Source organism: Lysobacter sp. ISL-50, from assembly GCF_018612875.1.
Lineage (GTDB): Bacteria > Pseudomonadota > Gammaproteobacteria > Xanthomonadales > Xanthomonadaceae > Lysobacter.
Map to the genome: position 1 here is coordinate 57,672 of NZ_JAGGRI010000020.1, position 115,343 is coordinate 173,014.

Annotated in this window: 95 protein-coding genes and 1 pseudogene (2 of these 96 cut by a window edge); 45 read left to right on the top strand and 51 right to left on the bottom strand. The window is 65.9% G+C overall.

Annotated features, from left to right (window positions below):
* Together J7J50_RS12810 and J7J50_RS12815 are read right to left on the bottom strand one after the other, a co-directional pair.
* Nucleotides 1–260, bottom strand: the beginning of a protein-coding gene (locus tag J7J50_RS12810) for a glycosyltransferase family 39 protein (protein ID WP_215058509.1). The gene continues 1,870 nt to the left of window position 1, outside the view; only the first 260 of its 2,130 coding nucleotides appear in the window; it begins with the start codon at nucleotides 258–260; its stop codon lies beyond the left edge, outside the window.
* Between the two features lie 79 nt (nucleotides 261–339).
* Nucleotides 340–1,320: a glycosyltransferase gene (locus J7J50_RS12815; protein ID WP_215058510.1), complete on the bottom strand. Its 981-nt coding sequence runs from the start codon at nucleotides 1,318–1,320 to the stop codon at nucleotides 340–342.
* Nucleotides 1,321–1,535: 215 nt separating this feature from the next.
* On the opposite strand from J7J50_RS12815, the gene J7J50_RS12820 reads away from it, so the two are divergent.
* From J7J50_RS12820 to J7J50_RS12855, 8 genes are all read left to right on the top strand, one after another.
* The gene (locus J7J50_RS12820; RefSeq protein WP_215058511.1) at nucleotides 1,536–3,335 is read left to right on the top strand and encodes a DUF885 domain-containing protein; all 1,800 of its coding nucleotides are present in this window, start codon (nucleotides 1,536–1,538) and stop codon (nucleotides 3,333–3,335) included.
* Nucleotides 3,336–3,681: 346 nt separating this feature from the next.
* Nucleotides 3,682–4,110, top strand: coding sequence for a 30S ribosomal protein S6 (rpsF, locus tag J7J50_RS12825; protein ID WP_057943043.1), 429 nt, complete (start codon nucleotides 3,682–3,684; stop codon nucleotides 4,108–4,110).
* Between the two features lie 11 nt (nucleotides 4,111–4,121).
* Nucleotides 4,122–4,352, top strand: coding sequence for a 30S ribosomal protein S18 (rpsR, locus tag J7J50_RS12830; RefSeq protein WP_031372470.1), 231 nt, complete (start codon nucleotides 4,122–4,124; stop codon nucleotides 4,350–4,352).
* 208 nt (nucleotides 4,353–4,560) lie between these two features.
* The gene (rplI, locus tag J7J50_RS12835; protein WP_215058512.1) at nucleotides 4,561–5,013 is read left to right on the top strand and encodes a 50S ribosomal protein L9; all 453 of its coding nucleotides are present in this window, start codon (nucleotides 4,561–4,563) and stop codon (nucleotides 5,011–5,013) included.
* Nucleotides 5,014–5,402: 389 nt separating this feature from the next.
* Complete coding sequence (locus J7J50_RS12840; RefSeq protein WP_215058513.1) at nucleotides 5,403–6,818, top strand: replicative DNA helicase; 1,416 nt, start codon at nucleotides 5,403–5,405, stop codon at nucleotides 6,816–6,818.
* A 223-nt stretch (nucleotides 6,819–7,041) separates the two neighbouring features.
* Nucleotides 7,042–7,566 (top strand): hypothetical protein, encoded by a 525-nt coding sequence (locus J7J50_RS12845; RefSeq protein ID WP_215058514.1) that lies wholly within the window; start codon nucleotides 7,042–7,044, stop codon nucleotides 7,564–7,566.
* A gap of 325 nt (nucleotides 7,567–7,891) precedes the next feature.
* Entirely contained in the window at nucleotides 7,892–9,943 is a 2,052-nt protein-coding gene (locus J7J50_RS12850; RefSeq protein WP_215058515.1) for a peptidoglycan-binding protein, read from the top strand.
* A gap of 450 nt (nucleotides 9,944–10,393) precedes the next feature.
* Nucleotides 10,394–10,942: a hypothetical protein gene (locus J7J50_RS12855; RefSeq protein ID WP_215058516.1), complete on the top strand. Its 549-nt coding sequence runs from the start codon at nucleotides 10,394–10,396 to the stop codon at nucleotides 10,940–10,942.
* Between the two features lie 151 nt (nucleotides 10,943–11,093).
* Here the strand turns inward: J7J50_RS12855 and J7J50_RS12860 are convergent, their stop codons facing one another.
* The gene (locus tag J7J50_RS12860; RefSeq protein WP_215058517.1) at nucleotides 11,094–11,708 is read right to left on the bottom strand and encodes a hypothetical protein; all 615 of its coding nucleotides are present in this window, start codon (nucleotides 11,706–11,708) and stop codon (nucleotides 11,094–11,096) included.
* Between the two features lie 427 nt (nucleotides 11,709–12,135).
* Between J7J50_RS12860 and J7J50_RS12865 the strand changes: the two genes are divergently transcribed.
* The 10 genes from J7J50_RS12865 (at nucleotide 12,136) to J7J50_RS12910 (ending at nucleotide 28,913) form a co-directional block, all read left to right on the top strand.
* Nucleotides 12,136–12,420 (top strand): glycine zipper 2TM domain-containing protein, encoded by a 285-nt coding sequence (locus J7J50_RS12865; protein WP_235115104.1) that lies wholly within the window; start codon nucleotides 12,136–12,138, stop codon nucleotides 12,418–12,420.
* Between the two features lie 358 nt (nucleotides 12,421–12,778).
* Complete coding sequence (locus tag J7J50_RS12870) at nucleotides 12,779–14,065, top strand: hypothetical protein (RefSeq protein WP_215058518.1); 1,287 nt, start codon at nucleotides 12,779–12,781, stop codon at nucleotides 14,063–14,065.
* A 94-nt stretch (nucleotides 14,066–14,159) separates the two neighbouring features.
* The gene (gene alr / locus J7J50_RS12875) at nucleotides 14,160–15,251 is read left to right on the top strand and encodes an alanine racemase (RefSeq protein ID WP_215058519.1); all 1,092 of its coding nucleotides are present in this window, start codon (nucleotides 14,160–14,162) and stop codon (nucleotides 15,249–15,251) included.
* Nucleotides 15,252–15,491: 240 nt separating this feature from the next.
* Nucleotides 15,492–17,138 carry a S8 family serine peptidase gene (locus J7J50_RS24800; protein ID WP_285222310.1) on the top strand — a complete coding sequence of 549 codons (1,647 nt, stop codon included), beginning with the start codon at nucleotides 15,492–15,494 and terminating at the stop codon, nucleotides 17,136–17,138.
* A gap of 482 nt (nucleotides 17,139–17,620) precedes the next feature.
* Nucleotides 17,621–19,327, top strand: coding sequence for a S8 family serine peptidase (locus tag J7J50_RS25130; RefSeq protein ID WP_285222311.1), 1,707 nt, complete (start codon nucleotides 17,621–17,623; stop codon nucleotides 19,325–19,327).
* Between the two features lie 212 nt (nucleotides 19,328–19,539).
* Nucleotides 19,540–20,970 carry a deoxyribodipyrimidine photo-lyase gene (locus tag J7J50_RS12890; protein ID WP_215058520.1) on the top strand — a complete coding sequence of 477 codons (1,431 nt, stop codon included), beginning with the start codon at nucleotides 19,540–19,542 and terminating at the stop codon, nucleotides 20,968–20,970.
* A 169-nt stretch (nucleotides 20,971–21,139) separates the two neighbouring features.
* Nucleotides 21,140–22,600 carry a wax ester/triacylglycerol synthase family O-acyltransferase gene (locus tag J7J50_RS12895; protein WP_215058521.1) on the top strand — a complete coding sequence of 487 codons (1,461 nt, stop codon included), beginning with the start codon at nucleotides 21,140–21,142 and terminating at the stop codon, nucleotides 22,598–22,600.
* Between the two features lie 429 nt (nucleotides 22,601–23,029).
* Nucleotides 23,030–23,767: an OmpA family protein gene (locus J7J50_RS12900; protein WP_215058522.1), complete on the top strand. Its 738-nt coding sequence runs from the start codon at nucleotides 23,030–23,032 to the stop codon at nucleotides 23,765–23,767.
* 306 nt (nucleotides 23,768–24,073) lie between these two features.
* The gene (locus J7J50_RS12905) at nucleotides 24,074–24,745 is read left to right on the top strand and encodes a response regulator (RefSeq protein ID WP_343222496.1); all 672 of its coding nucleotides are present in this window, start codon (nucleotides 24,074–24,076) and stop codon (nucleotides 24,743–24,745) included.
* A gap of 82 nt (nucleotides 24,746–24,827) precedes the next feature.
* Nucleotides 24,828–28,913 carry a transporter substrate-binding domain-containing protein gene (locus J7J50_RS12910; RefSeq protein ID WP_215058523.1) on the top strand — a complete coding sequence of 1,362 codons (4,086 nt, stop codon included), beginning with the start codon at nucleotides 24,828–24,830 and terminating at the stop codon, nucleotides 28,911–28,913.
* A gap of 446 nt (nucleotides 28,914–29,359) precedes the next feature.
* On the opposite strand, the gene J7J50_RS12915 is transcribed toward J7J50_RS12910, so the two are convergent.
* The 7 genes from J7J50_RS12915 to J7J50_RS12945 all read right to left on the bottom strand — a co-directional run bounded on the left by J7J50_RS12915 (nucleotide 29,360) and on the right by J7J50_RS12945 (nucleotide 37,039).
* Nucleotides 29,360–30,571 (bottom strand): FAD-dependent oxidoreductase, encoded by a 1,212-nt coding sequence (locus tag J7J50_RS12915; protein WP_215058524.1) that lies wholly within the window; start codon nucleotides 30,569–30,571, stop codon nucleotides 29,360–29,362.
* A gap of 92 nt (nucleotides 30,572–30,663) precedes the next feature.
* Entirely contained in the window at nucleotides 30,664–31,095 is a 432-nt protein-coding gene (locus J7J50_RS12920) for a hypothetical protein (RefSeq protein WP_215058525.1), read from the bottom strand.
* Between the two features lie 161 nt (nucleotides 31,096–31,256).
* Nucleotides 31,257–31,964, bottom strand: coding sequence for a cytochrome c (locus J7J50_RS12925; protein WP_215058526.1), 708 nt, complete (start codon nucleotides 31,962–31,964; stop codon nucleotides 31,257–31,259).
* 10 nt (nucleotides 31,965–31,974) lie between these two features.
* Nucleotides 31,975–32,976 (bottom strand): copper resistance protein B, encoded by a 1,002-nt coding sequence (locus tag J7J50_RS12930; RefSeq protein ID WP_215058527.1) that lies wholly within the window; start codon nucleotides 32,974–32,976, stop codon nucleotides 31,975–31,977.
* Nucleotides 32,973–34,739, bottom strand: coding sequence for a copper resistance system multicopper oxidase (locus tag J7J50_RS12935; RefSeq protein ID WP_215058528.1), 1,767 nt, complete (start codon nucleotides 34,737–34,739; stop codon nucleotides 32,973–32,975). Before J7J50_RS12935 ends, J7J50_RS12930 begins: the two co-directional genes overlap by 4 nt.
* A 176-nt stretch (nucleotides 34,740–34,915) precedes the next feature.
* Complete coding sequence (locus tag J7J50_RS12940) at nucleotides 34,916–35,380, bottom strand: CopL family metal-binding regulatory protein (protein ID WP_215058529.1); 465 nt, start codon at nucleotides 35,378–35,380, stop codon at nucleotides 34,916–34,918.
* Between the two features lie 138 nt (nucleotides 35,381–35,518).
* Nucleotides 35,519–37,039 (bottom strand): MBL fold metallo-hydrolase, encoded by a 1,521-nt coding sequence (locus tag J7J50_RS12945; RefSeq protein WP_215058530.1) that lies wholly within the window; start codon nucleotides 37,037–37,039, stop codon nucleotides 35,519–35,521.
* A 290-nt stretch (nucleotides 37,040–37,329) separates the two neighbouring features.
* On the opposite strand from J7J50_RS12945, the gene J7J50_RS12950 reads away from it, so the two are divergent.
* Nucleotides 37,330–38,685 carry a glycoside hydrolase family 16 protein gene (locus J7J50_RS12950; RefSeq protein ID WP_215058531.1) on the top strand — a complete coding sequence of 452 codons (1,356 nt, stop codon included), beginning with the start codon at nucleotides 37,330–37,332 and terminating at the stop codon, nucleotides 38,683–38,685.
* Between the two features lie 178 nt (nucleotides 38,686–38,863).
* On the opposite strand, the gene J7J50_RS12955 is transcribed toward J7J50_RS12950, so the two are convergent.
* Both J7J50_RS12955 and J7J50_RS12960 read right to left on the bottom strand, forming a co-directional pair.
* Nucleotides 38,864–39,094 (bottom strand): hypothetical protein, encoded by a 231-nt coding sequence (locus tag J7J50_RS12955; RefSeq protein WP_215058532.1) that lies wholly within the window; start codon nucleotides 39,092–39,094, stop codon nucleotides 38,864–38,866.
* Nucleotides 39,095–39,444: 350 nt separating this feature from the next.
* Nucleotides 39,445–40,083, bottom strand: a complete 639-nt coding sequence (locus J7J50_RS12960; protein ID WP_215058533.1) for a TetR/AcrR family transcriptional regulator — start codon at nucleotides 40,081–40,083, stop codon at nucleotides 39,445–39,447.
* Nucleotides 40,084–40,159: 76 nt separating this feature from the next.
* Here J7J50_RS12960 and J7J50_RS12965 point away from each other — a divergent pair, with 76 nt between their 5' ends.
* Nucleotides 40,160–41,128 (top strand): oxidoreductase, encoded by a 969-nt coding sequence (locus J7J50_RS12965; RefSeq protein WP_215058534.1) that lies wholly within the window; start codon nucleotides 40,160–40,162, stop codon nucleotides 41,126–41,128.
* A gap of 75 nt (nucleotides 41,129–41,203) precedes the next feature.
* Here the strand turns inward: J7J50_RS12965 and J7J50_RS12970 are convergent, their stop codons facing one another.
* Nucleotides 41,204–42,604, bottom strand: a complete 1,401-nt coding sequence (locus tag J7J50_RS12970; RefSeq protein WP_215058535.1) for a trypsin-like serine protease — start codon at nucleotides 42,602–42,604, stop codon at nucleotides 41,204–41,206.
* A 783-nt stretch (nucleotides 42,605–43,387) separates the two neighbouring features.
* Here J7J50_RS12970 and J7J50_RS12975 point away from each other — a divergent pair.
* From J7J50_RS12975 to lnt, 3 genes are read left to right on the top strand one after another with little or no spacing between them, the layout of a single operon-like run.
* Nucleotides 43,388–44,476 carry an SGNH/GDSL hydrolase family protein gene (locus J7J50_RS12975; protein WP_215058536.1) on the top strand — a complete coding sequence of 363 codons (1,089 nt, stop codon included), beginning with the start codon at nucleotides 43,388–43,390 and terminating at the stop codon, nucleotides 44,474–44,476.
* Between the two features lie 27 nt (nucleotides 44,477–44,503).
* Nucleotides 44,504–45,160 (top strand): hypothetical protein, encoded by a 657-nt coding sequence (locus J7J50_RS12980; protein ID WP_215058537.1) that lies wholly within the window; start codon nucleotides 44,504–44,506, stop codon nucleotides 45,158–45,160.
* Nucleotides 45,161–45,199: 39 nt separating this feature from the next.
* Entirely contained in the window at nucleotides 45,200–47,647 is a 2,448-nt protein-coding gene (lnt, locus tag J7J50_RS12985; RefSeq protein WP_215058538.1) for an apolipoprotein N-acyltransferase, read from the top strand.
* Between the two features lie 49 nt (nucleotides 47,648–47,696).
* Here lnt and serA read toward each other — a convergent pair whose 3' ends face one another.
* Nucleotides 47,697–48,938 (bottom strand): phosphoglycerate dehydrogenase, encoded by a 1,242-nt coding sequence (gene serA / locus J7J50_RS12990; RefSeq protein WP_215058539.1) that lies wholly within the window; start codon nucleotides 48,936–48,938, stop codon nucleotides 47,697–47,699.
* A gap of 170 nt (nucleotides 48,939–49,108) precedes the next feature.
* Here serA and J7J50_RS12995 point away from each other — a divergent pair, with 170 nt between their 5' ends.
* The 3 genes from J7J50_RS12995 (at nucleotide 49,109) to J7J50_RS13005 (ending at nucleotide 52,815) form a co-directional block, all read left to right on the top strand.
* A complete protein-coding gene (locus tag J7J50_RS12995) occupies nucleotides 49,109–50,494 on the top strand; it encodes an FAD-binding oxidoreductase (protein ID WP_215058540.1) in 1,386 nt (461 codons plus the stop codon).
* Nucleotides 50,495–50,768: 274 nt separating this feature from the next.
* Complete coding sequence (locus J7J50_RS13000; RefSeq protein ID WP_215058541.1) at nucleotides 50,769–51,149, top strand: VOC family protein; 381 nt, start codon at nucleotides 50,769–50,771, stop codon at nucleotides 51,147–51,149.
* Between the two features lie 496 nt (nucleotides 51,150–51,645).
* Nucleotides 51,646–52,815, top strand: a complete 1,170-nt coding sequence (locus tag J7J50_RS13005) for a BON domain-containing protein (RefSeq protein ID WP_215062823.1) — start codon at nucleotides 51,646–51,648, stop codon at nucleotides 52,813–52,815.
* Between the two features lie 36 nt (nucleotides 52,816–52,851).
* Here J7J50_RS13005 and J7J50_RS13010 read toward each other — a convergent pair whose 3' ends face one another.
* The 3 genes from J7J50_RS13010 to J7J50_RS13020 form a co-directional block, all read right to left on the bottom strand.
* Nucleotides 52,852–55,143, bottom strand: a complete 2,292-nt coding sequence (locus J7J50_RS13010) for a PAS domain S-box protein (protein WP_215097498.1) — start codon at nucleotides 55,141–55,143, stop codon at nucleotides 52,852–52,854.
* A gap of 94 nt (nucleotides 55,144–55,237) precedes the next feature.
* Entirely contained in the window at nucleotides 55,238–55,471 is a 234-nt protein-coding gene (locus J7J50_RS13015) for a hypothetical protein (protein WP_215058544.1), read from the bottom strand.
* A gap of 3 nt (nucleotides 55,472–55,474) precedes the next feature.
* On the bottom strand, nucleotides 55,475–56,836 hold the full coding sequence (locus J7J50_RS13020) for a sigma-54 dependent transcriptional regulator (RefSeq protein ID WP_215058545.1): 1,362 nt from the start codon (nucleotides 56,834–56,836) through the stop codon (nucleotides 55,475–55,477).
* A 285-nt stretch (nucleotides 56,837–57,121) separates the two neighbouring features.
* Here J7J50_RS13020 and J7J50_RS13025 point away from each other — a divergent pair, with 285 nt between their 5' ends.
* Nucleotides 57,122–57,580, top strand: a complete 459-nt coding sequence (locus J7J50_RS13025) for a hypothetical protein (RefSeq protein WP_215058546.1) — start codon at nucleotides 57,122–57,124, stop codon at nucleotides 57,578–57,580.
* A 25-nt stretch (nucleotides 57,581–57,605) separates the two neighbouring features.
* On the opposite strand, the gene J7J50_RS13030 is transcribed toward J7J50_RS13025, so the two are convergent.
* Complete coding sequence (locus J7J50_RS13030) at nucleotides 57,606–58,343, bottom strand: DNA-formamidopyrimidine glycosylase family protein (protein ID WP_215058547.1); 738 nt, start codon at nucleotides 58,341–58,343, stop codon at nucleotides 57,606–57,608.
* Nucleotides 58,344–58,458: 115 nt separating this feature from the next.
* On the opposite strand from J7J50_RS13030, the gene J7J50_RS13035 reads away from it, so the two are divergent.
* Nucleotides 58,459–59,196, top strand: a complete 738-nt coding sequence (locus J7J50_RS13035) for a DUF72 domain-containing protein (RefSeq protein ID WP_215058548.1) — start codon at nucleotides 58,459–58,461, stop codon at nucleotides 59,194–59,196.
* Between the two features lie 13 nt (nucleotides 59,197–59,209).
* Here J7J50_RS13035 and J7J50_RS13040 read toward each other — a convergent pair whose 3' ends face one another.
* Nucleotides 59,210–59,758, bottom strand: a complete 549-nt coding sequence (locus J7J50_RS13040; protein WP_215058549.1) for an isochorismatase family cysteine hydrolase — start codon at nucleotides 59,756–59,758, stop codon at nucleotides 59,210–59,212.
* Nucleotides 59,759–59,804: 46 nt separating this feature from the next.
* A complete protein-coding gene (gene xth, locus J7J50_RS13045) occupies nucleotides 59,805–60,620 on the bottom strand; it encodes an exodeoxyribonuclease III (RefSeq protein WP_215058550.1) in 816 nt (271 codons plus the stop codon).
* A gap of 244 nt (nucleotides 60,621–60,864) precedes the next feature.
* Here xth and J7J50_RS13050 point away from each other — a divergent pair, with 244 nt between their 5' ends.
* From J7J50_RS13050 to J7J50_RS13080, 7 genes are all read left to right on the top strand, one after another.
* A complete protein-coding gene (locus J7J50_RS13050; protein ID WP_215058722.1) occupies nucleotides 60,865–61,032 on the top strand; it encodes a DUF1328 domain-containing protein in 168 nt (55 codons plus the stop codon).
* 37 nt (nucleotides 61,033–61,069) lie between these two features.
* Complete coding sequence (locus J7J50_RS13055) at nucleotides 61,070–61,678, top strand: hypothetical protein (RefSeq protein WP_215058551.1); 609 nt, start codon at nucleotides 61,070–61,072, stop codon at nucleotides 61,676–61,678.
* A gap of 2 nt (nucleotides 61,679–61,680) precedes the next feature.
* Complete coding sequence (locus J7J50_RS13060; protein WP_251044098.1) at nucleotides 61,681–62,388, top strand: DUF6766 family protein; 708 nt, start codon at nucleotides 61,681–61,683, stop codon at nucleotides 62,386–62,388.
* A gap of 343 nt (nucleotides 62,389–62,731) precedes the next feature.
* Nucleotides 62,732–63,364 carry an aldehyde dehydrogenase iron-sulfur subunit PaoA gene (paoA, locus tag J7J50_RS13065; protein ID WP_215058727.1) on the top strand — a complete coding sequence of 211 codons (633 nt, stop codon included), beginning with the start codon at nucleotides 62,732–62,734 and terminating at the stop codon, nucleotides 63,362–63,364.
* On the top strand, nucleotides 63,361–64,311 hold the full coding sequence (locus tag J7J50_RS13070; RefSeq protein WP_215058552.1) for a xanthine dehydrogenase family protein subunit M: 951 nt from the start codon (nucleotides 63,361–63,363) through the stop codon (nucleotides 64,309–64,311). The genes paoA and J7J50_RS13070 overlap by 4 nt, the downstream gene beginning before the upstream one ends.
* 4 nt (nucleotides 64,312–64,315) lie before the next feature.
* A complete protein-coding gene (gene paoC / locus J7J50_RS13075; protein WP_215058553.1) occupies nucleotides 64,316–66,514 on the top strand; it encodes an aldehyde oxidoreductase molybdenum-binding subunit PaoC in 2,199 nt (732 codons plus the stop codon).
* A gap of 76 nt (nucleotides 66,515–66,590) precedes the next feature.
* Nucleotides 66,591–66,986, top strand: a complete 396-nt coding sequence (locus tag J7J50_RS13080) for a RidA family protein (RefSeq protein WP_215058554.1) — start codon at nucleotides 66,591–66,593, stop codon at nucleotides 66,984–66,986.
* 44 nt (nucleotides 66,987–67,030) lie between these two features.
* On the opposite strand, the gene J7J50_RS13085 is transcribed toward J7J50_RS13080, so the two are convergent.
* The 11 genes from J7J50_RS13085 to J7J50_RS13135 form a co-directional block, all read right to left on the bottom strand.
* Complete coding sequence (locus tag J7J50_RS13085; RefSeq protein ID WP_215058555.1) at nucleotides 67,031–67,957, bottom strand: TIM barrel protein; 927 nt, start codon at nucleotides 67,955–67,957, stop codon at nucleotides 67,031–67,033.
* A 51-nt stretch (nucleotides 67,958–68,008) separates the two neighbouring features.
* Nucleotides 68,009–68,971: a sugar phosphate isomerase/epimerase gene (locus J7J50_RS13090; RefSeq protein WP_215058556.1), complete on the bottom strand. Its 963-nt coding sequence runs from the start codon at nucleotides 68,969–68,971 to the stop codon at nucleotides 68,009–68,011.
* Nucleotides 68,972–68,981: 10 nt separating this feature from the next.
* A complete protein-coding gene (locus J7J50_RS13095) occupies nucleotides 68,982–70,157 on the bottom strand; it encodes a Gfo/Idh/MocA family oxidoreductase (protein WP_215058557.1) in 1,176 nt (391 codons plus the stop codon).
* Nucleotides 70,154–71,392, bottom strand: a complete 1,239-nt coding sequence (locus tag J7J50_RS13100) for a nucleoside permease (RefSeq protein ID WP_215058558.1) — start codon at nucleotides 71,390–71,392, stop codon at nucleotides 70,154–70,156. Before J7J50_RS13100 ends, J7J50_RS13095 begins: the two co-directional genes overlap by 4 nt.
* Before the next feature lie 81 nt (nucleotides 71,393–71,473).
* Nucleotides 71,474–72,202, bottom strand: coding sequence for a DUF1080 domain-containing protein (locus J7J50_RS13105; RefSeq protein WP_215058559.1), 729 nt, complete (start codon nucleotides 72,200–72,202; stop codon nucleotides 71,474–71,476).
* Entirely contained in the window at nucleotides 72,199–73,347 is a 1,149-nt protein-coding gene (locus J7J50_RS13110) for an FAD:protein FMN transferase (RefSeq protein ID WP_215058560.1), read from the bottom strand. Before J7J50_RS13110 ends, J7J50_RS13105 begins: the two co-directional genes overlap by 4 nt.
* Nucleotides 73,329–74,132 (bottom strand): ThuA domain-containing protein, encoded by an 804-nt coding sequence (locus J7J50_RS13115; RefSeq protein ID WP_215058561.1) that lies wholly within the window; start codon nucleotides 74,130–74,132, stop codon nucleotides 73,329–73,331. Before J7J50_RS13115 ends, J7J50_RS13110 begins: the two co-directional genes overlap by 19 nt.
* An 11-nt stretch (nucleotides 74,133–74,143) precedes the next feature.
* Nucleotides 74,144–75,457 (bottom strand): Gfo/Idh/MocA family oxidoreductase, encoded by a 1,314-nt coding sequence (locus tag J7J50_RS13120; protein ID WP_215058562.1) that lies wholly within the window; start codon nucleotides 75,455–75,457, stop codon nucleotides 74,144–74,146.
* A 90-nt stretch (nucleotides 75,458–75,547) separates the two neighbouring features.
* On the bottom strand, nucleotides 75,548–76,558 hold the full coding sequence (locus tag J7J50_RS13125; protein ID WP_215058563.1) for an SUMF1/EgtB/PvdO family nonheme iron enzyme: 1,011 nt from the start codon (nucleotides 76,556–76,558) through the stop codon (nucleotides 75,548–75,550).
* Between the two features lie 146 nt (nucleotides 76,559–76,704).
* On the bottom strand, nucleotides 76,705–77,301 hold the full coding sequence (locus J7J50_RS13130; RefSeq protein ID WP_215058730.1) for a gluconate 2-dehydrogenase subunit 3 family protein: 597 nt from the start codon (nucleotides 77,299–77,301) through the stop codon (nucleotides 76,705–76,707).
* A gap of 47 nt (nucleotides 77,302–77,348) precedes the next feature.
* On the bottom strand, nucleotides 77,349–79,034 hold the full coding sequence (locus tag J7J50_RS13135; protein WP_215058564.1) for a GMC family oxidoreductase: 1,686 nt from the start codon (nucleotides 79,032–79,034) through the stop codon (nucleotides 77,349–77,351).
* 257 nt (nucleotides 79,035–79,291) lie between these two features.
* Between J7J50_RS13135 and J7J50_RS13140 the strand changes: the two genes are divergently transcribed.
* The 6 genes from J7J50_RS13140 (at nucleotide 79,292) to J7J50_RS13165 (ending at nucleotide 84,425) form a co-directional block, all read left to right on the top strand.
* On the top strand, nucleotides 79,292–80,140 hold the full coding sequence (locus J7J50_RS13140; RefSeq protein ID WP_215058565.1) for a sugar phosphate isomerase/epimerase: 849 nt from the start codon (nucleotides 79,292–79,294) through the stop codon (nucleotides 80,138–80,140).
* A 17-nt stretch (nucleotides 80,141–80,157) separates the two neighbouring features.
* The gene (locus J7J50_RS13145; protein WP_215058566.1) at nucleotides 80,158–81,960 is read left to right on the top strand and encodes a GMC family oxidoreductase; all 1,803 of its coding nucleotides are present in this window, start codon (nucleotides 80,158–80,160) and stop codon (nucleotides 81,958–81,960) included.
* The gene (locus J7J50_RS13150) at nucleotides 81,960–82,589 is read left to right on the top strand and encodes a gluconate 2-dehydrogenase subunit 3 family protein (protein ID WP_215058567.1); all 630 of its coding nucleotides are present in this window, start codon (nucleotides 81,960–81,962) and stop codon (nucleotides 82,587–82,589) included. Before J7J50_RS13145 ends, J7J50_RS13150 begins: the two co-directional genes overlap by 1 nt.
* A 65-nt stretch (nucleotides 82,590–82,654) precedes the next feature.
* A complete protein-coding gene (locus J7J50_RS13155; RefSeq protein WP_215058568.1) occupies nucleotides 82,655–83,296 on the top strand; it encodes a DUF1080 domain-containing protein in 642 nt (213 codons plus the stop codon).
* A gap of 297 nt (nucleotides 83,297–83,593) precedes the next feature.
* Nucleotides 83,594–84,166 (top strand): hypothetical protein, encoded by a 573-nt coding sequence (locus J7J50_RS13160; RefSeq protein ID WP_215058569.1) that lies wholly within the window; start codon nucleotides 83,594–83,596, stop codon nucleotides 84,164–84,166.
* Nucleotides 84,167–84,176: 10 nt separating this feature from the next.
* Nucleotides 84,177–84,425, top strand: coding sequence for a hypothetical protein (locus J7J50_RS13165; protein ID WP_215058570.1), 249 nt, complete (start codon nucleotides 84,177–84,179; stop codon nucleotides 84,423–84,425).
* 374 nt (nucleotides 84,426–84,799) lie between these two features.
* Here the strand turns inward: J7J50_RS13165 and J7J50_RS13170 are convergent, their stop codons facing one another.
* From J7J50_RS13170 to J7J50_RS13200, 8 genes and pseudogenes are all read right to left on the bottom strand, one after another.
* Nucleotides 84,800–86,209, bottom strand: coding sequence for a phospholipase D-like domain-containing protein (locus J7J50_RS13170; protein ID WP_215058571.1), 1,410 nt, complete (start codon nucleotides 86,207–86,209; stop codon nucleotides 84,800–84,802).
* On the bottom strand, nucleotides 86,202–89,645 hold the full coding sequence (locus J7J50_RS13175; protein ID WP_215058572.1) for an AAA domain-containing protein: 3,444 nt from the start codon (nucleotides 89,643–89,645) through the stop codon (nucleotides 86,202–86,204). The genes J7J50_RS13170 and J7J50_RS13175 overlap by 8 nt, the downstream gene beginning before the upstream one ends.
* A gap of 411 nt (nucleotides 89,646–90,056) precedes the next feature.
* Nucleotides 90,057–90,314: a DUF1016 N-terminal domain-containing protein gene (locus J7J50_RS24815; protein WP_343222508.1), complete on the bottom strand. Its 258-nt coding sequence runs from the start codon at nucleotides 90,312–90,314 to the stop codon at nucleotides 90,057–90,059.
* Nucleotides 90,245–90,433, bottom strand: a complete 189-nt coding sequence (locus J7J50_RS24820) for a hypothetical protein (RefSeq protein WP_251044096.1) — start codon at nucleotides 90,431–90,433, stop codon at nucleotides 90,245–90,247. The genes J7J50_RS24815 and J7J50_RS24820 overlap by 70 nt, the downstream gene beginning before the upstream one ends.
* A 73-nt stretch (nucleotides 90,434–90,506) precedes the next feature.
* Nucleotides 90,507–91,085: pseudogene (locus tag J7J50_RS13185) on the bottom strand (alpha/beta hydrolase); the annotation flags it as partial.
* On the bottom strand, nucleotides 91,055–91,204 hold the full coding sequence (locus J7J50_RS13190; RefSeq protein ID WP_215058574.1) for a hypothetical protein: 150 nt from the start codon (nucleotides 91,202–91,204) through the stop codon (nucleotides 91,055–91,057). The gene J7J50_RS13190 and the pseudogene J7J50_RS13185, both read right to left, overlap by 31 nt.
* Nucleotide 91,205: 1 nt before the next feature.
* The gene (locus J7J50_RS13195; RefSeq protein WP_215058575.1) at nucleotides 91,206–93,167 is read right to left on the bottom strand and encodes a triple tyrosine motif-containing protein; all 1,962 of its coding nucleotides are present in this window, start codon (nucleotides 93,165–93,167) and stop codon (nucleotides 91,206–91,208) included.
* Nucleotides 93,064–93,819, bottom strand: coding sequence for a two-component regulator propeller domain-containing protein (locus tag J7J50_RS13200; RefSeq protein WP_215058576.1), 756 nt, complete (start codon nucleotides 93,817–93,819; stop codon nucleotides 93,064–93,066). Before J7J50_RS13200 ends, J7J50_RS13195 begins: the two co-directional genes overlap by 104 nt.
* 273 nt (nucleotides 93,820–94,092) lie before the next feature.
* Here J7J50_RS13200 and J7J50_RS13205 point away from each other — a divergent pair, with 273 nt between their 5' ends.
* The 4 genes from J7J50_RS13205 (at nucleotide 94,093) to J7J50_RS13220 (ending at nucleotide 97,178) form a co-directional block, all read left to right on the top strand.
* Nucleotides 94,093–94,335 carry a hypothetical protein gene (locus J7J50_RS13205; RefSeq protein WP_251044094.1) on the top strand — a complete coding sequence of 81 codons (243 nt, stop codon included), beginning with the start codon at nucleotides 94,093–94,095 and terminating at the stop codon, nucleotides 94,333–94,335.
* A 168-nt stretch (nucleotides 94,336–94,503) separates the two neighbouring features.
* Nucleotides 94,504–95,022, top strand: coding sequence for a hypothetical protein (locus J7J50_RS13210; protein WP_215058578.1), 519 nt, complete (start codon nucleotides 94,504–94,506; stop codon nucleotides 95,020–95,022).
* A 34-nt stretch (nucleotides 95,023–95,056) separates the two neighbouring features.
* Nucleotides 95,057–96,199: a hypothetical protein gene (locus J7J50_RS13215; protein WP_215058579.1), complete on the top strand. Its 1,143-nt coding sequence runs from the start codon at nucleotides 95,057–95,059 to the stop codon at nucleotides 96,197–96,199.
* A 55-nt stretch (nucleotides 96,200–96,254) separates the two neighbouring features.
* Entirely contained in the window at nucleotides 96,255–97,178 is a 924-nt protein-coding gene (locus J7J50_RS13220) for an alpha/beta hydrolase (RefSeq protein WP_215058580.1), read from the top strand.
* A gap of 484 nt (nucleotides 97,179–97,662) precedes the next feature.
* On the opposite strand, the gene J7J50_RS13225 is transcribed toward J7J50_RS13220, so the two are convergent.
* The 12 genes from J7J50_RS13225 to J7J50_RS13280 all read right to left on the bottom strand — a co-directional run.
* Nucleotides 97,663–98,943 carry a cytochrome P450 gene (locus J7J50_RS13225; RefSeq protein WP_215058581.1) on the bottom strand — a complete coding sequence of 427 codons (1,281 nt, stop codon included), beginning with the start codon at nucleotides 98,941–98,943 and terminating at the stop codon, nucleotides 97,663–97,665.
* Nucleotides 98,940–99,203: a hypothetical protein gene (locus J7J50_RS13230; RefSeq protein ID WP_215058582.1), complete on the bottom strand. Its 264-nt coding sequence runs from the start codon at nucleotides 99,201–99,203 to the stop codon at nucleotides 98,940–98,942. Before J7J50_RS13230 ends, J7J50_RS13225 begins: the two co-directional genes overlap by 4 nt.
* A gap of 114 nt (nucleotides 99,204–99,317) precedes the next feature.
* On the bottom strand, nucleotides 99,318–99,788 hold the full coding sequence (gene accB / locus J7J50_RS13235; RefSeq protein ID WP_215058583.1) for an acetyl-CoA carboxylase biotin carboxyl carrier protein: 471 nt from the start codon (nucleotides 99,786–99,788) through the stop codon (nucleotides 99,318–99,320).
* 168 nt (nucleotides 99,789–99,956) lie between these two features.
* Nucleotides 99,957–101,207 carry a cytochrome P450 gene (locus J7J50_RS13240; RefSeq protein ID WP_215058584.1) on the bottom strand — a complete coding sequence of 417 codons (1,251 nt, stop codon included), beginning with the start codon at nucleotides 101,205–101,207 and terminating at the stop codon, nucleotides 99,957–99,959.
* A 213-nt stretch (nucleotides 101,208–101,420) separates the two neighbouring features.
* A complete protein-coding gene (locus J7J50_RS13245) occupies nucleotides 101,421–102,191 on the bottom strand; it encodes a hypothetical protein (protein ID WP_215058585.1) in 771 nt (256 codons plus the stop codon).
* Between the two features lie 67 nt (nucleotides 102,192–102,258).
* Entirely contained in the window at nucleotides 102,259–103,554 is a 1,296-nt protein-coding gene (locus J7J50_RS13250; RefSeq protein ID WP_215058586.1) for an FAD-dependent oxidoreductase, read from the bottom strand.
* A complete protein-coding gene (locus J7J50_RS13255; RefSeq protein ID WP_215058587.1) occupies nucleotides 103,551–104,480 on the bottom strand; it encodes an outer membrane lipoprotein-sorting protein in 930 nt (309 codons plus the stop codon). Before J7J50_RS13255 ends, J7J50_RS13250 begins: the two co-directional genes overlap by 4 nt.
* The gene (locus J7J50_RS13260) at nucleotides 104,477–106,936 is read right to left on the bottom strand and encodes an MMPL family transporter (protein ID WP_215058588.1); all 2,460 of its coding nucleotides are present in this window, start codon (nucleotides 106,934–106,936) and stop codon (nucleotides 104,477–104,479) included. Before J7J50_RS13260 ends, J7J50_RS13255 begins: the two co-directional genes overlap by 4 nt.
* 198 nt (nucleotides 106,937–107,134) lie before the next feature.
* Nucleotides 107,135–110,896, bottom strand: a complete 3,762-nt coding sequence (locus tag J7J50_RS13265; RefSeq protein WP_215058589.1) for a beta-ketoacyl synthase N-terminal-like domain-containing protein — start codon at nucleotides 110,894–110,896, stop codon at nucleotides 107,135–107,137.
* Nucleotides 110,893–112,521, bottom strand: a complete 1,629-nt coding sequence (locus J7J50_RS13270; RefSeq protein ID WP_215058590.1) for an aminotransferase class III-fold pyridoxal phosphate-dependent enzyme — start codon at nucleotides 112,519–112,521, stop codon at nucleotides 110,893–110,895. Before J7J50_RS13270 ends, J7J50_RS13265 begins: the two co-directional genes overlap by 4 nt.
* A 133-nt stretch (nucleotides 112,522–112,654) precedes the next feature.
* A complete protein-coding gene (locus J7J50_RS13275) occupies nucleotides 112,655–114,220 on the bottom strand; it encodes a hypothetical protein (protein WP_215058591.1) in 1,566 nt (521 codons plus the stop codon).
* An 85-nt stretch (nucleotides 114,221–114,305) separates the two neighbouring features.
* Nucleotides 114,306–115,343: the end of a type I polyketide synthase gene (locus J7J50_RS13280; protein WP_285222312.1), read on the bottom strand. It continues 3,183 nt past the right edge of the window; 1,038 of the gene's 4,221 nt are visible here — the last part of the coding sequence; its start codon lies beyond the right edge, outside the window; the stop codon is at nucleotides 114,306–114,308.

A 115,343-nucleotide genomic window follows, 5' to 3' on the forward strand; every position in this document is an offset into this window, starting at 1 on the left:
GCGTTCAACCAGCGCGCACAGCTCAGAAAGTCGTCGCCGCATTGATTGGTCAGCCGGTATATCCACAAATACAGATAGGACGGGATTTTCGCATCCGCGATCGGAGCCAGGCGCGAGTTGGAGCTGTACGTCCATTCATCGCCGAATACCGATGCGTACAGGCCGGTATCGCGCACGACGATCGCCGCCAGCACCGCGACGGCGCCGAGCGCGAGAACTGCATTCCAGTGATTAAAACGGGTCGGCTGATCGAGCTTCAACAGAACTTGTCCTTGCGATGAAGTTGAGGCGCGCGGCCGGATCGGCTGTCGAGCCGGCGCGGGCGCGGATACCGAGCCATTATCTATCGCGAAGCTTGTCCGGCAGCAGGGGAGCGATGGTGCGGGACGGAACATTGGCCACGTCGAAGGCAACGAAGGCGAGCACGAACTGCAAGCCCACGATCAACGGCAACGCCGCCAGCATCACCGAGCCGGCCGGCGTGGTCACGCCCAACTGCATGGACGAGAACCACTGCCAGCAGCCGTAGATCAGGCCGAAGGCAATGAGCACGCTGCCGAACGCCAGTTCCAGCGACGCGGCCGACATGTCGCGCAGGAAATAGTTGTAGAAGATGCGCTTGAAGAAATTGCGGATGTGCTTGCCGAGGAACTCGCCGAAGATCTTGCGGATGTGCAGGTTGCTTTCCTCGTCCGCGTAGACCGCGTCCATCGGGATGTCCAGCACGGCCGCGCGGGCGATATTGAGCCGGAACAGCAGATCGGTCTCGAAGAAATAGCGGCGGCTGATGCGGTCGAACGGCAAATGCGCGGCGACCCGGGTATGGATGGCGGTGTAACCGTTGGTGGGATCGAAGGTGTTCCAGTAGCCGGTCGACAGCTTGCTCAGGAACGACAGGCCGGCGTTGCCGATCAGGCGGATCTTGGGCATGCGCTGGATCTGCGACAGATCGTAGAAGCGGTTGCCCTTGGTGTAGTCGGCGCGGCCTTCGAGGATGGGCTGGACGAAGATGGGCAGCAGGCGCGGGTCCATCTGGCCGTCGCCGTCGATCTTGACCGCGATGGCGAAGCCGTCCGCCGCCGCCGCCGCGTAGCCGGTCATGACCGCGCCGCCGACGCCCTGGTTGACCTCATGCCGCAGCACCGCCACGCGCGGGTCGCGGCAGTTCTCCGCGACGTAGCGTCCGCTTTCGTCCGGGCACTGATCGTCGACCACGTAGATGCGCTCCACTTCCGGGCCGATCGCCTGGATCACCGCGAGAATGTGACGGCGAACCTTGTAGCTGGGGATCACCACCGCGATGCGGGGCGGGGCGGACAAATCGGGGACGTTCAATACAGAGGCCTGCGGGTCGGCGCGTGCGGGACGCAGGGCGCCATGGTAACCAAACCGTCGCCGCGAGCCGATCCCGCGATCGCCGAGCCGAAGTTCAGGAAGGCCGACGCCGGCGCTTCGCCCAACTTCTGTCACGCGGCCGGCCGGCCGCGGCCGACTAGACTCGATAGCTCGCCTTCATCCGCTCCAGGAGTTCCCGCATGCTTCGTCCCGTCCTGCTCGCCGCGGCCATCGCCGCCGGGCTGTCCTGCGCGCCGACCGCTTTCGCCGCGGCTTCTCCCGGCACCGCGACCGCCGCGTCCGCTCGCAGCGTCCAGGCCCAGGCCCTGCATGGTTTGTTCGACGCGCAATGGGAACGCGGCTTGCGCGAAAGCCCGGAAGGCGCCAGCTACAACGGCGACAAGCGCTACAACGACCGCTGGACCGACCAGAGCCTGAGCGCGATCCAGGCGCGTGCCGAAGGCGATCGCAAGGCGTTCGCCGAGCTCAAGGCGATCGATCGCGGCCAGCTATCGGCGACCGATCAGCTCAACTACGACGTGTTCGCCTGGAACCTGGAAAAAGCCATCGGGCGGCAGAAATACCGCGAGTACCTGATGCCGCTCAGCCAGCAGGGCGGAGTGCAGACCCTGGACGGCGTGGTCGAAGCGCTGAGCTTCACCGAGGTCAAGGACTACCGCGACTGGCTCGCGCGCATGCGCGCGGTGCCATTGGTGATCGAACAGAACCAGGCGCTGCTGCGCGAGGGCGTCAAGGCCGGCCTCACCCCGCCGCGGGTGCTGATGCAGCGCGTGCCGGGCCAGATCGCCAAGCAGGTCGTGAGCGATCCGAGCAAGAGCCCGTTCTACAAGCCTTTCACCCGTTTCCCCGACAGCATCCCGGCGGCCGAGCGCAGCGCGCTGCAGGCGCAGGCCAAGAAGGTGATCAGCGAAACGCTGGTGCCGGCCTACCGCGGTTTCGGCGAGTTCTTCGACAAGGACTACCTGCCGAACACCCGCGCCAGCATCGCCGCCGCCGATCTGCCCGACGGCAAGGCCTATTACGACTTCCTCGCCGCCGACTACACCACCACCGACCTGAGCGCCGATGCGATCCACCAGATCGGCCTGAAGGAAGTCGCGCGCATCCGCGCCGAGATGGAGAAGATCAAGAGCGAGGTCGGCTTCAAGGGCGACTTGCCGGCGTTCTTCCATTACCTGCGCACCGATCCGAAGTTCTTCCACAAGACCCCGGCCGAGCTGCTGGAGGCGTACCAGGCCGCGGCCAAGCGGATCGATCCGGAACTGGTGAAGATCTCCAAGATCATCCCGCGCCAGCCCTACGGCGTGCGTTCGATCCCGGACAACATCGCGCCCGACACCACCACCGCCTATTACTTGGCCGGCGCCGTGGACGGCAGCCGAGCGGGGTACTACTACGTCAATCTGTACAAGCCCGAGATGCGCCCTACCTGGGAAATGATTCCGCTGTCGCTGCACGAAGCGGTGCCGGGCCATCACTTCCAGTTCGCCCGCGGCCTGGAACTGCCCGACGCGCCGATGTTCCGCCGTACCGGCTACTTCGTCGCCTACGGCGAGGGCTGGGGCCTGTACGCCGAGCGCCTGGGCTACGACATGGGCCTGTACGACGATCCCTACGACCGCATGGGCCAGCTGTCCTACGACATGTGGCGGGCGGTGCGGCTGGTGGTCGACACCGGCATGCACGCCAAGGGCTGGAGCCGCGAGCAGGCGATCAAGTTCTTCACCGACAACGCGCCCAAGACCGAGCAGGACGTGGTCAACGAGATCGACCGCTACATCGGCACCCCGGGGCAGGCGCTGGCGTACAAGATCGGCCAGCTCAAGATTTCCGAGCTGCGCGAGCGCTCGCGCCAGGCGCTGGGCAAGGACTTCGATCTGCGCGACTTCAACGATGAAGTGCTCTCGACCGGCTCGGTGCCGCTGAGCGTGCTGGAGAAGCATATCGATGCCTGGATCGCCAGTAAGAAGCGCATCTAATTATTTAATTCAATTACTTACAAATCGTACTTAAGGTTCTACATAAGTAGGCGCCGTGCCCGGGTCACGGCGTCGGCCGCGGCCGCCGGCCTGACGGGGCCCGATCTCGCGGTCCCGGCAATGGAGCAGCCCGGCGTCCGGCCGGGCTGCGGGCCCGCAGCCGAAGCGCCGGCCGCGTTCTCCGCCCTGGCGTCGATTTGCGCGTAAGCCCCTGTCCCTGCCATACTTTCCGGCTCCCACACGGCCTGCGGCCATGTCGGGACCTTGCTCCACCGGACCCGATGCGGGTCTTGGGGGGCTGAATCGGGTCGCCCTCGGCGATCCCTCATCCACAAGGAATCACACCATGCGTCATTACGAAGTCGTGTTCCTGGTCCATCCGGACCAGAGCGAGCAGGTGCCGGCCATGATCGAGCGCTACAAGTCGCTGATCGAAGCCGGTGAAGGCAAGATCCACCGTCTCGAAGACTGGGGCCGCCGTCAGCTGGCGTACCCGATCTCGAACCTGGTCAAGGCCCACTACGTCCTGCTGAACATCGAAGTCACCCAGACCGTGCTCAACGAGTTGGTCGACGGTTTCCGTTTCAACGATGCCGTGCTGCGTCATCTGGTCATGAAGCGCGACGACGCCGACACCGAACAGTCCCTGATCATGAAGTTCAAGGACGAGAAGGGCGACAAGCCCGAGCGTGGCGAACGCCGTCGTCGTGACGATGACAGCGACAACGCCGTCGGCACCGCCGACAGCGCCGAAGACAACGCCGAAGCCGCCTGAGGATTGCCCCCATGTCCAAGTTCTTCCGTCGCCGCAAGTTCTGCAAGTTCACCGCCGAGGGCGTCAAAGAGATCGATTACAAGGATCTCAACACCCTGCGCCAGTACCTGACCGAGACCGGCAAGATCGTGCCGAGCCGCGTCACCGGCACCAAGTCCAAGTACCAGCGCCAGCTGGCCACGGCGGTCAAGCGCGCTCGTTTCCTGGCGCTGATCCCGTACACGGACAACCACAACGCTTGAAAAAAGCAGTCAGTCCGCTCAGCGGGCTGACTCTTTGCCCCCCTCTCCCGCCAGCGGGAGAGGGCAGGGGTGAGGGACCACCAGATCGCAAAGTTCTGCATAGAACCCGCATCTGGCCTCCTCACCAACACAGACCCCGATTCCAGCTCTTCGGACAGCGAATCCCGCTGCGGACCTACAGGCCCGCTAACGAATACGGAGCAATCCCATGCAACTGATCCTCCTGCAGAAAGTCACCAACCTCGGCAACCTCGGCGACAAGGTCAACGTGAAGCCGGGCTACGGCCGCAACTTCCTGGTCCCGCAGGGCAAGGCCGTTCCGGCCACCGCCAGCAACCTGGCCGAGTTCGAAACCCGTCGCGCTGAGTACGAAGCCAAGGCCAAGTCGCAGTTCGAAGGCGCCGAGGGCCGCAAGGCCAAGCTGGAAGGCGCCACGGTGACCGTCCACGCCAACGCCGCGACCGAAGGCAAGCTGTACGGTTCGGTGACCCCGCGCGATATCGCCGAGGCGCTGACCAAGGCCGGCTATCCGGTCAACAAGTCGGAAGTGATCATGGGCGAAGGCCCGATCCGCCGCACCGGCGAGTACGACGTGCTGATCCACCTGCACGCCGACGTCGAAATCACCGTCAAGGTCACGGTCGCCGGCGAAGTCGCCTGATCCGAGCCTGACACGGTACGAATGAGGGCGCCGCGAGGCGCCCTTCGTTTTTGCGGCGGCGGATCGCGGCGCCGCGATGGCCGGGTGGAGCGCGAGGAGCGCGTGCTTTCGCCGCCGTTCGCCGGCAGTGGGCGCAGATCGCCCGATCTCATCGCTTGCGACGACGATGTGCAATAGAAGCACAGCTTATCCCGCTGTTATCCACAAGCTTATCTGCAACCAGAACGGCGCTTTCGCATCTACTATCGAAATCCGGTTCCGATTCGCCATCGCGCGGCGCTCGTCATGAGCCCGCTCGTTAGATCGGCCGGCACGCCAATGACCAGTTCCGGGCCCTTGCGGGCTCGATCGGCCGCGTTGCGGCCGAAACGACGAGGATCGTCTCCCCGATGAGCGCACGTGCCGGCGGATTCCGTGGCGAAAAACGTTTCGAGACCCGCGCCGAACAGCGCATCGACCAGCTGCGCGTGCCGCCGCAGTCGGTGGAGGCCGAACAAGCCGTGCTCGGCGGCCTCATGCTCGCGCCCGACGCTTACGACCGCGTCGCCGACCAGATCGTCGAAGAAGACTTCTATCGCCGCGATCACCAGCTGATCTACCGCGCGATCCGCGAGCTGGCGGAAAAGAGCCGCCCGTTCGACGCGGTGACCCTGGGCGAATGGTTCGAGTCGCAAGGCCTGACCGAGCAGGTCGCCGGCGGCGCTTACCTGATCGAACTGGCCACGACCACGCCGTCGGCGGCCAACATCACCGCCTACGCCGAGATCGTTCGCGACAAGGCGGTGATGCGCAAGCTGATCGAGGTCGGCACCGAGATCGTCAACGACGGTTTTCAACCCGATGGCCGCGACAGCGGCGAGATCCTGGCCAAGGCCGAGCAGCAAGTGTTCGCGATCGCCGAAGCCGGCGCCCGCGGCCGCACCGACTTCACCCCGGTCACCAAAGCGCTGTCGGAAGCCTTCGACGTGCTGCAGACCCGCTACGCCAACGGCGGCTCGGTCACCGGCATTCCGACCGGCTACACCGAATTCGACGAGATGACGGCCGGCCTGCAGAACACCGATCTGCTGATCCTCGCGGCGCGCCCGGCGATGGGCAAGACCGCCTTCGCCCTCAACATCGCCGAGCACGCCGCGTTCCGCACCAAGAAAGCGGTGGCGGTGTTCTCGATGGAAATGTCCGCCAGCCAGCTGGCGCTGCGACTGATCTCCTCGGTCGGCCGCGTCAACGCCCAGCGCCTGCGCTCGGGCCAGCTGGAGGACGAGGATTGGGCGCGCGTCACCGGCGCGATCCGCCAGCTGCGCGAGGTCAAGATCTTCATCGACGACACCCCGGGCCTGTCGCCGGAAGTGCTGCGCGCCAAGTCGCGCCGGCTCAAGCGCGAGCACGACCTGGGCCTGATCGTGATCGACTACCTGCAGCTGATGTCGGTGCCGGGCAACAACGAAAACCGCGCCACGGAAATTTCCGAAATCTCGCGCTCGCTCAAGCATCTGGCGAAAGAACTCAACCTGCCGGTGATCGCGCTGTCGCAGCTCAACCGCTCGCTGGAACAACGCGCCGACAAGCGCCCGGTGATGGCCGACTTGCGCGAATCGGGCGCTATCGAGCAGGACGCGGACGTGATCGTCTTCATCTACCGAGACGATTACTACAACAAGGAAACCTCGCCGGACAAAGGCCTGGCCGAGGTCATCATCGGCAAGCAGCGTTCCGGCCCGACCGGTTCGCTCAAGCTCAAGTTCTTCGGCGAGTACACCCGCTTCGACAACCTGGCCCACGATTCGGTCGGTTCGTTCGAGTAAGTCCGCATCCGCCCGCGCCGCCCCGCATCGGCCGGGCGGCGACCGGGGCAGGGCATCGCCGCGTTCGCCGGCTGGCCCGCCCACCGATCCAAACCTTTCGCGTCCAAGCCGCCGCCGGTCGGACCAAGCTCCGCCGTCGCCGCCGGCAGTTGCCGTGCGCAAGCCGGGAACGGTAGCCTTGCCGGTGTTGCTCCAGTTCGTCCGAACTCACACAGGAAGTGTCATGGTCGATCCCCGATTCCGTGCAGGCGCCCGCGCCGCCGCCGTGCTGCTGGCCGCGACCGCGGCGCTGGCCGCGTGCAAGGCGCCCCCGGCACCGGCCGCGCCGAGCGCCGACGCCCCGGCGGCGCCCGCCGCCGCGACGCCTGCACCGGCCGCCACCGTTCCCCAGCAAGGACAGCCCGACATGTCGTCTGTGCAAGATGCGTTGAAGAAGGACATGGCCTACGCCGATCTGCGCAAGCTCGTCCTGGACGGCGGCTGGCAGCCGGTCGTGGACCCGCAGTGCCGGACCCAGGTGGTCGGCCACGACGAACAGACCTGCAAGGAAAACCCGGACCTGGCGATCTGCCGGGCCTGCACCGACATCCCTGAGCTGAGCGCCTACAGCGGCGACGGCTACGCCATCACCCGCTTCAGCCACGATGCGCAGCGCCTGGAAGTCACCAGCTACGGCATGATCGAAGACTGGAACGTGGCCGGCGCGGACTCGCGCCTGCGTGTGACCGAATGGAGCTTCAGCAAATAACACCGCGCTGGCCGCGCTGAGCGGCCGCCGGATCGGGCCAGGGCCCGGCGCGCCATCATGCGCCGCCCGCCGGATCGAACTTACTTCCAGATGTTTCCACCCAGACGTTTCCAGCAAACGTTAGACAGGAACCCAGCAAACGCCTGCCAGCGAACCCCGGCAGGTCGCGGTGCAGTCAGGGCCGCAAGCGGTACGGATTAGCAAGGATCCGCGCCGCGAAGCGCAAGTCGGACACCCGTCCCGCTTGCCATGGCCGGAGCCGATTCAGGACGAAACTCTCCGGATACGCCATCCAACCACTTGTCGGTAAACGGAGATTTCCAACATGAGCAATCCACTGAGCGAGCTCCTGGAGCGCGGCGAAGGCGGCTATGGTTCCTATAACCGCGGCCGCGCCGGCGATGCCAACGGACGCACCATCGATTTCTCGCAGATGACCCTGGGCGAACTGCAGCGTCGCCAGCATCTGCCCGCGGGCAATCCCGACCGCCTGTTCGCGGTCGGCAAATACCAGATCATTCCCGGCACCATGGACCTGGCCGTGGCCAGCCTGCGACTGGACCCGAACCAGCGCGTCACCCCCGAGCTGCAGGAGCGGATCTTTTCCGACTACCTGATCTCACGTAAGCAGCCCGGTATCCGCGACTACATCACCGGCCAGCCCGGCGCCACCCTGCATCGCGCCCAGGACCAACTGGCCGGCGAATGGGCCAGCGTGGCGGACCCCGACACCGGCCGCAGCCGTTACGGCGGCGTCGGCGGCAATGCCGCGTCGATCTCGGCGCCCGACGCCGGCCGCGCCCTGCAGCAGATGCGCAGCAACTATCAGGAAGCGATCGGCCGCGGCCAGACGCCGGAGCAGGCCTGGCGCACGGTCACCGACGTCGGCCCGACCCGCGCTCAGGCCCAGACCCCGGCCAATCCGCTGGCCGATGGCACCCTGAGCCGCAACGAGAGCGGCGAACCGGTGCGCCAGCTGCAGCGCACCTTGAACCAGCTCGGCTTCAAGGACGAGCGCGGACAGGCGCTGGAAACCACCTCCGGCGTCTACGGCGCACACACCGCGGCCTCGGTGCGCAGCTTCCAGCACGCCAATCACCTGCCGGAAACCGGCGTGGCCGATCGCGCCACCCTGGCGGCGGTGCAGACGCAACTGCAATTGCCCGAAGCCAGCCGCAACCATCCGACCCCGGCGACGCCGCAGCCGCAGGGCACCGGCCACTGGCCGGCGCCGGGCAACACCACCATCAACCACGCCGACAAGCCGGGCGAAGGGCAGGGCGAATTCGGCACCTCGCGCGGCGGCGGCGCGCGCACCCACAAGGGCGTGGACATCGTCGGCCGCGAAGGCGACCCGATCCAGGCCTACAGCGGCGGCACCGTGCACGTGAAGCCCAACAACGGCGCCGCCGGCAACATGGTCAGCATCGACCACGGCAACGGCGTCTCCACGGTCTACATGCACATGCGCGACATCAACGTGCGCGACGGCCAGCACGTCGAGCCCGGCCAGCAGATCGGCACCATGGGCCGTACCGGCAACACGCCGCGCCAGGGCGATACCCATCTGCATTTCGAATATCGCGTCAACGGCGTCGCGGTCGATCCGATGCAGCACCTGACCGTGCCCGGCCGCGGTCAGACCACGCCGACGACTCCGGCCACACAGGCACCGACGCCGGCCACTCGCGACGCGATGGCCGACGGCGTGCTGCGCCAGGGCGAACGCGGCGCCGACGTGCGCGGTCTGCAGCAGTCCTTGAACCAGCTCGGCGTGCGCGATGAGCGCGGCCAGCCGCTGGAAACGCGTTCGGGCATCTACGGCGAACACACCGCCGGCGCGGTGCGCAATTTCCAGAGCACGCACAATCTGGAACCGACCGGCATCGCCGATCAGCGCACCCTGGACGCGATCGGCCGGCAACTGCCGCAGGGCCGGGTGACCGCCAACGCCGAGGTCAACGCACCGGCTGCACCGCAGAGCACGGTGCCGGCCGCGCCGTCGCCGACGCCGAACACGCCGCCGGCCCCGCGCGAAGCCGCCGCCGGTCCGCTGATCACCGACGCATCGCATCCCAACCACGCGCTGTACGCGGCCATCGGCCGGCAGATGCCCGGCGCGCGTCCGGAAGCCGTCGCCAACGTCACCTTGCAGGCGATGGAGAACGGCATGACCCGCCCGGATCAGGTCGGCACGGTGTGGAAGAACGGCAGCGACGTGCTGGTGCAAGGTTCGACCCCGGGCTTCCACGTGCGCGTGGACACCCAGGCGCCGACCCCGCCGATGCAGCAGATGAGCGACCACATGGCCAGGCAGAGCCAGCAGCACGACCAGGAGCAGCAACAGCGCCAGCAGTTGGCGACTCCGGGGCGTTGATGGCTTGGATCGGATGAGCCCGGCGAGTGCCGGGCTTCGCCGGCGGTCATCGGCTGTCGGTTGATCGAGCTGCAGGTGCAGGACACAACCGGCCCCGCTTCGGCGGGGCCGCGTTGTTTCTGGGATCGGTATCGCTCGCGTAAGAGCCGGCTCAAAGCTTCTCGGGAACATGTTTGTCGTTCACACGAAAGCAGGCCCGCTTTACTTCACTTCGGCGGAGCCGGACATTCAAGGACTTCAGCGTCATCCATCAAGACCGTCATTCCCGCGAAGGCGGGAATGACGAGCAAAAAAAGCGGCACGTGAAGCAGGCACTGTGAACAGCATCTCGCGCACCGACTTACAGCGCCCCCGCGCCCTCGCGCACCGTTTGCGCAAGATCGGCATGCGCCCGATCGCGGTACGATGCACCTCGCCGCCAACCCCCGCCATGCCGTCGTGAGGACCTTCGTGAGCAATCCGCTGAGCGCACTGATCGAACGCGGCTCGGGCGGATACGGCGCCTTCAACCGCGGCCGCAGCGGCGATTCGCCGGGCCAGCGCATCGACTTCTCGCGCCTGAGCTTGCGCCAGGTGCAGAACCTGCAGCATCTGCCGCGCAACGATCCCGACCGCCTGTTCGCGATCGGCAAATACCAGCTCATTCCGTCCAGCGTCGATCTCGCCGTGCGCGCGCTCAAGCTCGATCCCGCGCAAGCCTTCGATCCGCAGTTGCAGGAGCGGATCTTTTCCGAGTACCTGATCGTGCGCAAACGCGCGTGCGTGCACGCCTACATCGCCGGCCGCGACGGCGCGACCGTGCAGCAGGCGCTGGCGCAGCTCGCCGCCGAGTGGGCCTACCTGGGCGGCACGCCGGCCGAGGCGTCCGCGATCGCGATCCCCGCCGACGAAGTCGCGCAGGCGCTGGAGCAGATGCGCACGCAGTACGCGCAGGCGATCGGGCGCGGGCTCGTCGGCAAGCAGGCGTGGGCCCTGGTGACTTCGGTGGACGGGCAATGACGCGCTGAGGCGGCGGCTTGCGCGCAAGCCGAAATGCCGTTCGCCCACATAAACGAAAAGCCCCGCTGCGACGCGGGGCTTTTCATTAGCGAATCGATGAGCCTCAGCGCCGCTCTGCGCGACCGCCGGGATCAACCGGCCCGGACGCCGCTCAAGTGCAAGGACCTTCCCATGCCAAGCGCCGTTCCGCGTTGCTCGCATCCTTGATCACGAAGCACTGTTCGGCGTCGGATTGGGCGAAGCTCGGCAACTTCGGGCAATCGATCATCTTCGCCGTGTCGTACAGCGAGGCCGCCTGGCTGGTGATCGGCTCGACCGCGCCGGAGGCATCGGTGGCGAAGGCGCCGCGCTGCCACTTGTCGTCCACCCGGAACTGCAGTCGCTGGCCGTCCAGGCCGATCAGGTCCGAACCCATCGGCTTGCCCCAACGGATCAGCTCCTGGCCCTTGGCATCGAACTCGACCACCGAGTCGGGCAACAGCCACGGGTCCGACAGCGGAATCGCGTCGACCTTGACGACCGGATAGCGGCCGCAGCCGTCCTCGCCCCAATCGACGATGCGCGGGTCTTTCGACTCTTCGCTCTTGGCCGCGAAGGAGAACTGGTAGACCGGTTTGGGCGCGGCGGCGGGCGCGGGTTGCACGGCCGGCGCCGTATTCGCGGCGGGCGCGGGCGTCGCCGCCGGCGCGGCGGTATCGGAGGGCGCGCCGGCCTTGCAGGCGGCGAGTACGAGGCAGAGCGTCATGGCCGGGATCGAGCGATTCATTCGCGGGAACTCCTTGATGCGGCGCGGTGGTCGTGTGAGCGATCGGGCAGGGCGGCGGCATCGCAAGCGCGGCCTGCCGATGCGGCGAATCATAGGTCAGTTTCGCCGCGTCACGAACGGGCCCGGCCGTTGCCGCGGCACCCGCGCGCGAGGCCCCCAAGCCCTGATCGGTGGCCGAACAGGCCGCCGCGAGCGATTGTTGATCTTGCGCACGCTATGAAGTTTTGTCGCATGCAACCGGTTTCTTGAATGCGCCCGTTCAGCCAGTTCGGGCTAGCCTGCGTCCGCAGTGCACGGATTCGTCCACGGATTGACGCGTTGATGACGAGTCGCGGCGCATCGTAGCCATTGCCCCCCAACTCCATCGGTGAGTTATATGAATTCCAATATCAAGACCATGATCGCCGCCGTACTGATGTCCTGCGTCATGGTGACCGGCGCCGCGGGCGCTCAGTCCAAGTCGTCCAAGAAGACCCCGCATTGCTACAACGTCGAAGTGCAGCGTCCGAAGCAGATCAAGGACCAGCACAAGATCGCCGGCACGGCGATCGGCGCGGTGGCCGGTGGCCTGCTCGGCAACCAGGTCGGCGGCGGCAACGGCAAGAAGCTCGCGACCGCGGCCGGTGCCGTGGGCGGCGCGTTCGCCGGCCGTAAGATCCAGGAACACCAGCAGAACAAGACCGAGACCGTGATCGAGCGCCGCTGCGACTGATTCGCGGCATCCGGCCGCAAGGTCCGGACGCAAACAAGAAACCGCGCGTGGTCAGCCACGCGCGGTTTTTTTGTGGGACGACCACATCCCCAGCTCTTACGCCACCGCAGCCGCTTTTGTGGGAGGGCCCTTCAGGCCCGATGCTTTCCGCTCAGCCCGCCGCGCGCACTCAAATCCGCGCTCCCCAGCACAGCCGCTTTTGTGGGAGGGCCCTTCAGGCCCGATGCCTTCCGCTCAGTTCGCCGCGCACACTCAAATCCGCGCCCCCCAGCCCGACCCGCCGCATCCTCAGTTCCTTCGCGACCATCCGCGCCCAACTCAGTCAGACTGCGCCCTTGACATGGAGAACAAGTCGGCAATGGCATCCACGATCGCGCAATGGCTAAGAATTTCCGCGCTGCTGTTCGCCTGGGCCGCGAGCCCCGCGCAGGCCGCACCGCCGCTCGACCAAGCCACCCTGGAACTGGCGAGCGGCAACGAGGACACCGATTGGCGCATCGTCGAGGCCACCGGCGTCTACGAGGCCCTGGGCAACGCCGACGCACTGGCCAAAGGCATCACCGCCTCGAACGGCCTGGTCCGGCTCGATCCCGCGCAACTGCGCGCATTGCGCGAGCGCTACCTGCTAATCGAGAAAACGGGCGCAACGACGACAGGCCCGCGCCTGTGGCTGGTAGTCAACTCCAACCCCAAGCCGATCGCGCCGCGCTGGTCGGTGCGTCTGATGCAACGCGACGGCGTCGTCGACAGCCTGCGCGCGGCACGCTCGCTGGATGAATTGTGGGATGAAGCCGGCGCCTGGCGCATCGTCGCCACGAGCGAAGACCTGGCCCGCCGGCCCGAAGCGATCGCCCAGGCCGCCGCGTCCGCGCCGATCCTGCAAGGCGAGCAGATCGACGCCATAGCGATCAACGAAGCCGAGCAGACCCAACTGTGGCAAGCCCAACAAGGCGCCTGTCCGGGCCGGCTGTGGCTGATCACCGATTGCTGCATCGGCCCGGTCGGCTGGCAATGGACCATGCTCGATGTCGACGGCCGGCCGCCGCCCAAGCCGGAGCTGCGCTCGCCGCTGCCGGCCACGGTCGATCCGGTCGCCGCCTCGGCCTACGCCGACTGGGTGCGGCGTTTCACGGCCGATTATTCGGCTTCGGCCAAGCGCGCCGGCGCAGGCGACGACGGCATCGCGCAGGCCTTCGCCAACTCGGTCGCGCCCGACAGCCTCGCGCTGGCCTATCTGCGCGAGCTGGCCGGACAACAGCAACTGCACGGCGCCTCGGTGCACGCGCAGATCGCCACCGCGGCGCCCGGTCGCGTCGTCGCCGAAGTGATCGGCGGCAGCGTGTTCGCCGGATCGGCCGGACCTCATCCGGGCGCCGACTTCGGCCCGGCCCTGCCGGCGAAGGAGTCGTTCGAAGGCGTCTACGTCTGGTTCGCCAGCGACGACGAAGGCAAGCGTTCGATCCAGTCCGCGCTGCAATCGAAATGGCAGCGCGACACGCTGCGCGTTCCGGCCGAGGGCAGCGTCGAGCGCGACGCGTTCCCGCTGCTGATCTTCCGCCGCATCGACGGCAAGTTGTATCTGGCCGCTTTCACCCGTGAATTCCAGGCCATCGTCGAACCGCTCTATCAGCCGCAATGGTTCTAACCAACGCGCCGCGCGGTTTGCGCGACGTGCCGCCTCGGGGCGACTTCACACTGGGCTCATGGGCCAGGCCGGGGCCTTCGTTAGACTAGGCGCCATGGCACGACCGACTTGCGCAAACATCCACACCGACGCTCTGCGTCATAACCTCGCCCAGGCCCGGGCGCTGGCTCCGCACAGCCGGGTGATGGCCGTGGTCAAGGCCGACGGCTACGGCCATGGGCTTGAACGCGTCGCGCGCGCCCTCGAAGGCGCCGATGCGTTCGGCGTGGCCGCGCTGTCGGACGCCGATCGCCTGCGCGCGGCCGGGCTGTCGCAGCCCATCGTGCTGTTGTCCGGCTTCGACGAAGCCGACGATCTGCCGCAACTGCGCCGCCTCGGCGTGGAGACGGTGGTGCACCACATCAGCCAGATCGAAATGCTGGAACAGGCCGCGCCGGGCGATCCGATCCGTTGCTGGCTCAAGGTCGACAGCGGCATGCACCGGCTCGGCTTCGCCCCCGAACAGGTGCGCGAGGCCTATGCGCGCCTGAGCGAAGCGGCCGGCGTCGCCGACGGCATCGTGTTGATGAATCACTTCGCCAGCTCGGACGAGTTCGACGGCAACTCGCCCGGTAGCCGCCAGACCCGCGAGCAGTTGGCGGCCTTCGCCGCCGCCACCGAAGGCTTGCGCGGCGTGCGCTCGTTGTCCAATTCCGCCGCCGTGCTCGGCTGGCCCGAAGCCCACGCCGACTGGATTCGTCCCGGCGGCCTGCTGTACGGCATCAGCGCGGTCGAAGGCCGCACCGGCGCCGACTTCGGCCTGCGCCCGGCGATGACGCTGTCGACGCGGCTGATCGCGGTCAACCCCGTGCGCAAGGGCGAACGAATCGGTTACGCCGCGACCTGGCAAGCGCCGCAGGACATGCTGATCGGCGTGGCCGCGATCGGCTACGGCGACGGCTACCCGCGCGCCGCGCCTTCGGGCACGCCGGTGCGCGTGGCCGGCCACGACACTCAGGTCATCGGCCGGGTGTCGATGGATCTGATGACCATCGACCTGCGCGGCGTTCCCGCGGCCAAGGTCGGCGATCCGGTCGAGGTGTGGGGGCCGCAGCTGCCGGTCGAACGCATCGCGCAGATCAGCGGCACGATCGGTTACGAGCTGACTTGCTCGATCACGCGCCGGGTGCGTTTCGTCGAAGCGTAAGCGTCGGTGTCGTTCAACGTGGCGCTTTCTCGGCGCCGTGCACTCGCTCCGGAAATTTGTGCGCCGACAGCGGCCGCTGCTCTTGCTGGCATTTTTCTTGCGCCCAGTCGTTCAGCTGGCTCAGGAAAATCGCGCGAACGGGGTAGGGGGGCGCCGCTTTGAGAACGTTAGCAATGAGATCGGGCAACGCCCGATGGCGGCTCCGACCGGAGTCCGCCGATCATTGCATCCGGGGTTTCGATGAAGCAGAGCAAGTTGATGTGCGCGCTGGGACTGGGTCTGGCGACCATGATCGCGTCGGCCGCGAGCGCGGCCCAGGAACGCCCCAACCCGAATCGCGTCTGGGTCACACTCAAGCCCGCCAACGCCGCCGGCTCGGCGTCCGCGCGCGGCGCGGCGGCCATGCCGAACCTCGGCCAGCGCATCCAGGCCCTGCGCGGCAAGCTCGGCGCGGCCCAGGCCGGCGAAGCAGTGCTCAACTACCAGTTCGACCGCATCAACGCCGCGGTGATGACCCTGGCCTCGCCCGAGGCGGTCAAGGCGCTGCGCGCCAACCCCGACGTGGAATCGGTCGAGATCGACCAGCCGCGTTACCTGCAGGCGCAGAGCGTGCCCTACGGCATCGACCAGGTGCAGGCGCGTGACGCCTGGGACGCCAACCGCGACGGCGTCATCGACACCGGCGCCGCCACCGGCGCGGGCATCAAGGTCTGCATCATCGACTCGGGCCTCAACAAGAACCACGAAGAGTTCGCCGGCCTGACCATCACCGGCTATCCGACCGGCTGGGATACCGACACCTGCGACCACGGCACCCACGTCGCCGGCACCATCGCCGCGGCCAACAACAGCACCGGCGTGGTCGGGGTGAGCCCGGGCAAGGTGTCGCTGCATATCGTGAAGATCTTCGGCAGCAACGGCTACAACGGCAGCCAGCACGGACAGTGCTCGTGGACCTACTCCTCGACCCTGGCCGATGCCGCGCAGCGCTGCCAGGCCGCCGGCGCCAAGGTCATCAACATGAGCCTGGGCGGCCCCACCGCCAGCACCGCCGAACGCACCGCGTTCCAGGCCGTTGCCGACGCCGGCGTGCTCAGCATCGCCGCGGCCGGCAACGACGGCAACAACGCGCAGAGCTATCCGGCCGGCTACACCAGCGTGGTCTCGGTGGCGGCGGTGGACTCGGCCAACGTCAAGGCCGACTTCTCCCAGTTCACCCCCAAGGTGGAACTGGCCGCGCCGGGCGTGGACGTGCAGAGCACCTACCCGCTCAAGAACGACCCGCTCACCGTCGGCACCTCCAGCTTCGCCGCGACCCCGGTCGCCGGTTCCAGGCAGACCACCGCCAGCGCCGGCTGGGTCAACGGCGGCCTGTGCCAGACCTCGTCGAGCACCTGGCGCAACAAGATCGTGGTCTGCCAGCGCGGCACCAACACGTTCCTGGACAAGATCACCAAGGCCAAGAGCGGCCGCGCCGCCGGCGTGGTGATCTACAACAACGTGGACGGCGCCTTGAACATCGGCCTGTACACCGGCACCGCGCCGAACCTGACCCCGACCACCACGACTCTGCCGGCGGTGGGCATCAGCAAGGCCGACGGCGAATACCTCGTCGCCAACCTGGCGGGCCAGACCGCGACCGTGGATGCGACCCCGTCGGTCGCCAACAACGCCTACGAGACCATGAGCGGCACCTCGATGGCGACCCCGCACGTGGCCGGCTCGGCCGCCGTGGTGTGGAGCGCCAAGCCCACCGCGACCGCACAGCAGGTGCGCGATGCGCTCGACGCCACCGCGCTGGACATCGACGCGGCCGGCCGCGACGACAACACCGGCTGGGGACTGGTGCAGATTCCGGCGGCGATCGCCGAGTTGCAAGCGCAGTAAGCGCGCCGGTCGGGTTGCGACCTCGCGAACGGGGGCCTTCGGGCTCCCGTTTTTTTGTGCCTGAACCGACGGCACGACAGCGACACCTCGATGGCCACGACCTCGCCGCAAGTGGCCGCGCGGCCGCGGAGGCGTGGAGCGCGCGGGCGAGCGCGACTTCGCAGCGGATGGGCGTTCGACGCGGCGCATTCGCGGCAGCGTGCAAGGCGTCCGGAAAATCGTGCGCCAAGCCGACGGACGAATCCATAAATTACGTGCCCAAGCCCGCTGCCGTTCGCAGCCGAATTCATCACGAATCCGCATCGCATCGAGCGTAGGCGCAAGTTGCGTGCACTGCATGAGTTGGGACAAGTCCGAAAAGCGAGCGTCGCGGTAGGGACCACGGGCCGCGCCGTCGTTTTCGTCCTTGACCCGGCCGACATCCCGTCAACGGATACGCATCGGCCGGCTCGAACTCCTTCCAAAGCTCAAGGGACGACAGGATGAAGCAGAACAAGCTGGTGGGTGCGATGTGCGTGGCATTGGCCACGATGTGGGTCGCGGGCGCGGCACAGGCCGCGACCGACAACGGCGCGAAGCGGGTATGGGTCGCGTTCAAGGAAACGCCGACGGCGGTGCCCAAGCTGTCCACCGACCCCAAGGCGATGCTCGATCAGATCGCCGCGATCGTCGGCCAGGCGCACGAGCGCATGAACGCCAACGTGCGCGGCTTGAATGCGCGGCTGGCCCAGCGCAAGTTCGGCCAGGCCAAGCAGCACTATCTGTTCGAAGGACTCAACCAGGCGGTGCTGACCCTGCCGTCGGCCGCGGCGATGGAAGACCTGCGCAAGGACGCTTCGGTGGCGTCGATCGAGATCGATCCCGAGCGCTATCTGCTGGGGCAGACCACGCCGTACGGCGTCGACCACATCCAGGCCAGCGCGACCTGGGATGCCGACGGCGACGGCGCGATCGACGCCGGCGCACCGACCGGCGAGGGCATCAAGGTCTGCGTGATCGATTCGGGCCTCAAGCGCACGCATGAGGATCTGGCCGGGGTCGCGATCACCGGCGTCAACAACGCCAATGCCACCGAGGGCTGGGATACCGACACTTGCGGCCACGGTACTCATGTCGCCGGCACCATCGCCGCGGCCAACAACGACACCGGCGTGGTCGGCGTGAGCCCGGGCAAGGTGGCGCTGCATATCATCAAACGGTTCGCCGGTGCTGGCTGCAAGCAGGCCAGCTATGCGTCCGATACCGTCTCGGCGGTCAAGCAGTGCGAGGCCGCCGGGGCCAAGGTCGTCAATATGAGCCTGGGCGGGACGATCTCCTCGTCCACCGAGAAGAGAGAACTGCAGGCGGCGGCCGATCGCGGCATGCTGGTGGTCGCGGCGGCCGGCAATTGGGCGGTGACGGGAGGGCCGAGTCTGTTCGGCACCACCGCGCCGAACCCGCTCGCGTATCCCGCGTCCTATCCGAGTGTGTTGTCGGTGGCGGCGGTAGACTCCAACCAGCAGCGCTGGGTGAACTCCGAGTTCAACAGCGAGGTCGACCTGGCCGCGCCGGGCGTGGGCGTGCGCAGCCTGGGCCTGGCCACGAGTCAGCCGCTGCTGGTCGGCAACTCCAGCATGCCGGCCGACGTCGCCGACGGTTCGTCCGATACCGCTGCCAGCGCCGGCTGGGTCGACGGCGGTCTGTGCAAGGCTTCGTCGGCTACGTTCAAGAACAAGGTCGTGCTGTGTCAGCGTGGCGAGATCAATTTCGGCGTCAAGGCCAGCAACGCGAAGTCGGGCGGCGCGCTCGGCGTAGTGATCTACAACAACGTCGATGGTCCGCTCAAGCCCACACTGTCCAACGCCAGCGGGACGGCGATCACTCTGACCATTCCGGTGCTCGGCATCAGCAAGGCCGACGGTGAGGACATCCTGGCCAAGATGGCAGGACAGGTCGCCACGGTGAACGGCAAGTTGACGGTCAATGACAGCTCATATGCGTACTTGGACGGCACCTCGATGGCGACGCCGCATGTGGCCGGCGCGGCCGCGGTGGTGTGGAGCGCGCGCCCCACCGCGACGGCGCAGCAGGTTCGCAATGCCTTGCTGACCACCGCGAAGGACCTCGACGCGGGCGGCCGCGACGACAACACCGGTTGGGGCCTGGTCCAGGTCAAGGCCGCGATCGCGGAACTCAAGCGCGCGCCGTGATCCATGCGTAGCGGTTCGAATCCGGGGCCGGCAAAGGCCGGCCCCCGTTTGACCGATGTTCGAGCCGCAATCGCTGCTTCCCCGGGAGCGGCGATTGCGCTTCCAGGGCCGGTGTTCGCGGCCCGCGCGGACCGGGCGCTCCGTCGCGCATCGCCGCTGCGTCGACGGCGTTCGCGACGGCATACTGAGCGCCCGTCGAGCGCGCCGCCCCGATGCCCGAAACCCCAGCTCTCGCCCTGGTCTGGTTCCGCGACGACCTGCGCCTGGCCGACAACCCGGCCCTGCGTGCGGCGCTGGAGGCCGGTTACCTTCCGGTGCCGATCTACATCCACGCGCCGGACGAACACGGCACCTGGCGGCCCGGCGCCGCCTCCGACGCCTGGCGGCACCGCTCATTGGCCGCGCTCGATGCCGACCTGCGCAAGCGCGGCTCGCATCTGCGCCGGTTCTTCGGCCCCAGCCTGACCACGCTGCAATCGCTGGTATTGGCCACCGACGCCCAGGCGGTGTTCTGGAATCGCCGCTATGAACCCTATATCGAAAAGCGCGACACCAGGATCAAGCAGGCGCTGCGGCGCATGGGCCTGGAGGTGGAGAGCTACAACGGCGCGCTGATGTTCGAACCGTGGACGCTGCGCACCAAGCAGGGCGGGCCGTTCAAGGTGTTCACGCCGTTCTGGCGCTCGGCGCTGGCGAACTGGAAGGACGAGCCGTTGTGGGAGCCGCCAGCGTCGCTGCCCGACACTCGCGAAGGCCCCGAGGGCGTGCCGCTGGCGGCGCTCAAGCTCGCGCCGCAACGCGACTGGGCGGAAACCTTCTGGGAGCACTGGACGCCCGGCGAAGCCGGCGCGCACGCGACGCTGGAAACCTTCGTCGACGGCGCCCTGCGCGGCTACGCGAGCCAGCGCGACCGGCCCGACCGGGTCGGCACTTCGCGACTGTCGCCGCATCTGCATTTCGGCGAGATCGCGCCTTGGCGTGCCGCGGCGGTGTTGCAGCGCGAGCGCAACGCCGGCAACGCGCGCGATGTCGAATCGGCGATCCGCGAACTGGGTTGGCGCGAGTTCGCCCATCACCTGCTGCACCATTTTCCCGACACGCCCGAGCAGAACTTCAATCCGCGCTTCACCGATTTCGCCTGGGCAAGGCTGTCGCAGCCGAAGTTGGAGGCTTGGCAGCAGGGGCTGACCGGCGTGCCGATCGTCGATGCCGGCATGCGCGAGCTGTGGGCCACCGGCTGGATGCACAACCGCGTGCGCATGATCGTCGCCAGTTATCTGACCAAGCATCTGCGCTATCACTGGCGTCACGGTGCGCGCTGGTTCTGGGACACCCTGGTCGACGCCGATCTGGCCAGCAACACCCTGGGCTGGCAGTGGGTGGCCGGCACCGGCGCCGACGCGGCGCCGTATTTCCGCGTGTTCAATCCGGTGACCCAGGCGGAGAAGTTCGATCCCGACGGCGACTACATCGCCCGATGGGTGCCCGAACTCGCCGCATTGCCGGCGCCGCTGCGGCATGCGCCGTGGCGCGATCCGCGGGCGCTGCGACGGGCCGCGCCGGACTATCCGCCGCAACCGCTGGTCGATCTGCGGGCGGGGCGCGATGCGGCGTTGGAGGCATATCGCAAGTTGCGGGATTGAGGCGGGACTTGGGAATCGGGAATCGGGAATCGGGAATCGCAAGAGCGAAGCACATGCTTGCTCGTGTTGCATGCGTACCGCGTAATGCTTTGCGAGTCCCAAATCCCGAGTCCCGCGTTGACCCGCCCGCAACCGCGTGATTCACTCGCCGGACACGTTGGGAGGGCGCATGGCCAAGGCAGAATCGGATGCACCGCCGCGCAAGCGCGCGCGCCGCGAAGCGATGTCGCGGGTCGATACCGCCTGGTTGCGGATGGAACGTCCGACCAACCCGATGATGATCACCGGCGTGCTGATGTTCGCCGAGCCGATGTCGGTCGATGCGCTCAAGCGGGTGATCAAGCAGCGTTTCCTCGCTTACGCCCGGTTCCGCCAGAAGGCCGTGGACACCGCCGCCGGCGCCTATTGGCAGACCGACGAGGATCTCGATCTCGACTGGCACGTGCAGCACACCGCGCTGCCCGGACGCGGCGGCAAGCGCGTGCTGGAGCGTTTCGTCAGCCAGCTCGCGTCCAGTCCGCTCGATTCCAGCCGGCCGCTGTGGCAGTTCCATCTGATCGAACGCTACAACGGCGGCTCGGCGCTGGTCGCGCGCATTCATCACAGCTATGCCGACGGCATCGCCCTGGTGCAGGTGCTGCTGTCGCTGACCGACACCACCGCGCAGCCGGCCAAGGGCAGCGATCTGGCCCATGCCTGGCTCAAACAGGACGGCGCCGATGTCGCGCGCCGCGTCGGCGCGGTCGATCGCTACATGAAGTTGGGCAGCCGCGCGATCGAGAAGGGCATGGAGATGTATCGCGACCCGACCCTCGCCGCGATGCTGGCGAAGGAGGGCGGGGAGATCGCCCGCGAACTGTTGCAGGCGCTGTCGCTGTCGGACGATCCGCCGTCGATGCTGCGCGGCAAGCTCGGCGTGTCCAAGCGCGTGGCCTGGGCCGAGCCGCTGGATCTGGAAGAAGTCAAAGCGGTCGGCCGCGCCTGCGACTGCACCGTCAACGACGTGCTGATGGCGACCGCGGCCGGCGCGCTGCGCAGCTACATGATCGAACGCGGCGATCAGGTCGACGGCCTGACCCTGCGCGCGACCGTGCCGGTCAACCTGCGTCCGCTGGAGCACGCGCGCAAGCTCGGCAATCACTTCGGTCTGGTGTTCCTGGATCTGCCGGTGGGCGAGAGCAATCCGATCCGCCGCGTGGAGCGGGTCGCCGAGTGCATGAATAATCTCAAGAATTCGCGCCAAGCCATTGTTGCATTTGGACTTTTAGCTGCGCTCGGCATGGCGCCGGCGCAGGTGCAGGGCTTGGCGCTGGAGTTGTTCAGCCGCAAGGCCACCGCGGTGGCGACCAACGTCCCCGGGCCGCAGCAGCCGCTGTACATGGCCGGCTGTCGTCTGGACGAGATGATGTTCTGGGTGCCGCAGACCGGTTCGATCGGCGTGGGCATTTCGATCCTGAGCTACAACGGCCGGGTTCACTTCGGCCTGATCGCCGACGGCAAGCTGATCCCCGATCCCGACGCGGTCATCAGCCGCTTCGGCGCCGAGTTCGACAAGCTGCTGTACCTGGCGCTGATGGGGAATTGGGATGTGGCGCTGGATGCTGAGGGGGCGGACGCGTTGATGGTTTGAGGGGTGGGGTTTGGGAATTGAACCTCGATTCGGGAGGTGGGCCGCTTACTCAGGTCTAGTCTCTCGTCGTAACTCCGTCACTCGTCATGCGTTGGCCTGACGTCATTGTCCTGACGCACCTGCCGTCACTCGTCGTAACCCACCTACCGTCATTCCCGCGAACGCGGGAATCCAGTGACTTCAAAGGTTCTCGCACGAAAGGCCCTGGATTCCCGCGTTCGCGGGAATGACGGACTGGAAGGATGACGCTGAAGTCTCTGGATGTTCGGCTCCGCCGAAGTAAAGTGGAGCCCGCCTTCGCGGAATGACATTCCGGAGGGACGCCGCCAATTCCGCACCGCCGCCTGAACAGGGCCGCGCCCTCGTCACTCGCCACCAACGGCGGCGTGATTAGCTTGTCTGCGCTCCGCCACACAGACGAGGAATCCCATGAAGACCCAGCTCAAACTCGCCCTCGCGGCCGCCGCGATGACCGCGCTGCTCGCCGGCTGCGCCACCGGTGGCGGCGGTTACTACGGCGGCCAGCAGCAGCCGTATCCCAATAACCAGTATCCGCAGGGCCAGAACCCGCCGCCGCAACAGCAGGGCGGGATGAACCGCACCCAGAAGGGCGCGCTGATCGGCGCCCTGGCCGGCGTCGCCGCCGGTCTGCTGAGCGGCGACGACGCCACCGAACGCCGCCAGCGCGCCCTGATCGGCGCCGGTGTCGGCGGCCTGGCCGGCGGCGCGATCGGCAACTATCAGGACCGCCAGGAGCGCGCCCTGCGCGAGCGCATGTCGGGAACCGGCGTGGACGTGGTCCGCCAGGGCGACAACATCACCCTCAACATGCCCAGCAACATCACCTTCGCCTTCAACAGCGCCAACCTGGAGCCGCAGTTCTATTCGGTACTCGACAACGTCGCCAGCACGCTCACCGAATATAACCAGACCATCGTCGAGGTCGCCGGCCATACCGACAGTATCGGCACCGACGCGGTCAACCAGCGCCTGTCCGAGCAACGCGCGGCCAGCGTCGGCAACTACCTGATGTCGAAGGGACTGGTGCGCGACCGCTTCATTCTCACCGGCGCCGGCAAGACCCGCCCGATCGCGAGCAACGACACCGAACAGGGCCGGGCGCAGAATCGCCGCGTCGAAATCACCCTGGTGCCGGTGCGCTCCTGAGGCATCGGAGGCGACCTCGATCGGCGGAATTAGTCGCGTCGGCGACGCAGGTTGCGCCACGATCGATCCAGGCACCGGGCCGGCTCACGGCCCGGTGCTTATTCTCAAGAATCATTTAGTAATTCACTCGCTCGGCTTGCATGCCTTCGCACCGGGCGCGATTTGGTTTCAGAGGGAATCAAGCGGTTTTTCCGGCGTTACAATGCCCCGGGGTCGATGCGCGATTCAGCGCTCGCGCTTCGATGCCGCCGTTGCGACTTTGGTCGCACCGGCCGATGGCCCACCCTGTGGTAGTAATGAGCGACAGTGAATTCCCGTATCGACGGCATGAGCCTACGCATCGCGCTTTCTGACGATCACCCGGTGGTACGGGCGGGCGTGCGCGCGCTGTTGGAATCGGCGTCGGCGCTCAACGAAAACTGGCGGGTGGTCGCCGAGGCGGCCAACGCCGACGAATTGCTGACCCTGCTGGCCAGCACGCCGGTGGATCTGCTGATCACCGATTTCTCGATGCCCGGCAGCCGCGCCGGCGACGGCCTGAGCCTGTTGGGGCAGATACAACGCCGTCATCCGCAACTGCCGGTGATCGTGCTGACCATGATCAGCAACGTGCCGGTGCTGCGCTCCATCGCCGATGCCGGAGTCAAGGGCCTGCTCGACAAAGCCGCCGCCGGCACCGAATTGCCACAGGCGGTGCGCGCGGTGATGCAAGGCCGGCTGTACTACGGTGAGGCGCTGCGGCCGATGCTCGACAGCGTGCGCAGCGGCGGCGAGCGCGACGAGGCCGCGTTGTCGCCGCGCGAAGCCGAAGTCCTGCGCCTGTTCGCCGCCGGCAGCAGCGTGTCGGAAATCGCCGCGCACTTGCATCGCAGCAAGCAGACCATCAGCCGCCAGAAGACCGACGCCATGACCAAGCTCGGGCTCAAGAACGATCTGGAAATCTACGACTACGCCCGCTCCAAGGGACTGCTTTCCTGAGCCGGCGATGACAGCGGCGAGCGCCATCGATGCGGCGACGGGCACGGGCCCGCGCGGCGCGATGCCGGCGCGGGGCGAGGGCATGCGACCAGGCAAGCACCGATGGCGCATCGCGGCGCTGGCGATGCTGCTCGCGTTGACGGCGCCGAGCGGCGCGGTCGCGCCGGCGCAGATGGATTCGGCCGCGCCGCCTGCGGTCACGCGCGGATCGCCCGACACGCTGGTCGCGGTGGAGGACGATTCGCGGGCACCCGCGCAGGACACCGCGCCGGCGTCCTCCGGCGTCGTTCCCGCGGTCATCCCCGATTCCATCGTCCCCACCGTCGTCGCCCCCGCGCGCACCGGGCCCGCGATCGTGCCGCCACTGCGCGCGCGCTCCGGCGCCGCGGCGCTGCCCAGACGCGTGCGCGTGGCGGTCAGCGATTGGGGAACGATGCCGTTCGACGACTACAACCACGGCCACCCGCGCGGCTTCAGCGTCGAACTGCTCGAGGAAATCCTGCGTCCGCGGGGCATCGCCCTGGAGTACGTGCGCACGAGCAACACCGAGCAGATGCTCAAGTCGCTGTGCGAGGGCCGCGTCGATCTGGCCGTCAACGTGCTGATCACCTATGCACGCACCCGCTGCCTGTCCTACACCGACCCGATCGTGCAGGTGTCGATGTACGCGGTGAAGCGCAAGGACGACACGCGCCCGCTCACCCTGGACAACCTCAAGCGCATGCGCCTGGTGATCCCGGCGGCGATGATGGAGCACACCCGCAATCACCAGCGTTATCCGCAAACCGAACTGATCCCGGTGGCCGACAGCGCCCAGGCCCTGCGCGCGATCGAGGACGACAAGGCCGACGTTTATTTCGAGGCGCCGTACACGCTGGACTGGTACCTGCGCCAAGGCGCCTATCCGCGCCTGGAACTGGTCCCGGGCTCGCAGATCCCGCCGTCGATGCAGCAGTCCGATCTGGCCGTGCTCTTCGCCGCGCCGCATGCGCAACTGCCGCTGCTGAAGCTGATCGATGAAGAAATCAAGCGCGATCCGGCGCGCGTGGACCGGTTGCGCGTGCAATGGCTGCGCGGCGATTTCCAAAGCGCGGATCTCAACGGCGAGCTCACCGCCACCCAGCGCGAATGGCTGGGCCAGCTTCCCAAGCTGCGCATCGCGTTGAACGACAACGCCGCGCCGCTGTCGGCGCGCGACAACGACGGCAACCCGATCGGCATTCTTCCCGACTACGCGCGCATCGTCGAAGACCGGCTCGGCATCCAGTTCCAGCCGGTCAACGCCAACGGTTTCAAGGGCGCGGCCACCGCGCTGACCACCGGCGCCGCCGATCTGGCGGTGATCCCGATCGGCGCCTTGCCCGGCGCGCACTGGATCTACAGCCAGCCGATCGAGCGCATCCCGGTGGTGATCGTGACCGCGCAAGGCACGGCCAGTCCGATCGGCCTGGAAAGCCTGGGCGGCAAGCGCGTGTCGGTCACCCATCTGCATCTGACCGGCCGCGCCGTGCTCAAGGCCGCGCCCGACGTCAATCTGGTCGGGGTGGCGACCAATGCCGAAGGCCTCAAGTTGCTGACCGCCGGCAAGGTCGACGCCCACGTCGGCAATCTGGTGGTGATCGATCGGCTGATCAACACCCAGTACCCGTCCAGCGGCCTGCAGGTCGCGCCCGCCGGCAGCGACGAAGAACTCGCCTTCGCCGCCGACCGGCGCCTGACGCCGCTGATGACGATCATCGACCAGCAACTGGCGACGGTGCCGGAGAGCGAGCGCCAGCGCATCCATAACCATTGGATCAGCGCCAAATACAACTACGGCGTGCCCTGGAGCCGGGTCATCCTGATCGTGGGCGTGGCGGTGCTGGTGATCGGCGCGATCGCCGCCGGTTACCTGCGCCTGCGCCAGGAATCGCGCCGCCGCGAAGCCGCCGACAGCAAGCTGCGCGAAGTCGCCGGCAATCTGCCCGGGGTGGTGTTCAAGGCCCAGCGCGACAGCGACGGCCGGTTGCGCTTCCCGTATCTGACCGGACGCCCGGAACCGCTGTTCGGCATCGGCGCGGACGCCATCGTCGCCGATGCCCGGGTATTGTTCGCGCGGATTCATCCCGACGATCGCGCCGGCGTGCTCGACGCCATCGCCGCCGCCGAACAGGCGCGCAGCGAGATCAACGCCGATTTCCGCGTGGAAACCGACGACGGCTCGATCCGCTGGGTCCGGGTCAACGCATTGCCGCGGCAAACCCAGCCGGGCGAAGACGCCGGCGCCGCCGGCTACACCGGTTACTTCCTCGATGTCACCCACGCCCACGCCCAGGCCGCGGCCCTGGAGGCGGCGAAGGAACTGGCCGAGGCCGCGACCCGCGCCAAGTCGAATTTCCTCGCCACGATGAGCCACGAAATCCGCACGCCGATGGGCGGCATGGTCGGCATGCTCGAACTGCTGGAGCAATCGCGGCTGGACGACGATCAGCACGTGCTGCTCGGGCACATGCACGATTCGGCGCGGGCCTTGCAGGACATCCTCGACGACATCCTCGACGTGTCCAAGATCGAGGCCGGCCATCTGCGCATCGAGCACGCGCCGCTGCAGCCGCGCGTGCTGGCCGATTCGGTGGTCATGCACATCGCCGCGATCTGCCGCAAGAAAGGCCTGCGCCTGGACGCGCGCATCGACGCGGCGGTCGCGCGTGTCTACCTCGGCGACGCGATGCGGCTGCGGCAGGTGCTGCTGAACCTGCTCGGCAATGCGGTCAAGTTCACCGAACACGGCGGCGTGTGGCTGGACATCCGCCTGGAACCGGGCGCGGCGCGGGATCGCGCGGGCAACGCCGGTGCGCTGCTGCGGATCGAAGCCGGCGACACCGGCATCGGCATGGACCCGGAGCAGGTCGCGCGCGTATTCGAGCCTTTCCATCAGGCCGACGACAGCACCTCGCGCCGCTTCGGCGGCACCGGCCTGGGCCTGTCGATCTGCCGCAGTCTGGTCGAGTTGATGGGCGGAGCGATCCGCATCGACAGCGCGGTGGGCGAGGGCACGCGGGTGATCGCCACGGTGCCGCTGGGGCTGTCCGACGCGCCCGGCGCGGATAACGCCGGCTTGCGTGTCGCGGTCACGCTCGATGATGCGCGCCGCGCCGATGCGTTGCGTCAGTTGCTGTCGGCGCTGGGCCACGCGACGGTCGACCGCGCCGCGCCCGCCGAACTGTGGTTCGACGACGGCGACGCCGCGAACACCGTGCGGGTGGTGCGGATGCCGGGCACGCCCGACGCGGCCGACTACGTCGTCGACGCCAATCCGCTGCTGCATCTGCACGTGGTGCGCGCCTGCGCCTGGGCGCGCGATCCTTCCGGCGAAGGCCAGAGCGAACGCGACTACGCGGCGCCGGCGGCGGTGCGGCACGACGCGCGCATCCTGGTGGTCGAGGACAACGCGGTCAATCGCGAACTGATCCGGCGGCAACTGCTGCAACTGGGCTACGGCTGCGATCTGTGCAACGACGGCCGCTCGGCCCTGGCCGCGTTGCGGCACGGCGATTACGACCTGCTGCTGACCGATTGCCAGATGCCGCTGATGGACGGCTACACGCTCACGCGCGAAATCCGCGCCGGCGAACGCGAACGCGGCGGGCCGCGCCTGCCGATCGTGGCCATCACCGCCAGCGCGCTGCCCGAGCAGGTCGACCTGTGCCGTGCCGCCGGCATGGACGCGTACCTGACCAAGCCGGTGCATCTGGCGGAACTGCGCCAGACGCTGCAGCGTTGGATACCGGCACAGCCGCACGCGCAGGGCACGGCCCGCGCCGATGCGCAATCCGCCGCGCCAGCGGCGAGCACCGCCTTTCCGCACGTATTCGCGGAGGAATTGAGCCCCGCATTTCCGCCGGCCTTGCACGCGGTGCTGCCGCTGTTGCTGCGCGAATTGCCGCACGATCAGGAGCGGCTGGCGCAGGCGCTCGCCAGCGGCGCCGGCGCGGCGGTGGCGGCGGCGGTCCATCGCGTGATCGGTAGTGTCGCTTTGTACGACGCCGGGATCGCCCGTGCCGGTCAGCAGTTGGAGGCCCGGTTGTTGAGTCAGCCGTTGCCGGAATTGCTGGGTGAAGTCGACGCCTTCGCCGAGCGGCTGCAAGGGCTTCGCGAGCGTTTGCAGCAGGCGATCGGGCCGGGGTGAGGCGGGCGCGCTTGCGCGGTGGGATGGAGGCTGTCGCGATCTGAGCGGAAAGCGTCGGGCCTGAAGGGCCCTCCCACAACAAAGGCCATCCCACAACGAAGGTCCTCCCACAACAGACCTCGGGGCGCCGAAGTTTTTTGTGGGAGGGCCTTTCAGGCCCGATGCTCTCGGCTCAGGTCACCGCGCAACCTGCAATCGCCATTACTGCAGCCGCGCGGCGCTGCGAAATTCACCTCAGCGCTTGTCCTGCATCGATTGCGGAATCAAGGTGCGAGGAGCGGTTGGATAGGGGCTGTCGCGATCTGAGCGGAAAGCGTCGGGCCTGAAGGGCCCTCCCACAACAAAGGCCCTCAAAAAAGGCCCTCCCACAAAAAAGCTTCGGAGCCGCGAGGTCTGTTGTGGGAGGGCCTTTCAGGCCCGATGCTCTTGGCTCAGGTCGCCCCGCACTACTGCAGCCGCTCGAATGAAAACAAACTAGCCAACGGATGCTTGCGCCGCTGGATCCGCGCGCGCAACAGGCCGGCGCCGATCATGCTGTAGGTGATGCCATTACCGCCGTAGGCCATCGCGAACTGCACCCTGGGCCCATGCTGCGGATGCGGGCCGAACCAGGGCAGGCCGTCGGCGGTTTCGGCGAAGGTGCCGGCCCAGGCGAAGGCCGGTTGCAAGTCCAGCCGCGGCAAACGCTCGCCGACCTTGCGCACCAGTTTCTTCGCCCGCGACTCGACGCGGCGATCGCGCCGGGCCGGAATATCGATGGCGTCGTCGCAGCCGCCCACCACCAGCCGGCCGTCGCCGGTGCTGCGCATGTACAGGTACGGCCGCGCCGATTCCCACACCATGGTGTGTTCCAGCGCCTGCAATTCCGCGGCCGGCAACGGATCGGTGACGAAGGCGTAGCTGCTGCGGTTGCGCGCCAGACGCTGGTCGATCCATTGCTGCCCGGCGTAACCGGCCGCTATAACCACGTGTTCGGCGCGCACGTACACGCCGTCGCTGCTGATCAGCTCGACCGAGCGCGAGCCCGTCCGCATCCGCTCGATGCGGCTGCGATCGAACACCTGCGCGCCGCGTTTGCGCAGCCGCGCCAGCAGCCGCAGGCTCATCCGGTACGGGTCCACCGACGCCGCGCAGTCGCTGAGGATCGCGCCGGGCGCGCGCAGGCCGTAGTCCGACGCCAGCGCTTCGGCGTCGAGCCAGCGCAGGCGCAGGCCGTGGCGGGCGCGCAGCGCCGCTTCCTCGCGCAGTACCGCCACGTGAGCGGGCTTGCTGGCGAAGTACAGGCTGGATTGATCGCGGAAATCGACATCGCGCAAATCGCGCGCGACGACGCGCAGATCGCCGATGGCCTGCGCGCAGGCCAGGTAGGCGCGCGCCGCCAAGGTCTCGCCGTAGCGCGCGCACAGGTCGATCAGGTGGGTGTCGATCTCATACTGCAGCAGCGCCGTGCTGGCCGCGGTGCTGCCCCAGCCGGCGTCGCGTTGCTCGATCACCGCCACCTCGAACCCATGCGCGGCCAGTTCGTCGGCGATCAGCGCGCCGCTGATGCCGCCGCCGATCACCGCCACTTCGCAGCGCAGATCCTGCTGCAGGCGCGGGAACGCGTGCATCAGGCCGTTGCGGATCGCCCAGAACGGATATCCGCTTTTCAGGTCCACGGGAAACGGGGCAGGCAAGGCATGCGCCTAGCAAAGCCGGCGCGGCGTAATCGCAAGGTGATTGCGCGGCCTTGTGGCCGGCGCTGAACCGGTCAGTGCCGGACTTCGCTGCCGCCCTGGACGACGTTGAGGGCCGGCATCGGGTCGATCGCCAGCTCTTTCTCCAGCTCCAGCTGGAACTGCTCGAAACTCAGGCCGCGCTCGGCCACTTCGCTCTGCGCGGCGATGCGCAGCGCGCTGGAACAGCCCAGGCTGACCTCGCGGCCTTCGTTGCGATGCATGGCCGCGGCGCGTTCGAGCAGGGCCAGCACCCGCGCCGCGCTGTCGGAGCCGCCGACGATGCGGCCGCCCAGGCCCAGCGTCCATTCGCCCTCGCGGCGGACGATGCCGCCGAGCAGGCGGCCTTGCGCGTCGCGCAGTTCCGCGTGCGGCTCGATGCGGGTGCCCGCGATCGGCAGCGGCGTGCGGGCCTTGGCGAGTTTGCGTTTCTTGGCGTCGCGACGGGCCTTGGAATTGATCGACATGGTGCTTCCTCGGCTGTGCCGGTACGTTCTGCGGCCATCATAACGTGTCGGCCGGCGCGCCCAAACCGCCGGCCGGACGCGTTCATCATAGCCATGGGAACGGCCGGAACCTCGCCGCCGCCGCGCCCGGCGAGCGGCCGGGCGCGGCGACGATGCGCGGGTCAATGGCCGTGCGCGTGTCCGTGTTCACGGTTCCGCGGCGGCGCGGCCGGTTCGGCGCTCGGCGGCGGGGCCGCTTCGTGATGGTGGTCCGCCGCGGGCGGCGCGGGGGCGTCGTGTTCGCCCTGCGGATGCGACGGCTGGCCCGCTGCGTCCGGCGGCATCGCCGCGTGATGATCGTCGCCGCCGTGCGAATGCCCGCCGCTGCGCGCGACCAGATCGCGGTACTGCACCGCGTCCAGCGCGGGCAGCCTGCGCAGGAACGCGACCAGATCCCAGATGTGCTCATCGCCCATGCTCGCGCCCCAGGCCGGCATGCCCGAGGCCTTGATCCCGTGCTTGATGGTCCAGAACGCAGCGGCCGCGTCCACCTGCCGCGCGGACAGATTCGGCGGCGCCGGATACAGACCGCGCGACAACTCGGTCGGCGCCATGCCCGGAGCCAGATGGCAGCCCGCGCACATGGCCTGGTAGTTGCCCGCGCCGTTGCGGACGCGGGCCTCGTCGTCGAGCGCGGGTACGCTCAGTTGCATCGCGCGCATCGCCACCGAGCGCTCGCGCGCGAACTCCAACACCGCGTACACCGGCCGCGTATGCGGCGCATCGGCGCCGACGTCGTACACGCCCCACCACAACGCGCCCGCCACCAGGCCGAGCGCCGCCAGCGTCGCGGCGCTCAGCCGCAACGTTGTTCGTATCGTCTTGTTCATTACGACCTCGTCAGAACCAAACCCGAAGGCCCGCGACCACGCGGGTGTCGTCGATGTCCTCGCCGTCGGCGCGGCGGTAATCCGCCGTGCCGCCGAACGCGCGCTCGCGGCTGATGCCGACATAAGGCGCGAACCGCCGCGTGAACTCGTAGCGCAGGCGCAAGCCGGCTTCGACCGTGCTCAGGCCCGAGCCGATACCGCGGCGCGGATCGTCGCGGCCGAACACATCGACCTCGATCAGCGGCTGCAGGATCAGCCGGTTGGTCAGCAGCAACTCGTACTCGGCTTCGAAGTTCAGGGCGCTGCGGCCGGAGTCGCCGACATAGGCGGTCGCGGCGATTTCGAACTTGTACGGCGACATGCCCTGCACGCCGATCGCCGCCCAGCTTTGCGATCGTCGCGGCAGGAAATCGTGCTTGGCGCCGACCACCACATCCCACCACGGCGAGATCGCGCGGCCGTACAGCACTTCCAGATCGGCCGATTCGGTGCGTCCGCGCTCGCGTTCGCCCTCGCTGCGCAGCCACAGCCGATCGGTGTCGTTGCCGATCCAGCCCTGCGCCTCCCAGGCTTGCGCGCCGCCGCGATCGGCGTCGACCGCTTCCAGGCGGTTGAACAGCAGATAGTGATTGAGTTCGGAGGCGTGCTGCATGTGATGCGACAACGGCGGAAATGCCGCGGCGCGATCGGCGTCGGTCGGCGTGGGGAGGGGTTCTCGCGGCTCGCTCGGCGCATCAGACCCGGCGGCCGGTTTCATGTCGCCGTGGTCCATGCCGCCATGATCCATGCCGGAGTGATCGGCCTGCCCCTGCTTCGGCGCGGGCATGGCCGAATGGTCCATCTTCGAGTGATCCATCTTCGAATGATCGACCGGTTTCGAGACATCGGTCTTCGAGCCCTGCGCCTGCATCGCCGCGTGATCGTGGCTTTGCGCCTGCGCGGCGCCGGCCAAGGACAGCCCCAGCGCGAGCGCTTTGCCGGCGAAATAAGAAGTGCGCGCGGTCGTCTTCATTCCTCGACCCTCACTTCGCGCATCATCCCGGCTTCCATGTGGTAGAGCAGATGGCAGTGATAGGCCCAGCGGCCCAGCGCGTCGGCGCGCACGCGGTAGCTGCGGCGCGTTCCCGGCGGCATGTCGATGGTGTGCTTGCGCACCTGGAACTCGCCTTGTTCGTTCTCCAGATCGCTCCACAGGCCGTGCAGATGGATCGGGTGGGTCATCATGGTGTCGTTGACCAGCACGATGCGCAGGCGTTCGCCGTAGGTCAGGCGGATCGGCTCGGCGCCCATGAATTTCTGCCCGTCGAACGACCAGGCGAATTTCTCCATATGCCCGGTCAGATGCAGTTCGATTTCGCGGCCGGGTTCGCGGCCGTCGGGATCGTCGAACAGGCTGTGCAGATCGCTGTAGGTCAACACCTTGCGGCCGTTGTCGCGCAGGCCGATGCCGGGATCGTCGAGCTTGGCCGAAGTGGTCATCGCGCGCATGTCGATCAGGCGCGGGTCGCCTTGCGCGGGCGCTTTGGCCATCGCGCCGTGATCCATGCCGGCCATGCCCATGTTCGCGCCGCAACCGCCTTCCATGCCTTTCATCTTCGACATGTCGTGACCGCCGCCGCTCATGCCGCCATGGCCCATGTCGTCCATCGTCAGCAGCGGTCGCGGATCGGTGCGCGGCACGTCCGCCTGCAGGCCTTCGCGCACCGCCAGGGTGCCGCGCACGTAACCGGTGCGGGCGTTGTCCTGGGCGAAGATCGTGTACGCGTCCTGGCCCGAGGGTTCGACCAGCACGTCGAAGGTTTCCGCCACCGCGATGCGGAATTCATCGACGCTGACCGGATGGATGTACTGCCCGTCGGCCGCGACCACCGTCATCTTCAGACCCGGAATGCGCACGTCGAAGTAGGTCATCGCCGAGCCGTTGATGAAACGCAGCAGGACTTTCTCGCCGGGCCGGAACAGGCCGGTCCAGTTGCCCGCCGGAGTGATGCCGTTGAGCAGGTAGGTGTAGGTGTGGGCGTTGACGTCGGACAGATCGGTCGGAGTCATGCGCATGCGGCCCCATTCGCCGCGGTCGCGCAGGGTCTGCGCCAGCCCGCGTTCGTGTGCGTCGCGCATGAAGTCGCCGACGGTGCGCTTGTAGTAGTTGTCGTAGCTGGACATCTTCTTCAACCGGCGGAACAGCGCGGCCGAATCGACGTCGGTCCAGTCCGACAGCAGCAGCACGTGTTCGCGGTCGAAGCGGTACGGCGCCGACTCGCGCGGATCGATCACGATCGCGCCGTACAAGCCGGCCTGCTCCTGGAACAGCGAATGGCTGTGATACCAGTAGGTGCCCGACTGGCCGACGTTGAAGCGATAGACGTAGCTCTCGCCCGGATGGATGCCGTCGAAGCTCAGCCCCGGCACGCCGTCCATGTTGGCCGGCAGGATCAGCCCGTGCCAATGGATCGAGCCCATGCCTTCGCGCAGGCGGTTGGCGACGCGCAAGGTCACCGTGTCGCCTTCGCGCCAGCGCAGGATCGGCGCGGGCAGGCTGCCGTTGACGGTGATGGCCGCACGCGCGCGGCCGGTGAAGTTGACCGTGGCCTCGCCGATCGACAGATCGAACTGGTTGCCGCTGAGCACGCGCGGCGTCTGCGCCAGGGCAGGGGCGGCGTGCACGCCGCGCCACAAGCCGCTGCCGGCGACCGCGCCGCCGGCGGCGAGGCCGACGACGAAGCGGCGGCGCCCGGCATCGGCCGGTTCGCCGTGGCTGGAAAAAAATCGGTTCATCAGAATCTTCCTATCGGGAAGAGTCGCGATCAGTCTCGCGATGCGCGCGGGCCGGCGCAAGGCCGCGATAGCGGCGATGAGCCCGCGCGAACGAACGGTTCAGCCGCGCCGGCATCGCGATCACGCGCGACACCGGCCCAGCGAACCGTGCAGCCGGGACGAACCCGGCGCGGCGATCAGGCGATCGGAGGCCGTATCGGCAGGCTCAGCACGCCGCTGGGCGCGGCGGCCTCGCGCGGCAGCGCGAGCGGAGCGTTGGACAGCTGCGGCGGCGCCGGCAGCTCGATGCGCACGATCGCCACCGCCTGCAGGCAGTCGCATTGGCAACGGAACTTGCCGCAGCAGTCGTCGCCGTGCGCGTTGGGATCGGGAGATTTTGGATCGGGCTTGGCCGGCTGCGGATCGGAGCCGCCCGCGCCGTGATGCATCGCCATCGGGCCCGGCGCGTCGTGCATCATCGCCGCCATGCCCGCGCCGTCGTGGCATTCGGCGGCGTCGGCGACCTGCGCCGACGCGGCGGCCTTGGGCTTGCCCATGAACATCGCATGCCCGCCGCCGACCGACATCGCCGCCGCCGCGTAGCCGTTCAGGCTCAGCGCGACGATCAGCAGCAAGCGCAGCAGTAGCAAGGGATAGGTCATGGGGCGCCGGTTCGAGTGCGGCAAAGAATGGTGCACGGCGGCGACAGTTTCAAGCATTCGCGCGCACTTGAGGTTAAGCGTTCGTGAGATCGCCGCGTCGGCATCGTGGGAAGGTTGCGGCGCGAATGCGGGCCCGGCTCACTCGGCGACATCGCCGTATTCGGTGTAGATGATCCGCCGCACGCGCAGCCCGCCGATGCGGTCGCGCTTATGCAGCTCGCCGCTGGGCGTAGCGATATTGCCGGTGCGCACCAGCGCCTGATCCTCGGCCGACGCCTCCGCGCCGCGTGCGCCGGACACTTGCACGATCTGATCCATATCCGGCGGACCTTCCAGGCGATGCGCGGCGAAGCGCTCGCCAGCGCGGCCGAAACCGATCCATTGCGCCGGCTGCGGCTTGCGTCCGGGTTCGAAGCGGCGGAAATGCACGATGCGGCGCACGCCGACATCGATGCCGGAAGCGATCATCGTACCGCCGCGCTCGAAGTGGCCGCGGTACAGATCGGCCTTGAAATGGCCGTCGGGACGGATGGTGTCCGGCAGCACCCATTGCGCGGTCGGCGCCAGAGTGTAGTACTCGCCCGGATGCGCCTTGGCGTCGGCGCGATAAGTCCGCAGCGCGGCATCGGGCAGTGCGGCTTCGAAGATCAGCTGATAGTTGTGCGGCCGGTGGAACATCGGCAGATGCGACAGATACACCGCGTCGACGCCGACCACCAACATGCCGTGGGTATTGGGTTTGTCGGCGAATTCATCCGCCGGGGCGATGCGGGCGAAAGCGAAATCCTCGCCGCCGTGCTCATGCACGAAATCGCCGAGGCCCTCGACCGTGCGCTGCCATTGCGCCAGTTGCTTCGCGCTCAGCGACAGCGCGTGCTCATCGGGTTGATCGGCGCTGCCCAAGGGATACAACTGCCCGGGCGTGGCGCTCATTTCGATATGCGCGCCGAGCACGTGGTCGATGCGATGCGTGCGCGCGAACTCAGCCAGGCGCCGTGCGCTGGCGCGATAGGCCTGCCAGTCGCGCACGGTCAGCAGTCCAGGATAGAGGCTGTCGCCGCTGAGCAACGTCGCGCTGTCGGCGTCGTAGATGGCGATATGCGCGGGCTCGTGTCCGGGCAGCGGCATTACGGTGAGCGCGCGATGGCCGAGATCGAATTGCGCCAGACCTTCGGGCCAGCGATCGAGTCCGAAGAACGCCGCCACCTTCTCGGGTTCGATGCCGACGATGCGGGTATCGGCGCGATCGCGGAACTGCGCGTCGCCGTGAACGTGATCGCGATGGCCATGACTGTGCGCGATCACCAACGGCAGCGAGGCCAAGCCGTGCTCGCGCTGCCATTGCGCCAGCAGGCGATCGACGGTGGCGCGCAGCGGCAGTTCGTGACCGGCCGCGGGTTCGGCGCCGGTGTCGAGGAGCAGGGCGCGCCGATCGCCGGCGATCAAATACATGAACGGCGCTTCGAAGTTGCTCGCCTTGGACTGGCGCAACACCCACAGGCCCGGCGCCGCTTGATGGACCTGCAGGCTCGGTTCGCCGGCCGCGCCGTGAATCCAGCGTTGCGGCAGATCCAGCGCCGGCGCCGGCAGGGCGACGGCGAACAGCAGGGCGATCAGCAGCGATGCCGACGACAGCCAGCGGCGAATGGGCAGGTTCATGAGGACGGCGCGGGCGATGGGAGCGCGATTATCCGCCACCGGCGCGGCTTTGCGGACACTCGCGTCGTTCGCAAGCCGTGCTGTCGTGCAACACGCTCGCGTCCCGCGCCGGCGCGGACTACCAACCAGCCCACATCGGGAATGTGAAGCCGGCCTCGCAAAAACCACATGCCGCATGACAGAGATTGACAGCGCTGTCATGCGAATCCAGTTTCGGCCGCGAACCTGTCGCCGGGCTGTCGTCCGACGGCGGCGCACAGGCCCGACCCCTCGCAAGCCGGAGCTGTCCAATGAACGTCTCACGCGCTTACACGCTCGCCGCCGCCGCATTGATCGCCGGCGGCAGCCTGATGGTTTCATCCGATGCGTCCGCCCAGACCCTGGTGTGGGAAGACAACTTCAACGGCCCGTCGATCGACGGCAACAAATGGATCTACGACGTCGGCGACGGCTGCCAGCTCGGCATCTGCGGCTGGGGCAACAGCGAATTGCAGTACTACACCAGCCGCCCGGAAAACGCGCGCATCGAAAACGGCAATCTGGTCATCGAAGCGCGACGCGAGAACTTCGGCAGCCGTGCGTTCACCTCGGCGCGCCTGAAGACCGAAGGCCGCATGCATTTCAAGTACGGCACGCTGGAAGCGCGGATCAAGGTGCCCGACCTGCGCAACGGCCTGTGGCCGGCGTACTGGATGCTCGGCACGATCGGCAACTGGCCGGCGCGCGGCGAGATCGACATGCTGGAAATGGGCTCGGCCGCGGCGATCGCCGCCGGCGTGACCAATCGCCGCGTCGCCGCGGCCGTGCATTGGGACTACAACGGCTCGCAGGCCGACTACGGCCTGGACTACAACAGCGCCAGCGATCTCAATGGCGGCTTCCACACCTATCGCATGACCTGGGACCCGCAGTTCATTCGCGTTTCCATCGACGGCCAGCAGTACTTCGAATTCGCCATCTCCAACATCGAGGGCGCCTCGCTGCATGAGTTCCACCAGCAGTATTACCTGCTGCTCAATCTCGCCGTCGGCGGCAGCTACACCGGGGTGATGAGCAACGACGCGATCACCGCGCCGCTGCCGGGCAAGATGGAGATCGACTACATCCGTCTATACCAGAACCCGGGCAGCGAGCTGTACACCGGCGCCAACCCGCCCAGCGGCAAGTTCGGCGTCTACACCGAGCGCGCCGACATGAACGCCCGCCTGAACTACAACGGCGACGCCAATCTGTGGCTGTGGAACAACCTCACGCCGATTTCGGCGCCCGCGTTCGAAGGCAATCAGCTGATGGCTTACCGCGCCAACGCCGGTGCCTGGTACGGCCTGGGCGTGGCCTTGAACGGCTACAAGAACATGAGCCTGTTCGGCAACGGCCGGTTGAAATTCCATATGCGCACGACGACGCCGTCGACGTTCAAGATCGGCATCAACAGTTCCTTCGGCGACAGCTGGCTCGACTTCGTCAACGGCGGCCAGCAATACGGCCTGGTGCGCGACGGCAACTGGCATGAGGTCAGCATTCCGTTCAGCGCCTTCCACGATCTGGATCTGCGTGCGGTGAAGCAGATGTTCATGGTGGTGTCGGACCCGCCGGCGGCCAACGTCGACGTGCTGATCGACAACGTGTACTACCAGGACAACTGAAAGCATGGCCGCGCAGCGCATCGGCGAGTGCGATGCGGACGGCCGGACGATGTTGCAGGCTCGATACGCCCGGCCGGCGGTCCGCGGTGAGCCTGCGTGAGGCAAAGCAAAGCGCCGACCTGGAAATCCAGGTCGGCGCGGCGTTGCGCGAAATCGTCGGTACGACGATTCAGCCGGCTCAGGGCAGGACGATACCGCGGCTGTCGTCTTCGCCGACCACGCCGCTGTCCGTGCCGTTGCTGTTCCATACGATGTACAGATACTTGCGCTCGCCCGGCGCCGGATCGCCGTAATCGCCGTTGTTGGCCCAGAACTCGCGCTGCTTGTTCGCGTACTGCTGCGAGACCTTGCTGGTGACGTCGTTGGTGCTGTTCCAAACGCCGTAACCGGCGTAGCTGATGGTAGCCATGATCGTGTCCTCACTGATGAGACGACGCTCGCCCGCATGGAGAGTCCTGGCGGGCCGCTCGCCGGTGTCGTCCTGGCCGGCGGTCGTGCACAGCGTCCACGAAGGCGAGGGCGGCGACCTTTCGGAAACCTTACGGTTGATGCGGAGCGGCCGAAGTCGTGCAGCGGCGGCCGGCGGCGTTGCGCGCACGCAACACCGCGATGATCCGTCGCGTGTCGCCCGGGCGCGGCGGCGAGCGCCTTACTTCTTGCCGTTCGCGGCCTGCTCGATGATCTTCGCGACCGTATCGGGCCGCGAGAGACAGATCGCATGGCACGGCCGTATCGGCCGCTGATCGCGGCATCGCATGCCTAGGCGGGGTCGGGCCACTGGCTTTGCAGCATCTGCGGCAGCACGCGCGTCAGCAGATCGTCCGAGGTCGCGCCGGCGTGCATGTGCGCGAGCTTGCCGTCGAGCGCCAGATGGGCGAAGCCGTGCACCATCGACCACGACGCCAGCAGCACGACGCGCGAGCGGGCCTCCATCGGCTGGTCGGGTGCGATGGCATGCATCGCGCGGATGGTTTGTTCGAGTTGCGCCATGGCGCGGTCGCCCGCGTCCTGCAGCCCGGCGTGATCCGGGCTCAGCAGATCGCGGCGGAACATGAGCTGGAAGCGACCGGGGTAGGTGAGGGCGAAGCGCACGTAGCCGATGCCCTGCATCCGCAGGCGCTGCGTCGGCGTGCCGGCGCTGGCGTCGGTCTGCAGATGCCTGGCCAATTCGTCGAAGCCGAGTACCGCGACCTCCGAAAGCAGGCCGGACGCACCGCCGAAATGATGCGCGGGCGCCGCCGCGGAGACGCCCGCGCGGCGGGCCGCTTCGCGCAGGCTGAAGCCTTCCAGGCCTTGCTCGGCCAATATCCGGTCGGCCGCCTGGATCAGCGCGATGCGCAGGTCGCCGTGGTGATAGCGCTCGACGGGAAGGTCTTTGTTTCGAGGGGGTCGGGTCACGGCAAGGGTGCCATCTTGACAGTGTTCAAATAAGGGGTTAGCTTCAATCCTAACACTGTAAAGATTGAGGCCGCAAATGAACGCGACGATATCGCAGGCTCGACACCAGGCTCCGGCTCCGCACGCCTGGACCGCGGCGGACATTCCCGACCAGACCGGCCGCATCGCCGTCGTGACCGGCGCCAACAGCGGGCTGGGCTTCCTGACCAGTCTGGAACTCGCCAGACACGGCGCCCACGTGATCATGACCGTGCGCGATTTACACAAAGGGCGCGATGCGCAGGACAGGATCGAGGCGATCCGCCCCAAGGGCAGCGTCGAGTTGCGCCAACTCGATCTTGCCGATCTGAAACAAGTGAGCGCATTCGCCGGACGTTTGCTCGCGCAGGGCACCGGCGTCGATGTGCTGGTCAACAACGCCGGCATCATGATGCCGCCGCGATCGCTGACCGCGCAGGGCCACGAGTTGCAGTTCGGCGTCAATCATCTGGCCCATTTCGCCCTGACCGGCCTGTTGTTGCCCCGGTTGTCGCAAAGCCGCGACGGCCGCGTCGTCACTCTGAGTTCCGACCTGCACAAACGCGGCCGGATTCGTTTCGACGATCTGAGCGGCGAGCGCGATTACGGCCGCGTCGCGTTCTATGCCCAGTCCAAACTCGCCAACGCGTTGTTCGCGCTGGAACTGGATCGCCGCCTCAAGGCCGCCGGCCTGCCGGTGAAGAGCCTGCTCGCGCATCCCGGATACGCCGCGACCAACCTGCAGATGAGCGGGCCCCGCGGCGTCCTCAAACTGTTCATGCGCTTCGGCAACCGCTTCCTGGCGCAGCCCGCGCGGATGGGCGTATTGCCGCAGCTTTACGCCGCCACCGCGCCCGAAGCCGGCAGCGGTCAGTTCTTCGGCCCGGACGGCAAGGGTGAGAAGAAGGGGTATCCGACACTCGTTCAACCCGCCGATGCGGCCCGCGATGAATCGCTGGCCCAGCGATTGTGGCTGCTCTCGGAAGACCTCACCGATGTTCGCGCGGATTTTTCGCGAATGCAGTAGACGGCGACGGCCGATTGCTTCGAACAGCGAGCCGCTCCGGCATGGAGCGGCTCGCCGACCCGATCGATGGCCGGATCAGTTGATGCCGTTGATGAAGGTCGCGCCGGTGGCGGCCGGATCGAGCCAGTTGCTCAAGCGGGTCGCCGCGGTGCCGCCGCCGGTCCACGAGGTGAACACGCGGCCGTACTGGTCGCTGCGGTTGCTGCCGGTGGCGCTGCAGCTCGACGGGCCGCCGTGCAGCTGGCCGATCACGCGCTTTTCAGGGCTGTACAACGGCGAGCCCGACGAACCCGGCTCGGTCACACCGCCCGTGGGCTGCCACTGCACGTTCAAGTGCGTGGTGCCGGCGCCGCCGCCCCAGGCCACGAACGAGGTCGGGCTGACGGACAGGCTGATGCGCTTCTCGGCGACATTCGGATGATGGATGCCGATGGCGCTCGGGAAATTCTGGTTGCGGCGGTCCCAGCCGGCCCAGAACAGATTGAAGGCGGGATTGGCCGCGGTTCTGAGTTCCAGCAAAGTGAAATCGGAATTGGCCGAGGTCGCCCGCACCACCGAGCCGGACTGGCTCTGGTTCAGCAGTCCATCGCCGTCGGTCGCGTTAGGCGGTGTATTGGGCGCGCGACAGGTCGAGTTCTGGTAGTTCCAGTACACCACGATGCTGTTCGCGGCCGCCGCGGTGGTCATGCCGCAATGGTGCGCGGTGAGAAAGTACATCTTCTTGTTGTTGGCGGTGTTGTTGACCAGCGATCCGGTGCAGGCCAGCGAGCCGTTCTTCGAATACACCCCCACCGAGCGGATGATGTCGCGACGGCCGTTGCCGTCGGGACAGACCACATCGACATTGCAGATGCCCGACGTGCCTTTCTCGCCGCTGGCTTGAGCCATGCGACGCGCGAGCGGGCCGAAGCCGACATAGTCGTGATTGATCTTGGTCAGTCGCAGCTTCAGCTGGCCGGCGCTGGCGCGCGGCACCACCACTTCGATCACCGCTTCCTGGCCCGGGACGATCGCCGTCCACAGCTGGCCCATTTCATTGTTGTCGCGGTCGGTGTATTCGCGGATCAGTTCGCGGTCGCCGCCCTTGGTCTGGGTCGCCGGATAGATCAGCATGCGGCCGCCGGCCGGCATGTAGTACTGGGCGAACCCGAAATTCAGCGACATCGCCTTGTCCGAACGCACGCGCTGGCGCCAGACCACATGATCGGCGTCGAGATCTTCCCATACACCGGAGTTCAGCGGCGTCATGTCCACCGTCATCGGAAATGCGAAGCGGGGGATGTCGCCGCGCTTGTCGCGCAGCCGGTCTTGCGCCTTCAATTTTTCGACGTCGACCGCGGGCATCGTGCGCAGCGCGATCTTGTCGATGGGCGAAACGTTCGGATGATCGAACGCCGCCGGAAGCGTCGTCGGCCCGGCAATCGCGGCGCCGATCGAAAGCGATAACAAAGCCAGGGAACCGTACAGTCGTTTCATGGTTCTTTCCTTCCTAGAGAGAGGGGCCTTCTCCACGACGCAGGCGCGCGCATCCGGCAGTCCAAGCCGTGTGGCGGCGTGGCCAGCGAGAGGAGTCGGGCAATTGAAAGACGGTTGCGGAAGCACTCAACTGCGCGAGGCAGCGATCGACGGCGACCTCGGACGTGGCCCGGCTTGGCGGCCACGGCGCACCGTATGCCAGCCTCGCACTGCACAACAACGCGAAAAATCGTCGCGCGCACGCGGCTTCCGGACTCGCATCACGCATGCGGAAATAAAATTGTTCAGGTATCTGCATGCTGTTGCGCATGCCGTCCGGGCGCATGAACTTTCGGTGAGAAGCGGTGAGATTGGAGATCGATGTCCTGCTGCTTTCATCGCGTCGTTCGCGATGACGAGTCATTAAAGAACTGAAGCATCGTGTCTGCGCGGAAGAGGCGGCATGGCGAATCCGTTCGACCGCATCGATCGATCCGCGATCGCTCGCCGCGGTCGAACAGAATCGACGCACCTGGAAATTTTTCGCCATCGCAGACCCGGGCGGCTTCACGCCGCCCGGATACCGTTCATTTGCGCGCCATGTACGAAAACGTGATGCAGCCCTGCGTGGCTGTTGCAGCGCACATTGCACCCCCTGAAACCATACGCTAGCGTCCGGGGGCGATGGCAGGGGGAGCGATGCCGCGAAATTCCAGGCGTCCTCGTCGTCAGTCGGACTTCGCGTTTTCTCATCGGACACCAACGGGTGTCCGCAGCGAACATCATCTCGAAGGGGAATTAAGGATGAAGACTCTGTTCCGCAACAAAGCGGGGCGGTTGCTTTCGGCTGTGGCGCTGCTCGCGCTCACCGCCCCCGCCATGGCCAACACTCTCAACCAGAACGTGTCGTGGACCATCGACCGCGCCGGCACCAGCACCAAGTATCGATCCGTCGCCTACGGCGATTCGATCTTCGCCGGCTACAACGGCTCGATCAGCAATGCGGGCAAATACTCGGCGACGACGGTGGATGCCGAATACCTGTCGGCGCGCTGGAACGCCGACATCGAAAACGTTCGTCGCGCCAAGTCCGGCGCGGTGGCGCGCGATGTCTATGAAAACAAGATCGTGGCCGAGCGTTCCTACATGCAGGCCGCGTCCAGCCGCGTGGTGAGCTTCGAGATGTGCGGCAACGACGGCCTGCAGGCGCGGTCGGCGTTCAAGTCGCAGACCGGAACCTGCGATTACAGCGGCATGGAAGCGGCGATCAATTCCTGCAAGACCTACGTGGCGCTGGCGATGGACTACATCAACGCCAACGCGAACGCCAACACCCGGCTCAAGGTGGTGTCGAATCTGTACTACCCCGGCTACAACGCCGACAACGTACAAAGCTCATGCACCGACGCCGGCACCGGCCAGACGGTGAACATGCGCGACCGCTTCCTGCCCGCGATCGCCAAGATGAACTACTGGATGTGCGAATACGCCCGCCAGAAGGGCTTCAAGTGCGTGGACAGCTTCGCCCAGTACATGGGCGCGGACTACGACAGCAACGGCGACGGCCAGATCGATTCCGACGCGCTGCGCTACGTGCTCGGCGAAAGCGAGGCCAGCTACATCAACCGCACCGCGGTGACACTGCGAGCAACCTTGCGCGACGCCAACACCAAGTTCGTTTCGTCCTCCAGTTCGTTCGACTACATCCAGTCCGACGACACCCATCCGACCTACACCGGCGGCACCGTGTCGGCCGGCCTGTGGGGCGGCACCACCGGCAGCGGCGCACCGCGTTATTCCAGCTTCACCAACGGCCGCAGCCCGATCTGGAACCAGTACGGGCACGAGCGCATGGGTTGGGCGTTGTCGGTCTATCAGCCGACCAATCCCTGATCCAGGCGTCCGACGGACTATCGAGCCGTGGCCGAGCGCCGCCATCCGCATGCCCCGCCGTCCCGCGCGGACGGCGAGGGCATGCGTGTGATTGCGAAAGCGTCCGCGACCCGCGGCGGCGCGCTGCCGTGGGTGGTGGCCGTCGTCGTGATCGTCGTCGCGCTGGCGGCGTGGTTGTGGATGCGCGAACCGGTCGCCGTCGCCCAGGCCGGCATGGATCGCGATGTGGCGACCGCTGCGGTCGACGACCGGTCCGCGTCGACACATACCGCACAACCAGCCGCGTCGTTGCGGCAAACGCAGGACATGCCGAGCAACGATCCGGACGATCTGGCGTCCTACTTCCAACCCGGCGATCCGGAACCCACCGGCGCGCAGGTCATCGAGGCCTTGCAGCAGGCCGGTGTGCGCACCGGCCTGGGCGCGTTCAACCCGCCCGGCACGAGTCCGCCGCTGATCGGACTGGCCGTGCCGGAAGGTTACGAACTGCCCGAAGGCTATGTTCGCCATCATCAGGTGACCGACGAGGGCGTCGCGATCGAGCCGATCCTGATGTTCTCGCCCGATTTCATTTTGCGCGACGTGCAGGGCCGGCCGATGGCGATGCCGGCCGACCGCGTCGTGCCGCCGGCGCTCGCGCCACCGGGGATGCCGCGGCGGCAGATCCGGATTCCACCGCGCTGACACCGCTACACGGAGTGTTTCGATTTGATCCAGGAGCGGTTGTCCCCATCCCGCTGGCGTAGCCTCGCCGGCATTCTCGCCACCGCCTTACTGCTTGGCCTGTACGCTCGCGGCGGCCTCGCCTGGGGCCTGGGTTTCGTCGCGCTGGTGCCGTGGCTGCTCACGCTCGACAGCGACCGGCCGACGCTGCGCGTGCTGGCGAACGCGGCGTTGATGAGCGTGGCCTTCGTGGCCGCGGTGTTCTACTGGTTCGGTGCGGCGATCGGCGCCTATACCGGCGTGGGCGCGTCGACCGCGACGCTGGTGCTGCTGGTGTTCGCGCCGCTGGTGCAGCCGCAATTCATCGCCTTCGCGCTGGTGCGCCACTGGGCCGGACGCCGCTACGGACCCTTGCTGCGCGCCGTGGCCGCGGCCAGCGCATGGGTCGCCTGCGAATGGCTGGTGGCCAAGCCCTTGCGCGACACGATGGGACACGGCGTGTTTCCCTCGGCCGTGCTGCGCCAGGTCGCCGACCTCGGCGGCGCCGCGGGCATCACCGTGCTGTTGCTGCTGGTCAACGAGGCGATCGCCTTCGCCATCGAACAGCGCGGTCGCGGCGTGCGCGCATGGCTGCGGCCGCTCGCAATGGCCGCGGGCATCGTGGTGTGCATGGCCGGTTATGGCGCGATGCGACGCGCGGACTTGCAGGCGGCCCCGGCCGACGACGCGCCGACGCTGCGCGTGGCCATGGTCCAGGCCAACATCACCGACTACGAGCGCTTGCGCAAACAGATCGGCGCTTATGGCGTGGTCCGGCGTGTGCTCGACACGCATTACGCACTGTCGTGGTCGGCGATCCGCGACCATCAGGCTGACGTGCTGTTGTGGTCGGAAACCGTGTATCCCACTACCTTCGGCCATCCGCGCAGCGAAGACGGCGCCGCGCTCGACCGCGAGATCCAGGGCTTCGTCGATACGGCCGGCGTGCCTTTGGTATTCGGCACCTACGACCGCGACGGGCAGGGCGAGTACAACGCGGCCGCGTTCCTCGAACCGCGCAAAGGCTTGCTCGGCTTCTATCGCAAAACCTATCCGTTCCCGCTGACCGAACACGTGCCGCGCTGGCTGGACGGGCCGCGCTTGCGCGGATGGCTGCCGTGGACCGGCACCTGGAGCCCGGGCGACGGTGCGCGCGTGCTGCCGCTGCGCAGCGCGGACGGGCGCGAGGTCAACGTTGTGCCGCTGATCTGCCTGGACGATGTGCACAGCGATCTGGCCATCAACGGCGCACGGCTCGGAGCGCAGGCCATCGTCGGCATCTCGAACGATTCCTGGTTCACCGCTTATCCGGTCGGCGCGCGTCTGCATCTGGCGGTCGCGGCCTTTCGCAGCATCGAAACGCGGTTGCCTCAGGTGCGCGTCACCACGAACGGATTCAGCGCGATCATCGACGACACCGGCGAGGTGCTGGCGAACACCTCCATCGGCGACCAGGCCGTGCTGACCGCCTTCATCAGCGCCCGCGATCCGTCGCCCACCTTGATGGTGCGCTGGGGCGACTGGGTGGGGCGCGCGGGCGCGGCGTTCCTGCTCGCGCTGGCGGCGCTGGCCGCGTGGCAGGCCGTGCGCCGCCGCGCCGTCGCCGCGCCGAAGCTTGAATCGGTCATCGAAGTCGTGGTGCTCACGCCGTTCTGGCGTGGGCTGACCGGCGTGTTGAGGCTGTGCGCGGGCGCCGGGCTGCTGTGGCTGGCCTTCGACATGATCGCGCGCATCGGCCTGCAGATTCAGTCCTTGTCGCAGCTGCGGATATTCGCCGCGGCGGTGCTGGCGCCGGCCGTGGCCGCATGGGCCATCGAGCGAGCGTTCGCCGCGCAAGCGCGCATCGAAGGTCCGCTGCTGCGGTTGGATCAACGCCGGCAACGGATCGAACTTCCGGTGGCGTCGATCGCCGCGCTGCGGCCCTGGCGCATTGCGCTGCCGGGCAGCGGCGTCGATGTGCGCCTCGCCGCCGGTCCACGCTGGACGCGAGGTCTGGCGCTGACGCGTCCGCATGCGTTGCAGCGGATGCTGGCCGCGACCGTGGTACCGATTCGGCTGGAAGGCCGCTTCGCGACCGCGCTGGCCGATCTGGCCCAGGCCCGCGCGGACGCACGCCGCCGGATCGATCACCCGCTGCTGAAATTCGCGCTGTTCCCGCTGCTGTTGGCGCTGGTCGCCTTCCGTCTGCATCAGGTCATCGCCTTCGGCGGCGCGTTCGGCGAGTACTACAGCTACGGGCTGGCGGCGTATCTCAGCGGATTGCTGATCTGGTGGGCGTCGTGGTCGATCGGTCTGATGCTGTTCGCCGCCGTGCTGCGGATCGCGATCGAAACCGTCGTGGTGCTGGCCGTGGTGTTGCGGTCCGCGCACGCGGCCGCCTTGCGCGACGCGCTGGAATGGCTGGGCCGTTTGCTGTTCTACGTCGGCGTGCCGGCGTGGCTGGCGTGGCGGTTGCTGGCCATGGGTTGAAGCCAGCCCCGCACCAAAGCAGGCGGTGAAACCACCGCCTGCCGCTGACTCAGTACAGCACCCGCGTCCGCAGCGTGCCCGGAACCGCCGCCAGCGCTTCCTTCAGCACCGAGGTCTGCTCCTCCGATGCGGTCACATCGATCACGACATAGCCGACCTTGGCGTCGGTGCGCAGGTACTGGCCGTCGATGTTGACCTTGTGCGCGCTGAACAAATCGTTGATCTGCGACAGCACGCCCGGCACGTTGCGATGGATGTGCAGGAAGCGGTGGCTGCCGTCGTGGCCGGGCAGGGTGACTTCGGGGAAGTTCACCGCCGACAGCGTCGAGCCGTTGTCGCTGTAACGCACCAGCTTGGCCGCCACTTCCAGGCCGATGTTGTCCTGGGCTTCCAGCGTGCTGCCGCCGACGTGCGGGGTCAGGATGACGTTGTCCATGCCGACCAGCGGCGAAACAAAGCTGTCGTCGTTGCCCTTGGGCTCCACCGGGAACACGTCGATCGCCGCGCCGCCGATGTGGCCGGACTTCAACGCCGCGGCCAGTGCGTCGATGTCGACCACGGTGCCGCGCGATGCATTGAGCAGATGCGCGCCCGGCTTCATCAGCGCGATCTGCGCCGCGCCGATCATGCCCTGGGTGGAGGCGGTCTCCGGTACGTGCAGCGTGACCACGTCGGAGCGCCGCAGCAGATCGTCGAGGCTGCTCGCGTGCCGCGCATTGCCCAGCGACAGCTTGGTTTCGATGTCGTGGAAGATCACGTTCATGCCGATGCCTTCCGCCAGCACGCCCACCTGGGTGCCGATATGGCCGTAGCCGACGATGCCCAGCGTCTTGCCGCGCACTTCGTGGCTGCCGGCGGCCGATTTCGACCAGCCGCCGCGATGACATTCGGCGTTCTTCTGCGGAATGCCGCGCATCAGCAGGATCGCCTCGGCGATGACCAACTCGGCGACGCTGCGGGTGTTGGAATACGGGGCGTTGAAGACCGGGATGCCGGCCAGTTCGGCCGCTTCCAGGTCGACCTGGTTGGTGCCGATGCAGAAGCAGCCCACCGCGACCAGACGGCGCGCGTTGGCGATCACCTCGGCGCTCAGGTGCGAGCGCGAACGGATGCCGACGATGTGCGCCTCGGCGATGCGGTGCTTGAGCTCGTCTTCCGGCAGGGACTTCTCGTGGTACTCGATCTGCGTGTAACCGGCGGCGCGGAAGGTATCGACGGCGGTCTTGCTGACCCCTTCCAGCAACAGGACGCGGATGTCCTGCAGGGGGTACGAGGTTTTCTTGTTCGCCATTGCGCAAGGAGTGGGGAAGGGGGGCGGACGGTCACAATGCCAGAAGCCGCGGGTTTTTGCTGCGATGCGTCAACGGCCCGGATCGAGGCCCCGCGAGGCCCCGGCCGGAGCCTGGATTGGCCGCGGCATCGCTGGCATGCTCGCCGTCTCCCCACCTCCCCCCGACCCCGATGACCGATCCGCGCCTGGAAGGTTTGCGCCGCGACGCGCCAGACCTGCGCCTGAAGACCGATGCCGCCGACCTGGAACACTACGGCCGCGACTGGACCCGCCGCTGGACGCCGGCGCCGCTGGCGATCGCCTTGCCGGGGTCGATCGAGGAAGTGCAGGCCATCGTGCGCTGGGCCAACGTCCACCGCGTGGCCCTGGTGCCCTCCGGCGGCCGCACCGGCCTGTCCGGCGGCGCGGTGGCGGCGCAGGGCGAACTGGTGATCAGCCTGGAGCGGATGAACCGCGTTCTGGCGTTCGACCCGGCCGACCGCACCCTGACCGTGCAGCCCGGCATCGCCCTTGAGACCGTGCACAACGCCGCGCGCGAGCACGGCCTGACCTATCCGGTGGATTTCGCCGCGCGGGGTTCGTGCTCGATCGGCGGCAACATCGCCACCAACGCCGGCGGCATCCGCGTGATCCGCTACGGCAACACGCGCGAATGGATCACCGGTCTCAAGCTGGTCACCGGGTCCGGCGAGTTGCTGGACCTCAACCGCGGCCTGGTGAAGAACTCCAGCGGCTACGACCTGCGCCATCTGGCCATCGGGTCGGAGGGAACCCTGGGCGTCGTGGTCGAGGCCACGCTGCGGTTGACCGACCCGCCGCCGCCGACCAACGTCATGCTGCTGGCGCTGCCGTCGTTCGACGTGCTGATGAAAGTCTTCGCCGCCTTCCGCGAACGCCTGCAACTGGAGGCGTTCGAATTCTTCACCGATCACGCGCTGCGGCACGTGCTGGCGCACGGCGCGCAGGCGCCGTTCGAGCAGACCCATCCGTACTACGTGGTCACCGAATTCGCCATCGGCGATGAAGCCCGCGAAGCCGCGGCGATGGCTGCGTTCGAAGACTGCATGGAACACGGCTGGGTCAGCGACGGCGTGATCAGCCAGAGCGATGCGCAGGCCGCGCAGCTGTGGCGCCTGCGCGAAGGCATCTCGGAAAGCCTGGCGCGGCACAAGCCGTACAAGAACGATGTCTCGGTGCGGATCTCGGCGATGCCTGCGTTCCTGGAAGAAACCCAGGCCTTGCTGGGCGGCGCCTACCCGCATTTCGAAGTGGTGTGGTTCGGCCATATCGGCGACGGCAACCTGCACATCAACGTGCTCAAGCCCGAAGACGTATCCGACGCCGACTTCCTCGCCCAGTGCGAGCAGGTGACCAAGCTGCTCGCCGCCTCGCTGCAGCGCCACGGCGGCAGCATTTCGGCCGAACACGGCATCGGCCTGGTCAAGAAGGGCTATCTGGGCAGCACGCGCAGCGCGGCGGAGATCGCGGTCATGCGCGGGATCAAGCAGGTGCTGGACCCCAACGGGTTGATGAATCCGGGCAAGCTGTTCGACTGATTCATGTGCTGCGCGGCCTGTATGTCGGTCGATGGGTTCGCGCTGCGAAATCGGGAACGATGCCGGCTATGGCGGCGCATCGGCGATGGCGCCGATGCCAAGGACGGCCGCGGCGATCGATGGCCGGAAAATATTTCGCCGGCCGGAAGAAACTTCAGCCGCCGGCGGCCATCGCGCTGCGATGCGATGCACGGCCACCCCGCGCCATCCTCGTTTCCGGCGCTCTGGCACGCTGCTTGCTTCGCTCTCATTGCGAATGCCACGGAGAGCGATCATGCACAGAAGCCGTCTGGCGCAAATGGTCATCGATTGCGAAACCAGCGATCCTGACTGGGCCGCTCAATTCTGGGCGCAGGCACTGGGATACGCGGTGCGTCCGCAGCACAGCGCAAGCGAGGCGATGTACAGGGAACTGGCGGTTCACGCCGATCAACCGCGGGTGCTGATACAAGCGGTCACCCACGCCAGCCGCGTTCACCTGGATATCGAAAGCGACGATGTCGAGGGCGAAGTCGTGCGCCTGGAACACCTGGGCGCGGCGCGCATCGCCCAGATCAAGCGCTGGTGGGTGATGGCCGCGCCCACCGGCCAGCGGTTCTGCGTCCTTCCGCCGCAGCGCGAGGATTTCCCGGCGCACAGCAACGTGTGGCGCTGAGAACGAAGGTCCGCTCCGCGATCGCCGGTAAGCGCGGGTCCATTCGCGAAACCGGTCGAAAGCGACATTCCCCGCGCGGGTTTGCGCCAGCTGCGGGCGCTGCCGGCCGAGTGCCGGGCGATCCGCCAGCCGCGGGGCGAAAGCGACTGACCCGCGGTGCGAGGCCGCGAAGAATTTTCGCGCTGTCGCGGCAATTTTTTCGCTGAGCCGGCGGCAGGCCGCGGTTGAACCCGCGCCAAGGCGCTTCCGGCTTGGCACGCGATTTGCGGCGCATAGGGAAGCAGCCGGGCGTGCATGAGCCGTTCCCGGCATATCGCCGCGCAGACGATCCCTATCAACGCAGGAGGACCTATCAGTGCGCAGAACCGGACAGCGCCAGGGCGGCGACGACGTCGCCGGCACTGGGGAATTCAAGGCCGTCGCCGAGGAGGCGATGCGGCTGGGCGCGCGCGCCCTCGACAAGGGACGCGCTTGGTTGAACGAAAGGAGAAGCCAGATGAGACAGCAACCCGGCCGAGAAGGCCGCGACACCGAGTATTCGCGCCGGCCGTCCGGCGCCGAGGAGGACTCGCGCTACTACCGCGCCGATCACGGCGCGGACGATTCGTGGATGCACGACAAGGAGCGCCAGGCGAGCCGGGCCGGATACTCCGACTACGCCTACGATCCGCGCCTGGGCCCGGAACGCGGTTACGACGATGACGAGGCGCCGCAACGCAGCGCCGGATACGGCCGCGCGGCGCAGAACGATCGCGGCCGCGGTCAAGCGTATTCCGCCTATCGCGCCGGCGCGCGCGAATCGGCGATGGACCCGCGCGCCTATTCCGGGCAGCGCTATTACGACAGCGCTGGGCAGGAGCGGAGCGCCGACGGCCGGCGCCAGCGCATCGGCGGCGAAGACGATCGCGGCGATGCGCCGGATTCGTCCCGGTCCGCTTACCACGGCGCCGGACGCTTCCCGGCGCAGGGCGACCCGCGCCACGGCTATTACGTCTATGGCGAGCGCGAGGGTCCGCACGACTACGACGACTACGACCCGCGCAGCGGCGGCTATGCCGGACGCCTGCGTCCCGGCGGGCGCGAGCCCGGCGAAGGTTACGGCCGCTCATCGGGCTACGCGGCCGGCGGCGGCTTCGGCGAATCGGCCTACGGCGCTGGCTTCGAGCCTAACGAGGAGCCTTACCGCACCTACGCGGCGCAGACCGGTTCGGCCTATCGCGAACAGGGCATGCGCGGCCATCGCGGACAGGGCCCGCGGCGTTATGCCCGCTCCGACGAACGCATCACCGAAGACCTCAACGAGCGCCTGACCGAGGACGATCTGGTCGACGCGCGCGATATCGAGGTGCGATGCAGCGACGGCAAGGTCGTGCTGGAAGGGGAGGTCGGCGCTCGCTGGATGAAGCATCGCGCGGAAGACCTCGCCGATGCTTGCGGCGGCGTCAAGGACGTCGACAATCGCATCCGCGTGCGCGGCAGCGGCGATGCGCCGGCGTCCGCGGGATCGGCCGGCAGCGAACGCCCGTCGCCCGAACGCCCGGCGTCGGGAACGACGAGCCGCAGCGGCGCTAATCCGGGCGGCGCCGTCGCCCCCGCAAGCACCGCCGGCGCAAGCCCCGCGGGAGCCTCGCCCTCGCACAGCGGCGGCTCCAACCAATCGCACTGAGCCGTCGCCCCGACCGGCGGCGCCGTATCGAAACGGTCATTCCGGCTTCGATACGGCGCCCAGGCCCCGTTGCACCGCGGCATGGATGCGCTCGATCGCGGCCGGCTTGATCAGATGCTCATGGAAGCCGGCCGCGCGGGTGTGTTCGCGATCGTGCGCCTGGCCGTAACCGCTGTAGGCGATCAGATAAGGGGTCGGCACCGATATCCGCAAGGCGCGGGCGACGTCGTATCCGCTCAGCGGACCGGGCAGTTCCAGATCGCACACAACCACGTCGGCGGCTTCGCCGCGCCACGCGGCCAGGGCCTGTTCCGCATCGCCGGCGATGCGCACGCGATGGCCGTACAGGCTCAGCAACGTCGCCAGGGCTTCAGCAGTATCGGTTTCATCATCGACGATCAGAATCCGGCCATGCAGTTCGGTGACCGTTGCCGCGTCGGCCGCCGGCGGCGGCGCGGGCAGGCCGGCAATCGGGGCCGATGCGGGCAGCGAGACATTGAACCGGCTGCCGTGGCCGGGCCCCGGACTGTACGCGCTGACCTGTCCGCCATGGCGTTCCACCAGCGTCTTCACGATGTTCAGCCCCAATCCGAGCCCGCGCGCGCGCCAACTCGGCGTCTGCACGAACGGCTCGAACAATTTCGTCGCGATGTCGCGATCCAGGCCCTGGCCCTGATCGACGACGTTCACCTCGATGCGCGCCGCGCCGTCCGCCGTCGAGGCGTGCGCGACCGAGATTTCGATGCGCTGCCCCGGCGAACTGGCCTTGATCGCATTCGACAGCAAGTTGTCGAAGACCTGGCGCAGGCGCGCCCGGTCGCCTTCCACCCAGCAATCCGCCTCGGCCCGCACCTCGGCGATGCCGACGCCGTCGGTTCGCGCGCGCAGCAGATTGTCTTCGCGCACTTCGCCCAGCAGATCGCCGAGATCCATCGCTTCGCGGCGCAGTTCCAGATCGCCCTGGGTGACCCGCGAGACATCGAGCAGATCCTCGACCATGCGTTGCACATGCCGGTTCTGCCGGATCAACATGGCCAGCGTCTGCTGTTGCTGCGCGGGCGACAGATCCGGCCGTTGCAGCAGCTCGCTGGCGGCGGCGACGCCGGACAGGGGATTGCGCAGTTCGTGACTGAGCACGGCCAGGAAACGGCTGACCCGTTGATTCGCCGCCGCGAGCATCTCCACGGCGCGCTTGTGATCCTCGATGTCGGTGCTGGCGCCGTACCAGCAGCGCAGACTGCCGTGGTCGTCGAACAAGGGCTGACCGCGGACGATATGCCAGCGATACTCGCCGTCGCTGGCGCGGCGGAAGCGCAATTCCACGCTCAGCGGCTCGCCCTCGCGAATGGCCCGATCCCATGAGTGCAGGCCGGCTTCCAGGTCCTGCGGATGGCAGATGTCGCGCCAGTCCTCGTGCCCGCTCAGGCCGGCGTATTCGTACCAGCGCCGGTTCTGATAGCGAATGGAGCCGTCGGGTTCGGCGATCCAGACCATTTTCGGCAGATTGTCCAACAGCGCGCGCTGCTCGGCCTCGGCGTGGCGCAATTGCTGTTCGAACAGGTGCTTCTCGTGGACGTCGCGCATGCTGCCGATCCATTCGAGCACTTCGCCGCGATCATCGACCACCGGGACCGCGCGAAACGCGACGCAGCGGGCTTCGCCGAAGAGCGTGAGCACGCGGAACTCCAGATCCAGGACCTCCGCGAGCTGGGCACGCCGCGCCTCGTCCCAGGCGGCGAGAACGCGGGCGCGATCGAGCGGACTGACCGCATCGAGCCAGCCGTCGCCGCGCAGGCGTTTCCTGCCTTGGCCGGTGAATTCCTCCCAACCCGGGGCATCGAGCATCCGGCCCCGGCTGTCGGCATACCAGGCGATGCCGGCCCAGGCCATGGCCAGGCTGCGGAACCGGCGCTCGCTGGCCTCCACGCGGCGGGCGGCTTCCATGCGCTCGCTGATGTCGAGCGCGTGGATCACCACGCCTTCGACCACATTGTCGTCCGTGCGATGCGGAACGAACTGCACGTCGAAGTGACGCCGCTCGCCCCTGCGGACGACTTCCAGCGGAAATCGCACCGGGTGCCCGGCGAAGGCCTTGTCCAGCAGCGGGACATAAGGCGCCAGTTCGGCCTCGGGATGGGCCTCGTCGAGCCGCACGCCCTGCAGGCGGCGATAACCGAACCAGCGGCGGAAGTCCTTGTTGTAGAGACGGTAGCGCCGATCGATATCGACATAGGCGACCAGCGCCGGAATCCGCTCCATCAAGGCACGCATGAAGCCGCGTTGCGAACGCAGCGCGGCGTCGTCAGCGCGAGAGGCGCCGGTATCCATTATTCGGGCCTGGGTTCAGCGCCGCTCGCGCGAACGGCGGCCGCGCGGCGGCGGAGCGGGAACAGGCGGTCGATCCACGCCAAAGCCGCTGGCCTCATCGCAGCGCCGTGGGCGCCTGATTCAACAAGTTCGCGCCTCGTTCGCAGGCATTGCGCGCACGCTGAAGGTTCTCCTGGGCGAGGTCGACCGCGCCGCCGGCCAGCAACGCCTGCGCGGCCGCGCACGCCATGCTCACGGCGTTGAGTTCGTTGCGCAGCCGGTGCAGCCAGCGAGCCTGCTCGGTAACGGTTTCTTGCGCGGGCGACGGGTCGTGTTCGGGCAGGGTCATGGCTCAGTTCACCTCGTGCCCGCTTTCGCGCAAGCGCGCAATCTGGTTGTGGATGGTTCGCACGCTCACCCCGAGCGCGCGGGCGGCGCGGGTGCGATCGTTGTCGAAATGCGCCAGGGTCTTGAGCAGCATTTCCTGCTCGATCTGGGCGTAGGTCATGCCCACGCTGAAGTTCACCCGGCCGGGGCCGGCGGCGGCCGATGCCGGTCTGCGGGCGCCCGGAGCGATGCGGATCTGCGCGTCCGCCGCGGTCAGGAACGCGCGCTGGACCGCGCTGCGAAGCTCGCGCACATTGCCTGGCCAGGGATGCGAGGCGACTATCGCCTCGATGCCCGGGGCGAAACGTTTATGCGTGCTGTAACGGGCGTTGAGTTCGTGCAGGATCGAGCGCGCGATCAGCACACCGTCGCCGCCGCGGTCGCGCAGCGGCGGAAGTTCGAGATGAAAATCGGCCAGGCGGTAGTACAGATCTTCGCGAAGCGCGCCATCGGCGACCGCCAGCAGCGGATCGCGGTTGGTCGCGGCCACGATGCGGACATCGATCGCCACCTCGTCGGTTCCGCCCACTCGTGTCAACGATCCGGCTTCCAGCACGCGCAGCAGATAGACCTGCAGCGGCGCGGGCATCTCGGCGATTTCGTCCAGGAACAAGGTTCCGCCGGCGGCCTGTTCGAAGTAGCCGCAATGCCGGCTCGACGCGCCGGTGAAACTGCCTCGTTCGTGGCCGAACAAGTGGCTGGCCAGCAAGTCCGGCGCGATCGCGCCGCAGTTGACCGCGACGAACGGCCCGGTCCGGCCGCTCAGCCGATGCACGGCGCGGGCGGCCAACTCCTTGCCGGTGCCGCTTTCGCCGCTCAGCAGCACGGACACGTCCGAGGGCGCGGCTTGTTCGATATCCGCTATCAGCCGGCGCATCGCCGGGGAGTCGCCGATCATGCCCGAGCGGCCGATCTCGCCGAGCCGCATGCGCACCGGCTGGGCCGCGCGTTCGAGCAGGCCCTTGAACTGTTCCGGGGACAGCGGTTTCACCAGGTAGTCGGCGATCGGCTTGGCCACCGCGCGTGCCGCGGTTTCGACCGAGGGATGCCCGGTCACGATCGCCACGTGGCCCAGTTCCGGCAAGTCCTGGTCGTCGAGCAGATCGATGCCGTTGCCGTCGGGCAGATCCAGATCGAGCAGCAGCAGGTCGATCATGGGCAGTTGCGCGAAACCGCGCGACTGTTCCAGTGAATGGGCCAGATACGGCTGGTATCCGTGGGAACGGGCGAAATCCGCCGCCGCCCGGGCGAAATCCCGGTCGTCATCGACGATCAGCAGGGTAGGGCTGGGCTGCGCGGCAGCGACGAGCGCGGTTTCGGACGACACGGATTGCATCCTGTCTGGGGCGGCATGGCGCGGTGGACAGCTCAGACTAAGGACAATTTTGTTAAGCGCGTGTTGGCGGAAAATGATTCCGGCGTGATGAAGAATTTACAGTGATCAGCGCGCCGAAGGCCGCGGCGACGGCGATCGCATCGACGGCGGCTTCGCGGCAAAAACGGCATTACGCGCGTGGTTTCGATGGCGGCCGCATGGCTGGCACGAGAGTTGCTTGGTTGAGTGCAAGAACGGCGTCAGTCCGGACGCCGAGATGCCCCGAGAGGATCAGTCATGAACAGGCCAATCCAGAACAGCACCGCTTTCGCGCCTTCCTCTTTCGAATCGGCGGGCGGGTTGCGCAACCCGGCATCGCCAGCACATATCGACAGGCGGCCGCGGCCCGCGACGGCCATGGCGGAGAATTTCATGGGCTACTGCGGCAGCGCGGCGCCGGTGCATGAGATGTCCCCGGACGTGGTCGACCTGGAGTCGGAGCTGGGCTATTGGCGCGGGCAGTATCGAACGCTGCCCGGGAGCACCGCGCTGCGTTACCGCGATTACGAGCCGGCGATCAAGCTCGGGCTCGACGCCTATGTGCGCAGCCACGGTCGCGAACTGCGCGACATGGAGGAGGAGTTGATCGCCTGCTACCGTCGCACGCGCGGTGTGAGCCGGCTGGAGTGGGAGCATGCCCGCGTGATCGTGCTCCTGGCCTGGGAACACCTGCGTGGCAGGGGCGCGATGAAATGAGGCGATCCGCGCCGCGACCGCCGCGTCACGGATACAGCCGCTGGCACAGCGGGCAGAAAAACGCGCGGCGCTTGAAACGCCCCAGATGCTTGCGGTAGCTCAATCGGCTGGCATCGCGCGGGCAATGGGTTTTGGTGTGGACTTGATAGTGCTTCTTCAGCTCGTATGCCTTCTTCCAGCGGTAGAAATCGAAGCTGTAGTCCCGCGCCTGGGCGATGAGTTCGCTGAGTTTTCGCGCGGGCAGCGCGCCGACGGGGCTTTGCGGATGCGCGCGGATGCGGTGCAGGACTTCGTTCTTGATGATGTTGCCGACGCCGGAGAACACGGTCTGATCGAGCAACGCGTCGCATACGAGTTCGTCCGGCGACTGCTTGAGCTTGGCGCGGGCGGCCCTGGGGTTCCAGTCGTCGCTCATGACGTCCGCCGACCAGTCGTAGACATCGTCCAGGTCGTCTTCGATGAACTTGAGCGAGCACGAATAGAAGTTCAGCGCGTCGCCGCGGCTGAAGCGAAGACTCAGCCGCGGCGGGGCCGGGCGTTCTTCGTTGATGCGGTAGCTTCCGAACAGCAGGAAATGGATGCGCAGGCTGAAACGGTCGAACTCGATGAGAAAATGTTTCCCCCACGAGCGCAGGGCGAGGATCTTCTTGCCCTGCATGCGTTGAATGTCCAGCTTGCTGTTGCCGGCGACGCCGCGCACTTCGCGGCCCGCGAACCCGGCCGCTTCTTCCTTCAGGATGACGATCGTGGGGCCTTCGGGCATGCAGGCAGTATCGAAGCCGGCGGTGAGGTCGATGTCAACGCAGCAGGTCGAAGCTTCATGGCAAACTCAGCTTCACGATTCGTATCGCACGGATGCGGCCAGGAAGGATGTGGGCATGGCCGGTAATCCCGCGGACAGTGTGCGCATCGGCTGCGCCGGCTGGTCGATTTCGTCCGAACACCGGCATCTGTTCGGGCCGGGAGAGAGCATGCTGGCCCGCTACGCGACCGTGTTCGACGCGGTCGAAATCAATTCTTCCTTCTACCGGCCGCATCAACCCAAGACCTATCGACGCTGGGCCGATACGGTGCCGGACGATTTCCGATTCTCGGTCAAGATGCCCAAGGCCATCTCGCACGAAGCCCGGTTGCGAGGGGCCGGCCCGATCTTGGACCGGTTCATGGACGAGGTCTCGTGCCTGCAGCGCAAGCTGTCGGTGTTGTTGCTGCAGCTGCCGCCCAGCCTGGCGTTCGATGCGTCGACGGTCGCGACGTTCCTGCGCATGCTGCGCAACCGCTGGAGCGGCGGCGTGGTGTGCGAACCGCGCCATTCCAGTTGGTTCGCACCGCCGGCGCGGGCCTTGTGCGATCGCTACGGCATCAGCCGCGCCGGCGTCGATCCGGCGCCCGATCCGCGCGGACGCACGCCGCACGGCGCCGTCCAGTACTGGCGCTGGCATGGTTCCCCGCGCATCTACTACAGCAACTACAGCCCGGCCGACTTATCCGGATTGAGCGCGGCGATCGAGGCGGGCGATCGCGCCGCGCAGCGTTGGGCGATATTCGACAACACCGCATCGGGCCACGCCATAGCCAACGCGGTCGAACTGAAGACGCTGGTTTCCCGGGCGTGACAGCCCGCCGCCATCAAGCGCCCGAGCGCCGCCGGCCGCGCCGATACGCCGCGGTCGCGACACCGGCGCTGCGAAGAATCGACAGCGCCGCGTTCTTGAGCGGTGCCCGCGGCGATGCGACGCAATCGCCGGGAACGTGCACCTCGTACTCGCGCATGTGCGCATCCAGCGCGGTCGCCAGCACGCAGGCCTCGGCCGCCACCCCGGTCACCACCAGGTGCCGGGCGCCCGTGGCTTCCAGCAACAAGGGCAGGGGACTTTGGAAGAACGCCGAATGCTTGGGTTTCAGCACGAAGTGGTCGTCGTCCTGCGGATGCAGATGATCGAGGATGTCCGCCGCCCGCCCCAACCGGGCGCGCACGATAAGCTCGCGAAGGTCGGATTGCCATCGGCCGAAGTTGTCGTTGATGTAAATGCAGGTGCCTGCTTCGGCCTTGATCGCGCGCTTGACCGCGGCGATGCGAGGAGCGACCTGCAAGGCGACGCGCGCCAACGCTTGTCCATTGGCGAAGTCGAACGGGTTGATCATGTCCAGGATCAGCAAGGCGGTCTTGGACGGCATGAGCACCTCCGTAAGGCTGGCGGACGGCGGCGAAGCGGCGCCGCGATTATTTCCCGGGCGAGCGTCGTTTGCCGATCGCCTTGAACCGGACCCGAACCGGGGCGTGATCGCTGGGCTTGTCCAGGCCGCGCACCCAGCGGTCGACTCCGGCCTCGGCCAGGCGCGGCGCCAACACGGGATTCAACAGCACGTGGTCGATGCGCAATCCGGCGTCGCGAGGCCAGTGCTGGCGGAAGTAATCCCAGAACGTGTAGATCCGCTGGTCCGGATGAAGCTCGCGCACCGCGTCCACCCAGCCTTGCTCGAGCAGCGTGCGGTATCGCTGGCGGCTGCCCGGCTGCAGCAAGGCGTCCTTCAGCCATGACTTTGGATTGTAGATATCGTCATCCGTCGGCACGACATTGAAATCGCCGGCCAAGGCGGTCGGGTGTTCGCTCGCCTGCAGCGAGCGGGCGTGACGGATGAGACGGTCGAACCACGACAGCTTGTAGTTGAACTTCGGTCCGGGCTGAGGATTGCCGTTCGGCAGATACAGGCAGCCGACCACGATTCCGTGCACCGCCGCTTCCAGGTAGCGGCTCTGCGTATCGGCGCGATCGCCGGGCAGTCCGCGACGTATCTCGATCGGCTCGGACTCGCGCGCCAGGATCGCCACGCCGTTCCAGGCGCTTTGTCCATGCCAGATCGCGCCGTACCCGGCGTCGTTGACGGCGCCGATGGGGAAACCGCTGTCGATCGACTTGAGTTCCTGCAGGCAGACGATGTCGGGCTTGTCGCGCTTGAGCCATGCCAGCAGATGCGGAAAACGGCTGCGAATGCCATTGAGATTGAAGGTGGCGAGCGACAGGCGACGTGCGGGCACGCGGAGACCTCATGATGCGATGGCCCAGCCTCCCATCGCCGTCGTTATGCCGCTGTCAGCGGTGGCCATCCATGGCGGCGTCCGCCGAGCGCTTCGCCTGTCGCGCAGCGTGCCGCATGAACAATTCAGTGAAGCACGCGCTAAACGAGCGTTAACGCCATGCGACAACGACGCGCCGGAATCTGCACCCGATGCTAGCGAGCATTGCCGGAGGATCGAATCTCCCCGACTCGAAGGACTGGCCATGCTGCACTACGCTCTTGTTTTCCTGGTAATCGCATTGATTGCCGGCGTGCTCGGCTTCACCGGAATCGCCGGCGCCGCCAGCCAGATCGCCTGGATCTTGTTCGTGGTGTTTCTGGTGCTGGCGGTCATTTCGTTCTTCCGCGGCCGCGGCCGGCCGGCGGCGTGACCTACCTCAACGACGATAAGAATCCAGGAGATCCACGGTGAAGAAGACCCAACCCAACCCCGATCAAGTGCGCGAACTGCTGTATCAGGCGCTGGAGACCGAGCAGGGCGGCATCAAGATTTACGAGGCCGCGCTGAAATGCGCGATTAACGACGACCTGCGCGATGAATGGCAGGAATACCTCGAACAGACGCGCACGCATGAGAAGGTGCTGCTCAATGTGTTCGAGCAGCTCGGACTCGATCCCAAGCAACGGCCGCCGGGCCGCGAAGTGGTCGGCCACATCGGCGCATCGTTGGTGGCGGCGATCCAGTTGGCGCGCAAAAGCGCCGGTCCGGACGCCGCGCAACTGGTCGCGGCCGAGTGCGTGGTCCTGGCCGAAACCAAGGATCACGCCAACTGGGAACTGATCGGGCACCTGGTCGAGCACGCCCAAGCCGAACAACTGGACGTGCTGAAGCAGGCCTTCGATGCGGTGGAAAACGACGAAGACCACCACCTGTATCACACCAAGGGATGGTCGCGAGAGCTATGGATACAGGCTTTGGGCCTGCCGGCGGTGCTGCCGCCTCCGGAAGAACTCAAGCAGGTCGAAACCGCCATCGGTGCGGCCAGGGCGGAACAGGCGCGCGATCGGATGCTGTAGCCATGGGCGTCGGCGCTCCATCCCGGCCAGCCAAGGCCATGCGCAGCGGATTCTGGCGCGAGAACGCCTTGTCGATGGTGTTGCTGATCTTGTTCGCATCCTGTCTGTTCGGACAGATCGCCTCGGGCCGCGCGGTGTTCAACCAGGAACGTCGCGAGCACGGCCTGGCGCCGGTGGCCTGGATCGATTACTTCCACCACGGGCAGTTTGTGTCCGCCACGTTCGAGAACTGGGAAAGCGAGTTCCTGCAAATGGGTTTGTACGTGTTGCTGACGGTCGGGCTTCGCCAGAAAGGATCGGCCGAATCGCGCCCGTTGGACGACAAGGCCCAAGGCGCGCTCGAAGCGGACTCGCGCGACGTCGAAGCCGGCCCGAGTCCATCCGCCGTGCGGCGCGGCGGATGGATCGCGCGGCTCTACGCCAACTCGCTGTCGATCAGCCTGTTGCTGCTGTTCGCCGTGGCCTTCGCGGCGCACGGCTATGGGAGTTGGCGGCAGGAAGTCGAAGAACGCTCGATTCAGGGCCAGGCCGCGCCGACGCTGCCTGAGCACCTGGCCGGCGCCGAGTTCTGGTTCGAGTCGTTCCAGAACTGGCAAAGCGAGTTTCTGGCGGTGCTCGCCCTGGTCGTGTTGTCGATCTGGCTGCGTCAGGCGCATTCGCCGCAATCCAAGCCGGTGCGGGCGCCGCATTCACAGACCGGGGCAGGGTAGGTCGCGAACAATGTCCTGCGATCAGCCGCCGGGCGCGCCGATGTTGCGTCAGCGGATCGATCCGCCGGAGCCGCCGCCCATTTTTGCGGCGCACAATTCTCATCCGCCCTTCGGCAAAACCAAGTCGATGTCACGGAAATGACAGTGAGGCTGGCGCACGATGGTGCGCACAGGTCTCAGCGCTTCGTCTCAAGATCGGGCCCGACCTGCGCTAGTATCGAACCGTTCTTCGCGACCGCTCCGAGCGGACGCCCGATCGAACGCGTCCTGCGTTCATGATTTTATTCTTCTGTCTGTTATGCCAGCTATCGCTAGCCTAGAAGGAGCCGCGTGCGTGGACAGCTTGCTCAAACTCGGTATCACGCGTAGGGAACTGCTCAAGGCCGGTGCCGCATCGGCCACCGCCATCGCCGCGCCCTCGGTGGCGTTCGCGGCGCCGCAAGACGATCCGCCGCTGCCGCCGGTGATGGCGACAGTGGCGTTCGAGGTCAACGGCAAGCCCGAGACGCTCGAACTGGACACGCGAACCAGCCTGCTGGATGCCTTGCGCGAGCACTTGCACCTGACCGGCACCAAGAAGGGCTGCGACCACGGCCAGTGCGGCGCCTGCACGGTGATGGTCGATGGCCGGCGCATCAACGCCTGCCTGAGCCTGGCGGTGATGCACGAGGGCGACCGCATCACCACCATCGAAGGCCTGGGCACGCCGCGGAAGCTGCATCCGATGCAGGCCGCCTTCATCAAGCACGACGGCTATCAGTGCGGCTATTGCACGCCCGGCCAGATCTGCTCGGCGGTGGCGATGCTGGGCGAGATCAAGAGCGGGGTGCCGAGTCTGGTCAGCGAAACACTGACCGCGCGGCCCAAGGTCAGCGCCGAGGAAATCCGCGAGCGCATGAGCGGCAACATCTGCCGCTGCGGCGCGTACTCCAACATCGTCGATGCGATCGCCGAAGTCGCCGGGAGATCCGCATGAAGGCCTTCACCTACGAGCGCGCGTCCTCGCCGGCGCAAGCCGCCGCCGCGGCCGCCAGCAAGCTCGGCGCCCGATTCATTGCCGGCGGGACCAACCTGCTGGACCTGATGAAGCTGGAAGTGGAGACGCCCGCGCACCTGATCGACGTCAATCCGCTCAAGCTGGACACGATCGAGCCCACGCCCGAGGGCGGGCTGAAGATCGGCGCGCTGGTGCGCAATACCGATCTGGCTTCCGATGCGCGTATCCGCCGCGACTATGCGCTGGTGTCGCGCGCGCTCGTCGCCGGCGCCTCCGGGCAACTGCGCAACAAGGCCACGACCGCGGGCAACCTGCTGCAACGCACGCGCTGCCCGTATTTCTACGACACCCATCAGCGCTGCAACAAACGCAATCCCGGCAGCGGTTGCGCCGCGCTGGGCGGCGTCAACCGCCAGTTGGCCGTGATCGGCGGCAGCGAGGCCTGCATCGCGACCCACCCCAGCGACATGGTCGTGGCCATGCGCGCCCTGGATGCCACGGTGCAGACGGTGCAGGCGGACGGCGTCGAACGCAGCATTCCGCTCGCGCAGTTCTATCGCGCTCCGGCCAATACGCCGCACCTCGATACGGTGCTGGGCAAGGGCGAGTTGATCACCTCGGTCACGCTGCCCAAGCCGGTCGAGGGCACTCATATCTATCGCAAGGTCCGCGACCGGGCCTCGTACGCGTTCGCATTGGTGTCGATCGCCGCGGTGATCCAGCGCGACGGCACGGGCCGCATCGCGGTCGGCGGCGTCGCCTACGCGCCCTGGCGCAGCGAAGCCGCCGAATCGGAGCTTCCCAAAGGCGCCAAGGCGGTGACCGAGCGGCTGTTCGCCGGCGCCAAGCCCACCGAACACAACGGCTTCAAACTGCTGCTGGCCGAGCGCACGCTCGCCGCGGTGCTGGCGCAGGCGAAGGAGTGATGCCATGAAGTTCGATACCCCCGCCACGCGCAATCCCATCGATCAGCTCAAAGTGGTCGGCAAGCCGCTCGACCGCATCGATGGCCCGCTGAAGACCACCGGCACCGCGCCTTACGCCTACGAGCAGCACGAAGCGGTGCCCAACGCGGCCTACGGCCATGTCATCGGCGCCGGCATCGCCAAGGGCAGCATCATGTCGATGGACCTGGACGCCGCGCGCAAGGCGCCGGGCGTGCTCGCCATCGTGACCGCCGCCAACGCCGGAAAACTGACCAAGGGCGACTTCAACACCGCCAAGCTGCTCGGCGGCCCGGCGATTCAGCACTACCACCAGGCGGTCGCGCTGGTGGTGGCGGAAACCTTCGAACAGGCGCGTGCCGCCGCCGGTCTGGTGCGCATTCGCTACGATCGCACGGGTGGCGCGTTCGATCTGACCGAGGCCAAGAAATCGGCGGTGATTTCCGAGCGCGAGCAACCCGACATCGCCGTCGGCGATTTCGCCGGCGCGTTCGCCTCCGCGCCGGTGCAACTGGATGCCACTTACACCACGCCCGATCAGTCGCACGCGATGATGGAGCCGCACGCGTCCATCGCCGCCTGGGACGGCGACAAGCTCACGCTGTGGACGTCCAACCAGATGATCGCCTGGGGCCGCGGCGATGTCGCCAAGACCCTGGGCATCCCGAAGGAAAACGTCCGTCTGGTCTCGCCGTTTATCGGCGGTGGCTTCGGCGGCAAGCTGTTCGTGCGTTCCGACGCCGCGCTCGCGGCGCTGGGCGCGCGCGCGGCGGGACGGCCGGTCAAGGTCGCGCTGCCGCGGCCGCTGATCGCCAACAACACCACGCATCGTCCGGCCACCATCCAGCGCATCCGCATCGGCGCGGCGAAGGACGGCACGATCACCGCCATCGGTCACGAAAGCTGGTCCGGCGATCTGCCGGGCGGCGGTCTTGAGAACGCGGTCCAGCAGACACGGCTGCTGTATGCCGGCGCCAATCGCATGATCCGGGCGCGGCTGGCCACGCTGGACCTGCCCGAAGCCAACGCGATGCGCGCGCCCGGCGAAGCGCCGGGATTGATGGCGCTGGAAATCGCCATGGACGAAATGGCGGACAAGCTGGGCATGGACCCGGTGGAGTTCCGCATCCGCAACGACACCCAGGTGGATCCGGAAAAACCCGAGCGCCCGTTCTCGCAGCGCCAGCTGGTGCAATGCCTGCGCACCGGCGCCGAACGCTTCGGCTGGAGCAAGCGCAATGCGAAGCACGGCAGCGTGCGCGACGGCCGCTGGCTGGTGGGCATGGGGATGGCGGCGGGGTTCCGCAACAACCTGACGATGAAATCCGGCGCCCGCGTGCGCCTCGGCGCCGACGGCAAGGTCACGGTGGAAACCGACATGACCGACATCGGCACGGGTACCTACACCATCATCGGCCAGACCGCCGCGGAGATGATGGGCGTGCCGCTGGACAAGGTGGTCGTGCGGCTGGGCGATTCGGATTTCCCGGTCGCGGCGGGCTCGGGTGGGCAGTGGGGCGCCAACAGTTCCACGGCCGGCGTCTATGCCGCCTGCATGAAATTACGCCAGGTCGTCGCCGCCAAGCTGGGCTTCGACCCGGAAAAAGCCGCCTTCGCCGACGGCAAGGTCAGCGTCGACGGCCGCAGCGTTTCGCTGGCCAAGGCCGCCGAGTCCGGCGAGGTGGTGGTGGAAGACAGCATCGAGTTCGGCGATCTGGCGAAGAAGTTCCAGCAATCGACCTTCGCCGCGCACTTCGTCGAAGTCGGCGTGGACATCGCCACCGGCGAATCGCGCATCCGCCGCATGCTGGCGGTGTGCGCGGCCGGCCGCATCCTCAATCCCAAGCAGGCCCGAAGCCAGGTGATCGGCGCGATGACCATGGGCATCGGCGGCGCGCTGTCGGAAGAACTGGCGGTGGACAAGCGCCTGGGCTTCTTCGTCAATCACGATCTGGCCGGTTACGAAGTGGCCGTGCACGCCGACGTGCCGCACCAGGAAGTGATTTTCCTCGATGAGGCCGACGACAAGTCGTCGCCGATGAAAGCCAAGGGCGTGGGCGAACTGGGCCTGTGCGGCGTAAGCGCCGCCATCGCCAACGCCATCCACAACGCCACCGGCATCCGCGTGCGCGAGTATCCGATCACCCTGGACAAGCTGCTGCCGCATCTTCCCGAGATGGGCTGATATCGCTTACGCGCGAGTTGCCGGCGGGTCGGCTCAACCATCGGGTTTCCGCAACCGCCAAGAGAAGACGCAATCCATGACGCTCAAATGCATCAACCCCATCGATCTGCCGCCGCAGCAAAGCTACACACAGGTCGTCGTCGCGACCGGAAGCAAGCTGGTATTCGTCTCGGGCCAGGAGCCGGAAGACATCGACGGAAATCTCGTGGGCCCGGGCGATCTGGCGGTTCAGGCGCGTCAGGTCTATGCCAATCTCGGCCGTGCGCTGGCCGCCGCCGGCGCCGGGCCCGAGCAGGTCGCGAGAATCACGATCTACGTCGTCAATTACGAACGCGACGCCTGCCTGCCGATTATCGAAGCAGCCCGGAAGACGCTGTTCGGCGATCACAAGCCGGCCGACGTGGTGCTCGGCGTAGCGTCGCTGTCCCCGGGCTATCTGATCGAGGTCGATGCGATCGCGGTCATTGATTGACCGCGTCGCCGAGACTTTCTGCGCTCAACGAAGCCGAAGCCAAGTCAGAAGTCGTCGCTGCGTCGATAAGCTGCGATCAAACGCTGCTCGCCCTCGACCCCGGGGGAGGCGTTGCCGTGTTCCATGCCGAACACGAAGTCCCGGCCTTCCTTGTGCATGCGCTCATGGATGTAGGCGAAGATGTTGCGGTAGTTGATCTCGCCGGTGCCCGGTTCCTTGCGGCCCGGGACGTCGCCGATCTGGAAGTAGGCGATTTCGTCCCAGGCCAGGTCGATGTGGTGGATCAGATTGCCTTCGTTGCGCTGCAAGTGATAGATGTCGTAGAGGATCTTGCAGGCCGGGCTGTCGACGGCGCGGGCGATGGCATAGGCCTGCGCGGACGTGCGCAGGAACAGCTCGGGCCGGTCGCTCAGCGGTTCCATCACCATGATCAGGCCGTGCGGCTCGATCACCTCGGCGCCGGCGCGGATCGCGTCGATCACGTGGCCGGTCTGGATATCCACGGGCAACTTGGCCTCGAAGAAGCCGGGCACGATGGTCATCCATTTCGCGTTCACGCGCTTGGCCGTCGCCACGGCCTCGCGGCAGGTCTTGACGAAAGCCTCGCGGAACTCCTTCTTGCCGGTGGTGTAGGACACCTTCCAGTTATCTCCGGCATCGATCACGAACACGCCCATGGTCATGCCGTTGCCGGCGAGGGTCTCGCCGATGCGTTCCTGCAGGGCCACCGGGCGTTGCATCAGTTCGTTGTCTTCGAACGCCTTGAAGCCGGCCTGGGCCATGTAGCGAATCTGCGCGATCGGGTCCTTGCCGGCCGAGGCTTCGAACATGCCCAGGTGCGGGGCGTATTTGAGCTTGAAGTCCGGGGCGGGCGCATGCGCCGCCGGTTTTGCAGCAACCGCCGCCATCGAAGGCAGCACGGTGGCGGCCGCAGCGGCGGCGGTGGATTGGAGGAAGGCGCGTCGTTGCATGGGCGGGTCCTGTCGGTGAGCGGTTCGGGCGATGCGGGCAGGCGCGGCGGCTCAGGTCCACCACGGCTCGTCGGGCGGGTCGCGCAGCAACGCCAGCTTCAGCGTGTCGATGGCGGTCTGGAACCCTTGCTCGGTCGACATCAGCGCGTCCTCGTGCTCCAGGCTCACCACATAGTCGTAACCGGCGACGCGCAAGGCCTGCATGATCTGTTTCCACACCAGCAGATCGTGCCCATGCCCGACCGAGCGGAAGCTCCACGCGCGTTGCGCGATGTCGCGATAAGACCTGCCGTCGATCACGCCGTTGACGGCGGTGTTGGCGCGGTCCAGGGCCACGTCCTTGGCATGGAAGTGGAAAATCGCCGGGCCCAGTGCGCGGATCGCCTGCGGCATGTCGACGCCCCGCCACAGCATATGGCTGGGATCGAGGTTGACGCCGAGATGATCGCCGGCCGCCGCGCGCAGGCGCAGCGCCGTGTCCGCGTTGTGCACGATGAAGTTCGGATGCGGCTCCAGGGCGATGCGGATGCCGTGCTCGCGCGCATGGGCGGTGGCATCGCGCCAATACGGAATCGCCTTTTCGTTCCACTGCCATTCCAGCGTCTGCAGCATCTCCGGCGGCCACGGCGAGGTGATCCAGTTGGGGATGCGCGCGGTGTCGCTGTCGCCGGGGCAACCGGAGAAGGTGATCACCACCGGCACTTGAAGGCGTTCGGCCAGACGCACGGTGCGGCGCAGGATGGCGTCGTCGCGCTGGGCGATGTCGGGATTGGGATGCAGCGGATTGCCATGGCACGACAGCGCGCTGACGATCAGGCCGTGATCGGCGACCAGCGTGCGGAAATCGTGCGCTCGATCGGTCGAGGCGAGCAGGCCTTCGACATCGAGGTGATCGGCGCCGGGAAAGCCGCCGGCGCCGAGTTCGACCGCGTCCAGGCCGGCGGCCTGCACCTTGCGTAGCATCTGCTCAAGACTCAGCTTGGCGAACAATGGAGTGAAGACGCCGAGTTTCATGCGATGGTCCTCAAGGGTCGGGGAACGCGGCGACCGACGTCCACACGCCGCCGCGGGCGGCGCTGTCGAGCATGGCGTCGATCGTGCACTGCACGCGCAGCGCGTCGTGGAAGGTCGCCACCGTGGGCGGCAGGGCGGCGCCGGTGTCGGGCCAGCCGGCGATCGATGCGTAGATGTCGCGCATCAGATTGCAGAACGCGTCGCTCCAGGATTCCTGGTGGCCGCCGGGCAGGCGCGCATACGGCCGGGCTTCCGGCAACAGCAGGCCGGGGTCTTTCTGCAGCAGTTCGTTGGCGCGGTCGCGGTGGCCGATCCACAATTCGTTCTGCGCTTCCTGGCGCCATTTCATCGAACCCGCGGCCGCGCAGATTTCCAGTACCAGATCGTTCTTATGGCCCGCGCAGACCTGGCCGACCGTCAGGCTGCCGCGCGCACCGTTGTCGAAACGCAGCAACACGGTCGCCATGTCCTCGCTGGCCATCTCGACCCATTGCGCGTCGTCGCCGGCACCGGCGGCCGTGAAGCTGCCGGTGGAATGCGCGGGCTTGCGCCGGCGCGGCACCACCGTGACCGGATCGGCCAATACTTGCGCGATGCGCAGGCCGGCGACGTGTTCGGCCAGATCGCACCAGTGCGAACCGATGTCGGCCAAGGCCAGCGAGGCGCCGGGCTGATCCGGTTCCAGGCGCCAGGACCAGTCGCTGTCGTGCAGCAACCAGTCCTGCAGATATTGGCCGTGCACGAGATGCGGTTTCCCGATCTGGCCCGCGGCGATGGCGGCGCGCGCCTGCTGCACCAGCGGATTGCCGCGATAGTTGAAGGTCACCGCGTGGAAGACGCCGGCGGCGCGTGCCGCCGCCAGCAGTTCCCGCGCTTGCTCGACGGTATCGGCGAGCGGCTTGTCGCAGACCACGTGCTTGCCGTTGGCGATCGCCGCCAGGGCGATGGGGTAGTGCAGGCGGTTGGGCGTGGCGATGTGGACCACATCGATGCGCGGATCTTCAACGAGACTGCGCCAGTCGGCATAGGCCTGCGGAATCGCCAGTTCGCGCGCGCGCGCCTGAGCGCGCGGCAGGTCGCTGCCGGCGAGCGCGGCGATTTCGACATGGCCCAGGCGCCGGATCGCGTCGACGTGCCAGGGGCCGATAAAGCCCGCGCCGACCAGGCCTGCGCGCAACGTTCTCATGGTGCGGACGCTCCCTGGCCGGCCGAGGGTCGCGGTGCGCGGTCGCGGAAGAACAAGGCGAACACGACGAAGACCGCGGCCGCGCCGACGGCGGGGATCAGCCAGATCCGCGACCAGTCGTGCAGGCCGGCATCGCCGGCGATGCGATAGGCATCGACCGCTTTGCCCGACAGCCATGAGCCGATCAACATGCCCACGCCCCAGGTCACCAGGGTCAGAAAGCCCTGCGCGGAGGCGCGCAGATGCGCCGGCGCCTCGCGGTCGACATAGATCTGGCCGCTGACGAAGAAGAAGTCGTAGCACACGCCGTGCAGCAGGATGCCCAGGTACAGCATCCACATCAGCTGGCCGCTGTCGCCGCCGGCGAACAGCAGATAACGCGCCGCCCACGCGGCCATGCCGATCAGCAGCATCGCCTTGATGCCCAGGCGGCGGAAAAACAAGGGCATCGCCAACATGAAGGCGATCTCGGACATCTGCCCGAAGGTCATCTTGCCGGCGGCGTTGGACACGCCGATCTCGTTGAGAAAGCCGTTGGTGAAGGCGTAATAGAACTGCAGCGGGATGCAGACCAGCAGCGAGCCGATCATGAACACCGCGAACGAGCGATTGCGCATCAGCTGCAGCGCGTCCAGCCCCAGGAAGTCGCGCAAGCCCGGACGCGCCGCGTCCTGCGCCCGCGGCAGCGGCGGGGTATGCGGCAACGCCAGCGAGAACAGGCCCAGCACCACCAGGGCGATCACCGAGACCAGGAACTGGACCGCGCTGTTTTCGGCGTGGAGCACATACCCGACCAGCCAGCCGGCGGCGATCCAGCCGATCGTGCCGAGCACGCGCACGCCGGGGAATTGCTGCTGCGGATTGTCCATGTGGCGGAATGCGACCGCGTTGCTGAGCGCGATGGTCGGCATGAAGCACAGCATGTGCAGCAGCAGGGCCGCATAGAACGGCACGAAGCTCGTTTGCAGCGAGGCGTAGTACAGCGTGGCCGCGCTGAGCAGGAACAACACCGCCAGAGCGCGCTGGCTGGCGAACCAGCGATCCACCACCAGACCCACGAACAGCGGCGAGACGATCGCCGCGATGGCCGAGGTGCCGTAGGCCAGGCCGGTCTGTTCGCCGCTGAATTTCATGGCCTGCAGCAGATAGGTGCCCATCGTGACCGTCCACGCGCCCCAGGCGAAGTACTGCAGGAACATCATGACCGACAGGCGGATGCGGATGGATGCGGTCATGGCGTTCCCGTGGCGCTGGAGTGGAGGAGGGCGTCGAGCCTTGCGATCACTGTTGCGGGTGGATCTGTGCTTTCTTGAACATCAAAGCTCGCGAATGCGGATGTTGCGGTAGCTGACTTGGTCGCCGTGATCCTGCAGGCCGATGACGCCGCTGCGGGCGACACCGAAGGCCGGCCAGTCCTTGAACTTGCTCGCCGCCACGCGCGCCTTCCAATCCGCCGAACCCAGCGTGCATTCGACCACTTTCTCGCCGTTGAGCCAATGTTCGACGTGGTCGCCGCGCACAAGGATGCGGGTCTGGTTCCATTCGCCGACCGGATGGGTCGTGACCTTGGTCGGCGGATACAGGCCGTACAGCGCCGAGGCCCAGCGGTCGCGCCCGTTCTTGCCGTCGGGATGATGGTCGTTGTCGAGCACCTGGTACTCGATCGCGCTGCGGTAGATCTGCGGTTCCGACTCGGTGCCGCGATAGAAGATGCCGCTGTTGCCGCCGGGCGATATCTTCCAGTCGATGCGCAATTCGAAATCGCCGTACGGCTTGTCGCTGACCAGATCGCCGCCTTCGGCAATGCGCACCAGCGCGCCGTCCTCGGCCTTCCATCCCTGCACCGGTTGCCCGGCCTTGCCGTAGCCGTGCCAGCCCTGCAGCGAGCGGCCGTCGAACAGCGACACGAACCCTTCGCGACGTTCGGCGGCGCTCAGGCTGTTGCTCGCCGCGGGCCGGGCGGCGCCTGCGTTGCTGGCGCACGCCAGCAAGACGCACAGCGCCATGGGCGGCAGGAATGATGGGAGATGGGCGGATCGGATCATGGCGGGCTCGATGAGGTCGACGGGAGAGGGCGAGCGGTGGCCGCGGCGGTAGCGCGGTCATGAAGGGTTGCGGCGCCGTCGTACAGCGAACGATTCTGGCGCGGCCAGCCGGTCGAAGCACGTACCTCGGTCGCATTCGCGAGCGGATCGTCCCGCTCCATGCGCATGGCTGCGCCCGGCATCGATTCGACCAGCCGCGCGCCGTCGCTCGGACCGAGCAGGGCGGCGGCGGTATCCAGGCCGTCGGCGTCGATGCCGCGGCGCGCGATCACCGTGGTCGCGCTGCGGCCCTGCATCGGCCAGCCGCTGCGCGGATCGATCAGGTGCGAATAGCGCCGCCCGTCTGCCTCGAACCATTGCTCGGCATCGCCGGCGGTGGAGACGGCGGCATGGCGCAGGTACAGCGTCGTCTGCGCGGTCGGTTCGCGAGTTTGTGCCTGGGCTTGCACGGGCGCCAACGGCGCGATGCTCACGCGCCAGCCCGGAGCGCCCGGCGGCGCGTCGGACACCGCGATGTCTCCGCCCAGCGCGACCAACGCGCGTGTCACGCCTTGCCTGGTAATCGCCGCCAGGGCTTCGTCGGCCGCGTAGCCCTTGGCGATTCCGCCGACATCCAGGCCGATGCCGGGCCGGTCGATGCGGACGGTGCGCGCCTGCGCATCCAGATGCAGATAGCGATAGCCGCCGTTCGCGCGCGCGCGTTCGATGCGTTCGCTGCGCGGCAATTCGCTGAGCTTGCGTGCGCTGCGCCACAAGCGGGTGAGCGCACCCTGGGTGACGTCGAAGGCGCCGCCGGAGCGCTCGGCCACGTCCTGGCCGGCCTGCAGCACGCGGAACAGATCCTCGCCGACCGCGATGTCGCCGCCGCCGGCCTGCGCGGCCAGGCGCATCAGGCCGCTGTCTTCGCGGTAATCGCTGAGTTCCAGGTCGAGTTGCGCGATGCGGGCGAAACCGGCGCGCATCGCCCGCTCGGCGCTCGCCGCATCGGCGGCGTACAGCACGATGCGGGTCTGCGTGCCCATGTGCGCTTCGCTGCGCTGGTAGCGCGCGAGCGGCGTCTGCGCACGCGCCGCGAACATTGTTGCCGACAGCGCGGCGAAGAACGCGAACGCGGCCAGCGAGCGCTTCACTTGGCCAGCACCCATTCCAGCCCGCCGAGCAGCAGCCCCTGGAAACGCGGATCGCGCCAGACTTCCGGGCGATGGCCGAGCGCGGAATAGAACACCCGGCCCTTGCCCTGCGTGCGCGTCCAGGCCAGGGCGAAATCGCCGTCCTGGCGATGGACCTTGGGATGCTTCAGATCGACCGACCCGGTGTCCAGGCTCAGCAGCACGTGCACGTCGCCGCGCGACCAGTCCTTGAACTGATAGATCTCGTCGGCGATGACGAAACTCTTACCCAGGCCACGCGTGGCGGGATGGCTGCGATCCTCGACCTTGACCGTGATCTCCTGGTTCCACGGGTGTTCGTCGAAATAGCCGCCGACCATCCGGCCGTACTGCGGCCACTGATAGAAGGTGTCGCTGGCGCTGTGAATACCGACGAAGCCCTTGCCGCCTTCGACGAAGGCCAGCAGGTCGCGCTTCTGCCGCGCGTCGATCGGCAGTTCGCCGGTGGTGTAGAACACGACGGCGTCGTAGCGCGCCAGCTGCGCGGCGTCGATGACCGCCGGGTCGTGGCTGACGGTCACGCGGAAGCGGCCGGAGTCCTCGCCGAGCTTGACCAGCACCTGCTCGGACTCGGGAACGACTTCGTGCTTGTAGCCCGATGAGTAGGTGAAGTAGAGCACCGAAGGCACGGCTTTGCCCGCGCGGTCGCTGGGCGCCGCGGCGGCGGGAAAGCAGCAGGCTACGAGAAACAGCACCGCGAACAGACCGCAGGCCGCGACCGGCCTGCGCGAAGGACCCATCGATAACGAAGCCGTCGTCATGGGCCGCGCCGTCATGCCTGCTTGTCGCCGGTTCGGCCGGGCATGGCCACGACCGGCACCGCGATCGGGCCGCTCAGGGTGAACGGCGCTGGCGCCAGCGATTCCTGCGAATTGAGCGCGTCCTCCCAGGTGACGCGGCCGCCGCTGTAACCGGCCATGCGTCCCATGATCGCGGTCAGGGTGGCTTCCGAAACCTGCTTGAGCTCGTTGAGCGGCTTGCCGCCGCGGATCGCCGCGATCAGGTCGGCGTGCTCTTGCACATACGGATCGATATCGCTCTCGGCCAGGCGCGAGTCGCGCTTCCAGGCATTGGCGCCGGTGATGACGTGCTGGTCCACGCGCGAGTTGCCGCGCGTGCCGACCAGCGCTTCGGAGATATTGTTGGCGCAGCCGTCCATCTGCCTGCACATGCTGATCATGTGCGCGCCGCTTTCGTATTCGAAATCGGTGGCGAAATGGTCGTACACATTGCCGAACACCGAGTCGGTGCGCACTTGCCGGCCCGCCAGGCTCACCGCGCTGGCCGGATGCGCGTTCATCGCCCAGTTGACGACGTCCATGTTGTGGATGTGCTGTTCGACGATGATGTCGCCGGCCAGCCAGTTGAAGTACAGCCAGTTGCGCAGCATCCATTCGCCGTCGCTCCAGCCCGGCTTGCGGTCGACATGCCACAGGCCGCCCTGGTTCCAGTACGCGCGGGCGGCGACGATTTCGCCGATGGCGCCGTCGTGGATGCGTTTGATCGTATCGAGGTAGCCGGCCTGATGCCGGCGCTGCGTGCCGGCGGCGATCTTCAGGCCCTTGCCGTCGGCGATGTCGGACAGCGCCAGCACCTGGCGCACGCCGGGAGAATCGACGGCGATGGGCTTCTCGGTGAAGACATGCTTGCCGGCTTCGATCGCCGCCTTGAGATGCTCGGGCCGGAACGCCGGCGGACTGGCCAGGATGACGTAGTTGATGTCCTGGGCGATGACCTTCTTGTAGGCATCGAGCCCGGAGAACTGACGTTCGGGCGGTACGCCGATCGGCTTGCCGAGCTTGGCTTCGATCGCGGCGATGCTCTTGCCCAACTGCTCCGGGAACACATCGCCGATGGCGACCACGCGCACGCCGGGCGCGGCTTCCAGGACGTTGCGCAGCGCGCCGGTACCGCGGCCGCCGGCGCCGATCAGGCCCACGCGGATTTCGTCGCTGCCGCCGGCATAGGCGCTGCCGAACACGGAGGCCAGGCCGACCGCGGCGGCGGTGCCGGCGCCTCGTTGCAGGAACTCGCGGCGCAGCGGATCGAAGGGAGGCGTTGCGTCGCGGTTGCGTTCGTCGGTCATGGTGCCTTTCCATGTGGGTTGCGTTGGGGTTTGTCGGTCCGCGCATTCGCGCGATAAGCGCCGAGCGGCCCGCTGCGTGTGTTTGCCGCGCTATTGATTGGGACTGGCGCGCGTCACCTTCGATTTGAACTGCTTCAACGCCGGCGCCTCATCCACCGCCCGCACCACGCGGAAACCCACGAAGCTGGCGTCGGTATGCCACCACACGCTCTGCGGTTCCTGCGGATCGCGGCGGCTCCAGGCCGGTTTGGAGGCGCGACGCGCGGCGCTGCGGACGTGGGCGGCATCGTCTTCGAAGGAACCGCCGCGAACCACGTGCGGATAGCGCGCCGCGCCGGGCAGGGCGACCGGGTCCTTGGCGGCCGGGCCTTTCAGCGCGGCGTAGCGTTTGGGGTCGTAGCGGTCGAGCGTCCATTCGGCGACATTGCCGTGCATGTCGTACAAGCCGAACGCGTTCGGTTTCTTGCCGCCGACGCGATGCGGCGCGCTGTTGGCGTTGCCGGCATGCCACGCGCTCGCGTCGAGCGATGCGGCGTCCGCGCCCGACGACCACGGCGAGGCGGTGCCGGCGCGGGCCGCGTATTCCCATTCGGCCTCGGTCGGCAGGCGATAGCGATGCCCGGTCTTCGCCGACAGCCAGCGGCAATACTCGGTGGCCGCATGCCAGGTCATGCCGATGGCGGGCTGGCGGCCTTTGCCGAATCCCCAGGATTCGTCGGCATACGGCGGCGTCGGCCCGGTCACCGCATCGGCGGGCGCGTCGGCGCCTTTGCTCAGCTTCGGCGCGAGCTTGCGGAATTGGTCGTACTCGTCCCAGGTGACTTCGTACTTGCTCATCCAGAACGCGCCGACCGCGACGTCGGCCTGCGGGCCCTCATCGGGCTCGCGTCCGGATTCCGACGCAGGGCTGCCCATGCGGTAACGGCCGGCGGGTATCGGCAGCATGTCGAAGCCGATGCCGGTGCCCGCCAGCGACTCGGTATACGCCTTGAAATCGGCCGGCGGGCCTTTGGCGAAGGCCGGCGCGCCGATCGGCAGCAGAGATGGCACGAGTGCGGCAAGGCCCAGCGCGGCCGCCGTCGAAATCGTAAGTCGACGCATGTGCATCCATTGATTTAGATCGATCTAAACTGAACTTGCCCCAGGGGTACGAGGATGTCAATTTGCACTGCATCATCGTCGCGGTCGCTCGTCCGGGTCGCCGCCGCGCGCAGTTGTTTGGCTGCGGCGAGCGAGCGGATCGCGGATCAGAACGCGCGGCTCGTCTCCGTGGCCCAGGTCTTGCCATTGCCCGCCTGCGCCAGCGGCACGCAGGCGTGATACGCGCCCGGAATCGGGCGGTACTGCAACACCTGTGTGGCGCCGGGTTCGGAGGTGAAGTAACCGAGCAAGGTCAGCTCTTTCATGATGAGGATGAAAGGGCGATGCCGTTGGGCGCGGGGCAGGGTGGACTCATCCTCCGCCTTGACGGCCGGATCGTGCACCTGTTTCACCGCCGCCGCGCGCAGCGCCGGTTCCAGTTCGAGAAAGCCGCGCCCATGTTCGCGCTTGGCCTGGGTTTCGAAGTCCGCAAGTCCGGCGACGAAGCGCGCCTGATCCTCCTTCGGGTAGACATCCTTCAACATCTTGTCGATGAAGGCCGCAATGCCGACATCCTTCGCGCCCGGCGTGTCGGTGCGCGGGATCATGATCTCGGCGACTTCCGCCACCAGCGCGGCCTGCGCCTGGGTCAGGAAGATCGGCTTCCATTCGGCATTCTTGCCCGGCTCGGCGGACGTGCCCGGCTCGGCCGAGCAGCCGGCGAGCACGCCCAGAATGGCCGGCGCCGAAACCGCGCCGCCCATCAGCAAGGCCACGCGGCGTATCGCCTCGCGGCGGTTGAGGTCGGTCGTCATAGGTTCATCCGCTTGAGTTCCTGCACGGCGTGATCGGCGGCGCGCGAGGTCAACGCCATGTAGGTGAGCGAGGGGTTCTGGCAGGCCGAGGAGGTCATGCAGGAACCGTCGGTGACATAGACGTTCTTGCAGGCATGCACCTGGTTCCAGGCATTGAGCACGGAGGTTTTCGGATCACGGCCCATGCGCGCGGTGCCCATCTCATGGATGCCCATGCCCAGATCGTCGGCGTTGTCGTACTCGCGCACGTTCTTGAATCCCGCCGCGTCCAGCATGGTCGCGGCTTCCGCCGCCATGTCCTTGCGCATCCTGGTTTCGTTCTCGCGCATTCCGGCATCGAATTCCAGCACCGGAAGCCCGTGCTTGTCCTTGCGCGTGCGATCGAAGACGACGCGATTGTCGTGATACGGAAGAGTTTCGCCGAAACCGACCAGCCGCATGCCCCACGGCCCGGGCTGCGCGGCCTTGGTCTTCAGGTCCGCGCCCAGCGTGGGATCTTCCATGAGCCGGGTCCATCCCGATCGTCCCGCGCCGCCCTGGTACCCGAAGCCGCGCAGGTACGAGCGCTTGTCCTTGCCGATGTTGACGAAGCGCGGGATGTAGATGCCGTTGGGACGCTGGCCGCTGTAGTACTGATCGTCGAAGCCTTCGACCTGCGCGGTGGCGCCGATGCCCAGGTGATGATCCATGATGTTGCAGCCCAGCTCGCCGCTGTCGTTGCCGAACCCTTCCGGAAAACGGCTGGAGACCGAGTTCATCAGGATCGAGGTGGAGCCGAACGTCGACGCGCACAGGAAGATCACCTTGGCGTGGAATTCCATCTGCTGGTTGGTTTCCGCATCGAGCACGCGCACGCCGCTGGCGCGGTCGTTCTTCGCGTCATGGATAAGCTCATAGACGATCGAATTGGGCCGCAGCGTCATGTTTCCGGTTTTCTCCGCCGCCGGCAGCGTGCTGGAGTTGCTGCTGAAGTAAGCCCCGAACGGACAGCCGCGAACGCACAGGTTGCGATACTGGCAGGTGCCGCGCTGCGGGCTGTGGGCGAGGGGAGCGGTGAGATTCGCGGTCCGGCCGATGGTCATCGCGCGCCCCATCTTGCTCGCGATCGCCTCCTTCAGATGCATCTCGACGCAGTTCAAGGCCATGGGCGGCAGGAACTTGCCGTCCGGCAGTTGCGCGTAGCCTTCGGCCTGGCCGCTCACGCCGATGAAACTCTCCGCGCGGTCGTACCACGGCGCTAGGTCTTCGTAGCGGATCGGCCAGTCGACGGCGATGTCTTCCTTCGCGTTCGCCTCGAAGTCCATCGGACTCCAGCGATACGACTGCCGGCCCCACATGATGGAACGGCCGCCGACGTGATAGCCGCGCACCCAGCCGAAAGGCTTCTTCTCGATGTAGGGATAGTCGGTGTCGTTGACGAACCAGTGCTTGTTCGCCTGCGTCAGCACGCCGGCGCGTTGCGTAACCATCTGGTGCTGGAGATCGTCCTGCGTGGGGCGGCCGGCATAGGGCAGCTCCCAGATCTGTTCGAGCGCGGTAGGGTACTCGCCGTGCTTCACCATGCGCCCGCGATCGAGCACCAGGGTTTTCAATCCCTTCTCGGTGAGCTCCTTCGCGGCCCATCCACCGCTGATCCCGGTTCCGACCACGATTGCGTCAAAGAAATTGTTCTCGGCTGGCATACCACGCTTCCCCCGCTGGCTCGACCAGGACTCTACCGCGAAAAGTAGGTAGCATCGAAACGCCTGTCACAAGGCGTGTCACGATCGACAGGTGATGCCTACACGTTGTCGCAATGCAGCATCGCTTGTTGAATTCCAGTCCTGACATTTTTTGGATTTTTTTGAATTCCGGCCCTGACATTTTCTGACATAGGCAGAACACCATGCTGACTCGACGTGCCTTTCTCCAAAACGGTTCGCTTGCGCTTGTGGCGATGATGTCCCCGAATGCCTTCGCCGCGAAACCGCGCACCGGGCCGCTGGGCAAGCCGGTCGGACTGCAGTTGTGGACGATCCGCGACGACGTCGCGAAGGACCTGCCGGCGGCCTTGAAGGCGGTCGCCGCGATCGGATACGGCGAGGTCGAGTTCGCAGGGATACCCAAGGCGCCCGCCGCCGAGGTGCGGACGATGCTTCGCGACAACGGCCTGACCGCGCCCAGCATGCACTGCGGCATGACCGACGCACAGACGGATCTGCAGCAGCGCATCGACTTCGCGCAGGCCGTCGGCGCGCGCTACATCATGATCTCGTTTCCCTCGACCGCCGATGCGCGCTTCAAGGACGGCAATGCGCTCGCCGCCGGCATGACGCTGGACGACTGGAAATGGAACGCCGAGCAGCTCAACCGCATAGGCGAGCTCACCCGCAAGGCGGGCATCACCTGCGGCTATCACAACCACAATATGGAATTCCGCTCGTTCGACGGCGTGGTGGCCTACGACGAACTGCTGCGGCTGACCGATCCGAAGCTGGTGACGATGGAGCTCGACATCGGCTGGGTCGTCACCGCCGGCGCCGATCCGCTGAAGTTGCTCACCCGTCATGCCGATCGTATTTCGGCGCTGCACATCAAGGACGTGCGCAAGGCCGCGAAGACGCTGGTCGATCGCGTCGACGCCCAGACCACCGAGGTCGGCAAAGGCCGCGTGGACTGGCCGAAGCTGTTCGCCGCCATGGACCCGCAGCGCATCCGCCATTGCTTCGTCGAGCAGGAGAATTTCGAACGGCCCGCGCTGGAAAGCGCGAAGCTCAGTTTCGATTACCTGAGCCATCTGAAAGCGTGACGCGCTGAGGTCATACCGTGCCTTTCCTGACCGCAAGCGCCATCAAACAAACCTATGACGTGATCGTGGTGGGCTCCGGTGCCGCCGGAGGGCAGAGCGCGTACACGCTGTGCATGGACGGCGCCAAGGTGTTGATGCTCGAAGCCGGGCGCAACTACACGCCGGCGACCGAAACCCCGATGTTCCAGACTCCGGACCAGGCGCCGCTGGGCGGCGTCGACACGCCGGAAAAGGCCTTCGGCTTTTTTGACGCCACCGTCGACGGCGGCTGGCAGGTGCCAGGCGAGCCCTACGTCAACACGCGGCGCGACGATGCCGGCCGGTTCGACTGGTGGCGCGCCCGCATGCTCGGCGGCCGCACCAATCACTGGGGGCGGATCTCGCTGCGCAACGGGCCTTACGACTTCAAGCCCTACAGCCGCGACGGCCTGGGCTTCGACTGGCCGATCGATTACGCCGATGTGGCGCCGTATTACGACAAGGTCGAGATGCTGATCGGCGTGTACGGCGACAACGACGGCCTGGAGAACACGCCCGATTCGCCTGCCGGCGTATTGCTGCCGCCGCCCAAGCCCAGGGTCAGCGATCTGCTGGTGCAGCAGCGCGCCGGGCGCCTGGGTGTTCCGGTGATCGCCGGGCATCGCGCGGTGCTGACGCGGCGCCTGGATGCGGACAACCTGCCGGCGAAGCTGCATCCGGGCAACCCCGAGGCGCAGCGGATTTTGCGCGAGGCGATGCTGCGCCGCGCCGCCTGCTGGTGGGCGACGCCCTGCGGCCGCGGCTGCTCGACCGGCGCCAACTACCAGTCGACCACCGTGCACCTGCCGCCGGCGCTGGCGACCGGCCGGCTCGACATCGTCTGCAACGCCATGGTGCGCGAAGTCGTGCTGGGCGCGAACGGCAAGGCCGACGGCGTGCGCTTCATCGACAAGACCAGCGGCAAGGAATTCGCCGCCTCCGGGCGCGTGGTGGTGCTGGCCGCCAGCGCCTGCGAATCGGCGCGGATTCTGCTCAATTCCAAATCCACTTCGTTTCCCGATGGCCTGGCCAATTCCAGCGGCAAGGTCGGCCGTTACGTGATGGATACCGTCGGCGCCGACCTGGTCGGGCAGGTTCCGATCCTGGAGAACCTGCCGCTGCACAACGAGGATGGCGCCGACGGCGGCCACATGTACACGCCGTGGTGGCTCTACAAGGAGCAACTGGCCGGCAAGCTGGGTTTCGCTCGCGGTTATCACATCGAGTTCGGCGGCGGCCGGCGCATGCCCGGCCCGGGCACCGGCGCCAAGCTCGAATGGCTCACCGGCGGCAGCTACGGACTGAAGTTCAAGCAGGACGTACGCCGCTACTACGGTTCCTTCGTCGGCTTCGCCGGCCGCGGCGAGATGATTCCGAACGAAAATTCGTACTGCGAGATCGATCCGCAAGTGAAGGACAAGTGGGGCATCCCGGTGCTGCGCTTCCACTGGCAGTGGTCCGAACACGAGAACCGCCAGGCCGCGCACATGCAACGCACCTTCGCCGACATCATCACCGCGATGGGCGGACGCGTGCAGGGCAAGGTCGAGACCGACGGCGCCAAGGCCATCGCCCCCGGCGGTTCGATCATCCACGAACTGGGTGGCGCGATCATGGGCAATGATCCGAAAACCTCCGTCACCGATCGCTGGTGCCGGACCTGGGACGTGGACAATCTCTACATCACCGACGGCGCCGTGTTCGCGTCCAATGCCGACAAGAACCCGACGCTGACCATCATGGCGCTGGCCTGGCGCGCCTGCGACCACATCCTGGCGCGCATGCGCCGCAAGGAGCTCTGATGGACCGCCGCACGTCGCTGAAGTGGATGTTGAGCGCGGCCAGCGCGCTGCCGCTGTTGCAGCTGGCCGGCTGCAGTTCCGATCTGCCGCCGCCCAGGCTGCCGTCGGGCGTGGGCTACGGCACCGATCCGGATCTGCTCAAGACTTACGGCCCCGGTTCGGTCTGGCCGCTGACACTGGACGAACGCCAGCGGCGCATCGCCACCGCGCTGTGCAGCCTGATCGTTCCGGACGAACCCGATGCGCCGGGCGCGGTCGCGGTCGGCGTGGTCGATTTCATCAATGAATGGGTCAGCGCGCCGTATCCGCGGCAGGTCAAGGATCGCAAATTGATCCTGGCCGGATTCGACTGGCTGGACGAGCAGGCGGAGCAGCGCTTTTCGCGCAGCTTCGGCGAATCGGTCGAGAGCCAGCGCACCGCGATCTGCGACGACATCTGTTATCTGCCCCGCGCACGCGCCGAGTTCAAGCAAGCCGCGCGGTTCTTCGCCCGTTATCGCGATCTGACCATCGGCGGGTTCTGCACATCGCCGCAAGGGCGGAACTACCTGGGTTACGTCGGCAACGTGCCGATGGCCAGCTTCGAAGGCCCGCCGCCGGAAGTGCTCAAACTCGTGGGAGTGGGCTGATGGCGCCGATCATACGTCGCGATTTCCCGCCGGCCGCGCGCCGGTCTGCCTGGAGGACACACCGCATGTACATTCGTTTGCTCGCCGCCAGCGTGCTGGTATTGGCCAGTGTCGCCGGCGCGCATGCCGCGGAACCGGCGCGTCGCGACTGGCAGTCGTTGTTCGACGGCAAGACGCTGGACGGCTGGCGCGCCAGCGAGGCGCCGGGTTCCTTCAGCGTGCGCGACGGCGAGATCGTGGTGCGCGGCCCGCGTTCACATCTTTACTACGTCGGCGAGGTGGAGCGTCACGATTTCCGCGACTTCGAACTGCAGCTCGACGTCATGACCAAGCCCCGCGCCAATTCCGGCGTCTACTTCCACACCGCCTGGCAGGAGGAGGGTTGGCCGGCCAAAGGCTATGAAGTACAGGTCAACAACAGCCACACCGATCCCAAACGCACCGCCGGCCTGTATGCAGTCAAGGACAACTTTCAGGCGCCGGCCAAGGACGATGTCTGGTTCACCCTGCGCATACGCGTCGAGGGCCGCCGCATCCGCACCTTCGTCGACGACAAGCCGATCATCGACTACACGCAGCCGAAGCGGCCGGATCGACCAGCCGACATGCAGGGCAGGGTGCTGTCCTCGGGCACCTTCGCGCTACAGGCGCACGATCCGGGCAGCGAAGTGCACTATCGCAACATCAAGGTGCGCGTGTTGCCCTGAGCGACGGTGGCGGATTGCGCGAGGGCTTGATCCACTCGCTGTGATAAAGGGGCAGGGTGGCGGCAAATCAGCCCATATCGGCGCGGCACCGGACGCACTTGCTCAGTTTCGATTGCAAGAAGCCGCCCAGTCGAGTGGGGCGGCTTGAGTTCGCTTGAACCTTATTGATGCGTGCAGTGAACAAGCCCCCGAGTCGGGGGCTTTTCGTTATGCGTCCGCGATGGCCGTTCGCCCTGCTTCAACGCGTTAGTCCGAAGGCGTCGCATCTGCCTTCACTCAAGGGGAACGGAACAGGCCATGGACTATCCCGGTTGCCACTACTCGCACGTCTCTTGGATCACCCAGGACAGCAGCACTTACCAGGCACTGATCAAAGGTTTGGAGAATCATCGCACCGCACCTGCCGCGGTGAAGACATTTGTCACCATGTTGAACACAGCCAATAAGGCGTTCAAGGACGGGCTCAAGCCGGGCGCGAACCTGACCGAGCTGCTGCAGACCTACCAAAACACGACAGGGATCATTTCCACCCGGGACTTCACGCTTCCCGATATCCCGCCGGACCCTGGCGCGGATAACAGCATAATCCTCGACATGATCGAGGGTATCGTCGGGGCGCTGAGCACGGAGATAGGAATCGGCATCAGCTTTTACACGTTGATAATGGATTTTTTGGGATTGTTCGACATCAAGCTGCATCTGCAGGGCTTGGTGTTCAATGCCGCGGACACCGACCTCGAACTCGGCCACATCCCTTTCGGCGAGAACGGTCAGCCCAGCTTGCTGCCGCTGTCGCTCACGATCCCTGCCGCCAAGCCGATCATGAATCCGCTCGACAAAAAAGAATTACTACTGCATAGGCTTCACTGAATTTGGCGGCGTGAGCGTCCATGAGTTGCAGGGCTTTTGGATCGACGTGCGAGCGCGGCGGAAGAAAGGCAACGACCCGCATCCCATCTACTGCCAGTTCTACAGCGTGCTTAGAGGCGTGGCTCCCGGAACGGACGATCGCAATCACGGTCCTCTGGATGACTTTCTCTTGACCGATGACAGAAAGGTCGTTGGAGCGATGACGGACTTCGGCCCCGATCATCAAGAGAACGGAGCCGTGGCGCTCATTTATCGGTGAGGGAGATGTCCAGTGGCGCTGGCGCGTCTGAGGCATGTAATGAACTCAGAATCTGGCAGCGGCGATTGCGGCCAGGTTCTCGCCCAGGAAAAATCATATTCCAATCCGTATCTCGAAACCGCTTGTAGCTCGCCGTAGGTAGATATAGGTGCTCAGGTAGCCGCTCATGCATCAGGCTCATGTTTCGGGACGTGACCGCGCATCAGTCCCCAACAGGACTTGATAGAGCGATCCGCACCGAGGCATGCGCGAAAATAGCGACTTTCATGAGGAGCCGGGCGGTTAGGGATGGTTATCGAGGGCGGGGGATAGCTGCTCAAGACCCACTGCGGACATTCGTATGCGGCAGCTGACGAGTCCGCGTAGGTTGTCGCTCATTCACTCGGCACTTGATGCAGTATAGACACCAGCGGATCACGCGGCAGCCTTGCTATCAAGGACGCATAGTATGCATTGACTGCCGAGGTCTCCTCGACCAGGGTGCCTTCTTCCTCGCGCATCGGCTGGTTAGGGTCGCCGCGAAACGACAGCCAGTTGAAACTGGTCGTGACGAAGTACACGTCATCGACCAACAGCACTTTGGCGTGGGTGTTGCCCTTGCGTACCAAGTGGAAATTGTCGAAGGCTGTCGCCAGGGCTTCCAGTGACTCACGCGCCTGCCGATCCGGGTCGCGCTCGCCCGGATCGTCGCGGCCAATACCATATGCCACGGTAACTTCCACGCCGCGATCCAAGCAGGTCGTCAGGCGCTTGATGAAGGCCTTGTCGACCACGGCGGCGCGAATCCACGGCGAAACGATCAACAGCCGGGCCTGGGCACGTTCCAGCGCATCGCGAAGCAATGGCGGATGATCATACACACCCAGAACCCGCACTTTGGCCGATGTCACGCTAATGGCGTCCGCACCGGCCAGCGTGAGGAGCGGGCGCCGGTCGTCTGATGCTTGGGTCGCGTCCTCGACGACGTGGATGTCTCGACGCAATTCACGCGCCACCGCCTGGACTTCGCGGCGGCGTTTGTCAGCATCGAACAACGTAGCAAATAACGGGGACTTGTGCGCTACGCCGCTGCGCTCGTAAGCGATCTCGTGTTCGACGGACGGGCGGCCGTCGATTGCGAATGCGATCGAGATCCGGCGACCGTCGTGTGACTTGAACCCGGCGGCCATAGCGCGGCGAAACAGCAGAGTCGGTTTGCCGACCACCGCATCCAGGCGCACGGCGCGCTGCGTGGGGCTGCCAACTTTGGCCATCAGAGCGGTCACGCGGTTGACCTGGGCCAGATCGATATCAGCCGCGCGAGGCGTGCGTCGCGCCACAGGGGGCAACACGCCAACAGGTTCGAGTTGCTTGCTGGTCCACAGCTCGCGGTGGTCTAGCGCGACCAGGTAGCGGGTGATGCCGTCGACGTAAAGCGGAATACGCTGACGCACCAACGCGAATGAGGCCGCTGTAGCCAGCCGGCGGGCCCCTTCGGCGGTTAGTGCATAGCGAACCGGCTCGCCCCCCCTCGTCGCCACTGCGTTTTCGAACGCGAGTTGTCCGAGTTGGGAGGTAACGACTTTTGGGGGTAAGCCAAGAAAGCGCTCCAGGTCATTGATCGAATCAACGCCGCGTGCAATCGCCTTGAGCATGAATTCCTCGATCGCCCCCAACTGGCTCGCCTCCTGCAGGGTGACGGCGCAATTGACCCGAAACACTGGCAGGCCGACCTCACGGTAGGAAATGAGGCGGTAGCCGTCGCGCCGATCTAGCCGCTGGGCGATGCCCTCCAGATCACTCATGATCCCACTCCTTGATCACACACTCGACCGACTCCTCCTCGACGAACTTTATGAGGCGGGCAAATGGATTCTTCCCCCGCACGGTGCGGCAGAACTCAAGATCGCCCACGATCACCAGGAAATCGCGGGCGCGCGACAAGGCAACATTTAGATGGCGCCAGTCGGAGAGCATACCGATCTGACTGCGGTTGTTCTTGCGTGTGACCGAATAAATACAGATGTCCACTTCGCGTCCTTGAAACGCATGCACCGACGCACAGTCGATGATCAAGCGGTCGAGGTCTCGCTCCTTGCGAATCTCGGTGCGGATGAGCGTCACTTGTGGGGCGTAGCCGGAAATGATGCCGATGGTCGGCCAGGCAGTAGACGGACGCCCGCTGCGTTCCAGAGCGAACAGCAGACGCTTCAATAGCGCGACGATAGCCTGGGCCTCGCGGGCATTCTCATAACTGGTGCCACGTGCGCGTTCCTCGTAGGCCTTATTTGCGCCTGCGTACGGATCGAGCCAGGTCACTTCGCGGTCCAGTCCGGCGACCGACAAGTCCGCGATGTCGCGGTCGGCCGTGGACGCCCCTTCGCTCAGGTTGTCGTCATAGAAACACCTACTGACCAGACGGCCAATTTCGCCGCGCATTCGGTGCTGCTCGGTCAAAACCGCCTTGCAACCATCGCCAAGGTCCTTCGTCAGGCGTTCGAACAACTGCTCATCGAGTTGCTGCTGGCTCAGCCCAAACCGCTCCTGCAGTTCCTCGGACTGGAGAGCTTGGTCAAGCACCGCCGGCAGTTGGTGGTGGTCACCGAGCAGGACGGCGCGTCGCGACTGCGCCAGCGGCACCAACAGTTCGGTGGTGGTGGCCTTGCCTGCCTCGTCGACGATGCACAGGTCGAACACCGTGCGCAACGCGGCCTCCTCGCGGCAGAACCCAACGCATGTCCCGGCGACGACGGAGGAAAAAGAGATGATCGCGGCCTTGAAATCCTCGGATTGGCCAAAGCGCATTCGCCAGTCTTCGGACAACGTCATCAGCTGCCCCAGCGCCTCGCGCTGTGGGTCGCCGAGCAGCAATTGCGACCACTCGCGCAGCTCCGCATCGGAATGGGTGGCAAGCTGTATGCCATCCTTGCCTAGTGCCAGCAACTTCTGCCGGGCGGCCTCGACGGTACTGCGCGCGACGACGTCATCGCCGCCGATCCGTTCCAGTTCGTCTTCGAGCACGCCAGCGCGCAGCAGCTTGTCGCTGCGCTCGCGGGTCGCCAAGGCCGACTCGGCCGCAATTTCGGCTTCCAAGGCTTGCGCTTCCGCCTCCAGTTTAGCCAACGATGCTTGTACCCGCGCGAGTTGCTCGCGCGCGCCGATCAGGTCGAGGACGGCGAGCCCCAGCTCGACTTCGTGGCGGTCGATGCCCATCTCGGCCGCGCGCTCTTGCAAAAAGCGCTGCGAGGACACGGTGACCTGGTCGCGCAGGGCGAGGCTGCGCTGATCGAGGTAGCACGCTTCCACACGCGGATCCGCCTCCTTGGAGCCGCTGCCGATGCGAACACAGGAGATGCCGCGATCGGCGCCAAGCAAACGCTCCAACGCGTTGTCGAGGGCAACGTGGGTTTGCGAGGCAAGCAAGATCCTGGCATCGGGGTTGCGCGCCAGTTCCTGTCGAATCAACTCGACGATCAGTTTGGTCTTGCCGGTGCCGGGTGGTCCGTGGGTCACGATCAGGTCAGCACCGGCCGCAAAGCGCGACACCACCGCCTTCTTCGCATCGTCGAGGCTGCGATCAAAGAACCGCGCGACTGGTTCATACGAGGGCTCTGTGGGCCCGCTGTCGGCGCTGACGAGCAGGGCCCGCAGGCGCGAGCCGGGCGTCTCGTTGGCCTTAAACTTGTCCAGTGCGCGCGCTTGCCGGTCGAGCGCCACCCGAGTCTGAGCCCAGTCAATATCGAGCGTACCCTTGCCGGGGATCCGTTCCAGGTCGATGTGAGGGCGGGTCGACAGCAGCACGCACTGGGCGCCGCGCACCGACTCCACTTCGCCACGAAACACCCAAGTGCCGCTGACCGAGATGACCCGCAACTGCTCTTCGACGGCGTCCTCAGGGTTCTCGACGATCGCCAACAGCCGGGCCCCGTCGCGATCGACGGTCTTATAGCGCAGCGGCGGTACGCCATTGCGGGCGATGTGACGCAGTGCCTCGAGCAGGTTGGACCATTCGGCTAAGGCGTGGTTGGGGTCATGGCGCTGGGCCTGACTGACCTCGTGCAAATGCGCGTCGAGGCCGGCGTACAGCGCCTGCAGGTCGCGCCGAGCGATCTGCTGCTCGGTCGCACGACGCGGCAGTTGATCGGTGAAATCGGCCTGCAGTAGCCAGCGGTCCGATTGAAACAAAGCGTCCAGGCGGAAGCGCTTGCGCACCAGACTGGTGACCACCAAGTGTTCACGACTGCGATCGAGCGAGGCGGCCAGTCGGAACGACTGCGTTTCCATCGCAATCGTGCTGTCGATGGCGGCGCCAACGGCTGATACAGCCGCGACCTCGCTGAGCTCGGCCAGCAGCTGCTCCTGCGGACTCCCTTCGGCATCGGTGGGGGGGCGTAGCTGCTCCGTCACGCTCGGGATGAAGCGCAGTGCGATACGCAACCGACCAGGCTGGTCGTGGGCTTCGCTGGCGACACCACGCAACGCCTCGGCAAACTCGATGATCGTGCCAAAGCGTTCGCCGGGCGTGCGACTCAGTGCCTGCACGATGGCCGCGCGTTCCCCTGGCGGTAGCGCCAGCCCGGGCAACGCGGCATAAAGTTCTTCATGGTTGGCCAGGGCGTGGCCGGCCATCGCGCGCACCGCAATCGCGCAGAACGCATATGGGTCGCGCGTGAGGGTGTAGGTGCCGGTGTCTTCTTCGGGCAGGCAGTACGGTACCGTGCGCCACCCCATGAGCGTGCGGCCGATGCCGACACTGGCGAGCTTGGCTTGGCCGAAGTCGATGATCTTAACCGCGCCGGTCGGCGCAATCAGGACATTGCCGGTCGACAGGTCGCGATGGGCGATGTTGCGTTCAGCAGCGTAAGTGAGGGCGGCGAGGATCGGTTCGCCGTAGCGCTCGTAGAACGTCGGCCACTCCAGCGGCCCGGCGGCGGCGAGATGCTGTTCGAGGGTCTGTCCGTCGATCCATTCGAGCGCTATGTAGCGCTTATTCGTGAGCGAACAACGTCCGGCGTCGAGCATCCGTATGATGCAGTCATGGCTCAACTGGCCGAGCGCGCTGTGTTCGCGATGCCATATCTCACTGACGATCGCCGGGTCGCGGCCGTGCTCGGTGAAGACCTTCAAGGCCACCACCGCATGAGATTCCTGGTCGAAGGCCTTGTGCAGTGTTGCGGTGCCGCCTTCGGTCTGCTCGGTCAGCAACACATAGCGGGCGGCAAAGATCCTTGGTTGCGACATGCGCGTTGACGCTCCCTCTGTCCCGCAATCGAATCTACACGAAGGAACGGGAGCAGGCGCGACGGCTATCCGATCACTGGCTCTTGGCCGACCCGGAAAGCGATAAAGATGAGCTTGTGAGTTCCTCTGTTTCGGTGAGTAATGGCTGGGGCGCGGCATCCAAAGCCGACTGAGCCAGCGGCGCACCAGGCCATAACATAATACACATTATGCGAAGTATACGTAGGGCCAGAGCCCGCGCCCGCCTGGCCCGTCGCCGCGTCTCAGCAACTGTGGCTAACTGGTGTTCATTGCAGAGAATTTAGGACCACCGAGGCAGAAATACTGCATTTCGAAGTAAAGAAATCTGGCTTGCCGCGTGCCCATGCAGAGTTGTCTGAGTCTGGGTTCGCATGCAGCAGAACTTCTTACCTACTGATTTTTGGCTTCTAGGGTATTCCGCGACCAGCCATCGGCAATGGCCCGCTCGGCGTAGCGCAGGCGCTCAGCTGGATCGTCGAGCCTAGTCAGCAGTAGCACGTTGTGGCCCCAAGGCAATTGGCCAACCGAGTGCTGGCCAATTTCAGCGTCCCAAGCCTCAGCAAAGGCAAGCATGTACTTCAGGTTCGCGCGGGAAAAGCCTCTCGTCCCCGGAAAGGCCGCATGCAGATCGCGAGCAAGTCTGTCGATAACGTTTGCCCCCTGCCTTGCTGGACTTGGCGCTCGAGGATCTCGCGGCCAATCTGCCAGTAAAGGTAGTTCGCCAGCGCCTGCCTGATGATCCAGGACATCGGCAGATAAGGCTTCATGCGCACCCCTTGGAAAGGTGCGGCAGCGCGGCGGGACGGAACCGCGCTGCCGTCAAGGCGTAGCCGCGTAAGCTCATGCCTTGAGGAAGGCGAGCAAGTCCTCGTTGAACTGCTGCTGGTGGGTGACCGGGAGTGCATGATCACCCTTCGGATACACCTTCAGCGTAGCCTTGGGCACCAGCTTGGCCGAAAGCCGCGCTGACCCGTCGATGGGCACGATCTGGTCGTCGTCGCCATGGACGATCAGGGTCGGCACATCGATCTTCTTCAGGTCCTCGGTGTAATCGACTTCCGAGAACTGCTTGATGCAGTCGTACTGGCCCTTGAGTCCACCCTGCATGCCCTGCAGCCAGAATGCGTCGATCGCGCCTTGCGACGGCTTCGCGCCCGGCCGGTTGTAGCCGAAGAATGGGCCGCTGGCGAGATCGCGGTAGAACTGCGAACGGTTGGCCGCCGTGCCTGCGCGAATGCCGTCGAAGACCTCGATCGGCACGCCACCCGGATGACTCGCGCTCTTCACCATTACCGGCGGAACGGCGCCGGCAAGCACTGCCTTGGCGACGCGGTTGGTGCCGTGCCGCCCCATGTAGCGGGTGATCTCGCCGCCGCCGGTGGAATGACCTACCAGCACGAGGCCGCGATGGCTTCGACACCATTGCTCGCTTCGGCTACGAGCTGCATGTCGTGTTCGCCAGCCAGTACGACCGCGATCCCCTCGCGAAGCAGGGGATGGTCGTCCACGGTTAGAATGCGTATGCGCCGTTCGCTCATGTCATCGTCTCCATGCACTCGCCATGAGTGCAAACCAGCCCATGCTTCGAGGCTTCATCCCGATCGCTTTCATTGGAACGACCAGCTCCACCTCGGTTCCCACGGCCTCCCGGCTCCACAGGCCCAGTTCCGCGCCAATGCCTTGCGCACGTTCGCGAATCCCACGCAAGCCCCAGTGCCCGGACTTTTCCGTGGTCCCGGGAGCAACGTTCTGGCCGATCCCTCGACCGTCATCGCGAAATCGAAACGAAAGACTTTCCTTGGCAGCGGAGATCTCCACCTCGATGCTGCTCGCCTTCGCATGACGGAAGGCGTTGGTCAGCACCTCGTGGCCGATCCAGTAGATCTCGTCACGCACGACCGGGTCGATCACCGGCAGGCGCCCTTCCACCAGAACCTGGAAGCCAGCGGGATGGCTTTCTGCGAGTTCGACGCCCAGTCGCCCGAATGCCTCCGCAAGGTCCGGCGTCGTAGTCATTGAAGCGCGCAGATCGGATACACGGTCGCGACCTTCAGCAATAACGTCATCCGCGCGGTCCAGCGCCTGCTCCATGGCGGTACGGGTCGGATCCTCTTGGGGTAAACGATTGGCAATCGCCTGGAATCGTAGGACGAGCCCTTGGATGCCCTGCAGCAGCGTGTCATGAAGCTCTCGAGCGATACGCTCGCGCTCCTGATGACGCTCCTCCAGGCGGACATGCACTCCTTCCGCGATCTGGCGCAGGCGCAGCAAGTAGAGCGCAAACAGCAACCCCGCCCCAACGAGGACGCAGAGCGCGGAAAACCACCATGTTTGGGTGAAGCGCGGTTCGATGCTGAAACCCAGGGTGGCACCCTGTTCGTTCCAGACGCCACTGTCGTTAGCCGCGATGACCTGGAAGCGGTAATCACCGGGCCCCAGGTTGGTGTAGAACGCTTGACGACGGTTACCCGCATCCTGCCAGTGCCGATCCACGCCACTTAGACGATAACGCAATTGCACACGCTCGGGCATAGACAGGCTGAGCGCGGTGTAGTCGATTCGCAGATCGCTGGTGCCCTTTGGCAGACGCATTCCAGCGATCGCACCGTATTGGCGACGGTTGGCTGCCAGCGCGCGCACCGTTACCGGAGGCGCAATGGGATTGCTGTGCAGGTTGTGGGGATCGATCACCGCCAGTCCCTGGTTGGTGGCGAACCAAATGCGACCATCACGCGCTAGCTCAGCTGAAGACGATATTGGTGCCTGCTGCGCCACGCCGGGCAACCCATCGTCGAAGTCGAAGAGGCGCAGGCTCAGCGGCTCATCGCGATTCGCCAACGCACGCCGCAAGGCATCCCGTTCAATCCGAACCACGCCCCGGACACCATTCAGCCATAGCTCGCCGCGTGCGGTTTCGACGATGCCGGTAATTCCGTGCAGCAACTCGGGGCGCGAGGCTCTCAGCGGATGGAAGCGACCTTCATGCAGCAATGCCAACCCGGATTCTCCAGCGACCAAGAGCCCAGCGGCGGAATCCGCCAGCGCGGTCACGGTACCTACGTTCAAGCCCTCATGAGCCGAGAAATCCCGCCGCGCGGTCCCGTCCCAGCGGGTCAGGGCGTTGGCGGGATAGCCGATCCAGACGGCGCCATCACGCGCCCTGAGCAGTGCGGTCGCGTGCAGAGCGCGCAACGCTCCAATGCCGATGCCATGCCATTGGGTTCCGTCATGCCGGAACAGGCCGTGACCTTCATGCATCGCCAGGACGCCATGGTTGCCGTCGCTTGCCATCAAGGTGACGACGGCGCTTCCCGCGTTCTCCGGCGGTAAGACAGCGGCCATGCGCCCATTGCGCCAGCGCAGCAGATGGTGGGCCGACGCCAGCCACACCGTCCCGTCATCCGTAGCGGCCAATCCAGCGATACCGTCTTCGCCGGCATCGGCTATCGTCTCGAGCACGCCATTGCGCACGCCGTACAGGCGACCGTCGGCGGAAACCAAGCGATGCGAAATGGCTCACCGATTCGCCGCTCGGACGAAACCGGCGCTCCCCGCGTGGCAAGTACACCAGTGTGTTGCCGGTGGACGCCCACAGTGTGCCGTGAGAATCCAGCAGAAGGGCATCGGCGCGGTCGGATGGATAGCCCCAGTCTTGCCCCACTTTCGCCCAGCGCCGTCCGTCGAACCGCGACAAGCCGCTGGTCGACGCTGCCCACACTGCACCGTCGCGGTCGGTCACGAAGCCAAGGACCATGGCCGTCGGCATTGCATCGCCCGTGTAGTGGGTGAAGCGGCCTTTGTGCAACATGCTGATGCCGCCCAGCAGGAAGCCGATCCAGAGCCGGTCGTCCGGCCCCATGTGCAACGACGTGATGTTCGTGGTGACGAAGGGGTACGACGCCGGCGGCGCCTGCAGTTCGAACTGCAGGCCGTCGAAACGGTAGAGGCCCGTGCCCGTGCCGAGCCATAGGTAACCGTCGCTGCCCTGCGCCAGGGCCCACACATCCACGGGCGCACCCTGCTCCATCGACCAGGCCGTGTGGTGGTATTGGGGAGCCTCAAGCGAGGCCGCCGACAAGGTGCTCCAACCACACGCACCCAGAAGCACCACCAGCCGCAACAGGCCGCGGGTCAAGTCGTCGAGTCGGGCCATCCGAAGGGCGCTCACCCGCACAGGTTCACACGAAAATCACGCAAAAACTATGGGATCCGGTGTCGCGGCGTATCCCCCGTTTGTGGGATGCGCAGCCCCCCCTAATCACGGTTGGCGGGGACGTTATCAACGACCTAGGCTGGACAGGTGCAACGTCTCTTTTCTTTGTTCCCACACGGTGCGCCAGGAATTGGCTTGGTCCTGCTTCGGGTCGCTCTTTGCCTCACCCTTGTGCTGATGGATCCTCCGACTCTGGCTGCCGGTGGGCAGCGAGTGCTGCAGGGACTGACGATCCTGATCGCCGTCTCTCTATTGGGGGGATTAGGTACTCCGTGGAGTGCACTGGCGTGTTGCCTGATTGCAATCGTGCGCACGGCGCAGTCGGATCTTGCGCTGGCGACGCTGGGGATATTGGCGTTCGGCTTTAGCGCCGCGGCCCTGACGTTGTTGGGCCCCGGGGCGTACTCGTTAGATGCCCTGCTCTTCGGCCGCCGACGCTTGGACCTGGACGGCTGAGCTCCGCGACCCTCTTTCGGGGGAAGCCCCTGTAGCCCGGATGGGGCTTGGGACCCTGCAGCAACGCAGTGGACGATCGCGCAACGAAGGAACGATTGCGACATCGGATGCCTGGCGCTGCATAGGACGCGGCCCGAGGCCTGCCTCGTTCAACCCTGGAGAACGACCATGTTGGGCATCAGTCCGTTCGGCCTCTTCCACACCGCCATCAGTCTGATTGCGCTCGCCGCAGGCGTGGTGGCATTTTGGCGATACCGCGAGATCGCAATGAGTACCATGGCCGGGCGCCTGTTTGTATGGCTCACGGTTGGCTCGTGCATCACCGGACTTTTCATTTTCCGCCATGGCGGTTTTGGCAAGCCGCACGCATTGGCAGTGATAACACTCGTCGTGCTGGCCCTGGCCGCATTCGCAGAACGCAAGGCGCCCTTTGGCCGCATCTCCCCCTATATCGCCACTGTCGCGTACTCGCTGACGTTTTTCTTTCATTTCATTCCTGGCTTTACCGAGACCCTCACGCGTGTGCCAGTGGGTCAGCCGTGGGCGAGCGGCCCAGACGATCCACGCCTGGCGATGCTTATCGGTGCAGCCTTCGTCGTGTTTCTCATGGGCGTCGTCTTTCAGGTGCTGCGCATGCGCACGAGATCCCGCGTAGCGGGAACGGTAGCTACCGGGAACCCCGGATAACAGGCGTCTTGATAGCTGGCGGAGAACCCATCCGATGACTTCCTTCAAAGCTTTGGGCTTAACGCTCGCGCTCCTGCTTGGTTCGTTCATCCTTCCTGGCCAAGCGCAAACAGCGCCTGTCCGGTTACCGGTCAAGCTGTTCGCGCTATTGCCGGAAGACTTCCGGCATCCCGAAAGTCTCGCAGTGAACCCTGCAAATGGCGATGTTTTTGTCGGGTCATTCGACGCACGGACGCCCGAATCATCGCGCGCCAACCAGATCCTGCGTCTGTCGTCCCAAGGCAAACTGGTCGCGCGCCATCCCCTCGGCCCGACCCCAATAACCGGCCTGGCTTTCGCGGGAAACCACGTCTACTTCCTCAACTTCGGCCTTTCTCGCCTGCAGCGTCTGCCTTCGAATTTTGACGAAAACACGACAGTAGAAGACGTCGCGACGTTCGCCGCGCTGTCCCCAACGAGCCCGGCCGAGCGGCATGTTGCCAATCCGGACGGCAGCCAGGACACGATTCGGTTCGGTTCCAATGGCTTTCCGGCAATCAACGGACTGACCTTCGATCGCGCCGGCTCTGCTTACGTGTCTGATTCGTTCCAAGGCGCGCTCTATCGGATCAGTGCCGCCACCCAGTGCCGGCCATGCACAGTGGAAGTGATCTCGCGAGATCCGCTCCTGGCCACCACCGGCGCTCTGCCCTTCGGCGCGAATGGACTGGCCCTGGACCCGAGCGAGAACTACCTTTATGTCAACAATGCCGGGGACGGCCGCGTGTTGCGATTTCCGCTAGGCGGCGGAGCGCCGACAATCCTGGCCGAGAGCATCCATGGCGCAGACGGCCTGGTACTTCATGAAGGCCTGCTATGGGTTGCGGCCAATCAGGCTGACGCGGTCGTAGCGCTCGATCTCAATGGACGGGAGGTCGCACGCGCGGGTCGGTTCCTGGGAATTGCTCCCGATGGTTCGCCTCAGGGTTTGTTGTTCCCCGCTGCCTCCGCGGTAATCGGACTGCGCATGGTGGTAGCGAATCTTGCGATGCCATTGACAGCAGGTACGGGCGACGAGTGGGAAGAAGATGTAACTCGCTGGAACCTCATGCAATTCGACCTGCCAAAGGTCCACGGCCACGTGCGCGACGACCCTAATGGCGGACTTAGTCCGATCAAGCGTGCCACCAGCCATTAACCGTTAGCCGCTCTAGCGACAACATCCCGAGCCTCCGACTGCGAGGAGAGTCAACATGAGATCGATTGCCCTTTTCCTCTTATTGCTCATCTGCGGCCCCTCATTTGGAGAGACCTCAGAGTCCGGGCGTCCTGCATCGGTGGCGTTAGAGGCGCCCACGCTCTACGTGAACCTGGGACGCGGTCGCATCGCCTATCGGAAGATCGGTACAGGCCCAGTCATTGTGCTCGCGAATCGGTTTCGTGGAACGCTGGATACCTGGGATCCCCTGTTCCTGGATGCGCTGGCACAACGGCACACGCTGGTCCTTTTCGATTACCCAGGCATCGGTTATTCCGAAGGCGTAATGCCCGAAAGCATGGAGGAAATGTCGCGTTTCTTAGACGAGTTCACCAAAGCCATAGGCATCCAACGCTTCGCCATGCTCGGGTGGTCGTGGGGTGGACTGGTCGCGCAAGCCTACTTCCTGGATTATCCCAGTCGCGTTAGTCACGGAATCTTGATTGCCACGAATCCTGCCGGGCAGAACGCCATTCCGCTGCAGCCGGCATTCCTCGAAAGGGCTCTCAAGCCCATCAACGATTTGCCAGACGAGGAGGTTTTGTTCTTCGAACCAAAGTCAGAGCGAAGCCGACAGCTTGCGCGAGCCTCCCACGATCGCATCTACACACGCGAAGGCGTGACTCCTCGAATTCCCTCGACGCCAGAGCAGTTCCAAAGGTACTTCCGGGTAGCCGAGGGTTTTCACCAAGACCCTATGGGGCGTCGTGAGCGTCTGATGGAGACGACGCTGCCGGTCCTCGTCCTATCTGGCGATCATGACACCAGCACGGCGGGACAGAATTGGTTTCCCTTGATCGGGCGCATGCGAAATGCCCAGTTCGTTTTTCATTCCGAGGCCGGGCACGCTCCGCAACATCAGTATCCTGAATGGTCTGTGCAGACAGTAGAAACGTTTCTTACTCAGGCTCCGCATTAGTCCCGGACCGGAGCTACGGTCTAGATTTTCTGAGATTCTCAGGCCAGCGGTTAACGAAATCGTCTTCGACCAGTTGCGCGAGGAAATCGTACGTGGCGCGGATAGCGCTCCTGCTTACGTCTCCGAGGAGGGTCGAGGAGGTCGCCAATCAATAGAGGGAGCCCGCCACTTGCGCGGAATTGCCTCAGGTGAGTAAGCATGTCTTCCGCGTTGTCGGCGTGCGAATCGAGCAGATCCAGCATGATCGCATCAATCAGCTGAGCCCGGCCCTGCTCCACTTCAGCGAAGTTCTCCGCGGGTGATGTCGCTATGTAGTCAGTCTCTTGGTGCTTGGCTGCAGAGGCTCGCAGTGCATCTGCATCAATGGCGAGCTCGTTGTGCGCCGCGGTGATACGTGGACATCCGCAGGCAGTTGCTGATTTTCTAACGCGCGCCTACAACTGCCGCCGAGGTCTTCGCCCCTTGCGACCCGTCGGGCACGCACCTACACGCTGACCGGGATATCCGTCGCGCCGCGCAGGTTCATCCGGCCGTTCCAGCGCACCCGACCGGACAGCGCCAGTGCGGGGAACCTGCTCACCAGCCGGCTGATCGCCACCCTCCCCTCCAGCCTGGCCAGCGCGGAGCCCAGACAGTGGTGCGTGCCGACACTGAAGGACACATGATGGCGGGCCTGTTCGCGGTCGATCCGCAGCACGTCGGCGTCCGGGCCGAACATCCGCTCGTCCCGGTTGGCCGAACCGAGGCAGGCGATCATCATCGCGCCGGCCGGGATCTCCCGGCCACCGACCTGGTACGGAGCGAGGGTGATCCGGCGGGTCTGGTGGACGGGGCTGTCGTAGCGGAGGAACTCCTCGACGGCGTTGCCGATGAGGTCCGGGTTCGACCGCAGCAGCGCAAGTTGGCCCGGATGGCGCAGCAGCGCGGCGACACCGTTGCCGATCAGGTTGACGGTCGTATGGTGGCCGGCGATGTAGAGCAGCAGGACCTGGGCCACCAGTTCGTCGTTGGAAAGAAAATCGCCGTTATGGTCTGCCTGGACGAGCGCGGTCAGCAGATCGTCGGCCGGATTGTTCCGCTTCCACGCGATGACCTCCCGCATCATGCCGGACAGCTCGACTTCGGCATCGACGACCGCCGTCATCACCTCGGGATCGGTGAGGGTGACCGGTTCCAGCGCGAGGACCAGCGTCTCGGTCAACTCGAGCAGCCGCTTGGGATCGCTGTCCGGCATGCCGAGCATCGTGGAGATCACCGCGAACGGCAACGGGAACGCGAGTGCGTCGATCAGGTTGACCGAGCCGGCATCGGCGATGCGGTCCAACGACTCGTCGACCAGTTCGGTCACCATCGGCTCCAGCGCGGCGATCGAGCGCGGCGTGAACACCTTGCCCACCAACGACCGCAGCCGGGTGTGGTCCGGCGGGTCGCTGTCCATCATGGACACCAGTTTGACGGGCGCGTCGATGACGAGTTGCTCGTACTGATCGCGCATCGGGCCAGCGGCGAGGTTATGGTCCGCCACGGACAGTCGGGCGTCGCGCAGCAGCGCGGCGACGTCGGCGTGCCGGGACACGAACCAGAACCCCATCGGGTGCTCCTGCACCGGGTGAGTGTCGCGCAGCGTCCGGTAGTGCTCATACGGGTTCTGGTCGAACCCCGGCAGGAACGGGTTGAACAGTTCCAGGGTCGTCTCGGTTTTCTGGGGCGCCTCGGTTTCTTGCGTGATGACGGTCATGATCTGGTTCCTTCCGTTCTCGGTCATGATCTGGCTCGGTTCACCTGATCGCAGTTCACCAGAAAACCAGCTGCAATTTTGTTTCGGGCATTTGTGCAGGCGGATAGCATGTACGAGTCGATAGGGCGCGCGATGTCCATGGGTTGTGAATCCGCTCTGGCCGTCCCCCGCTCTAGGATCAGCACCTTTTGCCCGTGACCACTGAGTTCGCGCGCGATCACGGCTTCGGCGGCGCCGGAGCCGACCACGATGCAGTCGTAGATTTCGCCGTCTCCGGACATGGTCATGGCTTAGCCGAATCCTTTGCAGTCCGCTGCATGACCACTGCGCGACTCCGCCGTAAACGAAGGCTAAGCCGCGAAGATGAGATCGATCTGACCGCTGTGCACACGATCCATCGGTCAGCCAATGACAAACATCGGCTGATCAAACTCAACGGGTTGTCCGTTCGTGACCAGAACATCCGTGACCGTGCCGGATACCCCGGCTTCGATGCGATTGGACGTGCTTAGTGTCGAGACGACCCCCAAAGTGTCCCCACGCTTCACGGTTGTACCCACCGCTACGAACGCAGGCGCCTCCGGGTTCTGCGAGAGATAGGTTGTCCCGACCATTGAAGAACGGACGACGTGTCCACTTTTCCGGTCCGCTGATGAGTCCGATGCTGCGGCGACGACTGCCGATACCCCAGCTTCTATTTGCGGCGGGCTTTCGCCCGATCGCCATTCCGATGTCGATTTGTGCCAAGTCTGTAGCGAGCTCGAGCTTTCGCGAGTAACTCGGATGGCACATCCTCCCAACGTGACCTCGACCTCCGCCAGACTGGAGGCTTTGAGCAGTCGGATAAGTCCTTTTATCTTGCGAATTTCCATGCGGGACCGAAGGGGCGATGTTGAGAGGAAGTTCGGAGCAAGGGCGATTCAAGAGCCCCTGCAGGAGCCGATAGCCAGCTTCCGCGAAAGATGATGCGGACCCGGCGGCTGCGTGAGTTGCCCGACGTCGGCGAGGTCTTCGCCTCTTGCGACCCGTCGGGCACGTGCCTACACGCTGACCGGAATATCCGTCGCACCGCGCAGGTTGATCCGGCCGTTCCAGCGCACCCGACCGGACAACGCCAGTTTGGGGAACCTGCTCACGAGCCGATTGATCGCCACCCTCCCCTCCAGCCTGGCGAGCGCGGAGCCCAGGCAGTGGTGCGTGCCGACGCTGAACGACACATGGTGGCGAGCCTGTTCGCGGTCGATCCGCAGCACGTCGGCGTCCGGGCCGAACATCCGCTCGTCCCGGTTAGCCGAACCGAGGCAGGCGATCATCATCGCGCCGGCCGGGATCTCCCGGCCACCGACCTGGTACGGGGTCACGGTGATCCGACGGGTCTGGTGGGTGGGGCTGTCGTAGCGGAGGAACTCCTCGACGGCGTTGCCGATGAGGTCCGGGTTCGATCGCAGCAGCGCAAGTTGGTCGGGGTGGCGCAACAGCGCGGCGACACCGTTGCCGATCAGGTTGACGGTCGTATGGTGACCGGCGATGAAGAGCAGCAGGATCTGGGCCACCAGTTCGTCGTTGGAGAGAAAATCGCCGTTATGGTCTGCCTGGATGAGCGCGGTCAGCAGGTCGTCGGCCGGGTTGTTCCGCTTCCACGCGATGACCTCTCGCATCATGCCGGACAGCTCGACTTCGGCATCGACGATCGCCGTCATCACGTCGGGATCGGCGACCGGTTCCAGCGCGATGACCAGCGTCTCGGTCAACTCGAGCAGCCGCTTGGGATCGGCGATGTCCGGCATGCCGAGCATCGTGGAGATCACCGCGAACGGCAACGGGAACGCGAGCGCGTCGATCAGGTTGACCGAGCCGGCATCGGCGATGCGGTCCAACGACTCGTCGACCAGTTCGGTCACCATCGGCTCCAGCGCGGCGATCGAGCGCGGCGTGAACACCTTGCCCACCAACGACCGCAACCGGGTGTGATCCGGCGGGTCGCTGTCCAACAAGGTCACCAGTTTGACGGGCGCGTTGGCGATGAGCTTCTCGTACTGATCGCGCATCGGGCCGGCGCCGAGGTTGCTGTCCGCCACCGACAATCGGGCGTCGCGCAGCAGCGTGGCGACGTCGGCGTGCCGGGACACGAACCAGAACCCCATCGGGTGCTCCTGCACCGGGTGAGTGTCGCGCAGCGTCCGGTAGTGCTCGTACGGGTTCTCGTCGAACCCCGGCAGGAACGGGTTGAACAGTTCCAGGGGCGTCCCGGTTTCCTGGGGCGCCTCGATTTCTTGCGTCGTTACGGTCATGGTCTGGTTCCTCCCATTCTCGGTCATGATTTGGTTCGGTTCGCGTTGAACCTGTTCACAGGAAGACAGCTGCAACGTTTCGGGCTTTCGTGCGAGCGGATAGCATGTACGAGCCGATAGGGCGCCGGACGTTCGAGTGTCCAACAGGCGCCCCACCCCACCCTTCCAATCAGCGGTGGCGGGCCGTGTGCCGAGTGGCCTGCGGCAATTCGGTCAGCGGATATCCTCAAGGTCAACGAGGTCCACCTTGGCGTTGACGTACTTGTCTTCCAGCAAGCTCGACCGCAACGTGGTCGCGAAGAACTTGTGGCTGTCATCGACGAGGGTCAGGTTCAGGAGGGGGTACGGCAAGAAGCCGACGTCCGAGAAACCAACGTCCTGGATCAGCGCCACTTCCACCTTGCCGCTGGCCAACGGCTTGTAGGTCCATTGGTTGTGAATGCGTTCCAACCGTACGACGCCGGGCGTATGCGGCAAGCTGTTGGGCATGCCCACCACGTCGAGCGTTACCGTCTTGGTCGCCTTGTCCTGATGGAATATCGTCGAGATCAACAGCTCTCGATCGTCGAACGGTCCGGGCACTTCCACGCGCCACAGATCCCGGTCGTAGCCTCGTTGCGGGTTGAAGTCCATGATGCGCTTGAAATCCTTGCATCCGGGAATCCATTCCTTGCAAACCTGCAGGCTGTCGCCGACGCCGATATGCTGCGAGACCAACTGGCTCAGCGTGTAATCGCCCTCCATCACCGTGCGCATCTTCAGCATCGCGTCGCCCGGTGCCTTCATCACGTAGACCTTGATGCCATCCTCGTCCTTGGCGAGTTTCCATTGCGCCGAACCGCAGGCCAGCCAGGTGAAATGCGCGACGATCACCGCCATCACAAACAAGCTGAAGGCAAAGTAGATTCTCTTCCAGAGCGGGTCCTTGATCTTCTTTGGGGCGGCGGCCTTGTCCGTGGTCGCGGTATTCGATACTTCGTTCATGCTGTCTCCCTGTTGTTGCGATGGGTGGGGTGATGGAACACAAGCGCCGCTCGCGGGTTGCGGCGGGTCAGGCCGGAACGGCCTCCGCTTCGGCGGGCAAGTGACGGGTTTGGGTCAGGATGTCGGCGAGATACTTCGCCAGGCAAAGCAAGGTCAGTGTCGGCGCGACACGTCCGTTCTCCGGGATGAGCGAGCCGTCGCAGACGTAGAGATCGCGCACGCTGGTTTCGAGCCTCGCGTCGACATCGCTGCCCACGCGCAACGTGCCGAGGGCGCCGCCGGAAAACATCGGCGCCTTGAATATGTCGCCGGCACCGGCGCGTTCGAGGATCGCGCGCGCCGCCTGCTCGCCATGCGCGAGCTTGTCGAAAACCGCGGCATCGAGCGTCTTGTTGTAGCGACCATCGGCGGAGAGGCCGCCGCCGACTTCGTCGTGGGCCATCACCGTGACTCCGATGCTCTCGGGATACGCGAACATCCGCGAAATCTGCATGTACTGCAGCATGAACATGCGGAACGGCAGCTTGTGCACGTTCGCGTCCTTCAGGACGATGCCCTCTTCGAGCGTGGTTTCCATGGTGCCGCAGAAACTGTCGACGCCGCCAAGGCCCGGGACGCGCCCGAACAGCGTAAAGCTGGGATCGATGTAGTAGCCGCCGGCGGCGACATGCTGCAACCCGCTGCCGCGCAGCAGCAGCGGCGTCGCCAGCGAGCCCGCGCAGACGATGACCCGCTCCGCCCGGAACTTGACCGCTTCTTTCTTGATCCGGCATTCCACGCCGACCGCGCGCCCGTTCTCGATCAGCACCCGTTCCGTGAGGGCCTGACACTTCAGCACCGCGCCCAGGCGCACGGCTTCGTCGACGAAGCTCAGCGCCTTCCACTTGGCCTCGTACGAGTAGACGCCGCTGCACTTCGACTGGTCGATCAGCATCAGCTTCTTCTTCCAGTCGTAACCGAGCGCAAGGGCGGCTTCCCGCACTCTGTGCGCCTGCGGGCTCATGAGCGCGTCGGCCATCTCGGCGAGCGGGACCTGCAGGCGCATCGCATCGTAAGCGGGCTGCAGATCGATACCGAGCGCGCGATAGGCATCGATCGGCGGTTCGTCCATGACCGCCATGAACATCGCGCTCGATCCGCCCGCGGCGTACACCCTGGCGTCCTTGAGCTTGTCGGCCACGGGAACCTCGTTGAACATCGACCCGAGCGTCCAGAGCGTCTCCTTGAGCGGGATATAGGGCCCCCGCTCCAGGATCAGCACCTTTTGCCCGCTGCGACTGAGTTCGCGCGCGATCACGGCACCGGCGGTGCCGGAACCGACCACGATGCAATCGTAGATTTCGCTGTCTGTGGACATGGTCATGACTTGGCCGACTCCTGCTGCGTCCCGCCATTGCCCTGGGTCAGGTACTTGCGGTAGAGCTGTATATGGCGCTCACGATAGGCGAAGTCGGTCAGCGAGCGCTGGCCCAGGAACTCTTCGTCGATATCGACGTTGAGCGCGACTTCGGTGTGTTCCCAATTAGTGATCCGGCGCTTGGTGAGGTTGTTCATCACGGCCTTCGTGACCAGCCAGACCTTGCCGAACTGCTTCACCTCCTGCACCGAGTACTGCTTGTAATGCCGGCCGGCACGATCGTAGAGATCCTCCTTCAGCGTGATGAAGCGCTCCTTGTCGACGTAGGAGACGATGCGGCCGTAGTAGGAACGCTTGCGGCGGCTGTCCGTCGGGGTCAACTCGATCTTCCAGACCGGGCGGTCGCGATAGGTGTCCTCGCCAAGCATCTTGTACGTGTAATCCCTCACCTTCCTGACGTCCGCGTCTTCGGTCGACAGCTCCGAACCGAACACGGCACCGCTCTCTCCGCTGTCGGCGACGGACACGATGCGCTTGACCTTGCTCAACACAGGCAGATAGACCCAGAAGTCAGAAGCCTTGTCCTCGGGATATCCCCAGGACAGCATTGCCGTGTTCTTGTCGCTGATCGGTTGGATGATGAGGTCGAGCGCCTTGAATTCGAGGTCGCGCTGTCCCGGGAGTCCCGGGGTGGTGCGGGTCTTGCTGAACGACTCGACGACCACGATGCGCGGCTTCTCGGCGCAGGACAGCTTTCCGCCGCCGACCTGGTAGCGGCAGGTCGAGTACTTCAACTGGCGGGCCGAAGACGAAAAGCTGTGATTCGTCGCATCGTCCACCTTGATCATGATCTCACGGGCATCCTGCGCGAGGGATGCCGTCGGGGCGGCCAGGAACAGCGCCGCGAAGAAAATACGGCAGGCGGTTTTCATACAACGGTCTCCTTTTTGAACTTCGGTTTGAATGCCAATAACAGGGCGGGCAGCAGGAACAGATCGTTGAGCAGACCCATGAAGATCGCCAGCGCGCCGAACTTGCCCATGTTGGACGTGCCCGCCGCGGAGGCGATCGCCATGATGCCGAAGCCCAGGCCCAGGATCAGCGCGGTGAACACCACGCCCGGGCCGGCTTCGCTCATCGTCTCCCGCAACGCGGCGTTGACATCGCCGTGCTTCGCCAGTTTCTGCTGGTAATGCGAAATGAAGTGCACGGTGTCGTCGATCGAGATGCCGATGATGATCGGCGCGAGCATCATCGTGAAGAAATCGAGGGGAATTCCGCAGATCCCGAGCACCCCCAGCGAGAGCGTCGCGGGGATCAGGTTGGGAATCAACGCGATCATTCCGACCTTGAACGAGCCGAATACCAGCAGCAGGATCAGGCTCACCACCACCAGAGCGATGCCGAAGGCGATGGCCTCGTTTTCGGTGATGTACTGAGCCGCCTGCATCGCCAGCGCGAAGATGCCGGTGATGGACACCTCGGTCTTGGGGTACTTCGTCTTCAGCTTCGCCATCATCTCGTCGATGTCGGCGCGCATCTGCTTGAAGACCGCGTCGTACTCGTACGACCCGTAGCTGTGCAGCGATATCTTGATGTTGGCCTTGCGGTAGCTGTCGTCGACCAGGCGCTGGCGCTCGCTCGGATTCGCGCTGTTGAACATGAACAACGTCTGCGACAGCGTTTCGCGCGTATCGGGAATCCGATCGTACTGCGGCGCATTGCCGTTGAGTTTCCGGTTGGCGTCCTTCGCCACATAGGCGATGGAGTTTGTCGTCACCACGTACTTCTTGTACTTGGTCTCGAACTTCTTCTGCAGTTCGTCCATCGCCTTCAGCACGTCCGGGTCCTGCAGGGCGAAGTCCTCCTTGAAATCGAGGTACAGCACCATGGCGTAGGCGCCCATCATGTGCTCGTCGGCGACCTTCACGCTCTGGGTGAAGGTCGAGTCCTCCGGATACTGGTCCAGGATCTGCGAGTCGATCTTCACCTGGGTCGCACCGTAGATGGAGGCTGCGAGCACCAGCATGAAGGGAATGATGAACGCGACTGGACGCTTCTCCACGAGCGGGACAACCTTGTCCAAGGCCGACTTCAGACGCGGCAGCACATCCAAGAACCGCTTTTTCTCCGGCGTCGCGACGATCACCTTCTTTTTCGACACCGTAGGCCACAGGTCGATCAATACCGGCAGCAGGTAGAAGGTCAGCAGCAAAGCGAACGCGATGCCAAGGGTCGACATGATCGCGAAGCTCTGGATCGGAACGACCGGCGTGATGTTCAGCGCCATCGTGCCGGTCATGTTGGTCAAACCGGTCAGCAGCAGCGCCACGCCGGCGAACTTGTACGTGCGGCGCAGCGCATCCCGATGCTCGGTGCCGGAAACGCGCAGGTGGCTGTAGGCGGTCAGCGTGTGCACCGAATCGGCGACGCCTACGGTCAGGATCAGCAAGATGGTGAGGATCAGGAAACCGGTGACGGTGAGTCCGAGCCATCCGGCGGCGCCCAGGGTGAAAACCGTGCTCAAGATGACGATCAGCATCGACCACACCACGGCCGACGCGGAACGGAACAGGAACCACAGCAACACCACGATGATCGCGAACGCGGCCAGGTAGAGAACGCCCATCTCTTCCGACATCTTCACGTCGTGCTCGGCGGCCGCGGTGTTGCCGACCGCGTAAAAATCGAACTGCTTGGCGTACTCGGGCTTGTCGAGGATCTTCTTGATCTCCTCGAACAGCTTCAGGTAGTCGGCCTGATCGGTGGGCTTGAACTCGACAGGCTTGTCCTCGTCGTGCGAGGCGGTCTGATCAAGCGACAGAACCGTGTCCTCGGTGACCGCCTCCGCGCCGACCGGGACGCTGCCGAAATCGGTTTCGATATAAATTCCGCCGTACTTGTGATCGCGCGAGAAGAACTGCAGCGGCAGCTGCTTCTCGGATTCCGCGATCGCCTTGATCTGGGCGATCGCTTCCGGCGAGGTGGGCACCGTATCGCCGACCAGTTGCCTGGAAGCCAGCACGTCCCCGTCGACCGTCAGCACCGGCGCGTTCACCAGGGTGTCGACCTTGACGATGTGTTCGAGCGCGGACTGCTCGCCCTGCTTGAGCTTGGCGCGGAAGTTGATCAGATCGTTCTGGATGCCGCGCGTGGCTTCCAGCGAGGCAGGCGAAAATACGTCTCCGTTCTTCGCCTTGTAGACGATGTAGACACCGTCCTCGCTGCCGAATTGCGCGTGGTAGCGGTTGAACGCGACCAGCGTCGGGTCGTCCTTGTTGAACCAGCCCTCGATGGTCATGTCCATGCGCAGCTTGCCGATGCCGTAGATGCTCGCGGCTAGCAAGGCGAGAAAAACGATGCCGACCAGCAGGCGTCTTTTGCGCAACGCATCCGGGACGTTTTTGAAGTGCGCGGATAATCGGCTTACGATTCGATCTCTAACGGACATGAATGCACTTCCTGTTGGTCATGATGATTGCCCCGCGCAGGCTCGATGCCCCCGCTGATACAGGCTGGTTGAGGGGTCGATTCGGCGATGCGTTGCGGGTCCCGCCCCGGCCATTGATCGCGCCAGACCGGCGATTCATTGGAAGATCCCCGCGATCGCCGCGCTGCCGTCCACGCCGACGACGGAAATATGATCCGCCTCGATATCGATGCAGGCGGCAGGCTTGGCCAGGAATTTGTTCCAGCCTAATGCCGGCGGCTGATCGCCGTTGCTGCGCGTCGCGCGGACGATCACGGTCTCGCAGGCTTCCGGCAGCTTTTTCGGACGATAGCTGCGGCAGGCCTTCTCGTTGGCGAGCGAAATCCGATACGCGAGCATGAAATTCTCCCTCGGCATCCAGAAGCCGTTGCGCTGGACGAGATCGAACAGATAGTCGGCCCACCGGTCCTCCGGGAGTTCGCGGAATTCCTCCGCATCCAGCTTCGACTTGCCGCCGAGCGAAGTGATCAGGTTGCCGAAGGCGTCGAGAATCTCATCCGACAGGCTTCGCATCGACGACGCCGGGCAGCGGCAATCCACCAGTACCAGACGCTCGACCACGATGTTCTGCTTCATCAGCTGATGCGCCATCTCGAATGCGACGACCGCGCCGTTGGAATAGCCCAGCAGGCTCAGCTTGCCGCAGTCCTTCAATGCCGCGAGGGTGGCGATGTTGGCTTCGGCCATCGCGCGTATGGAATCGAGCGGTTCGCGCTTGCCATCCACGCCGACCGACTGGATCCCGAACATCGGGCGCTTGCCGTTCATCGCGCGGCTCAAGGTCCGCAGCGACAGGACGCTGCCGTCGGCGCCCGGGATGGCGAAGACCGGCGTTCCCGTTGCGTTGGTCTGCATCGGCACAAGATCGTCGGCCATCGCGTCGCGGCTCACGAACCAGGTTTCCAGATCGGTTTTCGCCGTGGCCGTGCGCAGAAACTTCGAGGCCGAGACCGCCGCGGAGGCGCCCTTCGAGTTGGCGACCGAGTCGGCGACCGAGCCGACGACGTGGATACGATCAATCCTGGTCCGATAGTTCTCGGCCAGATGAGCACCGAGACGCTCGATGTTCGGGTGATTGAACACGACGCTCGGGGAGAGGTTTTCGCCGAGCAACCCGATGACCCGTTGGATCACCGAGGCCATCGCGACCGAATCCAGGCCGAGGTCGAGGAAGTCCGTACCGACATCGACATCCGCGCGCGGGACACGCAGCGCTTCGGCGGTTTCCTGTGCGAGGAAAAGCACGATCTTGTCCGCGGCATCGAGCGCTTGGGCCTTCTCGCCGTCGGCGAGCGCATCGACGAAACGCCACTGGCGCGCAACCTCGCGCGTGACACCGCCGTCCGGCTCGCTCTTGGCTTTCTGCGGCCTGGCCACGGTGGGGATCTCCACGCGCGCCGGCGTATCGGCGTCGTCGAAATCCAGCCAGTAGCGGTTCTTGGCGAACGGGTACGGCGGAATGTCGGTCAACTGCGGCAGCGCTTGCGCGTTGAGGCGGCGCGTCATCGCCACCTCGCGCCAATGGCGCTCCCAGGGCATATCGATGCCGGTGACCCACAGCATCGCGATGTCCTTCAGCATGCCTTCGCGCAAGTTCTCGAGCAGTTTGTCCTCGCCGATCTGCGACTTGATCATGTTGAAGACGCGTGTGTTGTCGCGCTCCTGCGGGCCGCCGATGAAGATCGGGCCGTTGCCCTCCACCGGCTTGTCCGCGGCCAGATGTTTGGCGGCGCGCGCCAAAGCTTCGCTCAGCTCCTTGTGGCTGGCGGCGACGATGGCGAGCCGATGCTCCATCGGTGCGGTCGCCAGCTGCAGGGTGTAGGCGATGTCCTCCAGCGACGGACGACTGGCGTAGAGGGCCAACGAGTCCTGCAGGGATTCGCGCGTGAGGGCCAACGATTCGAGCAGGGATTCGCGCGTACGTGCCGAGAAGACGAACAACTGGCGGCCGCCCTGCTCCGCGCGCGCGACGCCGTGGCCGGCGCGGTATTCCTCGAACAGCAGGTGCACGTTGACGCCGCTGTCGGAGAAGGAATTGACGCCCGCGCGGATCGGTTCGTCGCCGCGGCGCAGCTCGTCGAACGGCAGGGCGCGGTCGGCGATGTACAGCGGATGCGCCCTGGATTCGATGTCGATGAAGCTGTTGAGCGTCTTCTTGGTGATCGTGGCGGGGAACTGCTTGTGGTACAGCGACAGCGCCACCTTGATCGCGCTGGCCACGCCGCTGGCCGGCTCGACATGGCCGATGTTTCCCTTGATGCTGCCGAGCGCGCAATGCTTCTCGCCCGTGGCCGAGGCATTAAATGCGTTCTTGATTCCTTCGAACTCGAAGGAATCGCCCCACTTGGTGGCGTAGCCGTCGACTTCGATGTAGCGGACCGAGTTCGGAGCGATGCCGTGCTTCTCGTAGCATTCGGCGATCACTTCGGTGATGGCTTCGTGCTTGATTTCGGAGATGAAGCTGGCGCGGCCGCGGTTGTTCTGGTGGGTCGCGACGACCTTGGCGAAGATGCGGCGGTTGTCGCGCTCGGCATCGTCCAGCCGCGTCAGCACCAGCAGGCCGACGCCCTCGCCGCGGGTGAAGCCGTTGGCGGCGTCGTCGAACACGCCGCAGCTGCCGTCGGGCGACAGCAGGCCGTAGCGCGCGATAGCCGCGTAGTCGCCTTCGAAGAGATTGAGCGACACGCCGCCGCAGATGGCCACGTCGCACTCGCCCTGCGCCAGGGATTGACAGGCGCGGTGGATCGCAAGCCCGGAGGAGGCGCAACTGGCGTTGACCACTTCGCTCGGGCCCTTGAAGTCGTAAAGAAACGAGATGCGGTTGGCGAGGTAGTAGATCGGGCTGGACGAGCTGAGCGCCGGAGCGCTTGGGATGCGGTGCAGATTGCGACGCAGGTGATGCTCGTATTCGGCGTACTCATAACCGAGGAAAAGCCCCGTGCGCGTACCGCGCAGCATGTCCGCGCGCAGGCCGGCGCTCTGCAGGCCGTGGTATAGCGCCTGCATCACCAGGCGTTCCTGCGGGTCGCACAAGCGGGCCTCGTCTTCGCTGAGGCCGAAGAAGGCAGGGTCGAACCGGTCGACTTCCTCGATCAGCGCGCCCCAGCGCGGCGCGGCGTCGGCGGCGGCGGCGGCGCCCCAACGATTTCCCGTCAGCGGCGCGATCAACGAGCGCTGTTCGATCAGGTTGTTCCACAGCGCTCCCGGTGTCGTGGCATCCGCGAACGTGCAGGCCATGCCGACCACCGCGATCCCGAGGTGGCCGGTCGGCAGCGCGACCGCCTGCACTTCGGCGGGCTCGGCGCCGCGCTCGTCGGCGGACAGGCCGAAGTAATGCGAAAGCGCGTCGGCGTGGTGCTCCAGCAGATGATCGATCACCGCTTGCTTGGAGGTGAAGCGCTCGCCGTGCAGGTCCAGGCCGTATTCGTCGCGGACGAAGGCCAGGATGCGTCCGAGGCCCTCTGCCCCATCGGTACGCGGTTGCCGCCGCGCCTGCGCACGGGGGCGCGGAGCAGCGCCCGCTCCGGCCGGTTTCACCGGTGCCGTGGCCGCGGTAGCAGGCTGTGCGGCGGCGATCGGCGGCGCCTTCGGCACCGGCGCCGCCGGGGACTCGTTCATCAGACCGCCGATGGCGCCCGCCAGCTCGCTGATCGACTTGACCGCCGTCAGCTGCGCCGGCGTGATCGATACCTTGAGCTGTTTGCTCAGGTTCGTCATCAGCTCGATCGCTATGATCGAGTCCATGCCGAACGAGTCGAAGTCAGCGTCGACGTCCAGCCGATCGGCCGGGATTTTCAGCGTGGATGCGACCGATCTGGCGATCGTATCCAACAATGCCGGTTCAGCGACTGCGCTCATTTCAAGTCCCCTGTTTCTTCTGCCAACGCGAAGTCGGCGGCGAGCAGCGCTCTCAGGCGCTCCATTTCGTTGCGGGGCGACGCGTTGCCGGACTGCGCAGGCGCGAAAGCCGCGATTTCGGGCAACGGTGCGGTGTCCTGCACCGGTTCCTCATCGGGTTCGCGGAAGAACCCGCTGCGCTTCAGCATCGACATGCTCGCCTTCACGCCGGCGATCACCGCCTCGATGTCCTCATCGGTGTGAGCGGTAGTCAGGAAGCAGTTGCCTTGGATGTTGGTCTCCACGCCTTCCATGCGCAGCAGGATGAAGAACAGCGCTTCGGTCGCGCCCCAATAGCTGTCGACGAAGCGGAAGCGGAACAACGAACCGAAGGTGTCGATGACCACCGGCAGGCGCTCTTCGCGGAAGAATGCATTGAGCGCGTCGGCGAGATCAGTCGTTTTCCGGTTGAGCCCCTGCTGGAAGCAGGCACATGTACCGTCGGGCGCGGTTTCGGCGCTGCGTTTCTTGATCTCGCTTAGTACCGCGAGCGCGGCGGCTATCTTCAGCGGGTTCTGCGAGTGCGTGCCCGCCATGCCGGTGCGCTTGGAACTGGGCATGCTGTCGTCGTCGAACCGCCAGGTGCCGCCGTCGACCAGATCCATGTATTTCGCCGCGCCGGCGATGACCCCGGTCGGCAGCCCGCCGCCGGGGATCTTACCGTAGGTCGCCATGTCCGCTTGGATGCCGAACAGCCCCTGCGCGCCGCGATGGCAGACCCGGAAACCGGTGATCATCTCGTCGAAGATCAGCGGGATGCCCTTCTCGATGGTCAGTTGGCGAAGCGCCTTGAGGAATTCGACCGGCTTCTTGTAGGGATGACGCGACTGCACCGGCTCGACCAGCACCGTGGCGATCTCGCCGGCGCGCTGCTCGATGGCGTCGAGCGACGCCATGTCGCCGTAATCCAGCACGATGATCTGGTCGGCGAACTCCTGCTCGATGCCCGGCGCCATCGGGAAGCTGTTGCCGGCGAGATCCTTGGTAGCCGCCACCGCATCCGACAGGCCGTGATAGCTGCCGTCGAAAATAACGATCTTCTTCCGGCCCGTCGCCGCGCGCGCGATGCGCACCGCGAACATCACCGCCTCGGTTCCCGATTGCGTGAACAGCGCGCGTTCGTGGCCGGTGATCTCGCAGAACAACTTGCAGGCCCGAAAGATCATGTCGGAATAGCCGACCAGCGGGATGCCCTGGTCCAGGCTGTGCTTGATCGCGTCGATCAAGAAGGGGGCACGGTGTCCGAACAGATTCACGCCCATGTCGCCGGAGATGTCGATGTATCGATTGCCGTCGGCGTCGTGGACGTAGGCGCCATCGGCCTTCGTGTAGGTGATCTGGAAGTGGAGCTTCTTCAGATCCTTGATCAAGTGGAAAGCGCGACGCTGGTCGACGAAGTGGACCTGGTGTTCGAGAACATTGGCCTTGGACTTCGGCACGAAGCGGTCGTACCTCTCGACCAGAGCGGCGATCCAGGCGCGGTGCTCGTCGGTGAGGTCGCGCTGGTCGAGCGCTTTCAGGGGCCGTGCCGCGCCCCTGCCATCGTGTGCCGGCGCGATGCCGTCCGCACCGCGGACGATCGCCAACACCTGCAACTGCGACTGTTTGTCCAGCGACTGGAACAGGCGCATGGCGTCCTGCTTGTCGATCTGCTTCGACAGGATTTTCTTCGATACGTCTTCAACGGGCGTCTGCATGGCGTGATCCATCTCGCGGTCGCTAGAATTGATATTGATATCGCAGGACGAACTGCTTCTGGTCGCGATACGGCCAGGTCCCACTACGTTTGTCGCGTTCGTCAGCGACGAACAATTCGAAATAAACAGTGGAGTTGTCGTCGATCAGGTAGGAACTTAGGAACCTGTACTGGACGCTGGTGTACGGCTTGGCATAAATGGTGAGAAAACTCAGGGTCAACTCGTCGCTGAAGAAGCGGTTGCTTACCGAGCCCACCCACTGGTAATCGTCCCGCTCGCGTCCCACGATGTCGCGGCGCCAGTCGAGCAGGCGGCTCCAGACGACTTCGGTGCTGTAGGTAAGCGCGCGGCCGCCCGGCGAATAATCGAAGCCGAAGCTCGAGTCGAACTGATCGCTCTCGACGATCGACAGATCGCTGCCGCCGGCCGGGCGCGCGAAATACGCGCGCGGACTTTTCAGCGCGACTTCGGCCCGGAACAGGAAATTGTCCTTGGCGATGTTCGCGGCGAAGCCGTACATCTGGAATCGCTGCTGGCGCACCTGGTAATCGTTGTCGATCAGCGAGGCCAGCATCAGGCTCAGGTCGCTTTTGCCGAACGTGCGCTTCCAGCGCATGCCGTACTCGTATTTGTCCGTGTCGCGCCAACTGTCGTCGGGCTTGTGCTTCTCGAAGGCGCCTGGGATGTCGTACTCGGAGCCGCGGTCCGGGTACTTGTTGTAGGCCGGCTTCGGCACGAAGAACGCGGTCCACTGCCCCGTTTCGCCGAAGTGGTCCGTCGTCAGCATCGGCTGTCCGATCCGCGATTCCTCCAGCGGGATGAAGAAAAACTCGGAGCTGTTGCGCGGACTGACTTCGTCCGTGATCGCACCGCCCTCGGAAACGCCCCACGGCAGGATCTGGTAGCCGACCCGGAAACTGGTATTGCCGAAGCTGCTTTGCAGATAGGCTTCGCGCGTGACCTGTTCGCGAAAAAGGTTCTCGCCCTTTGCCTTGGCGCGGTGATCGTTGCTCCAGTACAGGTTGAGCTTCGTATCCAGGCGCAGATACAGATTGCTGGTCAAGGGCTTGGAATATTCCAGCCGGACGGACGAGCGGTTGTTCACCAGCCGCTCCGGCGAGGCGAACTTGTACGAGACCTCGTGCTTCAGGCTGACGCGCAGCGGATCCAGCCAGGCCGCGAGCGTGCTGCCGCCTTGAGCAGTGCCCTCGCCGTCCCCGCTCGCCGATACCGGTTCGCCGGACTTGTGACCAATAAGATCCGGACCATCGGCTGAAGGCTCGCCATCGGCGCGTGGTGCCTGCGCGCCCTGGATCTTGTCCTTATCGTCGTCCATGTTCGGATCGATATCGATTTTGAGATCGTCGAGGCCGACGGTCGTGTCGCTGCCTTGCTTCGGCGGCACCCCGTCGGAGACCTCGGCGCCGCGCGCGTCCAGTGCTTCCGCCTGCGTCTCGGCGGGCGGATCGATAACGACGCCTTCGAGGAAATCGCTGCCCGGATCGGGCGCAGGCTCGGTCTTCTGCGTCTGCGCGCAGGCACCGAAGGCCGCCACCAGGGCCAGCAGGGAAATCGCCGCCGACTTCATCGATCGCGCCTGTAGCGGGCGTGAGCGACAGCCCGGTTCGCCGGCACGCGTGACTGCGTGTGCAATGCGTTCATGTGCGTTCGATTCACGAGGCGATCACCGCCTCGCTGCCATACGCGCTCGATGCGTCGCGATCCTGGTAATAACGGACCTCCTCCGACACCCACAGGTCGTCGAGCGCGCGTTGGGAGATCACCTTGATCAGCGCCAGCTGATCCAGGTCCGAGGCGACGAACGCTTCCAGCTCCCGCATGGCTTCGTCCGGCTCGATCGAGCCGATCCCCAGGCTTTCCATGCGCTTGCGATAGAACGCGTCGGTGACGACACCGACGCTGCCCCAATAGGCCCAGTTGACGATCTTGACCGGGTACGGCTGACGTGCGCGCATGGCCTGCGCGAAGCTGTCCTTGAAGGTGCAGCCGGCGCAGTAGTTCGACTGCCCGGCGTCGCGGTGGAACGACGCCACCGACGAGAAGAACAGCACGAAATCGAGATCCTGGCCGGCGAAGGCGCGCTCGATGTTCACGCTGACATCGACCTTGGCCGCGAGGCTCTGGCGGAAAACAGCCTCGTCCATCGCGCGCACGGTCTGATCCCGCAGGACCAGCGCGGAATGGACCACGCCATCGATCCGCGGGAACCGTTCGCGGATGGCGGCGACCGCGGTCGCCAGCGCCTTCGCGTCGGTGGCGTCCGCGGAGACATAATGCGGCCGCCGGCCCAGGCCCTCGATCGCATCCAGCTTCGCTTCGATGTCGGCATCCCGCGGCCGGCGGCCGACCCAGATCACCTGCGCGTCATAGTGCGCGACCATGTGCCGCGTCCACACTTCGCCCAGTCCGCCGGCGCCGCCTATCACGACATAAACGCCGTTCTGGCGGTAGGCCGAGCGCGAGGACGGCATGCGGCCGACATCGGCGAATTCCTGGCGGAACCATTCGTCGAAGCGGAACGCCAGTCCCCTGCCCTGCTCGTCCCAGGGCAAGGCCAGGATTTCGCGCGGGTCGAGGTCGCCGGTCGATTCGATGTCGAGCAGCCGCAAGCGCCACAGCGGCAGTTCCTTGGCGACGCTGCCGACCATTCCGTGCACGCCGGCATGATGCGGCGACACGCGTTCGCCGTC

Excerpts from the sequence above, each read along its gene's own strand:
- J7J50_RS12820 (WP_215058511.1), top strand. The coding sequence starts at position 1,536 with ATGCTTCGTCCCGTCCTGCTCGCCGCGGCCATCGCCGCCGGGCTGTCC.
- rpsF (WP_057943043.1), top strand. The coding sequence starts at position 3,682 with ATGCGTCATTACGAAGTCGTGTTCCTGGTCCATCCGGACCAGAGCGAG.
- rpsR (WP_031372470.1), top strand. The coding sequence starts at position 4,122 with ATGTCCAAGTTCTTCCGTCGCCGCAAGTTCTGCAAGTTCACCGCCGAG.
- rplI (WP_215058512.1), top strand. The coding sequence starts at position 4,561 with ATGCAACTGATCCTCCTGCAGAAAGTCACCAACCTCGGCAACCTCGGC.
- J7J50_RS12840 (WP_215058513.1), top strand. The coding sequence starts at position 5,403 with ATGAGCGCACGTGCCGGCGGATTCCGTGGCGAAAAACGTTTCGAGACC.
- J7J50_RS12845 (WP_215058514.1), top strand. The coding sequence starts at position 7,042 with ATGGTCGATCCCCGATTCCGTGCAGGCGCCCGCGCCGCCGCCGTGCTG.
- J7J50_RS12850 (WP_215058515.1), top strand. The coding sequence starts at position 7,892 with ATGAGCAATCCACTGAGCGAGCTCCTGGAGCGCGGCGAAGGCGGCTAT.
- J7J50_RS12860 (WP_215058517.1), bottom strand. The coding sequence starts at position 11,708 with ATGAATCGCTCGATCCCGGCCATGACGCTCTGCCTCGTACTCGCCGCC.
- J7J50_RS12865 (WP_235115104.1), top strand. The coding sequence starts at position 12,136 with ATGGTGACCGGCGCCGCGGGCGCTCAGTCCAAGTCGTCCAAGAAGACC.
- J7J50_RS12870 (WP_215058518.1), top strand. The coding sequence starts at position 12,779 with ATGGCATCCACGATCGCGCAATGGCTAAGAATTTCCGCGCTGCTGTTC.
- alr (WP_215058519.1), top strand. The coding sequence starts at position 14,160 with ATGGCACGACCGACTTGCGCAAACATCCACACCGACGCTCTGCGTCAT.
- J7J50_RS24800 (WP_285222310.1), top strand. The coding sequence starts at position 15,492 with ATGAAGCAGAGCAAGTTGATGTGCGCGCTGGGACTGGGTCTGGCGACC.
- J7J50_RS25130 (WP_285222311.1), top strand. The coding sequence starts at position 17,621 with ATGAAGCAGAACAAGCTGGTGGGTGCGATGTGCGTGGCATTGGCCACG.
- J7J50_RS12890 (WP_215058520.1), top strand. The coding sequence starts at position 19,540 with ATGCCCGAAACCCCAGCTCTCGCCCTGGTCTGGTTCCGCGACGACCTG.
- J7J50_RS12895 (WP_215058521.1), top strand. The coding sequence starts at position 21,140 with ATGGCCAAGGCAGAATCGGATGCACCGCCGCGCAAGCGCGCGCGCCGC.
- J7J50_RS12900 (WP_215058522.1), top strand. The coding sequence starts at position 23,030 with ATGAAGACCCAGCTCAAACTCGCCCTCGCGGCCGCCGCGATGACCGCG.
- J7J50_RS12910 (WP_215058523.1), top strand. The coding sequence starts at position 24,828 with ATGCGACCAGGCAAGCACCGATGGCGCATCGCGGCGCTGGCGATGCTG.
- J7J50_RS12920 (WP_215058525.1), bottom strand. The coding sequence starts at position 31,095 with ATGTCGATCAATTCCAAGGCCCGTCGCGACGCCAAGAAACGCAAACTC.
- J7J50_RS12925 (WP_215058526.1), bottom strand. The coding sequence starts at position 31,964 with ATGAACAAGACGATACGAACAACGTTGCGGCTGAGCGCCGCGACGCTG.
- J7J50_RS12930 (WP_215058527.1), bottom strand. The coding sequence starts at position 32,976 with ATGAAGACGACCGCGCGCACTTCTTATTTCGCCGGCAAAGCGCTCGCG.
- J7J50_RS12935 (WP_215058528.1), bottom strand. The coding sequence starts at position 34,739 with ATGAACCGATTTTTTTCCAGCCACGGCGAACCGGCCGATGCCGGGCGC.
- J7J50_RS12940 (WP_215058529.1), bottom strand. The coding sequence starts at position 35,380 with ATGACCTATCCCTTGCTACTGCTGCGCTTGCTGCTGATCGTCGCGCTG.
- J7J50_RS12945 (WP_215058530.1), bottom strand. The coding sequence starts at position 37,039 with ATGAACCTGCCCATTCGCCGCTGGCTGTCGTCGGCATCGCTGCTGATC.
- J7J50_RS12950 (WP_215058531.1), top strand. The coding sequence starts at position 37,330 with ATGAACGTCTCACGCGCTTACACGCTCGCCGCCGCCGCATTGATCGCC.
- J7J50_RS12955 (WP_215058532.1), bottom strand. The coding sequence starts at position 39,094 with ATGGCTACCATCAGCTACGCCGGTTACGGCGTTTGGAACAGCACCAAC.
- J7J50_RS12965 (WP_215058534.1), top strand. The coding sequence starts at position 40,160 with ATGAACGCGACGATATCGCAGGCTCGACACCAGGCTCCGGCTCCGCAC.
- J7J50_RS12970 (WP_215058535.1), bottom strand. The coding sequence starts at position 42,604 with ATGAAACGACTGTACGGTTCCCTGGCTTTGTTATCGCTTTCGATCGGC.
- J7J50_RS12975 (WP_215058536.1), top strand. The coding sequence starts at position 43,388 with ATGAAGACTCTGTTCCGCAACAAAGCGGGGCGGTTGCTTTCGGCTGTG.
- serA (WP_215058539.1), bottom strand. The coding sequence starts at position 48,938 with ATGGCGAACAAGAAAACCTCGTACCCCCTGCAGGACATCCGCGTCCTG.
- J7J50_RS12995 (WP_215058540.1), top strand. The coding sequence starts at position 49,109 with ATGACCGATCCGCGCCTGGAAGGTTTGCGCCGCGACGCGCCAGACCTG.
- J7J50_RS13000 (WP_215058541.1), top strand. The coding sequence starts at position 50,769 with ATGCACAGAAGCCGTCTGGCGCAAATGGTCATCGATTGCGAAACCAGC.
- J7J50_RS13005 (WP_215062823.1), top strand. The coding sequence starts at position 51,646 with ATGAGACAGCAACCCGGCCGAGAAGGCCGCGACACCGAGTATTCGCGC.
- J7J50_RS13010 (WP_215097498.1), bottom strand. The coding sequence starts at position 55,143 with ATGGATACCGGCGCCTCTCGCGCTGACGACGCCGCGCTGCGTTCGCAA.
- J7J50_RS13015 (WP_215058544.1), bottom strand. The coding sequence starts at position 55,471 with ATGACCCTGCCCGAACACGACCCGTCGCCCGCGCAAGAAACCGTTACC.
- J7J50_RS13025 (WP_215058546.1), top strand. The coding sequence starts at position 57,122 with ATGAACAGGCCAATCCAGAACAGCACCGCTTTCGCGCCTTCCTCTTTC.
- J7J50_RS13030 (WP_215058547.1), bottom strand. The coding sequence starts at position 58,343 with ATGCCCGAAGGCCCCACGATCGTCATCCTGAAGGAAGAAGCGGCCGGG.
- J7J50_RS13035 (WP_215058548.1), top strand. The coding sequence starts at position 58,459 with ATGGCCGGTAATCCCGCGGACAGTGTGCGCATCGGCTGCGCCGGCTGG.
- J7J50_RS13040 (WP_215058549.1), bottom strand. The coding sequence starts at position 59,758 with ATGCCGTCCAAGACCGCCTTGCTGATCCTGGACATGATCAACCCGTTC.
- J7J50_RS13050 (WP_215058722.1), top strand. The coding sequence starts at position 60,865 with ATGCTGCACTACGCTCTTGTTTTCCTGGTAATCGCATTGATTGCCGGC.
- J7J50_RS13060 (WP_251044098.1), top strand. The coding sequence starts at position 61,681 with ATGGGCGTCGGCGCTCCATCCCGGCCAGCCAAGGCCATGCGCAGCGGA.
- J7J50_RS13070 (WP_215058552.1), top strand. The coding sequence starts at position 63,361 with ATGAAGGCCTTCACCTACGAGCGCGCGTCCTCGCCGGCGCAAGCCGCC.
- paoC (WP_215058553.1), top strand. The coding sequence starts at position 64,316 with ATGAAGTTCGATACCCCCGCCACGCGCAATCCCATCGATCAGCTCAAA.
- J7J50_RS13080 (WP_215058554.1), top strand. The coding sequence starts at position 66,591 with ATGACGCTCAAATGCATCAACCCCATCGATCTGCCGCCGCAGCAAAGC.
- J7J50_RS13085 (WP_215058555.1), bottom strand. The coding sequence starts at position 67,957 with ATGCAACGACGCGCCTTCCTCCAATCCACCGCCGCCGCTGCGGCCGCC.
- J7J50_RS13090 (WP_215058556.1), bottom strand. The coding sequence starts at position 68,971 with ATGAAACTCGGCGTCTTCACTCCATTGTTCGCCAAGCTGAGTCTTGAG.
- J7J50_RS13095 (WP_215058557.1), bottom strand. The coding sequence starts at position 70,157 with ATGAGAACGTTGCGCGCAGGCCTGGTCGGCGCGGGCTTTATCGGCCCC.
- J7J50_RS13100 (WP_215058558.1), bottom strand. The coding sequence starts at position 71,392 with ATGACCGCATCCATCCGCATCCGCCTGTCGGTCATGATGTTCCTGCAG.
- J7J50_RS13105 (WP_215058559.1), bottom strand. The coding sequence starts at position 72,202 with ATGATCCGATCCGCCCATCTCCCATCATTCCTGCCGCCCATGGCGCTG.
- J7J50_RS13110 (WP_215058560.1), bottom strand. The coding sequence starts at position 73,347 with ATGGGTGCTGGCCAAGTGAAGCGCTCGCTGGCCGCGTTCGCGTTCTTC.
- J7J50_RS13115 (WP_215058561.1), bottom strand. The coding sequence starts at position 74,132 with ATGACGACGGCTTCGTTATCGATGGGTCCTTCGCGCAGGCCGGTCGCG.
- J7J50_RS13120 (WP_215058562.1), bottom strand. The coding sequence starts at position 75,457 with ATGACCGACGAACGCAACCGCGACGCAACGCCTCCCTTCGATCCGCTG.
- J7J50_RS13125 (WP_215058563.1), bottom strand. The coding sequence starts at position 76,558 with ATGCGTCGACTTACGATTTCGACGGCGGCCGCGCTGGGCCTTGCCGCA.
- J7J50_RS13130 (WP_215058730.1), bottom strand. The coding sequence starts at position 77,301 with ATGGGCGGCGCGGTTTCGGCGCCGGCCATTCTGGGCGTGCTCGCCGGC.
- J7J50_RS13135 (WP_215058564.1), bottom strand. The coding sequence starts at position 79,034 with ATGCCAGCCGAGAACAATTTCTTTGACGCAATCGTGGTCGGAACCGGG.
- J7J50_RS13140 (WP_215058565.1), top strand. The coding sequence starts at position 79,292 with ATGTCCCCGAATGCCTTCGCCGCGAAACCGCGCACCGGGCCGCTGGGC.
- J7J50_RS13150 (WP_215058567.1), top strand. The coding sequence starts at position 81,960 with ATGGACCGCCGCACGTCGCTGAAGTGGATGTTGAGCGCGGCCAGCGCG.
- J7J50_RS13155 (WP_215058568.1), top strand. The coding sequence starts at position 82,655 with ATGTACATTCGTTTGCTCGCCGCCAGCGTGCTGGTATTGGCCAGTGTC.
- J7J50_RS13160 (WP_215058569.1), top strand. The coding sequence starts at position 83,594 with ATGGACTATCCCGGTTGCCACTACTCGCACGTCTCTTGGATCACCCAG.
- J7J50_RS13170 (WP_215058571.1), bottom strand. The coding sequence starts at position 86,209 with ATGAGTGATCTGGAGGGCATCGCCCAGCGGCTAGATCGGCGCGACGGC.
- J7J50_RS13175 (WP_215058572.1), bottom strand. The coding sequence starts at position 89,645 with ATGTCGCAACCAAGGATCTTTGCCGCCCGCTATGTGTTGCTGACCGAG.
- J7J50_RS24820 (WP_251044096.1), bottom strand. The coding sequence starts at position 90,433 with ATGAAGCCTTATCTGCCGATGTCCTGGATCATCAGGCAGGCGCTGGCG.
- J7J50_RS13190 (WP_215058574.1), bottom strand. The coding sequence starts at position 91,204 with ATGAGCGAACGGCGCATACGCATTCTAACCGTGGACGACCATCCCCTG.
- J7J50_RS13200 (WP_215058576.1), bottom strand. The coding sequence starts at position 93,819 with ATGGCCCGACTCGACGACTTGACCCGCGGCCTGTTGCGGCTGGTGGTG.
- J7J50_RS13210 (WP_215058578.1), top strand. The coding sequence starts at position 94,504 with ATGTTGGGCATCAGTCCGTTCGGCCTCTTCCACACCGCCATCAGTCTG.
- J7J50_RS13215 (WP_215058579.1), top strand. The coding sequence starts at position 95,057 with ATGACTTCCTTCAAAGCTTTGGGCTTAACGCTCGCGCTCCTGCTTGGT.
- J7J50_RS13220 (WP_215058580.1), top strand. The coding sequence starts at position 96,255 with ATGAGATCGATTGCCCTTTTCCTCTTATTGCTCATCTGCGGCCCCTCA.
- J7J50_RS13225 (WP_215058581.1), bottom strand. The coding sequence starts at position 98,943 with ATGACCGAGAACGGAAGGAACCAGATCATGACCGTCATCACGCAAGAA.
- J7J50_RS13230 (WP_215058582.1), bottom strand. The coding sequence starts at position 99,203 with ATGACCATGTCCGGAGACGGCGAAATCTACGACTGCATCGTGGTCGGC.
- accB (WP_215058583.1), bottom strand. The coding sequence starts at position 99,788 with ATGGAAATTCGCAAGATAAAAGGACTTATCCGACTGCTCAAAGCCTCC.
- J7J50_RS13240 (WP_215058584.1), bottom strand. The coding sequence starts at position 101,207 with ATGACCGTAACGACGCAAGAAATCGAGGCGCCCCAGGAAACCGGGACG.
- J7J50_RS13245 (WP_215058585.1), bottom strand. The coding sequence starts at position 102,191 with ATGAACGAAGTATCGAATACCGCGACCACGGACAAGGCCGCCGCCCCA.
- J7J50_RS13250 (WP_215058586.1), bottom strand. The coding sequence starts at position 103,554 with ATGACCATGTCCACAGACAGCGAAATCTACGATTGCATCGTGGTCGGT.
- J7J50_RS13255 (WP_215058587.1), bottom strand. The coding sequence starts at position 104,480 with ATGAAAACCGCCTGCCGTATTTTCTTCGCGGCGCTGTTCCTGGCCGCC.
- J7J50_RS13265 (WP_215058589.1), bottom strand. The coding sequence starts at position 110,896 with ATGAGCGCAGTCGCTGAACCGGCATTGTTGGATACGATCGCCAGATCG.
- J7J50_RS13275 (WP_215058591.1), bottom strand. The coding sequence starts at position 114,220 with ATGAAGTCGGCGGCGATTTCCCTGCTGGCCCTGGTGGCGGCCTTCGGT.